Origin of the sequence: Pontibacter oryzae, from assembly GCF_003576375.1 — a bacterium.
GTDB classification, from domain to species: domain Bacteria; phylum Bacteroidota; class Bacteroidia; order Cytophagales; family Hymenobacteraceae; genus Pontibacter; species Pontibacter oryzae.
The window spans coordinates 173015-286696 of sequence record NZ_QWGE01000003.1 but is presented as its reverse complement, the minus strand read 5'-3'; the positions used below and the strand labels follow the sequence as shown (position 1 = coordinate 286696).

Below are 113682 nucleotides of genomic sequence, written 5' to 3'. Positions count from 1 at the left end.
CGCAAAGGCATTACCAAAGCCTATGAGCAAGGCCATACCAACTACCCGCCTGCAAACGGCGTGGCGGTACTACGCAAAGCGGTGGTGGCCTTTACAAAAGAGCGCCTCGGCCTAGATTACCCGGAGAACGATATATTAGTGGCAGGCGGCTCGCGCCCGCTTATCTATGCCACTTATATGGCCCTTGTAGACCCCGGCGATAAAGTAGTATACCCTACGCCATCCTGGAACAACAACCACTACTGCCACCTGTCGGGGGCTGCGCCTGTGGAAGTAAAAACCCGCCCCGAAAACAACTTTATGCCAACCGCCGACGACGTGAAGCCGCACCTGAAGGGCGCAACCATGCTGGCGCTTTGCTCTCCGCTGAACCCAACGGGCACTATGTTCTCCAAAAAAGACCTGGAGGAGATCTGCAACCTAGTGTTGGAGGAAAACCGCAGCCGCGGCGAAGGCGAGAAGCCGCTGTACATGCTCTACGACCAGATCTACTGGATGCTGACTTTTGGCAACGCCGAGCACTACGACCCGGTAAGCCTACGCCCTGAGATGCGCGATTACACGGTATACATCGACGGTACGTCTAAATGCTTTGCCGCCACGGGCGTGCGCGTAGGTTATGCCTTTGGCCCAACGGTGGTGATGGATAAAATGAAATCCATACTTGGACACGTGGGCGCCTGGGCACCAAAAGCCGAGCAGGTAGCCATGGCCGAGTTTCTGGAGCAGCCAGCGGAGGTTGACGGCTTTATGAACGAGTTTAAGCCAAAAGTGCAGGAAAGCCTGAATGTGCTGTACAACGGGTTTCAGGAGCTGAAGTCGGAAGGGTTCTCGGTGGATGCCATTGAGCCGATGGGCGCTATTTACCTGTCTGCCAAGCTGGATTTGGCTGGCAAAACCACCCCGGATGGCAAAACGCTCGAAACCAGCCAGGACATTACATTCTATGTGCTGCACAAGGCAAAGCTGGCGGTAGTGCCATTCTCGGCCTTCGGCACGGGCAAAGACCTTAACTGGTTCAGACTGTCGGTAGGAGGCGCCTCGCTGGATGCGATTAAAGAAGCGCTGGGCAGGCTGCGCGAAGCACTTCAAAAACTGAAGTAAACAGGTTTGGGGTTGGTGCGCACTTTCCTGTTTTAGTGAAGGAAAAGTATTAGCATTATCCCAGCTACACCAATACATCATCTACAAAAAAGAGGCGCAGGAAACTGCGCCTCTTTTTTATTCTATCTTGATCTGTCGGTTTATACTTTCTTCCAGCGAGATCAGCGTTTCGGTGCGCTGCACGCCTTCTATGGGCTGGAGCTTTTCGTTAAGTACCTGGCGCAGGTGCGTGGTATCGCGGCAAATTATCTTGGCAAACATGCTGTAAGAGCCCGTGGTGTAGTGCAGCTCCACGATCTCCGGAATCTCCCGCATTTTCTCTACGGTGTCTTTATACTCAGATCCTTTTTCCAGAAACACACCGATAAAGGCACAGATATCGAAGCCGACCGCCGAGGGGTTTACCAGCAGCTGCGCGCCCTTTACCACGCCCATCTCGGTCAGTTTCTTCATCCGGACGTGTATGGTTCCGCCTGAAACGCCCAGTTCTTTCGCTATATCGGTGTAGGCACGTGTTACGTCCTGCATCAGCAGGCTTAGAATCTGTTTATCCAGATTGTCAATTTCATAATTCATATGCTTCTATACTTGCTGCTATTAACAAAGTTGCAAATATACTGCTTTGTATTTAAAAATTTATCAAACATAAAAAATAATTATTGATAAATTTTTAAAAATAGGCAACGATGCTTAATTTGTTTATGTATAAGCCAATTATTCATTAACAAATTTATAAAAAAGATGGAATTAGAAATCCTTGCCGAACCCACTGTTCTGGAGTCTACGGTTAGCCACCTCAGCCGCGCCAAGCTCCCTAAAATCCTGAAAGTGCAGCAGGCCATTGTGCGCGCCTCCCACGATTTCATGTTCAAGAAAGGGCTGACGCAACTCATGCCGCTCATGCTATCGCCGATAACAGACCCGCTGAACCACGGCGTGGTTGATGCAAGCATTACCTATGCCGAGCAGCGCTGGAGCCTTACCAAGTCCATGATCTTCCATAAGCAGCTTGCCCTCATGCACCCGGACCTCGACAGCCTGTACATTGTATCGCCGAACGTGCGCCTCGAGTTTGCCGACCGTGCCGACACGGGCCGCCACCTTTTCGAATTTACGCAAATAGACTTCGAATTTAAGGGGAAAGATCGATTTTTTGTGATGGAGTTTATGGAGGAGCTGGTAAATTTCGTGTTTAAGCGCCTGAACGAGGAGATTCCGGGGCTAATACAGGAGCTGCGCGGCGAGCTTTTGCCACAGTATGAGAAGTGGCCCGTGTACCGCACCGAGAAACTAGAGGCACAGCTAGGGCCTGATTATGAGAAAATTAAATCGGAGGAAGCCACGGATCCGTTCTGGTTACTAAACCATACCCGCGAGTTTTATGACAAAGAAGATCCAAAGCGGCCTGGCACCTACCTGAACTATGACGTGATCTGGCCGGAAGGCTTTGGCGAGGGCCTGTCTGGGGCGGAGCGCGAGCATGAGTACCGTCAGATCCGTAAGCGCATGGCTGACGTAGGCACCAACGAGCAGGCGTTTACGCATTACCTGGAGGTAGCCAAGGAAGGCCGTATCCCGAAAACAGCCGGCGGAGGCTTTGGCGTGGAGCGCATGACCCGCTTTATCTGCCGCTTGCAGGATATTGATGAGGTAACCGCTTTCTCGCGTAAGCCCTTTACCAAGGCCGTGTTCTAAGAAGTATGATTTATTATGTTTGACTAATGGACAAAAGACTATGGATGACACGAGCGATAATGCGGACAATCCTGAAAATAATAAGTTAACTTGCGTGTGGTTTAAGATGATATGAAAGTCCTGCTGAAAGTATACAGCAGGACTTTCTGTTTTTACGGATTCTTGTGTAGGCAAGCCCGCTCACGGAAACAAATTTGGTGCGCGCCTAAAACGTGTTACCCAGTTATGTAACGGCGCGCATCGCATACTTTCGCAGATCTGGGAAAGTATAAACAGGTAGGCACAAAAAAGCCTGAACCAGAGCGGCCCAGGCTTTTTTTATACTTAGCTTAAGCGCTTACCACTTATAGTAGCCGTTCTCTTCGTTATCGTTTAGGATCTCGGCGGCAGTGTTGGGGCTACGGTGCACATCGGCAAGTTTACGCTCTTTCCAGACAGCCGCAGACTCACGAACTACCTCCAGGTGAGCATCGGACTTAATGCGCTCTTCCTCCCGCTTGGCATCCATTTCGTAATCGCGGCGGGCGGCAAACTTGGTTTCTGCCACCTGCAGGCGTACATCGTACTGCTTCTGGCGCTCGGCCACGCGTTGCATTTCCTGTATGGTGCGCTCGTGCTCCACGCCTTTCAGAATCTCATCGTAAGGTCCTTTACTCGTGATCAGCTTAGTAAAAATAGGAGCCGTTTCGAGACAGATGAACAATAACGTGATGAAGAAAACAGGCAGCCAGGGCAGTTCATCCAGCGCGTTGATGCGCGCCATCAGACCATCGTAGTTCGAGAAACTTTCCTGCCCCTCGTTCACTGTTTTATCATACTGCTGCATAAGTTCGGCAATGCGTTGCTGGCGTTGGTTTATGCGCTCCTGGGCATCGGCTTGCAAGAGTTTGAGCTCCTCGTCTACTTTATCGTACTGGCGCTTCTTTTCCTCATAAATCGGCCCGCGGCCAACTTTTCCTGTACCACCTGTTCCATCAGACTCAGCGGCCATAGCATCGTAAAGCTTGTTGCGCTCCTGTAATTTGGCATCCACTTCCTGGCGTATGGTGGCAATCTCGGCTTTTACAGAGTCTACCTCGCCAAACTGCTGGCTCACCAGTTTTTTGTGCTCAATAGCAAGTTCTGCCTGTTTCTCCTTTAAAACCGCCTGTATCTCCTTGTCAAAGATTTTAAGCTCCAGCGGTTTTGAGATGACAACGGCCAGTACCAAAGCCAGCAGGATACGCGGTGTTACCTGTAACAATTCTTTCCAGAACTTTCCCTCTTTGCGCAGCGTGGAAACTATAAAGCGGTCGAGGTTAAAGATAACGGCGCCCCAAAGCAAGCCAAAGGCAACAGCCATAGGCACCGAGTCGAAGACGGTGTAGAGCGCGTAACCACCCGAAATACTGGCAAGCACACCCGTGAACAGGACAGTAGCACCTACGCCGGCGTATTTTACGTGCTCAGAGCGGGAGCATTTTTCGAGTATGGTATCGTCGGCGCCAGCGCACCACCAAAAGAATTTCTTCATTTAAAGTTCATCAAAGCGTGATAAGAGCAGAAAGCTGCAAAGCTATAAGGGTATAACGTGGCAAGTACCTGTTTTTATACTTTTTCAGCGTTATAATCGACTAACAGCCAGATAACTACTATAAAGACGGGAACAGCAGTGGTAAGGGATTTGGTTCAATCATGGAGTAAAGAGGATTAGGACTACGGCACTGGCAGAATCAGTCGATGTGCAGGACAGTAATTAGGCTTAGTCTACGAGCGCATTTTATTAAACCGGCGCAGTGCCGGGTCACCTATCGTGGTTCTTTAATAAGCTGCTGGCCAGATCAGCGGGATCAAGAAGGCCTGGTTTAAGAAAGGTATAAATATGGAAAAGGCGATGCCACATGTTGCAGCATCGCCTTTTCTATACTTATATAGTATGGTTTTAGAAGTTCATGATCACCTCTTCGATAATGTCGCAGCACTCGTGCAGTTGCTCCTCTGTGATAACGAGTGGCGGCGCAAAGCGGATGATATCACCGTGCGTAGGCTTGGCGAGCAAGCCTTTGTCTTTTAGGGCTACGCATACATCCCAGGCAGTGCGGCCATCGGCAGTGGGCTGTACAATAATAGCATTTAGCAAGCCTTTGCCGCGCACCAGTGTAACCAGCTCTGGGCGCTTATCAATTAAGCGGCGCATGCGCTCTCTGAACACCTCACCCAAGATGCGGGCATTTTCCGTCAGGTTTTCATCTTTAATTACCTCTAAGGCAGCAATGGCAACCACGGCAGCCAGCGGATTCCCCCCGAAGGTTGAGCCGTGCTCGCCGGGCTGGATGCATAGCATGATATCATCGTTGGCAAGCACACAGGAAACCGGAAGCACCCCTCCTGAAAGGGCCTTGCCAAGTATTAGGATGTCAGCATGCACGCCATCGTAGCAGCTTGCCAGAATTTCGCCAGTACGGCCTATGCCCGTCTGTATCTCATCGGCCATCAGCAGCACGTCGTACTCCTTGCATAGCGCATGCGCCTTGGCCAGGTAACCCTCGTCGGGCACCATTACGCCAGCCTCACCCTGGATTGGCTCTACCAGGAAGCCGCAAACATTCGGGTTTTCCTTCAAGGCCTCTTCCAGTGCGGCTACATCGTTATAAGGAATCACTTTATAGCCAGGCATGTATGGCCCAAAGCCCTTGGTAGAGTCTGGGTCGGTGGAGAAAGAGATGATGCCTGTGGTGCGGCCATGGAAGTTATGCTCCACCACAATAATCTCGGCATTGTGCGGTGCGATGCCTTTTTTAAGATAACCCCATTTTCGGGCCAGCTTTATGGCTGTTTCCACGGCCTCAGCGCCGGAGTTCATAAGCAGCGCTTTGTCGTAGTTAAAGTACTCGCACACATACTTCTCTGCAATACCAAGCTTGTCGTTGTAAAATGCACGGGAGGTAAGTGTAAGCTGCTGTGCCTGCTCAGTTAAGGCGCCAATAATCTTAGGGTGGCAATGCCCTTGGTTAACCGCGCTATACGCTGAAAGAAAGTCATAGTAATGCTTGCCCTCTACATCCCAGAGATGTACGCCTTCGCCGCGGCTAAGCACAACGGGCAATGGGTGGTAATTGTGCGCACCATACTTATGCTCTATGTCAATGGCTTCCTGGCTGGTGGTAATAGCTTGAGTACTCATAGTTTTTGATTGTTTTTCTAGTGATGGAAGGCGTATGGCCTATCTTATTTACAATTACAGATAAATCATTTTATAGTTTTCAAAAATAGCGATTTAAGGGCCAGATTCAAACTTTGGGTTTAAGTACGTGGTTAAAGCCCGCGTTTGCAATGGCCCATAACGCATCAAAGCCGGCGAGGGCATACAGGGCGTATGTGCTGGTCATCAGGCCGAGTTGGTTATGCCTCAAACTCGTTGCGCATGCCGTAGAGTTAGAGGTATTAGTAGTGCATGTTTTTGATGGATGAAGGATAAATGGCGTTATTTGCGCAGAAAAATAAATTGCAAAGCGTTGAGCCAGAAATTAACAGAAGGAGAAGACTTTTACTTTAACGAGCAGGGGCGGATGGTACTTACGGCCAAATATCTTTCCGAGCGTGGCTGGTGCTGCGAAAACGGCTGCCGACATTGCCCGTATGGTTTCCATGAAAAGGTGAAGCAGGCTGCGAGTAAGCCGGGCAAAGTATAAAAAATGTTACCTAAACTTGCTTTGTGTGGCAGATGCTACACATTGAGCGTAAATTTTTAGATACACGTTTGATATTCTGTATCTTTTTATAGATATTTGCACCCCTATTGAAATAAACCAGAAAAGAATACAAGATGGCACGAGTTTGCGACTTAACAGGTAAAAGACCACAAGTAGGTAACAACGTTTCTCACGCTAATAACAAGACGAAGCGTAAATTTTATCCAAACCTACAGAAGAAGCGCTTCTACATCCCAGAAGAGGATGCTTGGGTAACGCTGAAAGTATCTACATCTGCACTGAGAACCATCAACAAGAATGGTATTACTGCAGTGTTGAAGAAAGCAGTAGAGCAAGGCTACATTATGTACTAGTATTGGCATCTCTTCCGGTTGTAAGTGTGCGGTAGTTTAGGCTGTGGCGCAAATCAGATACAGACCGGGAAAGCCATCTGGTACTTTAGAATAAAACATCGGCAACGGAGAGAAGCTGTCTGACAGGTCCCCTCCGTTGCCGTTTTTTTCGACCTTTGCTGTTCGCCTCTCGCGGGGGACGGCGCATTGTACAGCGCGTGTAAATGTTGTGAAGCATCTTAAAGAGGTTTCACAAGAAAATTTATACATTGTTTGTAATTAGAGATTTAAGCTTTTATATTTGCAGTCCTAAATAAAAAATTACTGTCGAGATGGCTAAAAAAGCAAAAGGTAATAGAATCCAGGTTATTATGGAGTGCACAGAGCATAAAGCTACTGGCATGCCTGGAACTTCAAGGTACATCACTACCAAAAACAGAAAAAATACTCCAGAGCGTCTTGAGCTGAAGAAGTATAACTCTGTGTTGAAAAAAGTAACTGTACATAAAGAAATTAAATAACCATGGCTAAGAAGGTAGTTGCAACCCTAAAAACCGCTACAGGTAAAGACTGGGCGAAAGTAATAAAGGCTGTGAGATCTCCAAAAACTGGTGCTTACAGCTTTAAAGAGGAAATGGTACCTGTAGACAAAGTACAGGAGTTCCTTGCTAAGAAATAATACAGCCTACTCTACATCGATAGATAGATAACATGAAGAAGTCCCTTTACTGGGACTTTTTTAGTATATTACCGTATCACCTAGATAGCATTCACCCTACATCATAAACCGGCATGGGAATTTTTGACTTTTTCAGCAAAGAGAAGAAAAAAGAATCGCTGGACAAAGGCCTCGAGAAAACCAAGAGCAACTTTTTCGGCCAGCTAAGCAAGGCTGTTATCGGAAAATCCACAGTAGACGTGGAAGTGCTTGATGAGTTGGAAGAGATTCTGGTGCATGCCGATGTAGGAGTAGAAACAACTGTCAAGATCATTGACCGCATTGAGAAACGTGTGGCCCGTGATAAGTATGTGAGCACTGACGAGCTGGATGGTATCCTACGCGAAGAGATTGCCGCTCTCCTTGAAGAGAACCGCGCTGGCGACGGTGCCAACTTCGAGCTGCCGAAAGACATCAAACCATATGTGATTATGGTTGTTGGCGTAAACGGTGTGGGCAAAACAACCACCATCGGAAAGCTGGCGGCCCAGTTCCACAAAGCGGGTAAACAGGTAGTGCTTGGCGCTGCCGATACGTTCCGGGCCGCTGCCGTAGACCAACTCATCATCTGGGGCGAGCGTGTGGGCGTGCCTGTTATTTCGCATGGCATGAACACCGATCCAGCCTCTGTGGCCTACGATGCTGTGAAGAAAGGTGTGGAGATGAACGCCGATGTGGTGATTATCGACACTGCCGGACGACTGCACAACAAAGTGGGACTGATGAACGAGCTTTCCAAGATCAAGCGCGTGATGCAGAAGATAACACCAGACACACCGCATGAGGTGCTGTTGGTGCTGGATGGCAGCACAGGCCAAAACGCGTTGCTACAGGCCCGCGAATTTACAAAGGCTACCGATGTAACGGCGTTAGCTATTACCAAGCTGGACGGTACGGCAAAAGGCGGTGTGGTGATTGGTATTTCTGACGAATTTAAAATTCCGGTAAAGTATATCGGAGTTGGCGAGAAAATTGAAGACCTGCAACTATTCGACAAGCACGAATTTGTAGACTCTTTCTTCTCACGCAAATAAGTATACTACGTATGGTAAGGCTCCTGTTAATGCCACTGGCCCTGCTGCTATCGCAGTGCAACGGTGCCCAAAACGCGCATCAATCCCAGAGCGAGCAAGAGCAAACTATGCCAGCGCAAAACCAGGTGCATATGGCGCAGGACGAGCAACAGCCGGCCCCGGTAGAGCAGGGCATAACCGGCAAGGTACTATGGGTAGCGGGCAACCAAATGCCCTCACCGGATGCACCGCCGAGTAAAGGCAGAGGTGTGCAGCGTACCATGTATGTATATGAGCTTACTAATTCTTCGCAAACCACGTCCACGGATGGTGTTTTCCACGCCAACATCCAGGCAAAACTTGTTGCACAATTCACCACCGATGCCAATGGCAGCTTCTCGGTAAGCTTAGAGCCAGGTAAGTATAGTTTGTTCTCGAAAGAGGAAAAAGGCTTTTACGCAAACCAATATGATGGCGAGAACAACGTTTTCCCAATTGAGGTGCAACAAGGGCAGGTTACAAATGTTGAGTTCCAGATTAACTACCAGGCAAACTATTAAGTAACTTCCCTTCTCTACACTACAATTGGGTGCTAGCAAAATGATGTGGCTGCCTTCCTTTCATTTGGTTCACCTCTTCTCCTAAGTATAATATTTAACAAAGTATGGCTATTGCTCACTGTTATGTGACTTGCACATAACACGAGGTGCTGTATGCAATTCTCAACTTTATAGCTAAGTGCATTTTTTGAGCTAGTTTAAGCCATTCCTCTCATTTTTAACTAAAATTTTATGTTATAGGGTAGAATTAATGGAATATAATTGTGAAATTATGAACAATGGTTTATAAATTAGGATTCAATTTTTAAGGTAGCGCGGGTTATGATTGTAAAAAAGGATGATTCCATGGAGTTAGCATTCGACAATACGCTTAATCTTTTGAGTGCGAAATGGTCTGATGATTTAAGTGTAGAATCGCTTGAGTTCTTTCAGACCGTTGTTTCCTTATTTGATACCGTGCAGAAGAAACAAGTGCCGAACTTGCTCATAGACTCTGGCATACCAGCCGGTGGTGTCCTCTCCGAGGAGCTAATTGACTATTTCATCCATAATATACCAAATACACCGCTTAAAAAGATAGCTCTCCTGGAGTCGCCGGATTACCTCTGGGACAATAACCTATACCAGGTAATTCTGCTACTTGTTACTACTTACCAATTGCCAATTGAGGTTAAGCTGCTAAAAAGCCCTGGCGCTGTAAGGGAATGGCTCCGCAAGCCGCGAATGACGAAATCGTTCAGAGCCCGTAGAGCTAAATTTATATGGTAGGCCTTTGATGGCTGTTAAATACTAAAAAGCTTGATCCAAACATGCCTTTTCAAAACAAACAGCCTGCTATTCAGCGGGCTGTTCTGTTATTAGCCAAACAAATCGTACTTTTGCAGCAACGTTGCCAATCGAACTAATACAGGCCCGCATTGGTTTCCAGTTACTAAGGATTAATGCGCTAATACATACATAAGTGAAAGTAAGAAGTTTAAAAAGAGATAAAGTAAACGTAGTTACCTTGGGTTGCTCTAAAAACCTGGTAGACTCGGAAGTGTTGATGGGGCAGCTGCGTGCCAATGAGTTTGATGTGGCGCACGAGTCTGAGCAGGATGATTCCAACATCATCATCGTTAACACTTGTGGCTTTATAGACAATGCCAAGCAGGAGTCTATCGATACGATTCTGCGCTACGCCGAGGCCAAAGAGTCTGGCCAGATCGACAAGCTATACGTAACAGGTTGCCTTTCGCAGCGCTACAAGGACTCTTTAGAAGCAGAGATTCCGCAGGTAGATGCATACTTTGGCACCCTGGAGCTGCCGCAATTACTCAAGAAACTGGAGGCCGACTACAAGCACGAGCTGATTGGCGAGCGTTTACTGACAACTCCTTCTCACTACGCATACTTTAAGATTGCCGAAGGCTGTAACCGTCCTTGCTCGTTTTGTGCCATCCCTTTAATGCGCGGCAAACACGTTGACCGACCTATTGAGGATCTGGTTAAAGAAGCGTCGAGGTTGGCAAGCATGGGTACCAAAGAACTGGTACTTATTGCCCAGGACCTTACTTACTACGGACTGCAGCATTACGGAGAGCGCAAGCTGGCCGATTTATTGAAAAATCTTTCAGATGTAAATGGCATCGAGTGGATACGCATGCAGTACGCCTACCCATCGCAGTTTCCGATGGAGGTATTCGATGTGATGAACGAACGCGACAATATCTGCAAGTACTTGGATATGCCGCTGCAGCACATCTCCGATAACATGCTCAAGACCATGCGCCGCGGCATCAGCAAGCGCCGCACTATTGAGTTGGTAGACCAAATCCGCCAGCGCGTGCCAGACATCGCTCTAAGAACTACGCTTATTGCCGGCCACCCCGGCGAAACCGACCAGGATTTCCAGGAGCTATACGACTGGGTAGAGGAAACGCGCTTCGACCGCTTAGGTATTTTTACGTACTCGCACGAGGATAATACGCATTCTTATACTTTGGAAGATAATGTGCCGGAAGAGGTGAAGCAGGACCGTGCCGATGCCATTATGGAGTTGCAGCAAGGCATTTCTGTAGAGATGAACGAAGAGAAAGTTGGCAATACATACAAAGTACTGTTCGACCGTAAAGAGAGCGGTTATTTTGTTGGCCGTACGCAATACGACTCTCCAGAGGTGGATAACGAAGTATTGGTGCCAGCCGATAGCAACTACGTGCGCCTCGGCGACTTCGCCAACGTAAAGATCACCGATGCCTCAGATTTCGATTTGTATGGGGAAGTGGTAAATTAACCTCCCCCTGCCCCCTCCTAAAAACAGGAGGGGGTGTAGCATATAACCAAGCGAAAGCCTTACTCAAAAAGAGTAAGGCTTTCGCTTTTTTCTGGAACATAGTTAATGCATATAGATGTTAGCTCGCAAAGCAGAAGCTTATGCGCAAAGACCAGTTGCACAGCATCCCGAATTTAAAAATTGAGCGTGCGCTCTTACGGAATAGTATGACGCCAGCGGAGGAAGAACTTTGGTACCTGCTCCGAAAGCACAAAGTCGGCGGGCGGAAGTTCAGGAGGCAGCATAGTATTGGGAGTTACATCGTAGACTTCTATTGTGCTTCAGAAAGGTTGGTGATTGAATTAGATGGAGCTGTGCACGACACAGCTGAAGCTATCGCAAATGACCAGGTACGGGATGAAACACTTCTGTTTCTAGGTTACAAAGTAATCCGGATTAGGAATGATGAAGTGTTTGAGCAACCGGAAGCAGTGCTGCAGCGAATAGACGCAACTTTCAATATCTCTTAAAGAGTTCCCCCTCCTGTTTTTAGGAGGGGGCAGGGGGAGGTCTCATTTCAAAACATACTTGCTCAGTACACGGTAGGCCTCGTTAATATTGTCGCCTTTCCGGAAGTCCTGCTTGATAGTTGGTTCCGACTCACCGGTTAGCCAGATCTTTAGTTCTGCATCTAGATCACCGATGCCGGCACTTTCTTTTGAGAACATCTTGATGCTGCCATAAGGTATACTTTGATAATCGATTTTAGAGCCGGTAAGGCCTTGCTTGTTTACAAGTATAAGGCGCTTGTTGGTAAATACCAGCATATCCCGGATCAGTTTATAGGCGCGTTCTATGCGTTCGTCGTCGATAAGTATAGGCTGAAACTCCCTGGTAATTTTCTCGATAGACACCTCTGATGCGTGTCCCATCATGCCGCTTAATAATCCCATATGTGTTTATGTTGATAACTATGTTGATACTGTGGATAAGTATGACTTCATGGCAATCAGTCTTCTGAAGCCAATTCCTTTTTAATACGTTTCTTATCTATCTTGCCTACGCTGGTTTTCGGAATCTCGGTAACAAACCGGAACTGCTTAGGTACAGCGTAATGGCTGATCTTACCGCTGTCCGAGAATTGCTCCATGTGCCGGATCAAGTCCTGGTCGGTTATACTTGTATCGGGTTTGGCCACCACCAAAGCCAGCGGGCGCTCCTGCCAGCGTTGGTCCGGCACGGCCACCACGGCTGTTTCCTGCACGTCGGGGTGCTGCGAGATCAGGCTTTCCAGCAGCAACGAGGAAATCCACTCGCCCCCGGATTTGATAACATCCTTTTTACGGTCGGTGATGGTTATCACGCCATCGGGGTCGATGGTGGCAATGTCGCCGGTGTGCAGGTAGCCGTGTTTCCAGAGCTCGAGGCTGCGCTCCTCATCCTTGTAATACCCTTGGGTTAGCCACGGCGCACGCACCACAATCTCGCCCGTAGACTTACCGTCGTTCGGCAAAAACTGGCCCTCCTCGTTCATCAGCCGCAGGTCCACCATCTGTATCGGGCGGCCAGTTTTTATACGTAGATCGGCTTCCTGGTCCTCGGTCAGGTGGGCCATTGTTTTCTTGTTGAGATAGGTCAGCGAGAGCACCGGGCAGGTTTCGGACATGCCGTAGCCAGTAATCACCTCAATGCCCAAACCCATAGCGGCCATAGCAAGGCCGCGAGGCAGTGCGCTGCCGCCTATAACCACTTTCCAATTTGTAAGGTTAAAGGATTTTACCTGCGGGCTGTTTACAAGCATCTGAAGGATGGTAGGCACGCAGTGCGAGATGGTTACTTTCTCCTTCAGCACCAATTGCAGCAGCATGGCGGGCTCGTAGCGGCCGGGGTAAACCTGCTGCATGCCCAGAAAAGTGGCCAGGTACGGAAAACCCCAGGCATGCACGTGGAACATCGGTGTGATAGGCATGTACACATCATTAGAGCCGATCTTAACGGCATTATCCATAGCGCCCAGGGCAGTAGCCAGCCCAAATGTGTGCAGCACCAACTGGCGGTGCGAAAAGTATACGCCCTTGGGCAGCCCTGTAGTGCCGGTAGTATAAAAGGTGGTGGCAATGGCATCCTCCGGAAGGTCCGGGAAAGTATAGCTGTCGGGTTGGTTTAGCAGCAGTTTCTCATACTCGCCTTCTAATGGCAACGGCGATGTCGCCTCAGCGCCGGAATCAGATAGCAGCACGATCTTCTTTACCATTTCCATTCTGCCCTGCAGCGCCTCAAGTATGGGCAGGAAATCCTGGTGGCAAAAAATAACGGCATCCTCGGCGTGGTTTATAGTATAGAGTATCTCCTCCGGAGAGAGCCTGAAGTTGATCATGTGCAGCACAGCGCCCACCATCGGTATGGCAAAATAGCCCTCCAGGTAGCGGTGGCTGTCGTAGTCCAGGAACGCAACGGTTTGCCCCTGCGCTACCTCTAAGTGGTTGGTAAGCAGGTTTGCCAGCCGCGCCACGCGCTTGTTCAGCTCGCGGTAGGTAATGCGGGAGATGTCGCGGTAAACGATTTCCCTGTCTGGCTCATACTTTAGCGATTGCTCTAAAATGCTACCGATAAGCAACTGCGACTGGTGTGCCTCCGGCGTGGGAGGAAGGATTCGGGGAGTAGCCATAGCCTGGTTTTAATGTGGGTTGAACGTTGTGCCTTCGTAGCTTTCTCTATACCTGTTTCCGGTGCACGCAGTTGCAGTAATACCAGTGTTCCGGTGCGGATGTGCACAGCTGTTTCAAGCAAGTATAAACGCTGAGCGTGTAACGAAGTATAGCGTGGTTTTGCGGCTTAGCTGCCTGCGCCTGCTTTCTATCGTGGGGCCTGCAAAACGCAGATAAATCCTGTAACTTTGCCTACGCGCAAAAATTGCTGCAACACATTTCGGCCTAACCTGTTAAAAGGGCTAAACCTACGGCTACATAAGCAGATGGATGTACAGACCATGAAGATCACGAAGATGGATTACGCCGCCACAGGCGCTTTTTCCCAGACCATTACCGACTACCTTTGTTGTGGCGAGCAGCTGCGGCCATTCTACAACCACTTCCCGACCCTGGATGCGTTTGAGGCCCAGATCAAAGAAAAGCGCTTTACAGAAACACAGCGCCAGACCTTATATACGGCGCTTCAGGAGCAGTATATTTCCATCTCCGAAATCAATCCGCAGGTGCAGCAAAACCTTGAGCTGCTGCTACAGCCCAATACGTTTACCATCACTACCGGCCACCAGCTGAATATTTTTACCGGCCCGCTATATTTTGTGTATAAGATCGTTACGGCGATAAACACATGCAGGCAGCTGCATGAGAAGTATCCGGACTATAACTTTGTGCCGGTATACTGGATGGCCACCGAAGACCACGACTTTGCCGAGATCAATCATTTTAACCTGTTCGGCAAAAAGTATACCTGGGAAACCGGGCAAACCGGCGCCGTAGGCCGCTTCTCAACCCAGGACATGGGCACGCTGCTAGCCGAGCTGCCCGAAGCATACCCTGTTTTTGAGGAGGCCTACCGCACCAGCAAGAACCTGGCAGACGCCACGCGCGCCATTACCCACGCACTTTTCGGCAAGTATGGACTAGTGAGTATAGACGGCGACCACGCGGAACTGAAGAAAGCGCTGACACCCATAGTGGAGCAGGAGCTAACCGAGCAGCTATCCAACAAACTGGTAGAGCAGACAAGCCAGAAACTGGAGCAGCTAGGGTATAAACCACAGGTATACTCGCGCGAGATCAACCTGTTTTACCTGACCGATACCCTGCGCGAGCGCATTGTGCAAGAAGGTGGCAAGTATAACGTGCTTAACACAGACCTGAGCTTTACGCTGGAGGAGATACGCAAGGAGGCGCAGGAGCATCCAGAGCGCTTTAGCCCAAACGTTATACTTCGGCCGCTATACGAAGAGCTTATACTTCCGAACCTGGCTTACATTGGCGGTGGTGCGGAAGTGGCCTACTGGTTCCAACTGAAAGAGCTGTTTGCCAAGTATGACGTGGCTTTTCCGATGCTGATGCTGCGCAACTCGGCGCTTTACATTAGCCGCAGCAACGCCAGCCGCATGCACAAACTTAACCTGCAGCCCCAGGACCTTTTCCAGGATTTTCAGGAACTGAAGAAGCAGCTTTCCGGGCAGATACACGAGAAAGAGATCAACCTGGAGGCGCAGCGCCAGGCAGTGGCCGCTGCCTTTGCCGAGGTAGAGAAGCTTGCCGAAAGTATAGACCCAACCCTGACCAAAGCTGTAGGCGCTGAGGCGCAAAAAGCCAATAACTCGCTGCAGATGTTGGAGAAGAAGATATCCAAAGCCCGCGACAGCAAGCACGAGCAAACCTTTAAGCAACTCGAAAACCTGAAGGACAAGCTCTTCCCGGGCGGCACGCTGCAGGAGCGCAAAGACAATTTGCTCACCTACAAAACCAACAACCCCGACTTTATACCTGCGTTGGTAGAGGCTTTCGACCCGTTGGAGTTTAAGTTTACCATTATAGAGGAGGAATAATGCAGAAATCGGAGCTGCGCAGACACATGCTGCAACTGCGGCGCGCGCTTCCGGCAGAGGAGGTGCAGCGCCGCAGCGAGCAAATAGCCGATCAATTTTTTAGCCGCTTTGCGTTAAAGGCAGGCCAAACGGTGCATGTGTTTCTGCCCATCCTTAAAAACAACGAGGTAAATACCTGGCTAATCATTAACAGGCTGCGGCAGCAACATCCCGAGGTGCGCGTGGCCGTGCCGGTAACCGATGTGGCCCAGAACATACTTACGCACCACCACCTCACCGATGAGGCCGTGCTGATAGAAAACAAGTGGGGCATCCCGGAGCCTCAGAACGCGCACATCATCCATGCGCCGGAAGTGGATATGGTGCTGATTCCCTTGCTGGCTTTTGATGAAGCGGGTCACCGCGTGGGCTACGGCAAGGGCTTCTACGATCGCTTTCTGGCCGACTGCCGCCCCGACGTGCTTAAAGTTGGCTTATCGCTGGAGCCGCCCATTAAAAAAATTGCCGACCCTAACCCATTTGATGTGCCCATGGATGCCATTGTTATGCCGCAGGCCGTTTGGGAGCGCCATTAAAGCCATATTTCTACCACATCAAAACCTCTCATTCCTGTAAGCATATAGTATGGCCGCCAGGTGTAAAATTGCATTGCAGCGCTTAAAATGATGTTTAGCAAACACATGGGCAAGTATGGCAAGGCAACTAATCCGCAGCTAACGCAGTTAATTAGAGTACTTAAAGCAGGTTAGCATGAAATGCTGTGTTGCATTGCCAATTGTGCATTAATTCAATCTATTGGTGTGGGTAATGATAATATGTTAGCGCCATAATTAATAAAATGATAACTTTGTAGCACGCAATCTGCGCAAAAGCACACTGATAATTTCTGTCAGATGTTATACTTTTGTATTTTCCTACATACTTATGCGCTTTACCTGTTGTTGTGCCCGTTGGGAAGGTACGGCCGTAGGTTTATATTTTGAGATACCGAGATGCTTAAAACAAAGAAAGAAATAATTTTAGAGACAGCATTAAACCTCTTTGCAGACAAGGGGTACGATGCCACCCCAACCAGCCTGATCGCAAGAGAGGCGGGTGTATCAGAAGGCCTTATTTTTAAGCACTACATTAGCAAAGAGAATTTACTGGAGGCTGTCGTGAAGGCTGGTTACCGCCGCATTACCGATAAGAGCAAAGGGCTGGTAGAGGAAAACGACCCCAACAAGCTAATCAGCAATGTGCTGGATATGCCCCTAAAACTAGTAGAGGACGAGCGTAATTTCTGGCGCATGCAGTTCCGCCTGGTAGATGAGGAAATATCACAGAAGCACCATTTGCGCTACTCACACTCCGTGATGCAAAAGTTGGTGGAGGCGTTCCGTAAGTTGGGCTATGCAGAACCTGAGCTTGAAACAGAGGTGCTTATGCTGTTGGTAGAGGGCCTTTGGAGATCTTACCTCACAAACGAAGACAAGAGCCACTTCATCAAAATGCTCGACCTTATCAAGACGAAGTACATTAAGTAGAAAACAGACAGGAAAGAAAGGCAGCGGTTTATACCGTGTATGCCTTCGCTAAGATGCCTGCCTGTTACAGAGCCACGCGTGCTGGTGCTGTAACAGACAGGTTTTTTTGTTATTACAGGTGGCTTATAACGCAAAATCGCCCTGCCAGTAACTTCCGGCAGGGCGATTCTATACGATATACTTTTAAGCGTACTTAGCCTTTGTATACTATATTAAACTTTTTCAGTTCTTCCACAGGGCCAAAGTGTTGCTGCTCGATGGTTTTGCCGCGGCGCTTCAGGTGTACCTCTACAGGAGCCATAGTTCTGGTCATGTCAGAGTTTATCACTTTAACGTAAAACTTACGGGCTTCTTCAGAAGAACCCTTGCCAAAAGTGTGCTTCTGCTGGTTGCCGTTTACTGGCAAGCCCGGAATAACCTGATAGGTTGTGCAAACCACCTCATACTTCGGAAGAAATGGTTTAATAACTTTTCTAAGTAAGCTTTTCATACAATATTTTTTTGAGGAATGCTCTTCTCCACTGCAATCTACTACTTTATGACTAATTTCAAAGTATAGCAGCGATAAAAAAGTGCAATTTAGCTCTTAACCATTCGCGCCAAGCTTGAGTTCACCTTCGAGGCACACAAATAACGAGGATATTATAAACCATAGAACACTACGCACAACAGGGGTCTGGCAATGCAAATTGCTGAAACCTAAAAGTATAACTATTTGGTTCCTGTGGCTGGCTGCTCTGTTGATTTGGCCTCTTCTATGCCTTCGGTAATGGTTTCTGTAGCTTCTTCCTGCGTGCCTTCGTCGGCTTTGGGGGCCGTTTGCTCATACTTCTCGTCGGGTTCGTAACTCAGCTTAATATAAATGGGGAAGTGGTCGGAGCCGATACCGGACAGGCGCTGCATCTCCACCAGCTTAAAGTGCGTGGAGTGGAAAACATGATCCAGAGGCCAGCGCAACAGCGGATAGTTTGCGTTAAACGTGCTATAGAAACCCCGGCCAATGCGTGGGTCCAGCAAACCGCTCACCTCCTGGAAAAGCTTGGTTGTGGCAGACCAAGCTACATCGTTAAAGTCGCCGGCCACTACTACCGGGTATTTCGAGTCGGATACATCTTCGCCGACAAGTATGATTTCGGCATCACGCTTACGCGAATTGCCGTCCTCGGTAGGCACGGGTGGTTTGGGGTGCACACCTCGCAGCTCTACCCAGTCACCGCTGCGCAACTGAACATAAGTTTTAATGGAAGGAATCTCTTTGCTAAGCAGGTAGTTTACGCGTTTTTGGCGCAGGGGTAGTTTGCTGTATAGGTGCATGCCATAGGTGTTGTGCAGCGGTATCTCTATTCGGTAAGGATAATGCGCCATAAGGGGTTGCAAGGCGTGCTGCCATACTGAGTCCGATTCTAGCAGCAGCAGAATATCAGGCTGGTAATCCTCTACCTTACCCATCAGCTTGCTGTACTTTGTGTTGGTCATTAGCACATTAGACACCATAATGCTGAGCTGGGTCGTGTCGGCAGGGTCGCGCTCAGTTTGCTTGGTTTGCACCTCAGCCAGCATAGTATAAGGGTATATATTAATGGCTTGATAGATAACCACTACGGCAAGCAGCAGCAGGAAAAACTTGCCGCGCTTCCGGTGCTGGTAGTACAGCGTAAGGTAAAGGATAAAGCTGCCAAGCGCCAGGCAAAACAGCTGTAGCCTCGGGAAATCAAATACGCGCACAAACCACTCCTCGAAAGGGAAAAGCGGCACCACCGTGCCAATAATCGCAACAACGGCCAAGGCACGTGTAAGGATCGAAAGAATATTTAGCAGCCTGGTTTTTAGGGTGCGTTTGCCGTAGCTGGTTGTCTGGGGCATAGTAAGCGTTTCTTGGGAGCCTCTGCGTTTTGGAAAGCCTGGTGCAGGTTGGGCTCACAAGAATATACGCGCATAACTATATTCTGTTATCAAGAGCAGATGCAGTACCGCAATAGACTTTGCTCAAGCATTGGCTATCTTGGGTTTGCTGCACAGAAAAAAACATGATTTGTCTGTAATAAAATCTGATTTGCGCCTACTAACTGGTCAAAGACCTTTAGCCGCATGACAGTAGATTTCTATGGCAATTTTATTCTGGAAAACATAGGCATCATTAATAAAATATGCCGGGCGTACACCGATACCGAACAAGATTATGAAGACTATTTTCAGGAAGTATGCGTGCAACTGTGGCGCTCGCACAGCTTTTTTGAGGAGAAGGCGGCCGGGTTTACCGGTTGGCTCTCAACGTTTGCCTAACGCTGTTTAAGAAGGCTAAAAAAGCACCCCAGGAAGTTGAGGTACATAAAACCGAGCCTATAACCGAGCGCCGGGCACTGCGGAGGCAGCCCAGTTGGATGTGCTTTATAATGCCATCAAAAAGCTCAAAGAAATAGACCGGGCAATCATCATCCTATACCTGGAGGATAAAAGCTACAAAGAAATTGCCGATGTGCTGGGCATAAAAGTTAACCTCGTTGTCGTGAAAGGATAGCGTATTGGTGTACCACCGCCGACTTTAGAAGTATGGCCAACAGTATGATAAAGCACTAACTACACGCTGGTGGCTGGCGCGGGTGCCTTGCTGCTTGGCTTGCCAATGTTCGTGTTTATGCTGGAAGTAATGGGGTTGCCGGTGCAGGCGTTTTACAGCGCAAGCATAAAAGTACAGGCTTTGTTGTGGCTTGCCGGTGGCCTTGTGTTTTAAGGCATAAGTATAGGTACCTACCGCCTGAGCGTGCAGGTAATGTATGAACAAAGGCTCCGGAAGATTGACGAAATGATTGCAGACCTAAGCCGGCAGGAAGTATAAAGCCAACCTAGCGCTCCACCACAGGGCGCACGCCACGGGTCATTTCGCGCTTGCCCGGAGGGCCCGGCAATGCCTCCACCATAAAACCGGCCGCTTTCAGGCTGCGCTTAAAAGAACCTTTGGCGCAATAAGTAACAAGTATGCCGCCGGGCCGGATGGCGTTGAAAAGTTTCTTGAACATGGCATCGCTCCAGAGCTCGGGCTGCTTTTCGGGGGCAAAGGCATCAAAGTATACCACATCGTAGTATGAGTTGGGCGCCACAAACTCCTCCAGCGACTCATGCATTTTCTGCAGCGTGAAGTACGGGATAATTTCTGCTGGCTCGTTCCAGGGGGCGGCGTGCAGCTGGTAGAAATAATCGTGCAGCTCGGGGTTCAGGATGATGTTCTCGTAATTAAGCTGGCGCACCGTTTCCTCGGGCAGCGGGTATTTTTCCAGCGTATCGTACTGTATAAAAGCTTTTTTAGTAAGCGCCGCCGGGAAGGAAAGTATGGCATTCAGGCCAGTGCCGAAACCAACCTCTAGCACCTTCAGGTCTTTCTTCTGTTCCAGAACATGCTCCAGCCCATGCCGGATAAAAACATGCTGCGACTCCTGCATGGCACCGTGCACCGAGTGGTAATGCTCGTTTAGTTCGGGCACATACAGGGTGTTAGAGCCGTCTTTGGTCTGTCGTATTTCGAGGTGCATGTTTTATTGTGTTACTTTACAAATGTACGCAAAGCAGTGCAGAGGCTGCAATATATAAACGTCAGAATTTAAGAAAATAAAAGTATAACACCGGCATTGGCTGCCGCTAAGCAAAAACACATGGCAAGAGTAACCGTCCGCATCCCCGACCATAGCCACTTTAAAGCCACCATTCCGGTGCGCGTAACCGACCTGAACTACGGAAACCACCTCGGCAACGATGCCCTGCTCTCGATCATGCACGAGGCGCGCATGCAGCTGCTGAACCACTTTGGCTGGAGCGAGCTAAGTATAGGCGGGGCAGGTATGATTATGGCCGATGTGGCGATAGCGTATAAGGGCGAGGGCTTTTACGGCGATGTGCTGCACATAAACCTCGCCTTTGATGACCTGAACAAGTATGGTTTCGACATTACCTACCACATCACCAACCAAAACGGTAAAGAAGTGGCGCGCGCCAAAACAGGCATGCTGTGCTTTAACTACGAGCAACGCAAACTAATGAGCCTGCCCGCCGAAGTAAAAGCAAAGATTGAAACTAATGCAGGAGTATTTTTGTAATTTTGCCGTATGAGTTTGATTGCAGATATAAATATCCTGAATAAGAAGGACATCCGGAAGCTGTCGCTGGACGATCTGAAGGCGTGGCTGGTGGAGAACGGGGAGAAGCCTTTCCGTGCCAAACAAGTGTATGAGTGGCTCTGGAAGCATTCGGCACAGTCGTTTGCGGAGATGAACAACGTAAGCCTTGCCCTGCGCGAGAAGCTAGACCAGCACTTTACGGTAAATGCCGTGCAGGTGGCCACCCAGCAGCTGAGCAACGACGGCACTATAAAATCTGCCTTCAAACTGCACGATGCCCACATAGTAGAAGGCGTGTTGATTCCGCATGACGAGCGCAAAACCGCCTGCGTGAGCAGCCAGGTAGGGTGCTCACTAACTTGCAAGTTCTGCGCCACCGGCTACATGGACCGCGTGCGCAACCTCGATGCCGCCGAGATCTACGACCAGGTGGTGCGCATAAACGAGCAAAGTATGAAACAGTACGGCCAGCCGCTTACCAACATTGTATATATGGGTATGGGCGAGCCGATGCTGAACTATGCCAACGTGATGAAGAGCATTGAGCGCATTACGGCACATGATGGCCTGGGCATGGCGGCGCGCCGCATTACAGTAAGTACCGCAGGTATCGCCAAAATGATAAAGAAGATGGCCGATGATGGCGTAAAGGCTAACCTGGCCCTTTCACTGCATGCCGCCAATGATGAAAAGCGGAACCAGATCATGCCGATAAACGAGACAAACTCGTTGGAGGCCCTGACCGATGCCCTGAAGCATTACCACGAGGTAACTGGCCGTAAGGTAACGTATGAGTACATCGTGTTCGATAACTTTAACGATACCGCCGCTGATGCCGAAGACCTGCTGCGTTTCTCTAAGATCATCCCGTGCAAGATCAACATCATCGAGTATAACCCGATCGAGAACGCCGACTTCCAGAACACCGACGATGACCGCCTGCAGAAGTTCATTTACTACCTCGCCGACCGTGGCCTGCAGGTGAATGTGCGCCGCAGCCGTGGCAAGGACATCGACGCCGCCTGCGGGCAACTGGCCGTGAAAGAGAAGACAGCCTAGCTTAGCGTAGCACGTAGCACGTATCAAGTAGCACGATGCACATAGGGATTAACTAACCTGAGTAAAAGTATAAAAGAGCGGCACCTGCGAATAATACGCAGGTGCCGCTCTTGCTTTTTATGTGATGTATACCGGGCGGATGTGTTTTGGCCGCAGCACACCTCTTTTCATACCGCCAGTTTGTAACTGGTGGTTAGGAAACTTGCCAGTTTGCAACTGGCGCAAGTATATTTTTGCCAATTACAAACTGGGCCGAACTTAGCCATAGGTTGCGCTCTCGCTAAACCTGAGGCATGCATCGTGCTACCTGATACGTATTACGTGCTACGCAAAAGCCTACCCTTCAAACCTGCCTTCAGAAGGCGGCCTTCCGCTTTTCTTGTCTTGGGGGTCTTTGTGTACCTCGCGCTCTTCCACGAACACGGCATGGGATTTCGGGTGGATGCGCTGGCCATACTTGGTGGCATACTGCTGCGTAAACTCAGCACCGTAAAACACGATCATGGAGGAATAGTAGATCCAGACGAGCAGCACGATAATGGAGCCCGCCGCACCATAGGCAGAACCTGGGTCGGAAGTGCCGATGTATAAGCTTATCAGGAACTTGCCCAGCGCAAAAAGCAAGGCCGTGATCAGCGCTCCGATCAGAGTGTCTTGCCAGCGGATGTGCGCATCCGGTAGGTATTTAAAGATCAGCCCGAACAAGAGCGTTACCAGCCCTACCGATACCACAAAATCTATCAGCTTTATCACCCAAACGCCAATGCCCGGCAGCTGGTCCGACAGGAAATCGCTAAGCACCGAGATGCCTGTGCTTATCACGAATGAAATCAGCATGAGCAGCGCAATGCTCAGGATTATACCAAACGAGAACATGCGTACTTTGGCCATTTGAAGGATGCCGTTGGTTGGTTTTACCTTTAGGTTCCAGACGCTGTTAAGCGACTCTTGCAGGGTGGAGAAAAACGTGGTGGCCGCAAAAATAGTAGTGCCAATACCAACCCACAACGCCCACCCCGACGATTCGGCCATCGACGCATTTTTAATAACGCCTTGTATGGCTTCGGCTGCATTAGGCCCGATAGCTTTGGAGATAGTGCTGGCAAGCTCCCCGGACACAGCCTCCTCGCCCAAAAACAGACTTGCCACTTTTATAAGTATGATCAGGATAGGCGGGATGGAGAAAATGGCGTTAAAAGCTAGGGCAGCCGCCAACCGCAGCGATTTATTGTCCAGGAACTCGATGCCAGAGGTCTTGAGCAGCCCAAAAATCTCTTTCGGAGTATAATTATTTGCCATAGGCGGTTTTGCAGTGTTTGGTATACCTAGATGGATACGGCAGCACTTTGTGTTGGGTTAAAAACAAGCTGAAGTAAGCCTAAGGCCGATAGCTTCTAAAGTATAAATCCGTAACTTAAGGCACTTTAATAAACTATACTCATATGTTATCGAAAAATTTTCTGAAGCCTCTTTTTATACTTTGCCTTGTGGCTTTACCCATCATAAACGCTGCTGCTCAATCAGATGCTAAAGCCAAAGCAATTGCCGCAAAGGTGATGAAGAAAATGGGCGGACAAAAAGGTTGGGACGATACCCGCTACCTTGCCTGGACCTTTAACAACCAATACCAGGTCTGGGATAAGCACCAAAACCGTTTCCGGTGGGAGAAAGACAGCACAATAGCCATCATCGATACCCAAACCAAGCAGGGCAAAGTATACGTGGCAGGCCGGGAGTTGCAAAACCCCGAGGAGAAGCAGAAGATGCTGGACCGCGCTTACGCCCTGTTCATAAACAACTCTTACTGGCTGGTAATGCCCTTTAAGCTACAAGACCCGGGCGTTACGCTAAAGTATGTAGCAGAGCAGCAAACCATGGATGGCGCCAAAGCCGATGTGCTGCAAATGACCTTTGAGGAAGTGGGCCTGACGCCACAGAATAAATACCACGTGTGGGTAGATAGAAACTCGGGTTTGGTAACGCAGTGGGCCTTTTTCAGGAATTTCGAGGACAAGGAGCCATCGTTTACCCGCCGCTGGAGCGATTACAAAGACTACGGAAGTATAAAGCTAGCCAGCGACCGCAGCAACCCGCAAAGCGACTTCAAACTCACGCATATTGCCGCGCCAACCGCTATTTCAGATTCCGTTTTCAACAGCCCAACGCCGATGGATAAGCTCTAGGTTAGAGGTTAGGTTTTAGACATAAGACGTTAGACATTAGATTTTGTGTAACGATTAATGAAAAAGCGATTGAGGCTCCCGTAATGGCAGCCTCAATTGCTTTTTCATTTGTCTAAGGTCTAGCGTCTAAAATCTAACGTCTAAAAAATTAAAACTTATCCACGGTTGCGGTTAGCGTGCCTTTGGCGTTAACTACAGCTTTAATGCCGTCTGCGGTTAGGTAAATGTTATCTGGGGTGATCTCTTTTATACTTCCGCGCAGCAGCACCGACTCATGCACACGGCCCTGCTGGTCCAGGCTGGCTTGCAGCATTTTCCGGGCGTTCTCTAGCTCGGTTCTCACGGGGATGTTTACCTGCTGCTGAATCATATCCTTAAACTTGTTCTTGGCGAGCCAGCTGGCGGTACTTAGCAGTTTATCTTTCGTGTCGAGGTCGTAGTCTACGTCGCGCACCTTAATGGAGGCGGTTTCGGCATCGTAGTATGGCGTGCCGCGCAGGTATACTTTGCCTACGATCTTCTTGGTAAACAAGCCGGCTTTGGTTTTGCCGTTCACGTCTAGCATCATAATCAGTTGGTTGCCGCTTGGGCTGATGGACGCATCGTTTACAGTGAGCTGGCTTTTGCCTCCGTCGAACTTGTAGGTCTGTTTGGCTACCTGCTCCTGCAATAGTTTACTGGCGTGCGCGTACGGGATATTTGCCGTAAGGCCAATCTGTATCTCATCGCTCAGGCGGCTATCCACAATAAGTTTAGGCAGGTTTCTGTTGACCTGCGTTTTTGGTTTGCCATCGGTGGTAACGGCAATGTATGAGGTAATGCCGAGGCGGGTGTTCAGGGTGCCGTTCTTGGCTTGCAGCGGCGCCATGCGTACTTCTTTGGGCACCACGCTTAGCCAGGCGTTCATAGCATCGTCCAGCTTTACAGGCTCCTGCAGCATCACCCAGGCCTCGGTTACATACTTTTTCATGTCGAGGCGGCTTTGCAGCTCTTTGTCCAGTTGCTTGGAGAGCGTGCTCATCTGGTTGCGCAGGGCAGGTTCCACAAAACGGGCAAGCCCGATCTTAAGGGGGCCAAGCTCCAGCACCGGTTTTGTGTTGCCCCACTCAAAATCGCCGCTGGTTATGGTGTTAATGCGGTAATCCTCCGTCAGGCCAATTCTGCTTTCAGTGTTAATCACCATATCGAAGCTTGTGTCTTCAGTTTTATCGATGGCGGGGCACAGTTTGCAAGGGTCCCATTTCCATCGGCCTTTGGCGTAGATATGCAGCGGCACCGAGAAGTATATCTTATCCTTATCGGCCCGGATGCTCATGCGACCCTTCTTGGTCACGGTTACGGCCACGTTGTCGTCGTTCAGGTTGGTATCCTTGTACAGCACCCCCGAAAGCTCCTGGTTTAGCTTGTCCTCCATGGCCGCGATAGAAATTGAAACTGGCACTGAGATGGAGGAGAGCTGCGGTTTATAGGCCGGTGCGCCAAGCGCCGTAGCGTCCGGGGCGGCTGTGTTCAGTTTATCGGTGCTGGAGCAGCCAGGCATGGCAAAGCCGGAGGCTATGAGTAATAGGAGCACTAAGCTCTTGAGAAGGTGGTTTTTATACACGTTTTAGCTGATTTTAAAAAAGCTGCGCAAGTTAGCACAGGTTTCTGAAAACAGCTATAGGCGCTGGGGCGTTCCGAAATAGTCAGGGATATTTATTTCAGGCGAACCAGGATCTCTTTCACTCCTTCCTCCGTCGAGATAATGCCGCAGTCGCGCAGAGTGCCGTTACGGTACGTGGCGAAAAATGGTGTGCCGGTTAGCTTTACCTCCTTGCTCGATACAGGGTTTTCTTTAGCGTGCATGCGCACAAACATGATGTCGGTATAAGCCGGGTCGGCGGCAAGCCGGGCAAAGGCAGGCTCCAGGGTTTTGCAAATAGGGCAGGATTCGTCTACAAACTTTACGATTACCTTATCTCTCTCAAAAATCAGCTTTCTCAGGTCGTTGTCTGTGGCTTCTGTAATAGTCATGGGTATGTGTGGCGCTAATTTGCTAAGAAGTATAGACGAAGGCTGGCCGCTATTGGTTAAAAAAAGATGAGTTTTTGAACATGCCTTCTGTTTGAGCAAAGCTACATGTTGCACTGAACTTATTCTTTCTCCAGCACCCAGCTTTTATACTTTACCTCAGCCTGATGCATGGCTGTGGCCAACTCCGCATCATTCTTAAACTGGAGCTGGTAGAGCTCGCGGTATTCCAGGCTTACCTCCAGGTGGGTTTCTGCGAAAGGCCACGGGTTTATACTTACCGTTTGGCTGGGCAGCTGCTTCACAAAGTATGATTTGCCATCTGGGCCGGTGGTAATCTCTAGCGTGCGCTCATCGGCGGGTAGCTCGTTGCGGCAAAGTATAAGCGAGAGGCGGTCGCACCACTGCAGGATGGCGTAGGCTTGCTGGGGCTGCTTTTTAGTGAGCTTAAGCGTTTTCCTGCAGCTCTCCTGCAGCTCTAGTTGCGCATCCAGGAAGGTATCGGTGGTTTGGTTCTCGCCGCGGCGGCTTTCGTACAGGTAAATCATGTGCATGGAGGTGAGCAGCGTTACCCAGCGGCCCTGGAAGCGTACGGCATCCATCAGGGCATGGGCTTGCTCCAGGGTGTTAGGCTGTAGTGTAAAGTCGGCGGGCGCGCCAGCTGGCGTTAGGCCATCTTGCCCGTGCCAGGTGCGCTGGCGGTTGTCGTGGTTGGCAATGGCTACCAGCGTTTCTACCCAATGGGCGCATTGCAGTTCGGGCTTAAGATAATATGCTAACTGGGCAGCCAGCATACCGTGTGCCTGCTGGTAAATTACTTCCCAGCCTTGGGGTGTTGCGTTTACAATCATGCTCAGGATTTTGAGGGTAATAGGAGTGACCAGGAGATTATACTTGTAACGCGCGTGCAGGTTTGGAAAGCAATTTATACGTTGCGCCAGTTTGCCAACTAGAGGCTGCCTGTAAAGCAAGAGAGGCGATACTTTCGCATCGCCTCTCTTGCTTATACTTTATACTATGCAGCCAGATTTAAGCTGTTTGCTCCTGTTTCATCCTTTTAAGGTTTAGCAGCATGTCCTCGGTCATGGCATCCAGGGTATAGCTTGGGTTCCAGCCCCAATCCTGTTGGGCAGCGCTGTCGTCTATACTTTGTGGCCAGGAGTCGGCAATCTGCTGGCGCGAGTCTGGTTTATAGATGATCTCGAAATCCGGAATGTGCTTTTTAATGGAGGCCGCTATTTCCTGTGGCGAGAAGCTCATGGCGCTCAGGTTATAAGAGTCGCGCACTTTTACCTGCTCTGCCGGGGCATGCATCAGGTCAATAGTTGCTTTCAGGGCATCGGGCATGTACATCATCGGCAGGTACGTATCCTCGCTCAGGAAGCACTCAAACGCCTCGCCATCCAGGGCTTTGTGGTAAATATCCACGGCATAATCAGTGGTGCCGCCGCCAGGCAGTGCTTTGTAGCCGATTAGGCCAGGGTAGCGCAGGCTGCGCACATCCAAGCCATACTTCTGGAAGTAATACTCACACCAGCGCTCACCAGCCTGCTTGCTGATGCCGTACACAGTGTTTGGGTCCATGATGGTTTGCTGCGGTGTGTTCTGGCGTGGCGTGCTTGGGCCAAAGCAGGCAATAGAGCTAGGCCAGTAGACACTGCCTACCTTATGCTCCAGAGCCAGGTCCAAGACGTTAAACAGGCCATCCATGTTCAGTTTCCAGGCAAACTTCGGATTCTTTTCGCCGGTTGCCGAGAGCACTGCTGCCAAGTGATATATTTGCTTAAATTTGTACTTGCCGGCTATGCTGGCCAGCACGTTTGTATCCAGCACATCCACTTTCTCAAATGGGCCCGAATCGCGCAAGTCAGCTTGTTTTGGCGGTGCGATATCTGCTGCCACTACATTTGCCTCCCCATACATGCGGCGCAGTTCCATTGTTAGTTCTGAGCCCAGTTGCCCGCAGGCACCAATCACCAATACCGTGTCACTTGTGTTTGCCATAAGCTAAATCAAAATCTTTGTACAAAGTAACCGAATTCGGTGCAATCCAAAAAATATACTTCCGAAGAAAGCATGCAGGACCTAGTGCGTAAACAGCAGGAACGTTTATAATAAGAGAGCGCCTGCCAGGAGCAAGCGCTCTCATGCAACTAATCTAACTTTAACCTGTATTCACCTTGGCAATAAAGGTAGGCGAGCCATGTGGCGCAGGAAAGCGTTTGAGGCAGATTTGATGATTAGATAATACAGTTAAAACAGGCGTAACATGAACCAAGTGCAGCCCGCGGATTTTCTTATCTTTGTACTAAGAAGTTGATACAAGACATGAGTTTAGTAGCCTGTAGCAGGCTGTAACCGTAAACCGCATCATAGTAAGGCTGTATTGCATGACGTTTGAAGAGTATCTTATAAAGAAGCGGATAAATAAGGCGGCTTTTGCGGCTGCAGAACCCATGCGTTTTGTGGCATGGCAGGAGATGTATGCACAAATGCACCCCAACAGCTTTCAGGTGCAGCTAAAGATGGTGCTGAACGATGTGCGCCTGCGGTACCACTTGGCGGAGGAGGATGTCCCTAAAGCAGCGCCAGCGGCGGCGCCACGGCCGGCAGCCCGTAGGGCAGTTGCAGCCGCTAAGCCAACACCTGCCGAGACAGCACCGACGCAGCAACCACCTGCCGCCACACCTGCGGAAAGCGCTCCAAAGCCAAGGCCAGCGGTGCGCCGCCCTGCAGCCATCCGAAAACCTGCCGAGGGCGAAGCATTGGAGAAGCCAGCCGCTGAGGCAGCTAGTACCACCGAGGCACCAGCCCCGCGCCCTAGACCAGTGGTGAAGCGGCCGGTTATAGCTAAGCCGAAAACCGAAGCGGATGAAACTGCCTCCGTTCCTGAAAATAGCGAGGCGACTAAGCCTGCGGCACGGCCAAGACCGATGATTAAGCGCCCGGCCGCGCTGCAAAAACCAGAAGAGGAAAAAGATGCCGCAGCACCTGCTGAACCAAGTATAAACCCAGCCGCCCAGGAGCCCACTGACGCCAAACCAGCCAGGCCGCGCCCTGTTATAAAGCGCCCGGCTGCGCTGCAAAAGCCAACACCCGATGCGGAAGCCAAGCCTGAGCCAACTGCGCCGGATGCAAGTACTATCGAGGAGCAGCCAAAAGCGCCGCGCCCAAGGCCGGTTATCAAAAGGCCTACCGCCTTGCAGCAACCGGAAAAAGCCCCGGAGCAAAAGCCTGAAAATGAGTCTGCCGCTAAACCTGCTATTCGCCCGCGCCCAGTTATTAAACGGTCAACAGCCCTGCAAAAACCAGCAGCAGAACCGCCTAAGCCTATAGACGACAACCCTGCGGAGGAAGCTCAAAGTATAGCCGCGCCAACGGAGGAAACACCAAAGCTACCGCGCCAAAGGCCGGTCATAAAGCGGCCAGCGGCCCTGCAAAAGCCTGCCCAAGAAAGGGAAGGGGAAGCAAGTATGGATCAAGCGGAAAATAAAGCGGCACGTGAGAAAACCGACACAGCTGCAGAAAACCCAACGCCGAAGCCCGCGCGGCCACGGCCCATCATACGCAGGCCACCGCCAAAGCCCGACGATACCGGCGAGGCGACCGGCCTGTGATCATACTATAAAAGAGAAAACAACGAGCAACGTATAACGAGAAACGAAACTATGTACGAGACTTTAAAACCAGACCTAGAACAACAGCTTGCCGAGATTAAAGAGGCAGGATTGTATAAGCAGGAGCGCATTATCACCACGCCGCAGGGCGCAGACATCGATACCACGCAAATGCACCATGTGCTTAATTTTTGTGCCAACAACTACTTGGGCCTGTCTGCGCACCCGCGTGTAATTGAGGCGGCCAAGGAGGCCATTGATACGCATGGCTACGGCATGAGCTCGGTGCGCTTTATCTGCGGTACCCAGGATATACATAAAGAGCTGGAGCACAAGATCTCCGAGTTTCTGGGCACCGAGGATACCATACTTTACGCGGCCGCTTTTGATGCCAACGGAGGCGTGTTCGAGCCGCTGTTCGATGCTGAGTCAGCGATTATCTCTGATGCCCTGAACCACGCCTCTATTATTGATGGTGTGCGTTTATGCAAGGCGCAGCGCTTCCGCTACAACCACAACGACATGGCCGACCTGGAAGCCAAATTGCAGGAAGCCCAAAGTGCAAAACACCGCATTATCGTAACAGATGGCGCTTTCTCGATGGATGGCACCGTGGCCCAGCTGGATAAGATCGTGGAGTTGGCTGACAAGTATAAAGCCCTGATTATGGTGGATGATTGCCACAGCTCCGGTTTTATGGGCAAAACAGGCCGCGGCACGCACGAGTACCACAACGTAGTGGGTAAAATCGACATCATTACGGGCACGCTGGGCAAGGCGCTTGGCGGTGCGATGGGCGGCTTTACCTCTGGCCGAAAAGAGATCATCGATATGCTGCGCCAGCGTTCGCGGCCATACTTGTTCTCTAACTCGCTGGCCCCGTCTATTGTGGGTGCATCTATTGCAGTGCTGGACCTGCTGAGCTCTACCACTGAGCTGCGCGATAAACTGGAGTGGAACACCAAGTACTTCCGTGAGCAGATCACGGCGGCGGGTTTCGACATTAAGCCCGGCGACCACCCGATTGTGCCGGTTATGCTTTACGATGCCCCGCTGGCGCAGGAGTTTGCCGCCCGCATGTTGGATAAGGGCATTTACGTAATCGGTTTCTACTACCCGGTAGTGCCAAAAGGCCAGGCGCGCATCCGTGTGCAGCTATCCGCCGTGCACGACAAAGAGCACATCGATAAATGTATCGCCGCTTTCGTGGAAGTTGGCAAGGAGCTGGGTGTGATCAAGTAAGTGTAAACCCATACTTCAAGTATAGAAAAGCCACTCCTGTTATGGGAGTGGCTTTGTTTTTTTATAACTTGTACCGGTAAAGAAGCCGCAGAAAGTATGAATAACATTAAAATAAAGCCGGGGCAGGTGTTACTGGGCACGGTGCTGTCGTGGATGGTAATATCGTTTCTGGCCTATACTACGGCAGGTATTCGCGGCGAGGCCGATATTATGTACACACTGCTGCAGATAGCATTCTACTTCTCACTGCTGCTGTCGGTGGAGGCATACCTGAGCATGCTACTGAACCCACAGTGGACACGCGTGCATATCGGCACTATTCTGCTACTAATCGCGCCGGCGCTGCTCTACCTAATGTGGTTTGTAAGTGAAACCCTATTCTAGCCCATGGAGCTATTTGCACGGAACCCCGAGATTTTCCTACTGGTCACGCTAAACTACCTGCTGGTGGCCATTGCCCTTATTCACCTTATTTTCAAATCTGATTACCCTATCGGCTCGCGCCTGATCTGGGTGGCCATACTGTGGGTGGTGCCTGTGTTGGGTATTGCGGCCTACTGGCTGGTGTGGTATAGGCGGCAAGGAAAACTTTAGAGTTTGGAATGTAGGGTGTTCAAGCGTTAGGGAGGTTGAGGTATACTCTTCACTTAATCTCACGCGAACCGTTTCAGGCATTCTTTCTCAAAAAATCTGCAGCGGACCGCTGTAAGGGCATGTTAAGCATTACTGCCGCGAAGTCACATCTCATAGCTGATCATGGCAAGCTTTTAACTTGAGAAATATAACCATAGTATGCTACTGGCTAAAACAAGTCGAAAGCCTGCTGTGCTTTTATACCTGCGTGGCTTTAAAGTAGCCCTTGTTCAAGGCAGCAAACACTGAAGTGCTGCCTTTCGGAAGCATAAAATTATGCTGCGCTGACTGATTTTTCTGAGACAGCGGCGGCTGGCTTTTGGTCGGTATCGAACAGGAACTGGTTTAGCTTTACGCGCAGATCTGCCGACGAGAGGTTGCGGTATACTTCGCCGTTGCGCACCAAGGCAATCTGCCCCGTTTCCTCTGATACAACCAATACAACGCTATCTGTAATCTCGGTCAGGCCGATGGCGGCGCGGTGGCGCAAACCCATAGAGGCCGGGATTTCCTGGTTTTCGGATACCGGAAGTATGCAGCGTGCGGCTTTAATGCGGCTGCCCGAAATTATAACGGCACCATCGTGCAGCGGGCTGTTCTTGTTAAAGATAGACATGAGCAGGCGCTTCGAGATCACGGCATCGATCAGGTCACCGGACTCGGCGTAATATTTCAGCTCGGAGCTTTTGGCAAACACAATCAGGGCTCCGGTATTTTTGCCTGCCAAGGATTTGGAGGCTTCGATAAAGGGCGTTAGGCTAAGTTTATCGCTCTGCTCGCGGCGCCACGGGAAACTCCTGAAAAAGCGGTCGTTGTTAAAGGCGGTGGTTTTACCGATCAGCAACAGGAAACGCCGTATTTCGGGCTGGAAAAGTATGATGGCGGCCAGCACACCAACGCCCATAAACTGGCCAAGTATGATGGTGAGCAGTTCCATGCCGGCGGCGCGCACCACTAGGTAAAGCAGGTAAATAGAGAGCAGGCCCAGGAAAATCTTAAGTGCCACACTGCCCGTCAGGAGCTTGTACAACTGGTACAGCAACACCGTTACGAGCAGGATGTCAATTATCTCAATCCACCCAATCTCCAAAAAACCTATGCTGAATAAAAAAATCAAAGTTTCGCTTTCTCTAAAAGTATAATTGTTTGCTTCGCTTCTTTTACGTCGTGTACGCGCAAAATGTCGGCACCTTTTGTCAACGCCAGCGTGTTTACCACTATTGTACCCGTTAGGGCATCGGCCTGCTCAATGCCCAGAGTTTTGTATACCATGGATTTCCGGGAGAGGCCGACTAGTAATGGCAGGTCTAAGATACGCAAATCATCCAAATGGCGAAGCAATTCAAAATTATGTTCCACGGTTTTGGCAAACCCGAAGCCAGGGTCCAGGATAATGTCCTTTACGCCCAGTTGTTGCAGCTTGGCTACCTGCACGCGCAGCTCGTCCAGCACCTCTACCGTTACATCCTCATACTTTGCCAGGCCGCTCATGGTTTGGGGCGTGCCGCGCATGTGCATCAGTATATAAGGCACCTGCAGGCGCGCCAATGTTTCAAACATGGCCTCATCCAGAAGCCCCCCCGAGATGTCGTTGATGATGGCGGCACCGGCGTTTACTGCGGCTTCGGCCACGTCAGCACGAAACGTATCTACCGATAAAATCGCTTCCGGGTATTTTTGAAGTATGGCTTGTATTGCCGGGAGTATGCGTTCCTGTTCCTCCTGCGCAGAAATGTCTGCAGCGCCGGGCCGGCTGCTGTAACCGCCAATATCAAGTATGTCGGCTCCATCGGATAGCATTTTTCCGGCTTTGGCAACGGCTTCTTCGGCAGAACTCAGGCGGCTGCCCGGGTAAAAAGAGTCGGGGGTAAGGTTAAGGATGCCCATGACCAGCGGCGCCTCCAGGGAGAGCAGCTTTCCACGGCAGTTTAGTGTGTATTTTTTCTTAAAAAGCGTATCTTTCGCTTCCAATGTTGGCATGTAGGTCAATTATTTTTAAAATTAAAGCTAAAAAGTTGATTAGTCAAACACTGCAAGAATATAATCAGGTAGTACAGCGCTGCAAAGATACATTTGTGAAGAAAACCAAGGATTACGGCACTGCCTGGCGCGTGCTGCGGCTGCCTTCCATCACCGATCAGATCTTTATAAAGGCGCAGCGCATCCGCTCCATTCAGGAAAAAGGAAAACAGCTGGTGGAGGATGATATTAACGGCGAGTTTGTTGGCATCATCAACTACTGCGTTATTGCGCTAATGCAGCTGAACCTGCCTGCGAATGCTCCGCAGAGCCTGTCGGCGGAGGAGGTGGAGCGCGAGTATACGCACCACATCGAGGAGAACATTAAGCTGCTGAACGCCAAAAACCACGATTACGGTGAGGCCTGGCGCGACATGCGCGTAAGCTCCATCACCGATATTATCCTGATGAAGCTGTATCGTACCAAGCAGATTGAGGATAACGAGGGCCAGACGCTGATCTCAGAAGGTGTGGAGGCCAATTACCGCGATATGATCAATTACGCCGTGTTTGCATTGATAAAATCCGGCTTCGCGGCGTAACTTTTCCAGGCTTCTCCGAAAAACAGGGGAGGCGGTGTTACCAGGTGAAGGTACGAGCTGCAAGCTCGCACCAGCGGTGGGGAGGATACAGGTAGAACTCCTAATCTTTGGCGCACAAACTTATTAACTTTCTAACTCTCTAACTTTTCTGATGAAGTTCATTACAAAGTTTTTCTGGCTCTTTGTGGGCGTGCTGTTCATCTTTTCGGGCCTTATCAAGATAAACGACCCGGTGGGCACAGCCATTAAACTAGAGGAGTATTTTGAGGTATTCTCCACAGACATCGCTCCTTTTTTCAAGAGCTTTGAGCCATACTCACTGTTCCTATCCATTTTCCTGAGCGCCGCAGAGATTGTGCTGGGTGTAGCTTTGCTGGTGCGTTTCCGGCTGAAGCTTATACTATGGCTGCTGCTGCTGATTATCGTGTTTTTCACCTTCCTGACGTTTTACTCGGCATACTTTAACAAAGTAACGGATTGCGGGTGCTTCGGCGACGCCATTGTACTCACGCCTTGGCAATCGTTTACAAAAGATATCGTGTTGTTGCTGATGATTCTAGTGTTGCTGTTTACGCAGCGCTACCTGCCACCTTTTGTGCGTGCATCATCAGGCACCATTATTACAATTATCACAGCGGCGCTATCAGTGGTTATAGGGTGGTATGCGTATGAGCACTTGCCTTACATCGATTTCAGGTCTTACAAAGTCGGTAACAACATCCCAGAACTGATGAAGCCTTCGGCGCCGTTGCGTTACAAGTATGTGATGACCAAGGATGGCCAGGAAGAAGAGTTTGAAGAGTACCCAACCGACACGACTTATACTTTTAAGGAGATGCTGGCTGTTAACCCCGAGGATGGGCCAAAGATCACGGACTTTAACGTTTGGAACGATGAGGCCGACTTTACACAGGAAGTACTAAGTGGCAACAAACTGCTGATACTAGTGCAAAGCGTGGCAAAGGCCGAGCAGAAGAACTTCGAAAGTATAAACGCACTAGTTAAAGCAGCCGAGAAAGCTGGTATTACCCCAATGGTGATAACCAGCAGCAGCGCTCAGGATTTTGAGGTTTTCCGCCACGAGGTAAACCTGGCTGTGCCGTTTTACTTTGGCGATGGCACCGTGCTTAAAACCATTATTCGTTCCAACCCGGGGCTTGTGCTACTCCAGAACGGCACGGTAAAAGGCAAGTGGCACCACAACGACACCCCAGACATAGAAGAGGTGCAGGAACTGCTGGCGGAGGGTGAGTAACAAGTTGGGTGTCCTGTTGCTGATATTATTTCTTTGGTCATGTACAGATGAATCTATAACAGAAGATTTTAGTCAGATACAGACCTTGCAAATAGATTCAACAAGATATGATGAGATTAAAACCAAGTATGGATACTTTGATGTTAGAAAAGCGCCTGATTATTTAGGTGGCCTTAAACCAACTCATAGTTTTGCTTATACTTTTGCTCTATGCGATAAAAGTGAGTATTGCCATGACTCAAAGTGGGCAAACAAAGGAATGATGTGTGGTTGCAAAAACATAGTAATTGAAGATTCAGTAGAATTTAAATTTATCTCCAGTAGGTCACAGTTTAAGGAGATTTTTGCACCGGTTGAGACAAGAGAGGAAGCGTTAAGCTATGCTATTGTAATGTCTGGCTATTATCCAGTCTTTAATAAAAGCTATTTTAAAGATGGATACAGGTACTTTAATAGTAAGCCAAGAACAACAGTAGTGCAAGAAGTAGATGGTTACTATTTGGTGCAATTATTTGACTATAAAGCTTTCGGCTGTGGGGAGCACCCGTATTATACAGTTGTAGTGCGAGTTGATAAATCAGGAGAAGTTTCGGAGCACAGAAGGCAAAAGTCTTTTGCAGACCCAGAAGAAGATGGATTATGCCGAGATTAAGCGAACGAATTTTAATATTAAATAATCAATAGCTACAACTCCTAATGCGAATCTTCTTAATAGGTATGATGGGCAGCGGGAAAACCACCCTGGGCCGGCAGTTGGCGCAGCGCCTTGGCTATACCTTCGTGGACCTAGATGAGTACATTGTGCGGCAGCAGGGGCAAAGTATAGCAGAGTTATTTGCAGTGCAGGGTCAGGAACATTTCCGGAGCCTGGAGCGGCAGGCCCTGCAGCAAATTGCGGCGCAGCACCAGCAGGCTGTTGTGGCAACCGGCGGAGGCGCGCCCTGCTTCTTCGATAACATAGATTTTATGAACCGCCAGGGGCAAACATTTTTCCTGGATGTGCCCGCCAACCAACTGGCCAGTAGGCTGCTAAGGCGCGGACAGCAAGAGCGCCCGCTGCTGGCAGGCAAAACCGCCGACGAATTAATTTCATACCTTACCGAAACATTCGCTCACCGCAAGCAGTTCTATACCCGCGCAAAGCATACGCTAAAGGGCCCCGCCATAAAAGTTAGTGACTTTTTGCGGGTGCTTAACCTATAACCTCTGCTGCCGTTATAGTAGAACAAGCCACGTCTTTTACGTCTTGATTTGAAAATTTAAGTAGCTTTGCAGCGTTAAATAATACATCAAAATCAATTATGAAACCTAATCATAAAGGAAGCGCACAGCTCTTTAAAAACCCTGTTCTGGAGAAAATGACCAGAACGCACATAGCTGTACCTATTTCAATTTTCCTGACGATAGCTGTCGGGTTGGTGTACTATGGAATTACGCATAGCTTTATCAGTATATTCGAGGCCATCGGGTTCTTTTTCATGGGGTGGTTTATTTTTACCCTGATAGAGTACCTGGCGCACCGCTATGTGTTCCATATGGATACCAACACACCACTAAAGGCGCGTTTGCAGTACCTTTTCCACGGCAACCATCACGATTTCCCTAAAGATAAGAAGCGCCTGGCCATGCCACCGGTTGTAAGTATACTTTACGCCTCGGCTTTCTTCTTTATATTTAAAGTGATCTTCGGCACGTTTGTGTTTGGTGTAGTGGCCGGTGTGCTGTTTGGTTATGCCATGTACCTGCTGGTGCATTATATTGTACATGCCTACCCACCGCCCAAGAATTTTTTAAAGCAACTCTGGATCAACCACAGTATCCATCACTACAAGGATCACGATAAAGCATTTGGCGTATCTTCTCCCCTCTGGGACTATATTTTAGGTACAATGCCTAAGCGTAACAGATAAATTTTACAAAAACTAATTTTTTTAAGGGCTCTAGTAGCCCTTTTTTTTATGCGTTTTGTACAAAAACATACAACCCTTAAACCGGGGTTTTGGCTATATAGCTGTAAAACAAGCGTAAATAGTGATATTTTGTAGAGTAAGCGTTTAATTTTTCTGTGATATTTATAATTTCTATATATTGATTTATATATTTTTATGGTTTACATTTGAAGTGTATATAAAACATTAGATATATTTTGTAACATATATCTCTATAGTTAAGTATATGCTTGTGAATATATTAAATGGAATATTTAAGGTATTAAATCATAAGATTATAGGATATACTTCTACAAAGAAATGACACGTTATACAACTATCTCGAAATTCTCGTCATACTTCCTGCTCTTGCCACTCCTTGTGCTTGGCGCTGCTTCAGCATTTGGGCAGGTTGGTATAGAATACAACAGCACCACAAAGGCATTTAACGCCTATAGCCAAGCATTCAACTCTGGGCTCGCCACGGTGAACGGAAGATACACTGTTTGGGCGAATGGAGGGGCGGGCTCTCAACCGGGCTGGTACCTGGGTATCGAAAACCAGGATATAAAGCAAGTATATGTAGTTGGTAGCGATGGTGTTTATTCAACACCATATACTACCGGTTTCAGCTATGGAGAAAATGGTAATGCAGATCGGGCGATTGGTTACAAGGGTAAAGCTGGAGAGCAGAACGTGCTCTACGCTGCCCTGCGTATGAAGAACAACTCAGGTAAGGTTATTAAGAACTTCGACATTAACTTTGCTATAGAACAATGGTATTATGGTGGTGAGGTAACGGGTATAGACTTGGAGTATGCTATTGGCCCTAACGTAATATCAGCTACAACTACTCAGGTTACCTGGTATCCGCTAACACAGGTTGAGTCACCTGTGAAGGGTGGTGCAGTTGGATCACGAAAAGGAAACGAATCTGGCAACAGAGTAGCTAAAGCCCATACCCTTGAAAACATTAACCTGCCAGCAAATCAAGAAATTGTTTTCCGTTGGGTGCTAAAGCTTACGAAAGATAACACAGGCTTCAACGGCTTGGCGCTTGATGATGTAACCATCACCCCTAAAGGTGTTGGAAGCGACAGTGATGTGCCTGTACAGAAAGCGGTAGTATACTACAACAAGGCTGATAAGAAGCTGGATGATACAAAATCTTGGGGTACTGAGCCTGATGGTAGTGGTACCAACCCTCGAAACTTCACGGATCCTTACCAAACTTTCGTGATTAAGAACTTCGAGGAAAAAGATGAAGGCAAGAAAAAGAAATACAGAGAGGATGATTTTACGCTTTCTTTAAAGTCGAAAGAAGGTTGGACAGTATCTGGCGAGAGATCCAAAGTGGTTTTAGGAGACGGAACAAAGCCAGTAAAAGTAGTTCTGCACAAAGATAAGTTTTACTACGGGCCACTAGACCTTGCTGCAGGATCTACCCTGGTTATCAATACTGATAAAAACACAGCATCTAAACTGCCTGTTTTCGGAAAACTGGACCCAACTAGCACAGTGGTTTATTCAGACAGCACAAACCTGGATATACCGAATGTAGCTTATGGAAACCTGGTAGTATTAGGCAATGAGTACAGCAAGAAGAACATTGTGGCGCAGAGCCTGGCTGAGTCACTTACTATTACCGGTAAGTTGGAGCTAAATGGCAAGAAGCTGAAGCTTTCTAAAAACTCACTCACTATTTCGAGAGGCGGCGTTCTGGATAATGCAGGGGAAGATAGCTATGTAATTGCCGAAGACGGAGGTACGCTCAACAGAACAGTTGCTGCAGATGCCGGGGAGGTATTGTTTCCGGTAGGCACAAGCGAATCATATGCTCCTGTAAAAATTAAAAGCGACGGCCGGGCTCTAAACTACAAAGTTTCTGTGAAGCAAGGCGTGATAAACACTGGTATCCTAAACGGTTTAACGGAGGAAGCAATATCTGGTAAAACGTGGGTTATTGAGAAGCAGGTCTTGGCGAGCGGTACTCCTGCTTCCACAGTAGTGCTGGAGTGGGCGCCTGAGAGTATTGATGGAGAGCCTTTTGATCTTAATAAGGTGTTTGTTGGACGCCTGAACAGCAGAACAGGTAAGTGGGAGTTGAGAAAGCCGGTAAGTATTGTGAAGAACGAAACCTCTGGCCTGTATGAGCTTAGCTTTACAGATGACTTCGGAGCTGCCAATACAACTGACGGTAACAGCCTCAGGACTGCAACCCGTAGCACCAATAGCGTATTTAGCACTAGCTATACTACCAATGCAACAGCGGCAGAGAGTGACAGTTACGAAAGAAATGAAGTGGCTGTATTTGCGTCACCGGCTCCGCTTCCTGTAGAACTTGTTAGCTTTTCGGCAGCGCGTAACGCAAACAAAGTGGAGCTAAAATGGAAAACCGCCACTGAAACTGAGAATGAGTATTTTGAAGTGCAGTACAGTGCTGACGGCTTTAATTTTAAGGTAGCCGGTCGTGTGGAAGGTGCTGGCAACAGCAGCGTAACCCGAAACTACACGTTCCTGCATGTAGCCCCTACTAATGACGAGCTATACTACCGCCTTGCCCAAACTGACACCGACGGAACAATCAATTACTCTAAAATAGTTAAAGTGGCAGGACGGAATTATACATTTGCGCAGCTTAATGTATACCCTAACCCAACCACAAGCTCGCTAAGCTTTACTGAAAGAGTAGAAGAGGCTGTTGTGAGAAACCTGCAAGGGCAGGAGCTAAAGCGCTTCGAGAATGTGCATGAGCTAAGCCTGACCGAATTCTCTGCTGGCGTGTACCTGGTACAGGCCAAGACACAGGAAGGTGTGCAGCAATTCAGGGTAGTGAAAAAGTAATGAATTAACACTAAGCATAAAACAAGAAAGGCGCTCTGTGAGGAGCGCCTTTCTTGTTTTATGCTTAGTGTTTCTATCTTCTCAGCTTTCTAAAAAGCCATACTAGCAGAAACACGATTAGTATGATAATGATCAGCATGGTCCACATGCCGGCTTCAAAAATATCACCTACTAGTTCGCAGCTGCTCAAGGTAAAGGTGAGCAGCACCAATAGTGTCATCAAGTATACTCTTATATTTTTCATAGTTTTATAGCATTAGTTTTTGCCGCAGGCTACCAGCAAGTATGGCAACAGTATAGCCAGGGCTAAATATGATAATATTGCCATGTTAGTGTTACTGTGTAGGCTGGCAAAAGGTTAGCAAAAGCGGCAGAATACTGCCTTTGATGCGCTTTATACTCTATGCCCTACCGCCGAGTGCTATATTTCTTCTCTGCCGCCATCGCTAAAAACCCTGTAATAAGTATTGTGCTCGATTAGCAAGCCCTCTGATTTTTGGTTTGGCCAGTTCTTGTGGTAGTCCTTCGGGTGCTTCACGTCTATGCCTATTACCTTACCGTTGAAGTGCCTTTTTACTTTTGACTGAAGCGTATGGCCCACTACAATGGCTTTAGCCTTAAACATAGCCAGTGGCTTGTCTACATCGTCTTGAGATAGGTCATCTTTAAAGTAGCCGCGGTACCAGCAGATGCCTGTTTTTGAGGAAAGCAGTAGTTCTGTTTTCTGGTTGCCTGGCTTTGGGTATGGAGCAGTATAGTAAGTGGCCCGTAAGAAGCTGTTAATTTCCTCTAAAGACATGCCGAGACTGGCAACATCTGGGTGCAGGCCGCCATGCGCAAACAAGTTGCCGTTGATGGATTCTATTACATTTTTAGTGGAAAGCCATCTGCCCAGCACCGAACCGAAGTCGTAGAGGTTTGCCTGCGTTTTTCCCAACATCGATGCTACATAAGTATACTTGAGCGATGCGGCCTGATAATCGCCGTACATGTTCTTTAGCTCATGGTTGCCCACGATAAAGTGAACCGAGCCACCTTGCGGTTTCGCTGCCTGCTCAAGCTTATAAATAAACCACAGCACTTGGGTGGTAGAAAAGCCTCTGTCTACAAAATCGCCGAGCAGCACCAGATGGCCTTTGCCAAACGTCCAGTTCAGGTTATGGTCAACCACCTTGCTGTTAATCAGGAAATCCCGAAACGTCTTATAGCCACTCTCAACATCCGAAATAGCCAGTATCTTGTTGCCGTCATTATAGATAGCGGGAGGGGAAGTGAATCCGGGTTTAATGGTGAAATCAAACCTGGTGGAGTCTAACGGGAAGAAGCAAGCGGCTGCAATAGAGTCTGTGCGGGGTAATCTTTCTGATCAATGTAAAAGCCATCATCCTTGTTGCCTCTAACATACTTCACCGTCAGGGTGCTGTCGTTTTTATAGAAAGCATATGGGCCTTCCCTGTCCAGGTTCAGGCGCTCAGGATTGTCTCCGTAGCTCAAGCTGGCGCCGTGGTACAAGCCAAAAGGTATAGCGATGGCTGCAAGTACAAGTATGGTAAGCGACAGATGTTTCAAGTAGTGCAGTATCCTCTTTTTCATGTGTGTGGGTTTTTAAATGGACATTCTTTGTATCTGAAGGCAAATGTCCGTTAAAGCTGATGCACAAATAAGTTTATGTGATAAGGCTTCCGCCGCGCGTGATACAAACCCTGAAATCTCCCTCGAAACGATTTCACCAGCCACGGGCAGGTGTTTGTATCCTGCATGGGCCGGTTTGTCACTTTTTGTTCGCGTTTCCCTTTAATCTGGCTATTTTTCAGGATGATTACACATTTAAAGAGAACCAACTGGCTGTGGGTTAAAGTCATCGTCCTTACCACGGTCGCCATTCCGCTGGGCATCACCGCTTACGAGCTGATCATACTTGGCAAAGAGTCTGTGATGTTTCTAGGAGGCTACCCAGCCGCGTGGGGCATAACCGTAATGTTATACTATGCGCTATTGCTGGTGGCAGGCGTTATCTGGCTTATCGTGCAGCTAAAGGCGCTCGTAAGCCTAAAAAACGAGAAAATGAAGAATGAACTGCTGCACCTGCAAAGCCAGGTAAACCCGCACTTCTTCTTTAACATGCTCAATAACCTGTATGGCTTGGTCGGGAAAGACACGGATAGGGCGCAGGCGCTAATCCTGAAGCTCTCTGATTTAATGCGCTACAGCATTTACGAAGGCGAGAAGCCCTTTGTCACCATAAAAGAGGAGGTTGGCTATTTGCAAAACTATATTGCATTGCATAAAATGCGGTATCATAAAACCATTGACATCCGGTTTAACACTGATATTGCCGATGAGAAAGCACAGATACGGCCACTGCTTTTTATTATCCTGCTGGAGAACGCCTTTAAGCATGGCGTGGAGAAACTTCGAAACGACGCCTTTTTGCACATCAATATAAAAGCCAATGCAGAGGCTGTGACATTTGAGATTGAAAATAACTTCGATGCAAGCGAACTCTCCGAAAAACCAGGCATAGGCCTGAAGAACCTGAAGCGCAGGCTGGAGCTGGCTTACCCTAAAAAGTATAAACTGGTGCTAACCAACGATAATTCTGTTTTCAGGGCGCATTTACAGTTAAAAAATGGTTAGATACCTTATCATAGACGACGAAAGCATCGCTCACGAGATCATCGAGAGCTATTGCGACAAGCTTGCCGGCATGCAACTTATGAAGCATTGCTACGATGCCTTCGAGGCCCTGGAATACCTGCGGCAAAACCCCGTAGACCTGATTTTCCTGGACTTGAACATGCCTAAACTAAAGGGCTTCGATTTTCTGCGAACCCTGCCCCAGCCGCCCAAGGTTATCGTAACCACAGCCTACCAGGAGTATGCGCTGGAAGGGTATGAGCTGGAGGTTTCGGATTACCTGCTTAAGCCATTCAGTTTTGAGCGCTTCCTGAAGGCTGTTAACAAAGCAACCCAGGTTAAAGAAAATGCCTCAGCAAGTATGCCGCCTGCAAGCCAAACAAAGAAGGAGTTCGCATTTTTTTACAGCGACAAGCGGCATGTGCAGGTAAGGCTGGATGCCATACTTTATGTAGAGGCGGCAGGGAATTATGCTAAGGTAATTATGAGCGACGGACACCTCCTGGTAAGGGAGAAAATCTCTGATATGTTGCGCGAGCTGCCTTCAGAGCACTTTTTGCAGGTGCACAAATCATTCCTCGTCGCCAAAGACCACATCAGCAGCATAGAAGGCAACAGGATTTTTATCGGTGAAAGCGCCATCCCGATAGGAAGCCTTTACAAAGCACATGTAATGGAGCAGTTGCAACTTAAAAGGTAGGCGGCTTAGTATTTGGAAGCTCTGCTAAAACAATATGTATGATTATAGCAGAATCGAAAGTATATAAGGGCTGGCTGCTTCGCGAGGTTTTATACTTTCGAGTTGGCAGGGTATAAAAACAAAAAAGCCACTCATTACTGAGTGGCTTTTGCTCCCCCTCCTGGGCTCGAACCAGGGACCCCCTGATTAACAGTCAGGTGCTCTAACCGACTGAGCTAAGGAGGAATTTTCGACGTTATCAGTGGCGTTATTACCGCCGTTTGATGATGCAATATTACGGCAGTTTAGTTTCTCACGCAAGTACTATGATAAAAAAACTTTCAAGAAAATTGTAATTTGCTGTAAATCAAAAAGAAAAATTTAGTTTGAAATGTAAAGCGTTGAGGCTACCAAAGAAGTTCTGTACTGCCTTAAGCCTATAACCGCTGGTCCGCCCGTTACCTGGCCCTTCAGGTTAAACTGAGAACCGCAGCAAGGGTCCACGATGAAAAGCCGGGACTGGTCTACTTCTAGTTTGCAGGTATTGGTAGGGTCGTAAGAGCAGCTACGCTCAAAAGCCAGGTAGCTCCCGGCGTTCTGCCGCACCACAATAATGCCTTTATACCCTTCGGGCAGATACGCAAAGCCTCCATCCTGGCGCAGGTCGGGGTACAGCTGGCTGTTTACGTTAAGCTGTGTGTTTACGGGCACGTTGGGTATGCCGGGGCTGCTGCCGTTATCCTGGCAGGAGCTGGCAAGTATGGCCAGCAAAGGCAAAAGTATGGGCCAGCGCCTATTTGCCATAAGTATAAAAGCCTTTGCCTGTTTTGCGGCCGTGGTGCCCGGCATCAACTTTCTGTTGCTGTATGCGGCTCGGCCTGAATTTAGCGTCATAATGGAAAGCCTCGAACATGGAGGTGGTTACAGAATAATTGGTATCAACACCGATCAGATCCATGAGTTCAAAAGGGCCCATTTTAAAGCCGCTGGCCTGCATCAGCTTGTCTATTGTTTCTACATCGGCAACGCCTTCTTCCAGCAGCTTCAGGCCCTCCACGTAAAAATGGCGCGCCACACGGTTCACGATAAAGCCCGGCGAGTCTTTGGCCATAACAGCGGTTTTGCCAAGCTTTTCGGCTAACTGTTTTATAGTTTCAGCGGTTTCAAGAGACGTAGCAGCACCAGAGATTACTTCGACCAACTTCATGATGTGGGCCGGGTTAAAAAAGTGCATACCCACCACGCGCTCAGGGTTAGGCACGGCAGCGGCAATCTGGGTAATCGGGATAGAGGACGTGTTAGAGGCAAGTATAGTATCAGGTGTGTTGATATTGGCCAATTCCTGAAAGATGCTTTGCTTCACTTCCAGCCGCTCCACCACTGCCTCAATAATTACATCGCAGCTTAGTTGGAGGGTATCGCCGGTATAGTTTAGGTTAGCCAGCGCTGCTTTTTTATCAGCTTCGGTCAGCTTGCCGCGCTCTATGCCTTTGTCCAGGTTCTTCACCGTAGTCTGCTCGGCTTTCTCTAGCACCTGCGCGTTAATATCGAACAGGATGGTTTTATAACCTGCCTGCGCACAGATCTGGGCAATGCCCTGGCCCATGGTCCCGGCCCCAACTATACCTATGGTTTTGATATCCTCCAGCTTCATATTATAAACTGTTAAATGTTGGATGGTTAAATTGTTGTTTTGTCTTTTTTAGTAGATGAAAGCCTTTGCTCTTTGTTGAGCTTAACCTCCCTTCAGCCAAGATCATTCACAGGATGACAGAAAGGATAGGGTATTTAAGTATACTATTGGCGAAGCTAACAATAAAACAATTTAACCATCAACAATTAAATTACCCCTTCAAACTGGCGCAGGAAGCGCACGTCGTTTTCGGTGAAGAGGCGCAGGTCTTTTATCTGGTACTTGAGCATGGTGATGCGCTCGATGCCCATACCAAAGGCAAAGCCAGAGTATACTTCCGGGTCGATGCCGGAGCTTTGCAGCACGGCAGGGTCTACCATGCCGGAGCCACCAATCTCTACCCAGCCAGAGCCTTTGCAAATGTTGCAGCCCTCGCCTTTGCAGATAAAGCAGGTAATATCGATCTCGGCGCTAGGCTCTGTGAAAGGGAAGAACGACGGGCGAAAACGGATTTGCGTGTCCTGCCCAAACATCTCTTTGGCGAAGTAATACAGAGTTTCTTTCAGGTCTTTAAAGCTAACGCCTTTGTTTACGTAAAGCCCTTCTACCTGGTGGAATACCATGTGCGCGCGCGCCGAGATAGCCTCGTTGCGATACACGCGGCCCGGCATAATGCTGCGCAGCGGCGGTTGGTTGTTCTCCATCAGGCGTACCTGCACCGTGGACGTATGGGTGCGCAGCAGTTGCTCCTTGTCTTCGCTCAGGAAGAAGGTATCCTGCATCTCGCGGGCCGGGTGGTTCTCGGGGAAGTTCAGGGCAGAGAAGTTATGCCAGTCGTCTTCCATCTCCGGGCCTTCGGACACGTTAAAACCGATGCGTTCAAAAATGCGCACAATCTCCTGGCGCACCAGCGAGAGCGGGTGGCGCGTGCCCAACGTGTTCGGGATGGTTGGCAACGTAAAGTCGAAGCCTGTATCGCCGGCATTGTCTGCTGCGCTGGCAAGCTGCTCCTGTGCCTGGTCAAAGCGCTCCTGAGCACGGTTCTTCAGCGTGTTCAGTTGCTGGCCCACCTCGCGGCGCTGCTCCGGTGCTACTTCTTTCAGGTTGTTGAAAAGGTCTGCAATGCGGCCCTTGCGGCCTATATACGCAATTCGGAATTGCTCCAGTTCGGCAGCGTTGCTTAGCGCAGCCGACTCTATCTCTTGTGCTACTTGTTGTATGTTCTCCACCATAATATGCAAAGATAAATAATTTGCGCGTTCCGGCTCTATTTAGGTAATACTGAGTTGATACGCAAGTTAGCAGGAGGAAGTATACTTTGTAATTGCCTGGGTCATGGTTTACAGGATAGTTAGATACGCAGGGTTTTTCTGTACAGCACTGGATCCAATGTGTCTTCAAAAGTATAGACTGTTACGTTTAGTAGATAGTATACTTTTGGGGTGAGATTGCTTACTTGTACCTGGCTAAATCTTGGGCCTTTGTCCCAGTTGAGTTGAAAACTCAATGTCAATTAAAGCCACAGGTTGAAAACTTGCGGTAGGGTAAGAATTATCAAGTATGAATCAATCCTCACCCACACAGTTTCATAATGGCGGGCAACGCAGGACAGGTCGCGCCCTGTCCCTACAAGGCGGTTCCAGTCACATTAACGGTAGCTACTGAAATGATCCCAGTCCTTGGATTGAGCGCCTTGTAGATTTCCGGTGACGAACGTAGTGAGGCAGCCCGAGGCACGAGGGCAGGAAATGTACACCGCGCGATGTCTAAGGACGAGGCCTCCCGGCCTAGAGGGCACCAAAGCCAAAGATGATGAAACAATAAGCAAGCAAGGCTGAGGAAGAACAGGACCCAGAAAGTATAACTTGGTTCAAATCAAGGGAAGCTGCAATTAAAGTATAAGTTACAGATACCAAGTTCCTACAAACCATCGGTAAATTGCACAACCACTATATACTTCGTAGTTTACCGACGCAAACCCGCAGCTTACCGACTTCTCTGCCGCATCGGCCTATTGCCTATAGACGCGCAGGCCCGGTTACAGTACCTTTATAATATAATCTTAAAGGAAAAGAACTATGGAAGACAGAAATCAAACCCCGGACAACAATTACCGCGACAACTGGCCTGCTCCCCGCGGTGGCTCAAGCGGAAAAGTAATGGCTGGCCTGCTGCTGATAGCAGTTGGCTTAGTTGTGCTTGCTACTAAACTAAACCTCTTCTTCCTGCCACACTGGGTATTCTCGTGGCAGATGTTTTTGATCGTGCTGGGCCTGTTTATTGGTTTTAAGCACAACTTCCGGAAGTCTAGCTGGCTGGTGCTGGTGCTGATAGGCGGCGTTTTCCTCGTTAACGATATGTTTACCGGGTTTAACATGCGCTTCTACTTCTGGCCTGTGCTGCTCATCGCTATCGGTTTATGGGTGATGCTGAAACCGCGCCACCGTTTCGACTCCTTCGGCAGAAGGCACGGCGGGAGCTCAGGGCCACAACCCACAGGCTACCACAACGGGCCCGACGATGCCGATAGCGCATCCGATACAACCTACTCAACCGAAGAAGTGGTAGAGGCTACAGCCATTCTTGGCGGCGTGAAGAAAAACATCATCTCTAAAAATTTCAGGGGAGGCGAGATTGTAAGCGTGTTTGGCGGAAGCGAGCTTAACCTGAGCCAGGCCGACCTGCAAAAGCCCGCCGTGCTGGAAACCACCCAGATCTTTGGGGGAACCACCCTGATCGTGCCGCCGCATTGGCATGTAATCTCGGAGGTGGCAGCCATACTTGGCGGCGTGGACGATAAGCGCCCCATCATGCCCGGCAGCAGCTACGACCCTAACAAAGTGCTCATCCTGAAAGGAACCGCACTGTTCGGTGGCCTGAGTATTAAGAGCTATTAAATTGCTGTGGGTTAAATTGTTTGTGAAAACGGGTTATACTTTCCGTGAACAACCAGCAAAGCCTAATCATTTAGCAATCTAACGATCAACAATTCCAAACCATGTCTCCGAGCCGGGTTATTCTGATGTATTTTGTTTGGGCGGTGCTTTGGGCGGCGGTGCAGGCAACATTGCTATGGTCGGCGGGGTTTGGCTGGAGCATCGCTATCTCCGATGGCCTGCTGACCAACCTGCTGCTAACCGCCGGTGGCTACGCCATGGGCACCGGCCTGCGCTATTACCAGCCAAGTATAAAAGAGGCCGCATACTTGCTGGGCTGGAGCCTGGGCTTGGGCGTGCTGAGCACCATGGTGTTTTACTGGATAACCACGCGCGCCTTTCAGGGCGATGAAGTATACCTGGGCTTCGTGGATGCCACGCTGGCGGTGCGCTTCGTGTTTACCTGGCTGATGGTGCTGCTGCTGTTGCTCCTGAGCTGGTTCTGGTTTTATACTTTGGAGCAGCAACAGGAGGAGCAGCGCCGCGCCACCTCAGAAAAACTGGCCCGCGAAGCTGAGCTCCATACCTTACGCCAGCAGCTGCAGCCGCATTTCCTGTTCAACAGCCTCAACTCCATTTCGGCGCTGGTGGTGGCCAGGCCGGAGCAGGCGCGCAACATGATCCAGCAGCTTTCCGATTTCCTGCGCGGCACCCTCCGCAAAGACAACCAACAACAGGTGAGCCTGGCCGACGAGCTGCAGCAACTGGAGCTATACCTCGATATTGAAAAAGTACGGTTCGGGCACCGCCTGCAAACTGCCATTGATGTACAAAACGAAACTATGAACATGCGCCTGCCTGCGCTTTTGCTGCAACCTGTGGTGGAAAACGCTATCAAGTTTGGCCTTTACGATACCATCGGCGACACGGTGATAAGTATAACAGCTACCGCCCAGGACCACCATTTGCTGCTGCAGGTGCAAAACCCTTATGACCCCGCCACCGCTCAGCCCCAACGGGGCACAGGCTTCGGGCTTAGCTCCGTGCAGCGCCGCCTCTACCTGCTCTATGCCCGCCAGGACCTGCTGCAGACCCGCCAGCATGAAAACCAGTTTATCACCAGCATTAAAATTCCGCAGAAAAATGATGAAGTGTTTGATAATAGACGATGAGCCCCTGGCGCGCAGCATTGTGGCCGAGTACCTGCAGCGCTACCCCGAAATAGAAGTGGCAGACGAGTGCGGCAACGGCTTTGAGGGCGTAAAGGCCATTGCGCAGCACCAGCCCGACCTTATCTTCCTGGATGTGCAGATGCCTAAAATAAACGGCTTCGAGATGCTGGAACTGGTAGACCAGGCGCCCGACGTGATATTTACCACTGCCTTTGATGAGTATGCCCTAAAGGCCTTCGAGGCAAATGCCGTGGATTACCTGCTCAAGCCCTTTAGCCAGGCCCGCTTCGATGCCGCCATGAAGAAGTGGCTGGAAAAGCGCAGTGTGCAAACTACCGAAAGCAAAACAGCCGAGCTAAGCGAGGTGCCTGCCAAGCAGCCCGAGGAGCAGCAGCGCATCGTGGTAAAGGTGGCCAACGACATCCGGATCATACCTGTAAAGGATGTTTTATACCTCGAAGCCTACGACGACTATGTGAAAGTGCATACCCCGGACGGCCTCTTCCTGAAGAAGAAAACAATGAGCTATTACGAGCGCGTGCTGGACCCGGCGCAGTTTGTGCGCGTGCACCGTTCCTATATCATTCCGCTTGCCCAGCTCACCCGCATCGAAACCCTGGAGAAAGACTCACACCTGGCCCTGCTGAAAAATGGCGTGCGCGTGCCCCTGAGCCGCAGCGGCTACAGCAGGCTGCGCAGTGTGCTCTCCATTTAAGCAAAAACAGATTGCTACAGATAGCTTTTGGTTATGGCATAATGCCCTTTCAGGCTGTTAAGCTGGCAAAATATATAGTTTATACTATGGATTATATATTCCGAAAAGGTTGTTGCAACAGCTTGTATATAAGCGAGAAGTAAACCTTCTGTCGGTTAAGAGGTTACTTAAAAAACAGCTGTGGAAACTTTTGAAACAGAAAATGTTTCCATAGTTTTGCCGCCTGATAACCAATATGGAGACAGCAGAAAGACCGGACATTAAAGGAAAGATATCGCAGGCTGCTTTTGGCATGTTTTGCCTGCGCGGAATCAAGAGCGTATCCATGGATGATATTGCCCAACACCTGGCCATGTCTAAGAAAACGCTTTACAAGTGGTTTAAGAATAAAGATCAGGTGGTTTATGAGTCCACGGCGAACTACCTGTGCTGCGTGCAGCACGACTGCGAAGGCTTTATTGCCAAGGCCGAGAATGCCATTGATGAGCTTTTCCAGATCATGGCTCTAACCAAGCAGGTTTTCTCAAAGATTCACCCTTCCATCTTTCACGACCTGCAAAAGTACCACCGCGAGAGCTGGGAGCTTTGGATGCAGCACAAGAACAGCTTTATGCTGAGCAAGGTGAAGGAAAATATTGTGCGCGGCATAGAAGAAGGCCTGTTCCGGAAAGACCTGGATGTGGAAATAATGGCCCGCATGCGCCTGGCCATACTTGAGCTCCCTTTTGATGCCCAAGCGTTTCCGCCGGACAAGTATGAAATTAGGCGCGTACAGCTGGCTGTGCTGGAGCATTACATGCTAGGCATGGCTACCCTGAAAGGGCACAAACTAATAAACCAATACAAGCAGATAACTGAAGAAGAGTAATCACCACTTACTACCAACCTATACTTGATTATGAAAAAACAGATTAGCCTGATCGTAGCCATACTTGCGCTGCTTGGCACGAGCTACGCTCAGGGGCAACAGGAGCCTATGCGCCTGAGCCTGCAGGAAAGTATAAAATATGCCCTGCAAAACCGCGCGAGCCTGCAGGCTACCCGCAACGAAGAGAAAATCGCCAAAGCCAAGGTAGGAGAAATTCGGGCTACCGGCTTGCCGCAGGTAAATGCAGCTGTGGAGGTAGGCAATAACTTTATTCAACAGAAAACGCTTTTTGACCCAAGTAGTTTTGGGGCTGCCCAGGAGTTGGATGATTTTGTTATCACGCCGGAGCAGATTGACTCGGGAGAGCCAATCGTGTTAAAGCCTTCTTACTCTGAACCGCAGCCCACTAACGAGGAACGCCAGCTACAGGCTATTTCCTTTGTGCAGCCTTATACGGGCAACGCCACCGTTTCGGCAAGCCAGCTGCTTTTTGATGGTTCTTACCTGATTGGCTTGAAGGCTGCTAAAACGTATACCGAACTATCGCGCAAAAACACGATTCAGAGCGAGATTGAGGTGGCGGAACAGGTGAGCAAAGCATACTATGGCGTGCTGGTGAACGGAGCCCGTATGGAATTGCTAACCCAGAACCTGGTGCGCCTGGATACACTGCTGAACCAGACAAAAGTGATGTTTGATAATGGCGTGGCCGAAAAACTGGATGTAGACCGCCTGCGTGTGCAGCTAAACAATTTGAAAGTAGAGCGCCAGAAAGCGGAGCGCCTGATGCTGCTGAGCGAAAGCCTGCTAAAATTCCAGATGGGTTTGTCGCAGAGCCAGCCTGTACTGCTAACCGATGAACTTGCCGCTGTGGATATAGATCTTGGCCAGCTTAACCCACAAAACTTTGACTATAGCAACCGCATTGAGTACTCCCTGCTGGAAACCCAGCAGAGCCTGGCCGAGTTGGATTTCCGCAACAAAAAGTCGGGGTATCTGCCAAAGCTAAGCCTGAATGCACGCTATGGTTATATTGGTGTGGGAGAGTCGCTTTCGGATGTGCTGAACGTGCGTGCCGGGTCAAATAATACCACAGACCGCAACTGGTTCGACTTTGGATATTTTGGTGCCCAGCTGCAGGTGCCAATATTCGATGGCTTTCGCAAGCGCTACCAGTTGCAACAGGCCAAAATAACGCTAGATAACACCAAGCTGGGCTTCGAGACACTGCGCCAAAGTATAGACCTGGATCTGAAGCAGGCATCTACGGAACTTACAAATGCCCTGGACGTGCTGGAGTCGCAGCAGGAGAACCTGGAACTTGCCAACGAGATTGCCCGCGTGGCCAAAATCAAGTTTCAGGAGGGCGTAGGCACTAACCTAGAGGTAGTAACCGCTGAAACAGACCTCCGCGAGGCGCAGACAAACTACTACGCCGCCATGTACGATGCCTTGATAGCCAAGGTAAACCTTGAGAAAGCTACCGGCACATTACTCACTAAATAAAACTATCGAAAAACCAATCCATCTACCGAATCTGAACATGAAACGAATTATAGAAATCTCATCGATGGCCGTACTGCTTGGCCTGGCAGCCTGCAACGGCGGTAACGATAAAGAGGCGCAACTGGCCAGCCTGAAAGAGCAGGAAGCTGCCTTGCAGGAGCAAATCGCCGAGCTTGAGGCCGAGCTGAAAGCCGAAGGAAAAACCGTGGCCGTGCAAAAGAAAACGGTGCCTGTGTCGGTGGCATCGTTGGAGCAGGACACGTTCCGCCATTACCTGGAGGTGCAGGGCAAAGTAGAGTTTAAAGAAGATGTGCTGGTAAGCGCCAGAGTACCTGGTGTGCTTACAAGCGTACGCGTAGAGCGCGGCGACCGTGTTTCGAAAGGACAAACTATGGCAACCATCGATGCGCAGGTGTTGGAGCAGAACATCGCCGAGCTTAAAACCCGCCTAGAGCTGGCCCGCATTGCCTACGAAAAGCAGAAAAACCTATGGGACCAGAAAATCGGGACCGAAATGCAGTTCCTCACAGCCAAAAACAACAAAGAGGCTCTGGAGCGTAACATGGCGGCCCTGCAACAGCAGCGCGACCAATACAACATTAAGGCGCCTATCAGCGGGGTAGTGGATGAAGTGATCCCGAACGCCGGAGAGGCTGTTTCGCCGGGCATAGGCGTTATCCGGGTGGTGAACCTGCAGGGCGGCAAGATTGTGGCGGAGGTATCGGAGGCATACCAGGCTAAGATTTCTAAAGGCGACGAAGCAGTAGTATACTTCCCAGACGTGGACAAAGAGGTGCAGACAACCGTGGATGTGGTGAGCAGCTTCATTGACCCAAACAGCCGCACATTTACTGTGGAGTTGCGCCTGAAAAACGGCAACGAGGTAGCCCTGCGCCCGAACATGGTAGCCGTGGTGCGCATACAAGACTATAAAAACGAAGGCACACTGGTGTTGCCGGTAAACCTGGTGCAGAAAGACGAGAAGTCGGAGTATGTATACGTTGCCAAAAAAGAAGGCGACAAGTATGTGGCCTCCCGCAAGGAGATAAAGACCGGCGTGAACTATGGCGGCAAGGTAGAGGTGCTTAGCGGCCTGACGGCGGCAGACAAAGTGATTACAGCGGGTTACCAGAGTGTAAACGAGGGGCAGCCGATTGTATTTACGGAAAACGGCCTGACACAGAAGTAAGACTCTAAAGCTTTAAACGATGAAACAGTTCAAGCCAACCAGTTGGTCTATCGATAATAGAACCAGTATCTATATCGTGACCATCATTATTACACTGGCGGGTATCTTCTCTTATATCAATCTACAGAAAGAGAATTTCCCTGATATAGTTATCCCGACAGTATTTGTAGGCACAGTATACCCGGGTACATCTCCTTCCGATATGGAGAACCTGGTAACGCGCCCCATCGAAAAGGAGATAAAGGCCATTAATGGGGTTAAAAAAGTAACCTCTAACTCGGTGCAGGACTTCTCGATGATAACCGTGGAGTTTAACACCGATGTGGAGGTGGCCGAAGCCAAACAGCAGGTAAAAGACGCTGTGGATAAAGCCCGCGCTGACCTGCCTACCGATTTGGATCAGGAACCATCGGTACAGGAAGTAAACTTCTCTGAGATTCCGATCATGTACGTGAACGTGGCTGGTAACTACAGCCTGGACCAGCTAAAGCAGTACTCCGAAGAGCTTCAGGATCGTTTCGAGGCTTTCCCGGAGATTACCCGCGTAGACATGGTAGGTGCCTTGGATAAAGAGGTGCAGGTAAACGTGGACCTGTATAAAATGCAGGCAGCCCAGGTAACTTTTAATGATATTGCTAATGCTATTGCCGCCGAAAACGTTACTGTTTCGGGTGGTAACATAACTGTAGGCGAATCCAAGCGGTCAGTGCGTGTGGTGGGCCAGTACGCAGACCCAAACAAGATCGGCGATATCGTGCTCAAGTCGCTGCAAGGCGCAAACATAAAGCTGCGCGATATAGCTGAGGTAAAAGAAGGCTTTGAGGAGCAGGAAAGTTACGCCCGCCTTGGCGATCAGCCGGTAATCACACTTAACATCATCAAGCGCAGCGGCGAAAACCTGATCGAGGCATCGGACAAGATACGTGAGACGATTGATGAGATGCAGGGCGCTACCTTACCCGGCGATCTGAACATCACCATCACCGGCGACCAATCCAAGCAAACGCGTCATACCCTGAATGACCTGATAAATACCATCATCATCGGTTTTGTGCTGGTAACGCTGATCCTGATGTTCTTTATGGGTACCACCAACGCAATCTTCGTTGGTTTGTCGGTGCCTATTTCAATGTTCCTGGCCTTTATCCTGATGCCAACATTAGGGTTCTCGCTGAACATGATCGTGCTTTTCTCGTTCCTGCTTGCCTTAGGAATTGTGGTGGATGATGCCATTGTGGTGATCGAGAACACGCACCGAATTTACCATACCACAAGTATGAATGTGGTGAAATCGGCGAAGGCTGCTGCCGGGGAGGTGTTTGTGCCTGTGTTGGCCGGTACGCTTACCACAGTGGCGCCGTTCCTGCCGCTGGCTTTCTGGCCCGGCGTGGTGGGTAAGTTCATGTTCTACCTGCCAATTACGCTCATCGTAACACTGGTATCTTCGTTGCTGGTGGCGTTTATCATTAACCCTGTATTTGCAGTGTCCTTTATGAAGCGCCACGGCGAGGGGGAATCATCTCCGCGTTCGCGCAAAATTTTCTGGATACTAATTGCTATTGGCTTTGCGGTTGGCATTATCGGGTATATAGCCGGCTCTTATGGGGTGGCAAACCTGTCCATACTGCTTGTGTTGCTTATCTTACTTAACAAGTATGTCCTTACTGGCCTGATCGACAAGTTCCAGAACCGTGTGCTGCCAAGGTTCATGTCGGGTTACGAAAGCCTGCTGCGCTGGATGCTGCTAGGCAAGCGCCCGATTGGTGTATTTATAGGAGTAATTGTGCTTCTTTTTTTCTCACTGTTTCTGACAGCGGTACGGCCTCCCAAAGTTGATTTCTTCCCGCAAGGGGCTCCGAACTTTGTCTATACTTATATCAACATGCCTATCGGTACCGATCAGGCTGTTACAGACTCGGTTACAAAAATTGTAGAGCGCCGCATTTACAGCGTTATCGGTAAGGATAACCCCGATGTTGAATCTGTGATATCGAACGTGGCCATTGGCGCCGGCGACCAAAACGAACGCTCCACTACGGCACAATCGCATAAAGGAAAGGTTACCGTTGCCTTTGTCGAGTATAAAGACCGTGAAGGCGATAAATCTACCAGCGATTACCTGTCTGGCATACGCGATGCCGTGAAAGGTATACCTGGCGCAGATATCACTGTTGATAAGGAGCAAAATGGCCCGCCAGTAGGAAAGCCCGTGTCGATTGAGATTGCCGGCGAGGATTTTGAAGGCCTGATAAGCCTTTCCAAGCAAGTGGAGCAGTACATTGACCAACAGGGTATTGCCGGTATCGAGGAGCTGCGCTCAGACCTGGAAGACAGCAAGCCGGAGATCGTGATCAACATTGACCGCGACCGCGCCAACCGCGAGGGCATCAGCACCGGCCAGATTGGCCGTGAGGTGCGTACCGCTATCTTTGGCCGCGAAGCCTCCAAGTTTAAGCTGGACGAGGAAGAGTACCCGATCCAGATCCGCTTTGCTGAGCCATACCGCGATAACATTGATGCCCTGTTGGATATGCGCATCACCTACCGCGACATGAACTCGGGCCAGGTGCGCCAGATTCCGCTTTCATCGGTGGCAAGTATAGATTACTCTACCACATACGGTGGTATTAAGCGCAAAAACCTGAAACGCGTGGTAACGCTGGAGTCGAACGTGCTGGATGGCTACAACGCCAACGAAGTGGTGCAGCAGATACAGGAGTCGCTCAACAACTTTGATACGCCGGAAGGCTATGAGATTGGCATGGGCGGGCAGCAAGAGGAGCAGCAGGAAACGGCAAGCTTCCTGCTGATAGCGTTGGCCGCAGCCTTCTGCATCATCTTCCTGATCCTGGTTACGCAGTTTAACTCCGTTTCCAAGCCGTTTATCATACTTTCGGAAGTGGTGTTCTCTATCATCGGTGTACTTCTGGGCTTCTCCATCTTCGGCATGGACGTGTCTATCGTGATGACCGGTGTGGGGATTGTGGCACTGGCCGGTATCGTGGTGAAGAACGGTATACTTATTGTGGAGTTCACGGACATACTTATCGGCGAGGGCAAGGAACTGAAAGAAGCCATTATTGAGGCCGGTAAAACGCGCCTTAACCCGGTGTTGCTTACGGCTACGGCTACCATACTTGGCCTGATCCCGCTGGCGATAGGCTTAAACCTTAACTTCTATACTTTGTTTACAGAGTTTGAATCAGGTTTCTTCCTGGGTGGCGACAGCGTGACTTTCTGGGGACCGCTTGCCTGGACGATCATTTTCGGCCTTGGCTTTGCCACTCTGGTAACACTGTTGGTAGTACCGGTAATGTATTTGCTTAACGAGAAACTGAAAGATAGAATCATAGGAAAGAAAAAGCGCGATCTGAAGTTCCAGCAAGAGCAGGAGCAGCGCGTGAACGGAAAAGTTAGAGAATACACATTATAATTTTATGCTTACTACAACAGATAATGCTATTGAGCAGGAGGTTATCCGCATCATTAGCAAGACCAAGGAGATTAAGCCTGACCGCTTGCAAATCAGCAAGCGGCTGTTCCAGGACTTTGGTTTCGATACCGTGGATCTGGTGGATATCATCCTGGAACTGGAGAAAAGTTTCCAGATCACTATTCCGGACGAAGTGCCGATTGATACTGTAGGCGATTTCGTTGATTTCGTGGCCACCCACACCATCAGAAAAGCCAGCTAATAACAACAGCTCATACTTTATAAAAACAGAAAGCCCTGAAGTTATGCTTCAGGGCTTTCTGTTTTTATACATACGTCAAAGTATTATACTTTGTACTATCTTTTAAGCTCTGCCAACAAAAGGCGAACTGTTTTCATACTTGGGCAGCAGGCACGCCGCAGCAAGCGTTTGTTGAGTTCAGGAAGTATAAACAGGCAGTAAAGTTCAGCGATAACGTATTCTTTAAAAGATGGAAATTCTAAAGTCCTTCAGTTTCTTGTCAAGGTCACGGGCGTTTCCGCATACACTGTCGAGCAGCGACCAGAAGCCCGGGCCATGGTTCTTTTCTACCGTGTGCGCCAACTCATGCAGAATCACGTAATCGCAGAGCGCATCGGGTAAGCGCATGAGGTGCAGGTTCAGGTTGATGTTGTTGGTGTGGGAACAGCTGCCCCACCGGCTTTTCGCGTTTTTGATAAACACCGTTTGGTACTCGAAGCCAAACTTTTCAGCGAAGTATCTTACGCGCTGCGGCAGGTATTGCTTGGCCTCCTTGCGGTAAGCCTCCTCAATGGATTTGCGGATAAACTTTTGCACATCAGGGTCTTTCACCTCTTTAAAGGCAGGGTAAAACACATCAAGGTAGCCATTCTGGATAACGCAGCGCATATCGTAGCGGGCATGTGTAAGCAGGCGAAGCTTGTGGTGCCTGGTTTTAAATTCGCTGTCGTGGTCATAGAGCGTTATCTGTTGCTCATGCTGCTGCATGCGCGTCTGGTGCTCTTTTATCCAGCTGGCTTTGGTGTAAATAAGTTGCTCGGCTTTCTCGAAACTGATGTGCGGCGGCACTGCTACGCGCACGCCTTTTAAAGGGCGCACGCTAATGCTTAGGCGCTTGGCTTTGTCGCTTCGCTCAAACAGCACTTTGCCGATTCCGTCGATGTGCAGGTTAACGGATGTAAGACGTAAGAATGATGAAGACACTTGGCTAAAAGTTAAAGTACAAAATCCTCTTGCCAAAGATAGGTATTAATTTCATTAAAAAAAGCCTGAGCACTAAGCTTTTGTGAGATTTAATATAAAACGTTGTATTAATATTGTTCTATATTTTAATAAATAAAGTAATATATGATATGCGCCAGTAAACTAATCTGAGAAGTATGAATGTGCTCTAAAATGCAAAAGGCAGCCACACAAATAGCTTTTGTGCGGCTGCCTTTCTTTGTTCTTAATCACTCTTTTATCTGATGTTTCCGCCTGTTGGCATGTCATCGTGCGGGTTTTTGTGTGTGCGGCTGCTATCTGTGGTAGCGCTGCGAGCACTTCACTCGTGGCCGCCTTCTTTTTTAGTTTTTCCCTCTTGCTGCTTGGCCTCACCTTTTACAGAATTCGGGTCGTTGCTGTTTTTGTCGCTTACGTTGCGGTACTGCGCATCGGTATGCTTGTCCGGAATACGGCCTGTTTTAAGGTCTCCTTTTGCATCCTGTGCTGTTTTATCCCAATCTTTTTTATTTGCTTCCATGTTAATTATAGTTTTGGTTATAAATCGCTTTTAGTTTCTATCTGTACATCGCCAGCGGCGCGGTCGCTATACTTTGGCGTTCCGAAAGAGGTATCGGTAGTAGGAGTTTCAGTTTCCTGCTGGGCTTTCTCCTTGGGGCTAACCTTTATTGGGCGCGTGGCATCCCATTCCTTAAACCTGTCCAACTCCGATTTGATACTAGTCATGAACCAGGCCAGCAAACTTGCATCATCCAGCAAACCGATTACCGGAATCACATCCGGGATTACATCAATCGGCATCAGGAAATAGATCAATACGGCCACGCCGCCAACCAGCGTTGGGGTTGGTATGCCTTTATACTCACCGGCAGTGGCTGCTTTTATCATACGCGTAAGTAATTGCAGGTTTTCCCAGACCTCGCCGGCCAGTGCCCCCACGCCTTTTTTTGCGGTGGCCTTCTTAAGCGTATCGGTAACCAGTTTGGCCACTTGCGACGGGTGCTTCAGGTAGGCCTCTGCCTTGTTAAGGATGTTTTTAAAGATGGCACTCTGCGCTACGTTTTTGCCTTCTGCTCTTTTGTTATCCATGATTGTGTACGTGCTTATACTTAATGTGTTTGTGTGGGCTTGGCATACTTTGGTGCCAAACGGGTGCAATTTGCCGAAACAAACGTTAACCTTCCTATACTTGCTACCTCAAAATTTGTTATGCCGTAGTAAAACAAAAAGCCCCGCAGCGCGATGCTACAGGGCCTCAGGTTGTTTGTGTATATATATTAGTTTACACGGCCGGCGGCATAAAAGTAATTACGGTAGTATGGCTCTGATAAAGAGCTTACGCGCACGCCGCCACTAGTCGCCGAATGTATGAATTTATTATTCTTAAGGTAGATGCCCACATGGAAGATCGGGCCTTTAGCGCTGCGCCGGAAAAATACTAAGTCGCCGGTGCGGATGCTGTCTTTACGGATATGCGCAACGTTTTGGAAGATGGAGCGCGAGCTGCGGTTTAGTTTGATGCCGTACACATCGCGGTAGATGCTGGATACAAAGCCAGAGCAGTCGGTGCCGCGGCGCGAGTTGCTGCCGTAGCGGTAAGGGGTGCCAATCCATTTAGAGGCTGTTTCCACCAGGTCGCGGTAAGCGGGGTTCTTAAACGTAAGGCCCAGCTTCCGGATGTGGTACTCTTCGTAAGGCTGGTCGGCTTCCTCATCCTCCAAAGGTTCGTTCAGTTCCAGAGCGCGCACCATGTCCTCTGGCGAGTTTATGGCGTAAGGAGTGATAGCGTAAGCCGGAAGGGCAGTAGTTTCCGGAGTGGCCGATTGTGCTGGCGTAACCTCGTAGAAGTACGATAGGGCCAGCGACAGCAGCGCAAACGCACAAAGGATAATAGATTTTTTCATAAGGTTTAGCTTGATCTGACACCGCCAAAGCGGGCATACAATTTCACCGTTGGCAAGTGCTGGCATGAAGGGTAAAACATGACAGAACAAAGCCAATAATGCTGGGCCAGGCAACCGCACACGGCAACAGCAGTGCAAAAATAAGTGTAATACTTAACACCGGCAATAAAAATCTGCAGTTACTTGCCTGATAGACTGATGCTTTCGCCAGGTAGGCGCACAGATTCACCCAAAGGCCACATAGGCCAGGGCAACCACCGGTGCAATTTTTCAGGTTTATGGATTACAAAATAGTTGAACGCTCTTTCTTTGCCCGAATTGCACGCATGGTGCTAAAAAGCAGCAACGTGGCCATGGTGCTGGGCAAAAGCATACATTTAAGCGGAGTGAGCCGCACAGAGTTTTTGCGAAACGAAGGCTGGCTGGCGCACGAGCTGTGCCATATCCGGCAGTTTCAGGAGCACGGCTTTTTCAGGTTTCTGTGGCTATACCTGCGCGAGTCGTGGCGGGTAGGGTACTACAATAACAAGTATGAAGTGGAGGCACGCAAGGCTGGCATGAAGCACTGCCAGCACGAAAGCCCGGCCAAAAGAGCGTCGGGGGCGGTGCAGCCTACCGGTTTCCCGCTGCCCGCCGATACCAAGAAAGAGGTGTGATCACGTATGGCTCTCCGGCTTTTGCAGCTCAAAATACATCAGCTCTTCGTCTTCGTCGGGCAGGGTTATATACTTCATAAAGCGCAGGCCAAGTTTCTGGAGGAGTTTCTGGGAACTGTGGTTTGATTTTGTGGTAATAGCGCCAATAGCCGGTAGCAACAACGTATGAAAGGCTGCTTCCTTTAACGTAGCGGCTGCCTCGTAAGCATAGCCCTGGCCCTCGTGCTGGGGCAGAAAAGCATAGCCAATGTCAATGCCGCTCAGGCCTGCGCGGCTGTAAAGGCCGCAAGTGCCCAGCGGCACACCGTCAGCCTTGCGGGTAACCGTGTAGTTGGCATAGCCCAACCGCTCAAACTGCGGCAAAATCCGCGACCTGATATACTGCTTGGCATCTTCCTCGGTATGCACCTGCCTGTCGCCGATAAACTGCAGCCACTTCGGGCTGTTAAGCAACTCCAGCATAAATGGCGCATCGGCCTCGGTAGTGGCCCGCAAAAGCAAGCGTTCGGTTTCGAAAGTATGGTAAGGCTGTGGCATGGGTGGCTCCGGGAAATTAAGCTATACAGTTAAAGTATGTACTATTGCTTGCGTTTAGTGATGTATAGTACAGCCTTGATTACTGAGAACAAGATAAATAAAACTAACGTGACACCAATTGCGAATAGCGTGGTAATACCGCAGAGGCCACCATCGCATCCCCCTCCAAAACCGAAAACAGCCTCAGCAGCCAAGTAGCCAATGATGCCGGAGAATGTAAGCGCCAGAATAAACTGGTTAATCTTTTTCATGATACCGTAATATAATAGTAGGCTTAAGGATGGGTGAACTTAAGTTTTTATAGTTAGAGAAAGGCTTTTATGCCCACACCCCATTTCTACCACAAGATAAGAAATCTCAGCAGCAGTTTACACTTAGCTGAGGGTAACAAAAAACGCCCCTGCCAGCAGAACCGGCAGAGGCGTTTTTATATTTTGCAGCTAACGCTTAAGCCTCCTTCCACTTAATGGTGCAGCCGATGGCTTTGGTGTTGGGCTGGCTTACCTTCTGGCCAGAAACAAGCTCGTCCAGGGCGGCTTCGGCATACTTTTTCTGCACCTGGCTGGCGTCTTTGTAGTTATCGTCTATGGTGCCAATGTAGGCTACCTTAAAGGAGCCGTCTTTCTGCTTTTGCACCACGTAGAGGTGTGGCGTGCGGGTGGCTCCGTAGGCTTTGGTTATCTCCTGGGTCTGGTCGTAGACGTAGGCAAAAGGAAAAGCCTTCTCCTTGGCGCGCACCTGCATCTGCTCAAACGAGTCTTTCGGCGATACCTTGGCGTCGTTAGGGTTGATGGCGATAACCGGGTAGCCTTTTGGCGCATACTTGTTGTGCAGGTCAATCAGGCGGTCTTCGTAGGCAACGGAGTATGGGCAGGAGTTGCAGGTAAAGGTCACAATAAAGCCCTTAGCATCTTTGTAATCGGCCATGGATACCATTTTGCCGTTCACGTTCTTCAGCTTGAAATCGCGGGCAGTGTCGCCTACGCTGTAACCGTTATCGGAGGCCGGCACGGCCGCGAGCAGCAAGCTTACCAGCAGCAGGCAGGCCATGTACATAAGTGGCAGGTTGCGTTTTTTCATAAGTATGGCTTTTAAGGTTAGGTAAATCAGCTTATTTATACTTCTCGATCAGGCTGGTAAGTTCCTGCTCCGTCATCTCGGCCTCCCTGAACTCGTAGACGCCGCGCTTGTTGTTAAACACCATCGTGGCCGGTATCGCCCCAGACCATTTAGGCTCGATCTTGTCTATCCAGCTGTTGCCATCTACCTCATCAAGTAGCAGCACAGTGGCCTGCATGTTTCGTTTTTTGATGAAAGGCTTTACGCGGGTATCCAGGTCTTCCACGGCATCCATACTCACTAATAATACTTTTACAGGCTGGTTTTTGTAACGTTGGCTGGCCGCCTCAAAGTATGGCAGCTCCTTTACGCACGGGCGGCACCAGGTGGCCCAGAAGTTCACCACGTACAGGGTATCGTGGGGTTGGTTGCGGAGCTTTTGCAAGCCATCATACTTTATCACGGGCACTTGCTGCGCCTGTGCACTGTAAGCCATTATAAGGATGCCCAAAAGCGATAGTAACAGGATTCTTTTTTTCATACTCTAAAATAACGTATGCCGCTGGTTTATACGCATAAAAGGCTATGAAATTTTATTGCTTGCCTAATAAATTAGGCTGCAAAACTTATAGATCAGACGAAAAAGCCCGGGCAAGTATACTTGCCCGGGCTAAAAAAGAAGTTATGAGCGGTATGCTTAGCCTGCCAGCTGCGTGGCGGTGCTGCGGCGAGATTTTTTGTTCGATTTTTTACGCAGCTTGTTTAGCCAGATCAGGGTGCCGGTAATTGGCAAACTGGTGGCAACAAGGCAGGCAATAAAGTATAAAATCTTGGAGAAGGTGCCGAACACGTTGCCCACGTGCAGCGGCTTTATCAGCGAGGCCACCTGCTCGTTAAAGGCCTTGTCGGAAAAGCGGTCTACTTGCAAGGCCTCGGCGGTGTATGGGTTTAGTTGCACCTTATCGGAAGCGGCCAGCGCAAAGAAGCCTGTTTTGCTCTTTTGCAGCACCACGGCAGTCGTATCGTCGGCGGGCAGCGACACGCGCAGGTCGCCGGCGTACGGCAGCAGTTCGTTTGCTTTGGCGATGAACTGCGCAACCGACAGCGCCGGCGACGGAGCAGCGGCCACGCTCATTGGCTTCTCGCGGCGGCCTTTAAATACCTCAGCGCCCAGCACTTTGCCCAAGCCATCGCGGTACCAGCCAAACGACCAGCAAAGGCCGGTTATGGCCATCACGAGCAGCAGCAGCGAGGAGTAAAAGCCCAAGGTATTGTGCAGGTCGTGGTTTACGCGCTTCCAGTTGGCGTTTGTCTTGATCTTGAGGCCCTGCTTCCAGTTTTTGGCTTTGGCAGGTATCCAGATAAACAGGCCCGTTAGCACCAGAAAGAAAAAGATGATGGTAGAAATGCCCACGATGATTTTGCCAACCTCGCCCTCTACCAGCAGCCAGCGGTGCAGCTTCATAACAGTTGTGAAGAACTCGGAGGTGGCGCTCTCCGGCGTGCCCACTACCTGGCCTGTGTAAGGGTTTACGTAGTAGGTGGCCGGCCTTCCGCCGCCTTCGCCACCGCGGCCTTCTTTCTGCTCGCCGCGGCCTTGCTTCGGACGGCCTTCCGGCTTGCGCTCGGTTTGGGCAGGGGCTACGCTTATGGTGTAGGTGCTTGCCTCATCCGCCGGAATGCTGATGCTTGTAACCTGGCCCTTCAGCTCGCGCTCCAGCTGGCTTATCAACGCACTCGGGGCCATGGCCGGGGTGTTAGCGGGCACTTCCACGGTATACTTCTCGGGGTCCATGAGCTGCTCCACTTCCTCCCTGAAAGTATAAATCGTGCCCGAGAGGCATACTACAAAAAGCACAAGCCCGCTGGCAATGCCCAGCCAGAGATGCACATCATTAAACAGCTTTCGCCAGGTAAACTTTTTCATGGTACAAACATTAGGTAATCAGAGATTTGGGAACGCAAAAGCTGCCGAGGTAAATATCGGCAGCTTTTGCGGGAAAGGTATGTTATGTGGCCTTAGAATTTATAGGTAACTACACCTGAGAAGTTCCGTGGCTGTATTCTGTCTATAAAGTTTGAGCGGTAGGCATCGTAGCCAACCTCGTCGAACACGTTGTTGAAGAGCGCGCGCACGCCCCAGTGCTGCTGAAACTCGTAGCCAACCTGCGCATTCACGATAGTATAAGCTTTGTTGTTCCAGGGCGCTGTGTCAGGCTGAATATCGTGGTACTGCACGCCGTCCTGTGTCCAGTCGTTGTAAGGGCGCTCGCCGAGGTAGTAGGCGCCGGCACCCAGGTTGAGGCCGCGCAGCACGCCGTTCTGCAAAGTGTAGTTGGCGTAAGCGTTGAAAGTATGCTTCGGGGTATTGTTTGGTGCTGAGCCTGGTACAAAAGTAGTATGGTCCTTGTACTGCGCATCGATGTAAGCATAGCCGGCCACAACCTCCAGGTTCTCCAGTACGCGGCCCGTTAGCTCAACTTCCACGCCTTTTCGCTCATCGTTCCCGCCTTTAATGTAGTAGCCCGCATCCAGCACGTTGCCGCTATTATCCACGGTGAAGGCCTTCAAGTTCATGTCTTTGTTGTTGATTTTGTAGAAGGTCAGGTTAAAGCGCAGGCGGTTGTTGAGCCATTCTGATTTGATTCCTGCCTCAATCTGGTCGATGCGTTCAGCGCCAAGGGGCTCGCCATTCACATCTACTACTGCGGCAGAGCGCGGGTTGGTGCTGTTGGTGTAAGAACCAAAGATGTTAATGCCGTCTTTCACCGTGAACATGACCCCGGCCAGTGGGTTCCAGAACTCTGATGTGGTACTGGATACACCTTCAGATCTGGACTTGTTGGTGCTGTAGCGCACGCCGCCGTATACTCTGGCCCAGTCTGTAAGCTGAATAACATCCTGCAGGGTAATGCCAAAGCTATGGTCGAAGGAGTGCGTGCCACCCGTGCGTGTAAAGTCTGCCACGTTGGCTGGCAGTGTGTTGGTTACCGTTTCCGGGTTTAGCACATTAATGGTATCAATTGCAATGGCGTTGTAAGAAGGCTGGAACAGGTCGATGTAGCGGTAGTCTGTGCCAACCTGGAACGTGTGGTTTATGCCGCCTGTCTTCACTTTCTTGCCTACCAGGTCCAGCTGCATCACGGTGCTGTTGTCGTCGCGCGCCTGGTTATGGGCAATAGAGCGGGTGTATACGTTTACCTGGTCTACGTTAATGTTTTCGGCAGTATTCTTCTTCAGGCCCGAGAGGCTTGTTCTGATACCATCGGAGTCATAGTCGGAGTTGAACACGGCAGCGCGCAAGTATAAGTTGTTGCTGATATCATACTTGTAGCGGGCAGTGTAGGTCATGTGCCTGGTGTCTGTTTTGTCCGTCTCAAAGCCAAGAAAACGATCTGAAGGCAGGTCATAGATCTCGTTTTTCTTGTTGTCTACCGATAGGTTCACCGTGCCCGCGTCAATTGCCTGCTCCTCTTTAAAGTAATCCATCTCCAGGGTTAGGGTGCTTTTTGCGTTCGGGTGCCAGGCAAGGGACGGATTAATGTAGAACGACTCGTTATCCATGTGGTCGCGGAACTTGCCGCCGTTCTCGTAAGACCCGTTCAGGCGCACGGCCAGCTTCTGGTCTTTATCCACCACGCGCTGGACATCAAAGGTAGGTCGAATCAAGCCCCAACTGCCTGCACGGAAAGAAACCGCGCCAGAATTCTCGAACTTAGGAGTTTTAGTAACGATGTTCACGATACCGCCCGGGCCACCTAGGTCTGTGGCGGCACCCATGGTAATGGCGCTGGCACCTTTCAGCACCTGCACACTTTCCACGCCCTGCATATCCGTAGAGAAACCAATGCCCCGGAAGTCGGTCATTACGCGCACGCCGTTTTTAAGGGTAGGTATGCCCCGGAAACCTCTGGAAGAGATGCTCTCGCGCACGCCGCCATAAGTGGAGTAGGTATACACGCCTGGTACGTTGCGCACACCCTCAATTACGGTAAGCGCACCCTGCTGCTCTATCAGTTTTTCTGAGATCACAGAAATGCTCTGGATCTGCTCGCTTGGCTTCAGGGGCAGCCTGGTAATGGCATCAAGTTTTTCGGGCTGCTTGTCGCGCTCGCCAAATACCTCTACCTGCGTTACCTGGTTAACTTTGGCAGCCAGCGTAAAAGTGATGGCCTTGCTCTCGTTTTGGTTAAGTGTAACCTGCTTCACGTTGCTCTCAAAGCCCAGCAGCATGGCGCGGACCTGGTACGTACCGGCCGGCAGGCGTTTAATCTCGAAAGCGCCCTGCTCATCGGTAACTGTGCCGTAGCGGGTGTTTTCCACCACCACGCTGGCCGATGGCACGGGCTGCCCGTTTTCCCGCAGTACTTTGCCGGTAATTGTTCCTGTTTGCGCCCAGACCAATTGTGCGAGCAGCAACATGCAAACTAATAGTGTAAACTTTTTTAACATAGCGCTTTTTTATAGTGGTGGCTGAAAAGCCTTACAATGTTATTTAGACTGATTCTAAACCGATGCAAACGTAAAAGGGCTATAGCCTGCATGCAAGTAGATCAGGGGCTTATTGAAGCGAGTATGTGCAGAATCACTACTGCTAGCTAGAGCGCTAGCCTTCAGTAGCTAGTATGGCACGCAAGGCTGTAGCTGATATTGGCGAGAGTAGGTTGTTTGAAAGGCTTATTAACAAAAAGTGCCTTAAACCGTTATTCTAGTAACAAACCGATGTTAAACCATTCAAACAAACTTAGTAATGGCTAATAAATTAGAAGGAAAGAAAATAGCGATATTAGTAGAAGAGGGATTTGAGCAAGTTGAGTTGACCAAGCCTCTTCAGGCGTTGAAGGACGAAGGTGCTGAAGCCCACATCATCTCTCCTAACAAAAACAACGAAATTAAAGCCTGGAACCACACCGACTGGGGCGATACATTTAAAGTAGATAAAAAGCTAAATGAGGTGAAAGCCGAAGACTACAACGGCCTGCTACTGCCTGGCGGCGTGATGAACCCCGATACCCTGCGCGCCAACAAGGAGGCCGTTAGCTTTGTGGGTAAGTTTATGGAAAGCGGCAAGCCGGTGGCCTCGATCTGCCATGGCCCCTGGACGCTGATCGAAACCGGAAAGGTAAAAGGCAAGAAAATGACCAGCTACCATACCTTGCAAACCGACCTCAAAAACGCTGGCGCCGAATGGGTGGATGAAGAGGTAGTAGTGGATAATGGTTTGGTAACCAGCCGCAACCCCGACGACCTGCCGGCCTTTAACCGCAAAATGGTGGAGGAGTTTGCCGAGGGCAAACATGACCGCTAGAAGTTCCTGCTCTTAAACTAAATTATGAGACAGGCCGCTTCCTTATCCTTAGGAAGCGGCCTGTTTTTTTTATACTATACCTGCACTTTGCTATAGCTGCGGCACCAACCGAAATAAGTGTCCGGCAATGCTCTCCAGTAGCACTACCAGTACCACATCCAGCAATAACAGGAAAAGCCCCTGCAGTATAACAGCCTGCCCCCAGCCCATAAGCCGCTCCGCTTTATAAGAGTTGCGTGAGCGCTCTTTGAGGTAGGCGCCCAATAGCATATACCCCAGGTCCAGGCCCACATTCAGGTAGAGCACCTTCTTGTACCAGCTGTGTAGGTACAGGCTGTCAGCCAGGTTTTGGGCGCTTTGGTCTTTAGAAAGAATGCTATATAAAGCAACACTGGCTATTATCAGGTTTACCAGGTTCCAGTACAGGTTCATCTGGTAAAAGTATTTGCGGTTGCGTGTGGCGCGGGTAAGCTTAAAGCTGCTGATAAGTATGTTTACAATAGCCCAGCCACCAAGTACAAGCATGCCAATCTCAAGCGTGTCGGATTGTATGTCGTTGAGTTGAGGCAGCGTCTTAGGCTGTGCGCTGGCAGGTATGCTTAGCAGTAAAACTGGGATTAAAAGGCAAAGGTAATTTCTCATTCGTAACAGGCTGTTTTATGACTAGCAACGCATAAAGCAGCGGTTTAGCGTACAGGTGTGGCACTTGGCGCTGTTGGCACCCGACGGATAAAGTATAAACTGAAGGGTGTGTTATGGCTTTTCGGGTTTGGCTACAACATCCAGCCCAATGTTTACCTCAGCATAAATGGTTTTGTCGCCCAGGGAGTTATCAGACCTATAAACAAGGCCCCACTTAGTGCGGTCGAGGTTAAAGTTTGCCTTGGCGCGCAGCAGGCTATCCTGGATGGTAACTCTTGCCGGGAAGGATATACTTTTTGTCTGCCCCTTTATGGTTAGGTTGCCAGTGATGCGGTGCGTAGGGTTCTTAACACGCAGCTCACTGTAAGAGGCTGTAGGGGGCTGGGGTTTCTGAGCAGTGCTGTCGAAGGGTGCTATGCCGGTAAGCTCAAAGCGGGCTGTAGGGAAGCGCTCAATGTCAAAGAAATCCTCTGAACGGAGGTGAGTGGTTAGCTTCTTATTGCTACCCTCATCAATAGATTTATCCGCAGACCGAATCGAGGTGATGTCGAACACAATGCTGCCGTCGGTCAGTAAATCGTTGCGCATGTTCAGCTTGCCACTAGCAATATTCAGCAAACCATTATGGCGGCCAGTCATTTTAGCACCAATCCAGGTTACCTCGCTGTTGGTCGTGTCAATGGTAAAAGTTTCGGTGGGAGTAACGCGGTTTTGCTTCACAATGGCATCACCAATTACAGCCTCGTCTGTTTTTACGGTAGTATCGCAGGCACTGGCGGCAAAGAGTAGCAGTGCCAGCTGCAGGAGCAGGTATATGTGTTGCTTACCCATAAGGTTTTGGTTAGTGTAACTTTGCAGGCGGGCAGTGCCGGCATCTACAGATACGCATCAGTAACCAAAAACGATGCCTTGCCACTGTACCACTTGCCTAAAACCCGACGCCTAAGTAAACTTGTATTACGCCATTCTTTACATCCTCATTGATGCTGTTGCCGCTGTCGTTCTCTTTACGTAAGTCGCCGAAACTGTGCACGTAGCGCGTGCCTAACCTGAAACGGCTGATACGGCCCTCAATGCCTGCTGCTGCCCCATAATCGAAGGTATGGTAGGGCTCCAGGTCGATTTCCTCGTCCTCCACTTTGGCAGACATCATAACGCCTACCTGCGGGCCAAGGTGCACACTCAGGTTATCAGTGATGTTAAACACAGCCAGCACGGGTACCTCGAGGTAATCCAGCCTGTAAACCGAGTCCTGGCGCTCAAAACCCTTTCGGGAGTAAAGCAGCTCGGGCTGTATTGAGAAAAGTTCGCTTATGGCAAATTGCGCATAAACGCCCGCATGAAACGAAGTATGGCTGTTTACGCTGCCATATTTGTCTTTATCGCTGCCGTGCACGCTGGCAAAGTTTACACCGCCTTTTATACCTATGCCCGAGTTAGGTGCCGTACTGAACAAGTTATGGTTTTGCATGATAGTATGCGGCCCAACATCTTCCTGGGCAAAGCCTGCAACCGAGCATAGCGTAAGGAGGGCAAGTATGATTATCTTTTTCATCTGGATGCTTTTAACGTGTGGTTGGTTCAGATCGATTATCTGAAGATTTTTTCATGTGACTTATACTTCAGTTTTCCAGAGGAGGTTATTTGCAGGCAATGCCATGCTTAGCTGGTGTAAGTATAAAACTGAGTGACAAAGCATAGATCAAGAGCTTGATTTTTAGTGCAGCGCATACTTAATAACTTTAAAGAGGTAAATTGTATTAAGCTAATAAATTTGGAATTTTCAGGGCTGATTTAGTAGGTTTTGCAATGCCTTTAGCAAATTGCCAACTACGTTAGATTTACGAATTGTTAGGAAATTCCGGGCTTGTTAACAGGCAGTTAACAACAAATAGTGGATAAAGCTTGGTAATCAACAAAGTTATCCACATTATGCGTTTGCAAAATCGCTGAAAACAGTTAATAACAGGCCCAATCTAATTTAGTTGCCTAACTTATCCACCAAGCTTGTGTATTATTGTTAAATTGTACTGAAGTGTGAAGTCTGCTTTTGGCGAAAGACGTGCGCAGTGGCTTTAGCCAGAAACCTATGGGCTAAATAATTGTTAGCTTTGCGATATGCTAAAAATTGCCTGGTCCGAGATTTTTGCCCACAGCCTGCCCGAAGGCCACCGCTTCCCGATGGCGAAGTATGATTTGCTGCCCGAACAGTTGCTCTACGAAGGCACGATAACAGAAGAAAACCTGTTTGCTCCCACGCCCCTGACCGAGCGGTTTATACTTGATACTCATGATGCCAACTACTGGCAGCGCCTGAAGCAACTGGAACTGAGCCCATCGGAGGTTCGTAAAACGGGCTTTCCGCTCTCGGAGCAACTGGTGCAGCGCGAGGTGGTAATTATGAACGGCACGGTGCAGGCCGCTCTGTTTGCGCTGGAGTATGGCATAGGCATGAACATAGCTGGAGGCACGCACCATGCCTTCACCGACCGGGGGGAAGGCTTTTGCCTGCTCAACGATATTGGCATTGCGGCCAATCACCTTCTTAAGTATAAAAGCATTAAAAAAGTGCTCGTGGTGGACTTGGATGTGCACCAGGGCAACGGCACGGCGCAGATCTTCGAGCACGAGCCGCGCGTGTTCACTTTTAGCGTGCACTGCGGGCATAACTACCCGTTCCACAAGGAGCAATCGGACCTGGATGTGGCGCTGGCCGAAGGCACTGACGATAAAACATACTTGGGTTTGCTGCGCGAGCACCTGCCGCGCCTGCTCGATGAGGTGGAACCGGAGTTTGTGTTCTTCCAGTCGGGCGTGGATGTACTGGCAACCGACAAGCTAGGCAAACTAGGTATGACCATAGATGGCTGCAAAGCCCGCGATCGCATGGTGCTGGAGCTGTGTAAACAAAACAACCTACCTGTGGCTGTAAGTATGGGTGGCGGCTACTCTAAACAGATCGCACATATTGTGGAGGCGCATGCCAACACCTTCCGGCTGGCACAGCAAATCTGGTTTTGAGAAAGTTAGAAAGTTAGAAAGTTAGAAAGTTAGAAAGTTAGAAAGTTAGAAAGTTAGAAAGTTAGAAAGTTAGAAAGTTAGAAAGTTAGAAAGTTAGAAAGTTAGAAAGTTAGAAAGTTAGAAAGTTAGAAAGTTAGAAAGTTAGAAAGTTAGAAAGTTAGAAAGTTAGAAAGTTAGAAAGTTAGAAAGTTAGAAAGTTAGAAAGTTAGAAAGTTAGAAAGTTAGAAAGTTAGAAAGTTAGAAAGTTAGAAAGTTAGAAAGTTAGAAAGTTAGAAAGTTAGAAAGTTAGAAAGTTAGAAAGTTAGAAAGTTAGAAAGTTAGAAAGTTAGAAAGTTAGAAAGTTAGAAAGTTAGAAAGTTAGAAAGTTAGAAAGTTAGAAAGTTAGAAAGTTAGAAAGTTAGAAAGTTAGAAAGTTAGAAAGTTAGAAAGTTAGAAAGTTAGAAAGTTAGAAAGTTAGAAAGTTAGAAAGTTAGAAAGTTAGAAAGTTAGAAAGTTAGAAAGTTAGAAAGTTAGAAAGTTAGAAAGTTAGAAAGTTAGAAAGTTAGAAAGTTAGAAAGTTAGAAAGTTAGAAAGTTAGAAAGTTAGAAAGTTAGAAAGTTAGAAAGTTAGAAAGTTAGAAAGTGGGTGTTATAACACATTGCGTAGCAAACAACCATCTAACAATTCAACAACTAGCAATCAACAACCAGCAATCATCACCTACCGTCTTCGCTTTTGTTGGTGGGGAAGATCAGGCGCAGAACGATGTATATGATAGGCGTAAGGGCAAGTATCAGAATCATCATCAGAATAAATTTCAAGGCCTTCACGAAAACGCCGATCAGCATAGCCGAAATAGCGATTGACACAAGTAACAGTATCCAGAAGTTGATCGTTTTTTTCATCATATGTATGCTTTAGAAGTTACTACGAGGATAAGCGCTCGCCGGTGGTAATCCGGACTACACACATAAAGAGCGGAAACAAAAGAATCATCAGCTCTGGTAGCGTAGGCATCGTTTCCTTTTTAATGAGAAGGAGAAGCACGAGCAAAGTATAGGCAAGCATCAGCCGTAAATGTAGGCGCAGCGGCAAAAGCTTGTTCATCAGGTTCATATATAAATATACAAAATGCGCTAAATATTTTAGAAATTCTATACTTTGTGCAACAGCAACTGCCACCGGAAAGCCCACATCCAGCGCAGTTTATACCTTGTAACGCCTGCCTGTTGCACCAAGCGCTTTAACTCTGATCGCCGGAAGGCGCGCCATACCGAGAGCGGCGCATCATTCTTTACCAAGTATGATTTTGAGAAAACTGCCGTGATGTACTTAATGGAATAGTATGCGAGCCAATGCCGGTGCAAGTCGTTAATAATTACGCCAAGCTGCGCCTGCCTGTATAGCTGCCGGAACATGCATACCAGTTGCCTGTCGGTGAAATGGTGACAGAAAAGGCTGCAAACCACTACATCATACTTCTGCTGTGCAAAACTCTCCGAAAATACATCGTGCTGCTCTATGGTAATTTCGGAGTAGGCAGCGCAGCAGTTTCGGGCGTATTGCACCATAAAATCGTTGGCATCCACGCCTACCAGCTCAACGGGTATACTTCGCTTGCGCGCCCAACGGGCAATGCTTTTAAGGGTACCGCCGCCACCACAGCCAATGTCGGCAATGCGCAGGCGTGTTGGTTTATACTTAGCAGATAGCTGTTCCAGCGCGTTTAGTACTACTTTGTGACCGCCAAGCCAGTTGTTAATTACCTCCAGCTCCTGCAGGTTCTGCCGTAGTTCCTCGCCGCTCAGGCTGAGGTCATCCATCAGCTCCAGTTCCTCAGACCGCTGCTTTAGCATCCGCATAGTGCACTTTTAGTAACATCGATTCCAGAGTAAGGCCGGGGCCGAAGGCAAAGCTAAGCACGGGCTCGTTCTGCTCCTGCGGCGTCAGGGATTGCATCAACTCCTTCAGCACAAACAGCACCGTGGCCGACGACATGTTGCCGAAGTTCTGGAGCACGCGGTAAGCAAAGCGGTTATCGTCGCGGGTCATGCCTAGTTCCTGCTCAATTACCTCTAGTATGCGCCGCCCACCTGGATGTATGGCAAATAGCTTTATCTCCGAGACTGTGGTTTTTAGCCCCTGCAGTAACCTGTCGGTGAGTTGTTTTATACCTTTTTTGATAAGATCGGGAACGTATGAAGACAGTGTCATCTCGAAGCCGGTGTCGCCAATGTGCCAGGCCATTTCGCGCTTGCCGGCGGGTGCTAGGTCGCAGTGGAACGATTGCAGCTCCAGGCTCACCTCCTGGCAGGGCTGGCCTTGCATCAGCACGGCCGCAGCGCCATCGCCGAACAGTGCGTTCGACACTAGGTGGTCTTGCTCGCTGTGCTTCTGAAAATGGATAGTGCAGATCTCGGTGCAAACCAGCATTACCTTAGCCTTGGGCGTGGCCTTGCAGATGGCATCCGCCAGTTTTATGGCATTGAAGGCCGCATAGCAGCCCATAAAGTTCACGGCGGTGCGCTGCACGGTGCCCGGCAGTTGCAGGCGCTCTACCAACTCAATATCCAGCCCGGGGGCATACATGCCGGTGCAACTCACCGTAATCAGGTGCGTGAGTTCGGATAATTGGGTACTGCTGACCTGTGCCAGGCAGTTACGGATAGCTTGCTCTGATAATTCCAGGGCGTGCTTTCGGTATACATCCATACGCTGCTGCACCGTGGGGAAGGGCTCCAGCGTAGGTGTGTTTGGGTAGAAGGCGAAATCGCCGTTTTGGCGGGTGTAATCTTCCAGTACACTGTAGCGTTGCCCAATGCCTGATACCCGGTAGAGCGCCTTTAGCTTGCGTGTTTCCCGCTCATCGAACTGCAAGGCGTTTGCCATAAAATCGGCGACCTGCATCTGAGGTATTTTGTGGGGTGGGTTGGCAGTGCCAATGGCACATAAGTAACTCTTCATGGGCTTTGTGTTTCGGGAATCGTATGGTGTGTTTCGGGTGGAGCCCCAGCATTTACACAGCAAATGCACAGAGAAAACCCGCACGGGGCAATAAATGCTTAAGCGTGGCTAGAAAAACACATATGCAAAGTACGGATGCGGTGACAGATTAGATGTATTGATGCATTCAGAATGGCTTGCCGTGGGTTTGGCGCATAATAACCCTTACAGCGGCAGGCAAACGCTTCAAAGCTCCTACGGCGACCTCCGAAACTATCGGGCTGCCGAATAAACCTTGCACGGTACGGCCCACCCGAAGGCGGCTTTCGAACTGCTTTTTCCAAGCGTTTGTATAGCCATGCTCCAGCTCCTGGCGGTTGTGCCCGTTTGCAAAATAATGTATAGTATGTTCTGTCAGGATCTTAGCTGCGTGTATAGCCATGGCCATACCATTGCCGCAAAGCGGCGTAATCATGCCAGCCGCATCGCCGCACATCAGCAGATGTTCTTCCACGCAGGTTTTTGTGGCGAAGGAAATTTCGTTAATAACCTCAGGTTGCTTGTACAGGAACTCGGCCTCGGTAAAGATCTGGCGCAGGTGCGGGTTGTGGTAAAGTATGGCTTGTTCCATGGCCGCGATGGAGCCATGCTTTTTAAGGTTTTGGCGTGTGGTAAGGTAGCAGAGGCAGTAGCGGCCGTCCTCGATGGCAGAGGTTCCGGCATAACCGTTTTCGAAGTTGTGCAGCGCAATCAGGTCTCTCGGAAAATCATACCTGACGTGATATTTTACGCCAATGTAAGGGGAGCTGGCCCGGAAAAAACGCCGCTGCAGCTGGCGGTCCAGGTTTGTGCGTTTGCCGTAAGCCCCAACCACCACGTGTGCCTGTAAACCCTGCCCCCCGGAAAGCGTGGCTGTAAACACATCTTTTGCGAAAATTACCTGCTGCACTGCCTGCTGAAGTATGAATTTTACGCCCTGCTGTTTGGCAAGCTCAAAAAGATAGTTATCCAGGGTAAAGCGGCTAAGGCCAAAGCCGCCTAAATCCAATTTAGCAGTTAGGGTTTCGCCGTTGGGCGAGCTTAGCAGGAAACGGTTGATGCGGGCCGGGTGCAGGCTGCTGATGTGTGCCCCTAACTGCCGGAGGTAGGGCAGCACCTCGTTAGATACATACTCGCCGCAAACCCTATGGAAGGGATAAGCCTTTTTCTCGACGAGCGTTACACTAAGCCCCGCTCTGGCTAACCCGATGGCACTAACCAGCCCAGCCAGACCTCCCCCGATTACCAGAACATCCGTTGTCAAATTATCTTTCTTTTAAAAATTAGATTTGTTCAATTTGCCTGCTTCATATTTGGTGAATGACCATTTTTCGGAGGGTACAATGCAAGAACAAAAAAATGTGCCCGACGTTCTTATTAATGGAACGACATTTGAGTGTTGTTTTTTTATTCAAGACTTTGATACACTGACTTATATGAAACAATTTATACTTTCTGCTTTTACGTGTTTAGCCGTGCTGGTTGTGCAGGCCCAGGCCAAGCCGCCGGTGCAGGTGCAGGTAACGCAGCAAGCTGAGCAAAATAACCCGCTTGGCTTGCAACAGGAGGAAGACATCGCCATCTATCCCAACCCTAGCAATGGTGTTTTCACCATCTCGGTTTCAAACCTGGAAACCCGCAAAGTAGAGCTGCGCATCCTAAATGTAATCGGTAACGAGATTTACCGCGAAACGTTAACACGCACCGAGCCAAGCCTTACCAAAACCATTAACCTGGACCGTTATGCAAAAGGCCTATACTACATTAAACTGGAAGCGGATAACTACAGTGCCGTACGGCGGGTAGTGATTAAGTAAATCAAACGAAGCCTACAAAGGGGCAGTCGCTGAAAGGTGACTGCCCCTTTTTTCTTTTACCAAAATTTTGAGAGATACTTAAACCCTACTCTATACTTGCTGTCAAACAGGCAAATCTTAATAATCAGAAATCATGAAAAAGAACATCCTTAGAAACCTGTTTGTACTTAGTATTGGTGTATTACTTTCTACTGGGGCTATGGCGCAAGCTAGTGGCCGCCAAGGCGGAGGCATGCAAGAGCGTGCCCAGCAGCAGTTGGAAACCTACAAAACCGAACTTACCCTGACGGATGAGCAGGTTGCTAAACTAAAAGAAATAAATAAGCAAAACATGGAAGAGATGCGTGCTTTGCGTAGCAGCAGTTCAACAGACCGAACAAAGATGGAAGAAATTAGGAAAAAACATCAGGAAGCCATTAGAGCCATACTTACTGAGGAGCAGCAGGCTAAGTTTGATGCCATGCAGCAAGATCAGAAACAAGAGCGCCGTGGTGGCCGCCGTAGCGGAAACTAAGTGTTGTTTGTCAGAAATTTTTTATAACTTATACCGATAGTTTAGTTTGTGACCCGTAAGCCCTGCCGGAATTATTCGGCAGGGCTTATTTTTTTACTTCCCGCTGGCGCTCGGGAAGTATGGTTTTGGTAATATACCCGGTATAAGAAGTAGTGTCCCTGCTAACTCGCGCCTTCACAAACATCACATCAGCGGTGTCTAGCACATAAACCTGCTGCGAGGTGTCAAAATAAGTTATAGTCTGTGCCTTAAAATCTGGGTGGCTATAGAGCTTGCCGCTTATAAGAGGGTGAGCCGCATAAATTACGTCTTTAGGGAGCGGCGCAGCCTGACCGGTTTCTGCAGCAACCGTAGCCTCTTCGGAACCGTGGCTGGAGGGCCCATCAGAGCAGGCAGCAAGTATAAACAGGGGAAGGGCGAGCAGTGCGGTTTTTCTCATGTTGGTGTGGCAGGGTGCATACTCTGTTATATGCTCAGATGAGCTTTAAAGTTTCATGTGGCACACAAGGAGAGGGGAAGTAGGGCGAGGATATGATTTTAAAAGTATAAAAAAGGCTCCCGACAGATATCTGTCGGGAGCCTTTTTTATACCTGGTGGCCCTGCCAGGAATCGAACCTGGATCTAGAGTTTAGGAAACTCCTATTCTATCCATTGAACTACAGGGCCTGCATCCAAAGCTTTGCTTGGCGAATTTACATGAATCTCTGCCACAAAACAACAACCGGAACCGTAGTGTGCTGCAGAAATCAGGAGGAGGCTACGGCCACGGCAAACCCGAGTACAGTAAGTACCAAGCCAACCATAAATATAGTATAGGAAATGCGCAGAATCTTATACTTGCGGCTAAGCACCTCGCCGAGGTAGTAAATATCAGTTATCATGTTGTTGTAAAGCGACTTCTTGTCGCGCATGATATCGTGCATGCCGTTTTGGAACTCCTCTAGGGGAAGGTTAGTGAAGTTACCGAAAAATAGCAGGTTTATTTTACGGGTGTTCAGCTGCTGGTTTTTCTTTTTCTTAAAAGTGAAGCTAGTTACCTCCGGCTGCGCCGAGATGATGGCAAACACAACAGAGCCCAGCGTGGTCAGTAGCAGAATGCCGATCGGGATGAGCAAGGTGCGGTGCGTAGCGTAATCGGTGCCTATAACTGAAGTTTTAGCACTAAGGTAGGTGATGATTACGGAAATAATGATAGCGTTCAGGCTAATCATCATGTTAGCCTTGTTATCGGCAATGGCACTTAAGTTAAGGTGCGTGCGGTAAGTGTTCCGGAACATGGTTTCGATACCGCGCTTCGGCTGGGCCAGTGTCTTCCGGTGCTTCTTTTCCTCTTTCTTTTTCTTCTCGGTTTCTTTGCTCAGGCGGCTGCGCTGCTCCTGTATGTTCAGGCCCAATTGGGAGGCGAATTTGCGCTGTGCCTGATTGGTGTGAAACGTAGTGGAAAGCAGGAAATCCATCTGAAACTGCTCCCATTCCTGGTCCGAGAAAAACTTATCCTGGAAAATCTCCCACTCCACGCGCAGCAGCTCGGCAGTCGCGAAAAACGTATCCTTGCCAATATTAGACATGTCGGCATCCACCATCAGTTCCTCTTCCAGGTTTTGGGGCTCGCGGTTGTGGCATGTTGCCAGAATTATGGAGCAGATGCGGGCAATGCGCTCCTGAGGGTAGTTTTTTGCTTCCAGCCATTCTGTGGCAAGGCGCACACTTTCTTCCTCGTGCCCTTTATAAGTGCTAATGTAGCCTGTGTCATGAAACCAAGCCGCAAGCACCAGGTCCTGCAGTTTATCTTCTGGCAATTTGCTGTTTAGCCCGAGCTCCTGTGCCTCGGCAACGGTTTCAAAAGTATGCTTGTAGTTATGGTATACAAGCTTCTTCGAGAGCTTTTCCTTAAAAAGCCTGAACACGTGTTCGCCGGCTTGTTTTATTAGTGTCTGGTCTTCCATAATTAGTTGTGTTGCAGTACCGGGTGCGCAGGTGCGGCTTTCTGCCCGGTAGCGGGGTGTGCAAGGTGTGGCACACAGTAATCTGCGGTTACGGCGAAATCAGCATTTTGTTAGTGAAAAGAGCAACAGCGGTGGTATTTGGTAGTATATAGAGAGGTAACAACTAAAACTAAAGGCCTTTCGTTTATGAATCTCAGTTTGGCCGCCCCAGTGGCATTTCTTAGAGATATCCGGGACAAGAATCTTCTGGCACGATAAAAAAACTGCTATGCCGCAGGGTGATAAGTATAGTTGCCTTAAGCAGAATCTGGCGGGCATATTTAGCAAATAAACTATGATTGAAATTCTACAGCAGGCACGGCTGATAATGATGCGCTACGGATGGAGTTTGATACTATGCCTGGCTCTTGCCGCATGTGCAGGTGTCAGGAAACCCTATTATAGCGAAGAAGTTTTTGGCTGGGAGGAGCAAAAGCCAGACCCGGCCAATAAGGTGCTTTATTCGGTGTTCCTGATCGGTGATGTTGGGGCGCCCATCCTGGACGGAGAGCCATCAATGATACTGATGCGGAAAATGATGATGGAAACCGGCATGAACAGCGCTACCATCTTTTTAGGCGATAATGTATACATGAACGGTTTGCCAGCCCCTGACAAGTATGACCGCGAGGTGTCCGAGAACCGCCTGAAAGCACAACTCGACATACTAAAAGGATACCCCGGTGAAAAGTACATGATACCCGGCAACCACGACTGGAACCACAGTGGCCGCGGTGGCCTGGAGGCCGTTATGCGCGAGCAGCGCTACGTAAACGAGTACCTCACCGAAGAAGACATTGTAGTGGGCGGCGATTTTTACGTGCCCGGCAACGGTTGCCCCGGCCCATACGAGGTGCGCCTGAGCGATGACCTGGTACTAATAGCCCTTGACTCTGAATGGTGGCTGCACCCATTTAACAGACCTTACGGCGATAACAGCAATTGCGGCGCAGCCACCGAAGCCGAAATGCTGGTGCAGTTGGAAGATATCATCGAGAAAAACAGCGGCAGCGATATTTTGGTTGTGGGGCACCACCCGTTAATGACACGTGGCGAACACGGCGGTTTCTTTACCCTGAAAGATCACCTCTTTCCGCTTACCATGCTCCGCGAGTGGATGTACCTGCCCCTGCCTGTCATCGGCTCCATTTACCCCTTCGCCCGAAAGTATGGCGGTATTTTGCAGGATGTGGCACACCCGCGCTACCAAGCATACATTAACGGCTTGCTCGATATCTTTAATAAGTATGATAATATAGTATATGCAGCAGGCCACGAGCACGCGCTGGAGTACTTTAAGTATGGCAAGCTTCCGCACATTGTAAGCGGATCAGGCTGTAAAACGGATAACGTGAAGCCAGGAGGCGGGGCGGCATACTTGCAGCAGGCAAAGGGCTTCGTGAAAACGAACTATCATGAAAACGGTGAAGTATGGGCTGAGTTCTGGATTCCGGATAAGAGCGGGGAAACCGGGCAAATCATGTACCGTACACTGCTATACTCCAAAAAACCGCGCGAAGAGCATGCTGCCATAGTAGATAACACCAACTACGCCGATAGCACTATTACCTTGGCGGCAAACCCAGGTTACCAGGCCGGCGGCCTGCGCGAAACCCTGCTTGGCTCTCACTACCGCCAAGAATGGGCAACACCGATAAACGTGCCCCTGCTAGACCTGAAAAACACGCTGGGCGGTCTCACGCCCTACCAGAAAGGTGGTGGCAAGCAAACCCTGGCGCTCAAGATCCGGAACCCTGATGCCAAGGAGTATACACTGCGCAGCATCGACAAGGACCCTACCATGGCGCTGTCTCCATACCTGCGCGAAACAGCCGTGAGGGCCTTGCTCCAGGACCAGATATCAGCCCAGCACCCCTATGGCGCCCTGATCATACCAACGCTGGCCGATGCCGCAGGCGTGTACCATACCAACCCCGAACTGGTGTACATCCCTAACACGCCATACTTGCGCCAGTACCAGGATGAGTATGCCAACGTGCTCGCTTACCTGGAGGAGGACGCCGATGAGAACCACGAGGAAACAGCCAGCCTGGGCTATGCCAAAAACCTTGTAGGCACCGATAAAGTGCTGGAGGAACTCGAAGATGATAATGATAATGAGGTAGACCAGTTGGAATATGTGCGGGCGCGCCTCTTCGATATGCTCATCGGCGACTGGGACCGCCACGAGGGCCAGTGGCGCTGGGTAGAAGAAGAGAAGCAGGGCAAAGGCAAGCGCTACACCCCAGTGCCCGAAGACCGCGATATGGCATTTTTTAAGGCCGACGGTGCGTTGCCCTGGCTGGTAACACGCAAATGGGCTATCCGTAACGTCCAGAATTTCGATTACGATTACAGGGATGTTATCGGGCTTAACCTGAGCAGCCTTACCCTGGACCGCACCCTTAGCTCCAAAGTTACAGGCCAGCAATGGCAGCAAATCGCACAGGACATCAAGCAAAACGTAACCGATGAGGTGATAGCGCGCGCCGTGCAGGAGTGGCCCGAGCCGATCCGGGAAATATCCGCTGACGAAATTATTGCCAAGCTGAAAGCAAGGCGCGACAAACTGCCTCAGGCAGCCGAGACATACTACAACTTTCTGGCGCAGTTCGTGGATATATCGGGGAGCGACAAGCATGAGCGCTACCTTATTAACAGGCTAAACGACAAAGAACTACAGGTAACCGGGTACAAAACTTCCAAAGAGGGAGAAATTCTTGCCGAGCTCTACAACCGTACATTTTATACTGATGAAACCAAAGAAGTGCGCTTTTACGGTATGGATGGGCAGGATGCGTTTATCGTGTCCGGCGACGTGAATAAAAGTATACTCGTGCGCATCATCGGGGGCAATGACCAAGACAGTATTGTAGACAACTCGCATGTGAGCGGACTTAAAAAGTACACCGTGGTATACGATACCGAGGATGGCAACACTTTTAGCTTCGGGAGCGAGACCAAGGATAAAACCGACCCTTACGATGAAGTAAACCTATATGACCGCGATAATTACAAGCTGCCATACTTTGGGCCGCGCCTTTCGGCGGAATATAACGTAGAAGATGGCGTGTTTCTGGGTGCAGGCGTGCTGTGGCGCACACAGAGTTTCCGTAAGAACCCGTATGCTTCAGAGCACTTGCTGGAGGCAAACTATGCCTTGCGCACCAGCTCTTTTAACCTAAGGTATACCGGTGATATCCGGAATGTAGTAGGCAACTGGAACCTGGCGCTGAACGCACACGTGCAAGGGCCACAGTTTCAGCGCAACTTCTACGGGTTGGGCAACAACACAGTACAATCCGATGCTTTCGACGATAGCTATTACCGGGTGCGCTTCGAACGCATCAGCCTTAACTCCATGCTTTACCGGGAGCCTTTCGCGTTTGTGAGAATCGGTATTGGGCCAACGTATGATAAGTTTAGGATTAGTATGCCAGAGGGCGAAAGCTTTCTGCTGGAGCAGGGCCGGGCAGGCCTCCTGCGCGAGGGCACTTACGATGCCGAAACAGGTAGGTTTGCCGTGCAGCACTATATAGGGGCAAAGGCCTTTTCTATAGTACAAGTAATTGGTGCAGGCAGCACAGTGGCCAACCCGCGCATCGGCCTGCACTGGCACAACAATATTAGCTATAACCGCCAGCTGGGCGACGAAAAGCTGAGCTACACTAACATCAGCTCAGAATTCCGGTTTTACCTGAGCCCTAACTTTCCGTTTCAGCTAACCTGGGCGGGCAGGGTAGGGGCAGCCCACAACTATGGCGATTATCGCTTTTTTCAGGCTAACACGCTGGGAGGCACCGAAAACTTGCGCGGATACCGCCGCACGCGCTATGCTGGCCGCAGCAGCCTGTATGCCAACGGCGAGGCCCGTGTGCAGCTCTTCGACTATAACCTATACTTAACGCCAGGCAAGTTTGGGGTGCTAGGCCTAATGGATGCGGGGCGCGTTTATGAAAACGGGGAGCCAAAAGAAGCCTTTTTCCGGAGCCTGCACTGGGGCTATGGTGGCGGCGTATGGGTAGACATGCTAAACCGCACCGTGCTATCGCTCAGCTATAGCGTAGGCAGCGACGAAGGCCTGTGGATGCTTAATTTCGGATTCTTTTTTTAACACAATACTGATTTAAAAGTATAACTGAAAGTGCCATGCACCTGTATGGCACTTTGCCTTTTCAGGCCTAACTGCAATAATAAAACTATGGAAATACGGAAACTCCTACTAGGCGCTTTATGCCTGGTTTTCTTTACAGTACATGCACAGGCGCAGGCGCCCGAAACAGAAACTTTGGAAGAGTATGCTACCCCTGGCGTAATAGGCATGGGCAAAAGCCGTGGCGTCATTATAGGGTATGAGCGCCTGCCGGATTTTGGCATCGATTCGGAGTCTGAAGACCCGCGGCTGGGCGATGGCAGCGGACAGGTGCGGCGGCATAACAAGTTCTTTGTGAAGGCTTACGCGCCTCTGGTTAACAAGCCGCAGTCTAAGCTTATCCTAGGCTTCGATTATCAGCTGGAGGAGTTTAACTTCGAGAACCTTAATGAGAATTCATATGATCTGTATCGGTACCTGGAGGACAAAAACCTGAAAAGTATAGGCTTGCAGCTGGCCTACCTGCACTCCCTGAACGAGCGCAACTTCTACCTGATTCGGATAAAAGGAGAACTCAACGGGGATTATACGCGAGATAACATCAACATACCGGATTACCTAAAGGCAACTATAGACGTGGCTTATGGCTGGAAAAAAACGCCGACCTATGCCTTGGGCGTGGGTCTGCAACTGGGTTATACGTATGGCCGGCAGAGCATTTACCCAGGTGTCTTGTTTAATAAAACCTTCAACGATAAGTACGGGGTAGAATCGATATTTCCGGCGAATGCCCGTTTGCGCTACAATGCCAACGAGAAAACGCTTTTCTATGCCGGTTACCGCTTGGAGGGTGCTAGCTACGATATTTTTGCCGATGAAACCTCGCTCTCGCAGTTTGGGGAGGTTGAGTTTAGGCGCACCGATATCAAAGGGCTGCTGCGCATGGAGCGCGAGATCTACGACTTTGTATGGTTTGCCGTTGAAGGTGGTTTCCGGCAGTACTACCGCAACCGCCTGTTCGATGAGGTCGGCTCCCGCGACGAGCTGATCACCAACGACCTGAAAGGCGCCGCGTATGTTGGCGTAGAGCTATACCTGGTGCCGCCACGAAAGTGGGCGCAGCGCCAAGCTCAGTAACCTGGCAAGCATAAGTATAAACCAGAAAGGGGGCCGGCTATACAAACGTATGGTCGGCCCCCTTTCTGGTTTTAAGAGTATGTAATTTGCCTGCTATTCCGTAGGCTTGCAACTGGCATCTAAAGTGGTAGGCACCATGTCGCGGAGGTAATCGTAAATGGCATATTGCGCGCGCATGGCGGTTGGTGTCTCGGCCTTTATGTAGCTGTTGTCCACGCTGCGGGTTTTGGTGTCGTCGGCTAATTGCAACTCAATAATGTGGCGGATCTGCGCGGCCAGTTCGGGCTGGTAAATCGGGAAGGCCACCTCTACGCGGCGGTTCAGGTTTCGGGTCATCCAGTCGGCAGAGGCAATGTATAGCTGCTCGTCGCCGTTGTTATGGAAGATATACACCCGGGCGTGCTCCAGGTAGCGGTCCACGATGCTGCGCACCTCAATGTTCTCGCTGATGCCTTTTACGCCTGGCATAAGGCAACAGATACCTCGCACCAGCAACTGAATTTTAACGCCTGCCTGGCTAGCACTGTACAGCTTCCTGATCATGCGCTCATCCTGCAGCGCATTCATCTTCAGAATCATACTTGCGGGCAAGCCTTTTTTTGCGTTCTTAATCTCGCGATCAATCAGCTTCACAAAGTTCTGGCGCATATTTAGCGGGGCCATCAGTAGGTGCTGGAAGGTTTTGTTGGGTTGCCGATCAATGAAGAAATTAAACACCTGCTCTACATCTTTGGTAAGGCGCTTATCGGAGGTAAAGAGAGCGTGGTCTGCATAAATCTTTGAAGTATCCTCGTTGTAGTTACCGGTGCTCAGGTAGGCATAGTTTACCAGTTTGCCTTTCTCGTTGCGGGTGATCAGGCCCAGCTTGGAGTGAACCTTTAGATCAGGCACCCCGAAAATAACGTTGGCCCCAGCTTTCTGCAGCTTTCCTGCCCAGAAGATGTTAGACTCCTCATCGAAGCGGGCCTTAAGCTCTACCACTACCGTTACAAGCTTGCCATTTTTAGCGGCTTTGGCCAGCGCCTTGGCTATCTTCGATTTGTCGGCTACGCGATACAGCGTGGCGCTCATGGCGGTAACTTTCGGGTCTTCGGCGGCTTCCTCAAACAGGCGCAGCACATAGTCAAACGACTGGTAAGGATAGTGCACCAGGTAATCCTTCTCCTTCATGGCGGCCAGCAGACTGTCGGCTTTCTCCAGTTCGGGGTGCACCAAAGTGGGCTGCAGGTCATACTTCAGCTCTGGAAGGTTAAAATCCGGGAACTGAAAGAAATCGCGGAAGTTGTGGTACTTGCTGCCCTCTACCAACTCTGCCTCGGTTATGCCGGTGTGCGCCATCATCATGTCCAGTAAGTCCTGCGGCGTCTGCGGGTCGTAGAGGAGGCGAGCCGGGTAGCCGGTTTCACGTTTCTTCAGACTGTTGTGGATCTTGGCCATCAGGTTGCCCGATACTTCTTCCTCAATATCCAGCTCGGCATCACGGGATACTTTTACGGCATGGGCATCAAAGACTTTATATTGCGGGAACAGGCGTGGCATACAGAAACGGATCACATCGTCTATAAACATCACATAGCGCTGCTCGTTTACTGTAGGCAGTTTTACAAAACGGCTGCCGTGCTTCTTGGTAGGGATCTCCAGCATGGCAAAACGCTCCGGCTTGCAATCGCTTTCGGCAGGCTCCCACATCTTCACGCCCAAGTACACGGTCTGGTCTTTCAGGAAAAGGTGCGTCTCGGTTTCGTCGAGGATAATGGGTAGCAAGAGCGGCTCCAGCGTTTCCTCAAAGTAATCCTTCACCCAGGCTTCCTGCTCGGCGTTCAGGTCGTTCTCGGTAAGCATGTGGATGTTTTGTTCACGCAGGTCCGCCAGGATTCCCTCCCGGAATACCTGCCCGAACTCCTGCTGCTGCCTGTGCACCTCCGCCATAATTTGGTCCAGGGTTTCAGTGGGGTCCTCCTCCAGTTTTTTACGGGTTTTCTCTTTTAGTTTAATGAGGCGCTTCAGGGTAGCGACACGTACCTTAAAATACTCGTCGAGGTTAGAGGAGAAAATTGCCATAAACTTAACGCGCTCCAGCAAGGGTACGGTTTTGTCTTTGGCTTCTTGCAGTACTCTGTAATTGAAGGCGAGCCAGCTAAGCTCTCGGTTTATAAACGGATAGCCTGCCGTAGCCAGCTGCTCCTTGTGGGTTTGTTTATCCATGGTAAATTAATGATTTGTGCCAAAGCCCGTGGCTCCGGCGAAAGGGTTACTTGTGGTTCTTCGGGAAGTCGTAGAACAGTAAGGTAGCATTGTCTTTGGAGATCTCTTTCCAATCGTCGCAGTTAAAGCTGAGGCCCGTAACACCGGCAGTGGGCATGCTGTGCACCGGCTCTGGCGAGAGCAGGTTAGCAAAGTCGGAGATGGCCTCGTTGTGGCCTACCAGCAACAGTGTATTTACCTCGGCAGGGGCTTCCTGAACTACCTCCAGCAGGTCCTCTTCATCGGCGCCGTAAACGCGGGTGTCTACGGTAATGTCGTCTGCATCGTAGTCTAGCTCTTTGCCTACCAGCGTGGCCGTGCTAATTGCCCTGACCGCCGGGCTGGAAATAATAAGGTCTGGAGTAACGCCGCGGGTTGCCAGCTCATGGCCCATAAGGGGCGCATCATGGCGCCCACGCTTGTTCAGCGGGCGGTCATGGTCACTGAGTTCGTCGAATTCCCAGCTCGATTTAGCGTGCCTAAGAATGTATAGGGTTTTCATACGTTTGGTTTGTTGCATGTGCCGCTTGCAGTTACTTAAATCCGCAAGTATGGCTTTGCTTCTTACTGAAAGTATGGGTAAATAGTTGTGTGGCGGCAGTTAAGTACGTGTTAAGATGAGGCAGCAGCTAGTGTTAGCTAAAAAAGAGAAGCCCGTGACTGCAACAGCAACCACGGGCTTAAACTATACTTAGCGAAGTAAGCACCTAAACGTTGTTCGGATACCGCTGGAAGTGTATCTCGGCCACACGGCGCTGTAGCTCTTCGCGCAGGGCATCAATATTCAGCTTATCAGTAGCGGAAATAAACATTGCCGGGGCATGTTCTTTGGCCATGTATGTCGCTTTTAAATCGTCAATGGATGGGCGGGCTGCCATGTCTTCCTCTGCAAGCTCCTCCTGGCGCATAGCCAGGTATTGATCTATTTTATTGAAAACCAGAAGCACAGGTTTCTCGGCAGAGTTAATGTCCTTCAGCGTTTCATTTACCACGGCAATATGGTCCTCAAACGACGGGTGCGATACATCCACCACGTGCAGCAGCAGGTCGGCCTCACGTATCTCATCCAGAGTAGATTTAAACGACTCGATGAGCTTGGTTGGCAGCTTCCGGATAAATCCTACTGTGTCGGAGAGCAGGAAAGGCACATTGTCGAGCACAACCTTACGCACGGTGGCATCCACGGTGGCAAACAGCTTGTTCTCGGCAAACACCTCTGATTTAGAGAGCAGGTTCATCAGCGTAGATTTGCCCACGTTGGTATACCCTACCAGCGCCACGCGCACAATGCCTGCACGGGCTTTACGCTGCTCGAAGTTCTGCTTCTCAAACTTCTTCAGGCGCTCACGCAACAAAGATATCTTGTCGCGCACAATACGGCGGTCAGTCTCGATCTCAGTCTCACCCGGTCCCTTCATACCAATACCACCCTTTTGCTTGGATAAGTGCGTCCAGAGGTTAGTAAGGCGCGGCAGTAGGTATTGGTACTGGGCAATCTCGACCTGAGCGTGAGCCTGGGCGGTTTTGGCGCGCAGGGCAAAAATGTCAAGTATAAGTAAGCTGCGGTCCACGATTTTCACCTGCAGCTCGCGCTCAATGTTGCGCACCTGCGAGGGGCTCAGATCATCGTCGAAGATAACCATGTCGATCTGGTGCTCCTTTACGTAGGCATTTATCTCGTCCAGTTTGCCGCTGCCCACATAAGTTGCGCGGTCCGGCTTATCCAGCTTCTGTATAAAGCGCTTTACGGTCTGAGCACCGGCAGTCTCAGTTAAAAAGGCAAGTTCGTCCAGGTATTCCTGGGTTTGCTCATCGGTTTGGCGATAGTTAGGTACGGCCACCAGCACGGCAGTTTCCTGCGGCTTGGAGGTTTCGAAGAATTTCTTTTTAGCCATTCATTATTTTTTTAACGTCATGGTATAAGCGGCCAGCGCCTCAGCTTCCTCATCAGAAAGCTGGCTGCCAAAGGCAGGCATCAGGCCGCGACCATTCTCGATTACGTTGAGGCGATCTTTTAGGCTGAGATTGCTGATGTGTAAGTCGGCTGCTCCGCCCAGGCCTTTGGCGCCATCGGCACCGTGGCAGGTTTCGCAGAGCTGTGTGTAAACGGCTTTCGCGTTTGCCAGTTGCGCCTCGCTCATAGCTGCCACAATCTCCTCGTGCGCCACCGCAGACTCGCTAAGCCCGGCATCACTGGCCTCTACGGCATCCGTTTCTGGTGTTTTGTCGGCCTTCGGGCTGATGGTAGCGTTCTCTACCGGGCCCGGTTTTTTCATGGTCAGGCTTTTGGTTTCGGCCACGCCATACACATACAGGAAAATCAGCAGCGAAAGTATGGCCATCACTTTGTTTTCACGCTTGATGCCCACAATGCCGATCGGGATGGCGATTAGCACCAATACTACTTTCGTGATAAGCCAGCCCGGTACGCCGTTGTAGTTAAACAGCAGGTAGCCACCCGTAATCAGGATCAGCGTGCCAAAGATTATATCCAGCACTTTGGTTTTATTGCGTGCTTTTGCCAGTGTTTCGCGTTTGTTGAGGAGCAGCAAAACAGTTTTGAACGTGAATAGGAGCAGGAATAATACGACTACCAGTACGTGCGTGTGCAGAAATGCGACAGTTGCTTGCATGTTGTTATACGTTGTTTTATCAAAGTTGGAAGAATGGATGCAATTTACTCTAAATTTTCCGATGCTACTGCAAAATGGCTAACTTACGGCTTTTTAGGCAGGCAGTTATTTAGGCTGTGTTGCGCATCATCCGTAATCCATACTTTAAATCATGGACCACAAACTTTTCCCGATTGAGGGGTTGGTAGAGTTTCAGCCACGCGTTTTTCGCGATGAACGAGGCTATTTTTTGGAGACGTTCAGCCTGAAATGGTTTGAGCCGCTGGGCATTAAGCCTGTTTTCGTGCAGGATAACCAGTCGGTATCGGCAAAGGGCGTGCTGCGCGGGCTGCACTTCCAGAAACCGCCACATGCGCAGGGTAAACTAGTGCGCGTTTCCAGCGGCAGAGCCTTAGATATAGCTGTTGACCTGCGCAGAAACTCACCTACGTTTGGGCAGCATGGTTCTTGTGTGCTGGATGCTGATAAACACAACCTCTTCTACATTCCGGAGGGTTTTGCGCATGGCTTTATGGCGTTGGAGGATAACACCACCTTCCTGTACAAGTGCACCGATTTTTATGCCCCGGAAACGGAAGGCGGCATACTTTGGAACGACTCGGCCCTGGGTATAGATTGGGGCATCGCCGAGCCGCTGGTGTCGCCGAAAGATGAAGTGCTACCGCTGCTGCAGGATTTCAGCTCACCATTTTAGGGAGACACTAGACGCTAGATTTTAGGCGTTAGATATTAGATATTAGAGAAAAGGCCAGAAGCGGTTTAACCGCTTCTGGCCTTTTCTCTGTTCATAGAAGTTATACTTGCTTATTGCTCTACGTCTAGCTTTTCGACCAGTGTCTCCAGGCCCATACCCCGAGAGCCTTTAATCAGGATGTAGCTTTCTGCGATCGGGTTCTTGCGTAGCCAGGTTTCCAACTCCGGCTTTGTCTCGAAGTATAAAAAGTTCTCGTTTACCTCTGCGCCATACTTTATATCCTTACCGCAAAGTATAACCGTATCAAAAGGCTGCTCTGCTACTACCTCGCCCAGTGCGCGATGCTCGGCCTCACTCTCGGTTCCCATCTCAAACATATCGCCAAGTATAACCACCTTCTTTGCGGCATTCATACTTCCGAAGTTGCGCACGGCGGCGGCCATAGAGGTTGGGTTGGCGTTGTAGGCATCCAGAATGATGGTGTTGCTGCCCTTTTGCAGTACCTGCGAGCGGTTGTTTACCGGGCTGTAGTCGGCAATGGCCTCGTTTGCTTTTGCCAGAGACACCCCGAAAAACTTGCCGATGCAAGCCGCCGCGGCCATGTTCTCGTAGTTGTAGCTGCCCACCAGTTGCGTATGCACCACGCTTCCTTCCTCATCCTTGTACACCACGTATGGCGAGGCTTCCAGCAGTTCGCTGTGGTAATAATCGCCGGGGGTAGGGTAGGTAACCTTGTTCGTGATGCGGCGGCTCATGCGCATGAGGTGCTCGTTGGCAGTGTTCACGAAAACGGTGCCGTCATACGTGTCCAGGTGCACGTAAAGCTCGCTTTTGCCACGGGCCACGCCCTCCAGACTGCCGAAGCCCTCCAGGTGCGCCTTGCCGATGTTGGTGATCAGGCCATGCGTGGGCAACGCGATGCTGCAAAGCGCGGCAATCTCACCGATGTGGTTGGCGCCCATCTCGATAATGGCCATTTCATGCTCCGGGGTAATGCGCAGCAGCGTGAGCGGCACCCCGATGTGGTTATTGAGGTTGCCCTGTGTGTAAAGCGTGTTATACTTCTGGCTGAGCACAGCGTGCACCAATTCTTTGGAGGTGGTCTTGCCATTAGAGCCCGTAATGCCGATGACCGGGATGCTGAGCTGGCGGCGGTGATGGCGTGCCAACTCCTGCAGGGCCTGCAGCGTATCCTCCACTACAAACACATTGTCGGAGGCCATGCTGGCATCATCCACCACGGCAAAGCGTGCGCCTTTTTCCAGTGCCATCGTAGCGAACTTGGCGCCTTTAAAGTTCGGGCCGTTCAGGGCGAAAAACATACTTTGCTCCTGGTCGGCGCGGGAGTCGGTGCTTACGTGGCGACACTCCAGGTACTTTTGGTATAGAAACTCGATGCTGTTCTGCATGAAATGCGTAATTTTAACTTAGTCAGGATGCTTAAGGGAGGCGCTGCAGCGTTTATACTTTACGGCGGCACTCCTGGCGGCAATATACATTCTATTAAACAAAAACGACAGTACCCCGGCCTGCGTTCATCAAATAGAACCCTTACGTGCATGAAGAAAATTTTTACCCTGCTGTTTATACTTGCCACCACCCTTACCGCCACGGCGCAGCAAGATCCGCTACGCTTCCAGATGAGCCAGGCTATACCTGTTTCGGTGGAGAGCAAAGCGCTGAAAGACCCTTGGAGTGGCGGCCTTAACACACCCCAATTCTCTACGATAGACCTGAACCAAGACGGGCAGGAAGACCTGTTTGTGTTCGACCGCCAGTTGCAAAAGGCCTTTACCTGGCTGGCCGTGCAGGAAAACGGGCAGTGGCGCTATACGTACGCCCCGGAGTATGAGGCTTTTTTCCCAAAGGATCTTACTTACTGGGTGCTGCTCCGCGATTATAACTGCGATGGCCTGAAGGATATTTTTACCAGCTCGCCGCTCGGTATACAGGTGTTCCGGCAGGAGCAGGCCGCCAAGGGCAAGCTTAGCTTTTCGTTAGCAACGGATGCACTGCGCTATAACTCAGGCAGGGTTAACATGCAGATGAACAGCGCCGATGTGCCCGCTATTACTGACATTGACGGCGACGGCGACCTAGACGTGCTGCTGGTGGAGTTCTCGCAGGGCTTTTTCCTGGAGCTTTACCGCAACGTGCAATCCGAAACAAACCAGCCCTGCGGCACGCTAAGCTTTGTGCAGCAAACCGATTGGTGGGGCGGAATTACCGAGTGCGAGGGCTGTAACAACTTTAAGTTTGGGGAATACTGCGCCGGCTACGAAGGCGAAAGCGTTGCCTCGCCCATGCACTCCGGCCACGATGGCTCTTCTCTATTGTTGCTGGATACCGATGCCGACGGCGACAAAGAACTTGTGATGGGCGGCGTGCAATGCGAGGACTTGGCTATTTTTGACAACAAGGGAAACAGCGGCAACGCCGTGATGACGGGTTTTAACCCGCTCTACCCAGTCGTAAAACCTGCCAACTTCAACATCTACCCTGCTGCCTATTACGAGGACGTTACTTTCGATGGAGTGCCCGACCTACTGGTGGCACCGCAGGCGTATCAAGATATCTGGAATATGGATTTTGAGCGATCCAACTGGCTGTACCAAAACCAGGGCGCCACAGACCAGCCGCAATTTAATTTTGTGCAGGACGATTTTCTGCAGAACCAGATGATTGACCTGGGCGAGGGCGCTTTCCCGGCTTTTGCCGACATGGATGCAGACGGCGACCTGGACATGCTGATAGGCAACGCAGCGGATTACCGAAACAAGCGCTATGGTGCCTCGCTCAGCTTTTACCGCAACACCGGCACTGCCACCGAGGCAACGTATGAACTTGTTACCAATGATTTTCTGGGCCTGCACGCGCAGCAGGTTTATAACCTGAAACCCGCGTTTGCCGACATAAACGGCGATGGCACCACCGACCTTATACTTACCTTTAAAGGCTTGCAGGCGGGCTCTACACGGATTGCTTATCTGCAAAACCTGGCTAAAAAAGGACAACCCGCCGTTTACGACCTGGCTTACCTGCAAACCTTACTGAAGGTGGAGGATGGCTCCTCGCCGGCTTTCGCGGACCTCGACAACGATGGCGACCTGGACCTTATACTTGGGAAAGCCGCCAGCAACCTGGAGTTTTACCGCAATACAGGTTCTATTACCGCTCCGGCCTTTACCCTGGAGGATAGCAGCTTCGGTGGCATCAATTTTAATTTTACGCGCCGCTTTTTGTACCCTGCCGTGCACGACCTGGATGGCGACGGAAACTTTGACCTGCTAACCGTGGATGAGTCGGGGGAGCTGCGCATCTACCGCAACATCACACAGGATCTAAACGCCACGTTTACCGCCGAAACTGAGGTGTTGGAGAACAAGCTAACGGAGCAGGTACAGGCCACGTGCTTAGGCTTTGGGCTAAGTATAACCGTAGCCCCACTGGGCGGCGAGAACAAGCTTTACCTGGCACTGGGCAGCAAAGGCGGCGGTTTATACTTGCTGGAGCAAACGGCAGGCAATGTCGCCAACCCTGAAACCAATGGCTTAACGCTGCAAGTATACCCCAACCCATACCTGAAAGCAGGCGAGCAGCCCGTGCGTGTGCAGGCATCAGAGCCGGTACAAGTAGAAATGTATGATATGGTGGGCAAGCGCGTATTAGAGAGCACTGGCAAGTATAGCCGCAGCCATACCTTAGCGTTGCCAGCCTTGCAGTCGGGGGTTTACATTGTGCGGGCCGTATCCGAAACCGGAAAGCATACTTCTGCCAAACTGATGGTGTACTAATGCAGGCTTTTTTATACTTTGATTTGACGGATTCCGGTGCCTACCAGAAACCCGTGGTAGCGCAGGTGCGGCAGGCGTTCCCCAACATAGCAGTGCTGGACCTGGATACCACCTCTGATGAGCTTTTGCAGCACTATGCGCGCCGCATGCTGCGCGAGGCAACGCAAAGCATTGTCTGTATAAAAGCGGATGAAAGCACCAAAAACCTGGGCAGCCTGATGCCTTTGCTGGAAGAGATTTTCCGGAAAGGGCCGCAGCGTCTGGTGATTTTAGAAGGCGAGCACGCCCGGCTGCGAAGAATGTTTGATGCCAGGCCGCATGTGCGCTACTTGAAAGTTGAGCCAGGGCAGGTGTTGGAAGAAGTTAAGCGGTTTCTTAGCTCAGTAGCGTAAAGCCGTCTGCATCCAAATGCGCTGGGAAAGCCTCCCGAAACGCATCCAGCTCCGTTTTGCTTAGCTGCAACGTATGAATGCCTTCGGCTTCGGAAGTATCCAGCAGGTGGTGGCCTTTGGGGTGAATGATGGCAGAGTCGCCGGAATAGGGGTGGTTGTTGCCGTCGGTGCCCATGCGGTTCACGCCCACTACGTAAGCCAGGTTCTCGATGGCGCGGGCCTGTAGCAGCGTGCGCCAAGGCAAACTGCGCACTTTAGGCCAGTTGGCTACGTACAGTAGCAGGTCATAGGCGTTGTGGCTGTTGCGGCTCCATACCGGGAAGCGCAGGTCATAGCAAACCAGCGGGCATACTTTCCAGCCTTTTAGCTCTACAATTAACCTCTCCTGGCCAGGGCTGTATGTATGGTGCTCTTTGGCCATCCGGAATAAGTGCTTTTTATCATACTTGGTATAACTGCCATCGGGCCTAACCCAGTACAAACGGTTGAAGTGTTGCTCTCCCTCGCGCACCATCACGCTGCCTGTTAGCACAGCGTCATACTTCCGGGCTTCTTGCTGCATCCAGGCAAGTGTGGTGGTATCAGCCTTTTCGGCGAGCCTTTCCGCATCCATACTAAAGCCAGTGGTAAACATTTCGGGTAGCACAATCAGGTCGGTTTTGGGCTGCGCTGCTTCCAGCTTTTGGCTGAACATGTGGCGATTCGCCAATGCATCCTGCCAGTGCAGGCTGGTTTGTATGATTGTTACACGTAAGTTCATCGGAAGTATGATTCTTAAATTTAAAAGTTAAGCGCGTCGCTTGCCCCGTTGCATCTCCAAAAACTAATGGTCTCCTAGGTTTATACTTTGGCAAGCCGCTCGCCGGCAGCTTTCAGGGTTTCCTCGCTTTTGGCAAAGCAGAAGCGCAGGTACTTATTGTCGGTCTTGTCGTGATAGAAAGCTGAAACAGGTATAGCTGCCACGCCGGTTTCTGTAGTGAGGCGGCGAGCAAACTCCAGATCATGTTCTGCAGTAATGTTGCTATACCTGGCCAACTGAAAATAGGTGCCCGCCGAAGGTATAAATTCGAAACGAGATGCTTGCAGCTGTGCTATAAAATAATCGCGCTTGGCCTGGTAGAAAGCCGGCAACTCCAGGTAATGCGCCTCCTCATCCATAAAATCGGCGATGGCCAATTGCAGAGGCGTAGCTGTACTAAATGTTATGAACTGGTGCATCTTGCGCAGCTCGGCGGTAAGCGGAGCAGGAGCCACGGCATACCCAATTTTCCAACCCGTTGTGTGATACGTTTTGCCAAAGGATGATACTACAAAGCTGCGCTCCCGCAAGCCCGGATGCTGCAACACGCTGTAGTGCTCCTGCTCGTCAAAAACCATGTGCTCGTATACTTCATCGCTCAGCACGAGTATGTCGGTGCTATTAATCAGGTTTGCCAATATGTCCATGTCTTGCCTGGTAAGTATGGCGCCAGTAGGGTTATGCGGCGTATTAATGATAATGAGCCGGGTACGGGAAGAAAGTCGTTTTTTCACCTGGTCCCAATCCACCGAGAAATCTGGCAAGGCCAGCGATACAAAAACAGGCACGCCGCCGCACAAACGTATAACAGGCACATAGCTATCATAGCAGGGCTCCAGCACCACAACTTCATCGCCGGGCTTTACAACGGCAGTAATGGCTGCATGCAGCGCCTCGGTGGCCCCAGAGGTTACCGTTATCTCTGTTTCCGGGTCTGGTTGGTAGCCGTAGAGTTTCCCGGTTTTCAAGCTGATTTGATGGCGCAGTTGCGGCATGCCGGCCATGGGAGCGTATTGGTTAAAGCCTTCGTGCATATACTTTGCCGCTAGCTGTACCAGTTGCTCCGGGCAGTCAAAATCGGGGAAGCCCTGCGAAAGGTTAATGGCCTGGCTGGCATTGGCCAACCCAGTCATCACCGAAAAAATACTGGAGCCAATATCAGGGAGTTTGCTTGTAGGGTATGATATCATATGGTACGTATAAGATAGCGCGAGGCCAAGTATAACCTAAACCTAAGTTAGCGCTTTTTCGGAAGAATAAACGGGAGAGCTTTGCAAAGTGTACTGCGCTCGCCCTTAATAGTTTACTGAAAGTTTATACTTGTTTATAATGCAACAAGTATAAACCTAGTATATGCAGAAGGTGAGAAGTGTAGTTTTATGGCTTTTTATACTTTGCAGCCAGTTTCCGGCGCTGGCTCAGGAGAGTACTATGCTTAAAAATGCGGTAACGCTCAAATTTTTTGGGCTTTCCGGGCACATCAGGCAAGTAAGAAACCCATCCCTGTTCCCTAACCGGCTGGATGATAACGGAATTTTTGTGCTGAACCTGGGCGGGATTGTAGGCTATGAGCGCTTTGTATGGCGCGATAGGCTGAGCATCCGGGTGGAGCAGGGACTGTATGCTGACTGTGCCGCCGAGTTTGCAGGGTTTACACACCTGGGCTGGCGCGGAGTAATCTGGCAGAGTGGTCGGCATTCTGTAAACGGTGGGTTTGGCCCTACACTAGTATACCGCCAAGACTGGAACAAAATGCAGGATTACGAGGACGACGGCTATTTTAGTAGAAGTGGCGGCTGGCAATATAAGTTTTACTGGTATGGCGGAGAGTTTGAGTATAATTATATGCTTAAGCAAAACACAGAGTTATCGGTAAACATGGTGCCGGGGCTGCCAGAGTTAATATCGGTAGGCGTGGGCATCAGGAAGCATTTTTAAACGTGTAAGCAGCCACAAAAAACGAAAGCCGGATAAGTCCGGCTTTTATCATCTGTGCTTTGTGTTTATACTTCCTAGTCCTCATACTCCTGCCAGAAACCATCGTAGTGGCGTGGCTGGCGGCGTTGCGGGTAAGGCATAGTAGGGTCCTCGTGCCATCTATCTTCAACACGCTGGTTGCTTGGGGCAAAGTGCACGTCGCGCTGGCGCCAAATGGGCTCATGTGGCTGTTGCTGATTCATGGGGTGATAATGCTGCTGCGGGTGGTGCTGATATCGCTGCGGGTGCTGATGCCGGCGCTGGCCTTCAGGTAGCCAATCTTCCTCTCTATGGTATCTGCCTTCTTCCTCGAAGCGGTCAGTATTACGTGGCTGCCAATCGGAGTGGTCTCTGGTAAGTCGTGGGGCGGGCTCGCCCCATCTGCTCCCAAAGTCATTAAAGTTCTCCGGGTGTTGATGGTGCTTGTGGTGCTGCTCTTCACGGCGATGGCGCTGGTGCTCCCAATGGTGCGGGTGCCTAGGGTCGTGCTCTTCGTTATGCATAGTTAATTTCTTAGATAAATAATTCTTTCCGGATTGATCTAATCTCTAAATAATGTACGGCTTGATAATCAGGAGGTTCCTTTTAAGATACGCATAAAAATGTGAAATAGCAAAGCCGGCTATCAGGCCGGCTTTACTATTTCACTAACTAAAACTTAATCTACTACCAATTCTACTTAATCTAAAGTTTATACGTTTTAGCGTCGGTCCTTGTTAATATTATCATAGTAATTATCCTTGCCGGAGTCGCCTTCGTCAGCCCAGCGTGGCCCACCCTCATAGCCTCTGTCAAAGTTACGGTTGCGATACTGTTCCGATCCGTAGCGCTCTCGGGAGTCTGAACGGCTTGCCTGCGACTGATGGTGGGGCGGGTTATAGCCTGGATCATCGGAGTGCCAGATATCGTTCCAGGTATCCTTTACGCGTTCCATAAAACCGCGATGGTCTCGTGGATGCGGGGCTGTGGCGTCGCTGTCGGGTGTGTAGCGGCCTTCTGTGTACCAGTTGTGGGAGCCACTGCCATACCTAAAGTCATCTTCCTTGTAGCGGCTACGGCTGCCTGGGCCTTCGCGCCATTGGTCGTTCTGATAGCCGTGCACATCGGAGCGGTTGCCTTGCAACGAGCCGCCTGGTGTGTGCGGGCGCCGCATGCTATGTTCCTGGCTGTGCTGGTAGTTACTGCCGCGGTCGCCGTGGTCGATGCGGCTGCGCTCGTTGCGGTAAGAGCTCATTGCCTCGGAGCCGTAATGGTCGTTTAGGTGAGCGTTTCGGTCTTGGGCATAGGTGCTGCGGCGGTCGTGCTGGTAATTCTCGCCGTAGCGTTGCTCTGGCTTGTCTTGGGCACCGCGTGGGCTTGGCCCTGTGTGGAAGTAGTTGCCTTCGCCCCACTGTCTGTCGTCCTGGCCACGGTATCCGTAGCGTTGCTGGCCCTGCGGGCTGTTAGGTTGGTGCTCTTTGTTATATAAATCGCGGCCAATTTGCTGGTTGTTTCGATTTTCTCTGCTTCTATTTTCTGGGTTATTTTCCATAACGCTGTTTCTGTCTTATTTGGTGTTCTACATTTCGGTACCTGCGCAATGGCGGGCATTAAATTGTACGGTATTAGTAAAGCTATAGTTGAAATACAGCACCTTGCAGAAATAAAAAGGCACCTCTAGAGAGGTGCCTTGCGTTTGGGTTGTGTAGGCGTTTAAAAGAACTCGTGCAAAATTTCGCGTACATCGGCTTCAGCCAGCGGCTTGGAGTAATGCCTGCGCACGTCCGGGAAGTGCTTCAGCTTTTCCAGGTCATAGAAGCTGGCAGAGGATGTGAGCATGAGCAGCACTATCTCACGCTTCTGCGCATCGGCATACTGCTGGTACTCTTCCAGAAACTCAAAGCCATCCATTACCGACATTTTGATATCCACAAAGATAAGGTCAGGGCGTGGGTAGCCATCCACGCTGGCAAACGACTTGTTCAAATAGTCAATGGCTTCTTCGCCATTCATCACGACACGTATGTCCGGAGCGACCTCCAGGCGGTTAAGTAAACGATGATTCAGGTAGTTTGTGGTGTCATCATCATCGATAAGCAGTATGGTATTGAGCCTTCTCATGTTCTATATCAGTGTTATTTCTTCAGTTTAAAGTATAGGTAAAAGGTAGTACCCTCGTTTACGGAGCTTTCGATGTTGATATAGCCGCCGTGGTTGCTTAAGAGCCTGTTTACAATGTATAATCCTAGTCCTGAGCCTTTTACGTGGCTATGGAATCGCTTAAACATCTGGAATAGCTTGCTCTCGTGTTTATTCATGTCGATGCCCAGTCCATTGTCCTGTACTTTCAGTTCTATGTAATCAGCCTTAAGGGCAGATGTAACACTAATTTCCGGCATACGGTCCGGGGAGCGATACTTTAAGGCATTGCTCACCAAATTATAAAGTATACTCTTTAGGCTGGAGCGTGTAAACGGCACTTTATCTACAGCAGAGAAGTCAACTGAGACTTTGGCCCCCATACTATCGATCTGATCTTGTACGCTTGTCAGCACATCCTTTATTGTTTCGTTAAGGTCTATGTCATCCAGTTTATGGTCTTTCGTGCGCTGTATACGCACTACCTCACTTAGGTCGTAAATGGTGTTGTGCAGCTGCTTTAGAGACTTGTTGAACATTTCGATTAGCTTCGGGGCGTCCGGGTCGTTGAACGTTGCATCATTCATCAACTCGTCAAAGATGCCGGACATGTTAATGATCGGCAGTTTCAGGTCATGAGAGGCTGTGTATACAAAGCTGTCCAGGTCCTGGTTGATGCGTTCTAGTTCAATGTTCTTTTCCACCAGCTCCTCCTCCGCGCGCTTGTGATCCTCAATGTCAGTGCAGGTGCCGAACCATTTGATTATATTCCCCTGCTCATCGCGCATCGGCATGCCCTGGCCCAGAAACCAGCGGTAAGTGTCATTATACCCATTCTTGATGCGGTATTCTATTTCATAGTACTCACCGGTGCGGAGAGAATACTGGAAGCGTTCAATGGCTCGCTTTTGGTCATCCGGGTGCAGCACAGTGTTCCAAGCATCACCTAAGCTATTTTCAAGCTTCATGCCCGTGTACTCGTACCAGCGTTTGTTAAAATAGTCCGTATATCCGTCCGGGCGCGTGGTCCAAACCAGCTGCGGGATAGACTCGGCCAGGAACCGGAACTGCTTCTCGGATTCCTCTACTTTCTCGCGAAGTAACTTTTGCTCATGTATGTAGGTGGCTGTTCCGAACCATTTAACTATCTCCCCTTCGGCATTGCGGTGAGGGAGGGCACGTGCCAGAAACCAGCGGTAGTCCTCGGTGTTGATGTCGCGCAGGCGCAGCTCTCGCTCGTACTTCTCGCCGGTGCGCATGGAGTGTAGCCAGTCGTTTACGGTGGGTTGTTGGTCGTCGGGGTGCAGCGATGGTCCCCAGCCAAAACCCAGCGTCTCTTCCTGCGTCATTTTGGTGTAGTCGTACCACTGTTGGTTAAAGTAGTCCACATGTCCGTCAGGGTTTCCGCTCCACACAATATGAGGGATAGACTCCGCTAACATCATAAACTTACTGTTGCTGTCCTCCAGCTTCAGCATCATCTGCTTCTGCTCTTCAATGTCGGTATGTGAGCCGACCCACATGGTAATGTTGCCAGCACTATCGTAGATCGGCAGCGCGCGAGCCAAAAACCAGCGGTATTCGCCGCTTTTGCTAAGCCAGCGGTTTTCAAGGTGAAAGGGAGAGGCCTCTTTCAGGGATTTCAACCATACTTTTTTCGTTATCTCCCAATCATCCGGGTGGATAAAGTGCTCCCATCCCCAGTTTTTGAGCTCATCAAAGCTAGCAGCTGTATAGTCGTACCAGCGAGAGCTGTAATAATCTACGTTGCCTTCAGGAGTTGCTGTCCAAGTCATCAAAGGCAATGATTCCAGAACATCTTGGGTGCGGGCCATGGATGCCTGAAGCTTTAGGGCGGTTTCGCGTTGCTCCGTTATGTCCACCATGGCACCAACCATGCGCACCGATTCGCCTTTCTCGTTCCGGATAACGTAGCCCTTGTCAAGCACTAGTTTATAGGCGCCGTTTTGGCAGCGAAAGCGGTATTCTGCCTGCCACACGCTGCCGTGATCTATCGTATGATGTATAGTGTCGCTGACGGTACCTATGTCATCAGGGTGAATGCGGTTCGTCCATGATTCAGGTCCTGGCTCCTGCAGCAGAACCGCATCATCGTATCCAAACAAAGTCTTGAAACCTTCGTTCCACCACACGGTTTGGTTTACCAGGTCCCAATCCCATATTACGTCGTTTGTGGCCATGGCTACACGCTCGAAGCGTTCATTGCTCTCCTTTACCTCATGTGCGTGTTTTTTCTGGTTGGTTATATCCACTATTGACCCCAGCATGCGCAGGGGCTTTTGTTGTGGGTCATAGAAAATATAGCCATGGTCGAACACATCTGCGTAAGTTCCATCAGCTCGGCGGTAGCGGTACTCGCCAGTCCATGATTTCTGCCCGTTCAAGAGCGCGTTGTTCAGGCTGTTGCGCAGCTGCGGGAAGTCATCAGGGTGCACTTGCTCGTCCCAAACATCCAGGGTTGTAATCAGGTCACTGTCGGTATAACCGAAAATCTCTTTATAGCTATCACTCCAGACCAGCTTGTTGGCGGGCACATCGCATTCCCATACTACAACGCCAGCCACTTTCGACATGATCAGCAGGTTGTCTTGGGTGGAGGCGAACTCACGCTCTGCAAACACTTTCTTGGTAATGTCGCGCACTTCTTGCAGAATGTAGGTTAGTTTGCCTTCAGCGTCAAACATCGGCGTATTGGTTGCCTCCCAGTATGCTTCCTGCCCTGCCAATACATCCAGGCGAAGTTGCTCCAATGTGGTGGTGTCTTTCTCGGTTACGCTTTTCACCAGGGCTATCTCTATCTCGCCTAAAGCAGAAGAGTTAGCCGGGAACGAGGTGCTGGAAAAGGCATCCATAAAATACTTGCCTATAATCTCATGCTCATCGGCGTTAATGGCTCTCAGGTAACTTTTGGTAGCCGCCTGTATTCGTAAATCGGGTGATAAAAGCAGGTACAAACCTGGCAGTGACTCAAATAGCGCCACAAAGTCTGCTGCAGAAGTATAAGAAGGTGCTTTTTCCATGATAAAAATACGGATATGCCTAGTGGCTTGCTTTTTTCGCCAGAAGCTTGCCTTTACGTAAAGGTAGTATATCAGGCTTAAAAATAGACCTGTTTATTAACTCACTCAGTAAAATATGCGTGATACTACAATACCTAAGTGCGATAAAATTGTTTACTTATAAGTGCAGATTTATCCGGTAGAGCTTAGAGCGTGTTAGTTACTCTTGTCCTTTCGGCATACTACCAATTCTGTTATCTCGATGGCTGAGATAAGGATGCCTTCAGTTTCCTGGTTCTGGTCAAGTATAGGCTGGTACTGCAGGTTAAAGTATGCCTCTTCTGGTTTGCCGGTGTGATGCCTATCGAACGGTATCTTAAGCTGCTCTATAGTAACCGAGTCTTGTTGATGGTATACTTGCTCCAGGATCTCCAGAAAGCTATGCTCATGCAGTTCTGGCCATATCTCGCGGGCGGGCCGGCCAACATAATGGCGGTTACCATACATGCGGTACACGCCAGGCGTAATGTAGCGGCAGATATGCTCGGGGCCGGTAAGCAGGCAAAGGTGGGCCGGTGACAGGTTAAGTATACTTTCCAGTTGACGGTCTTTCACCTGCACTTGCACCAGCGCGTTTTTTTGATCCTCAATGTCTGTGAAAGCTCCAATCCAGGACTTTACTTTTCCCTGATCATCAAGCATTGGTACGCCCCGTTCCATAAACCAGCGGTACTCCCCGGTTAGGTAGTTTTTAATGCGGTACTCCATCTCGTACAGGTCGCCGGTTCGGACGCAGTCATGCCATGCGGTGAGAACGCTGGCAGAATCTTCGGGGTGGATCACGTTGACCCAGCCATTAAGCTGCCCTCTAGGCATGCCCGTAAAATTAAACCAGTTCTCGTTGAAATAAACAATGCGTCCCTGGGCATCCGCTAACCAGGCCATTTGGGGCAGCACCTCCAGTAGATGCCAGAAGCGCTCGTCGCTTTCCCGCAGGCTTTCTTCGGACTGCTTGCTATGAGTAAGGTCTATGATGGAGCCAATCGTGCGGATTGGGGTACCTTTGGCATCATAAACAATGTAGCCCTGGTCCAGCACAGGAATATATGTGCCATCGGCCTTTCTGAACCGGTACTCGCCCGTCCATATTTTACTGCCGGAAGAGGTTGCCATAGTAATGCTTTGCTGGACGGCGTTAAAATCCTTGGGGTGTACGCGTTTATCCCAGCCTTCGCCTTTGTTTCCAATCTCTTCAGGGGTGTAGCCTAGTATCTGCTGCAGGTTTTTGCCCCAGCTCATGTGGTCATTCAGAATGTCATACTCCCACGAAACGGCACTTAGAGCACCGGTAAGCATTTGCAGGCGTTCTTGGTTATGGGCCTTTTCACGCTGCGACAGGATTTGCGCGGTGATATCACGGGCTTCGTGAAGGATATAGAGCAAGTTGCCTGCCCTATCTAGAATAGGCTTGTTGCGCGGGCTCCAGTAGCGCTCCTCAAAACCACCTTGTTGGGTTGGGCTCGGGATATCATACCGCAGCACGTCCATTATATGCTCCTGCTTATGTTCCAGTACATAGCGCAAAGAGTATTCAAAGTTTTGGGCGGAGTCCAGGTCAGGGGTGGCAGGATTATTTGGGAAAACCTCGAAAAAGTAGCGCCCAATAATATCCTCGCGGGTGGCAAGCGTGGTATGCAGGTAAGTATCCGTTGCGTCTAGTATAACCAGGTCTGGTGCCATGACAAGGTATAAGCCGGGCAGCGCATGAAAGATGGAGCCTGTAAAATTGTCGTTTGTTTCTAGCATGCTAATCTGTTGTGGAGTAGCCTATGGGTTTATACGTAGTAAGGTAGGGAAAACTACGTGGCTCTGCAAGGGTGCCTCCAGAAGTATACCTATACTTTGTAAGAGGTGCAAGCATAATGTCTAGCTAACGAATGAAGGATGCGAGAATACGTGGCAATTTCATGCCTGGGATATTAGTTGTTGCTTCTGCCATTAAAGACGCTTCGGTGGTGCATGTCCGTCATGGTGCCGAGCCAGTAAATAACCTCTCCGGCATTATTGCGGATTGGTACAGTTTGGGCAAAGAACCACTGGTAAGAACCGTCTAGCTGGCACTTAACACGGCACTCTATCTGGTAAAACCCTGAGTGCTGGGCCTCTTTCCAGGCTGTTATCACCAACGGGCAATCATCGGGGTGTACCATATTTAGCCACCCCTCGGTTTGGCCATGGAGCATGCCAGTGTATGTATACCAGTTCTTATTGAAATGTAGGATTTTGCCTTTGGGATCTGCGGTCCAAGCCATCTGTGGCAAAGCCTCTATCAGCTTCAGGAAACGGTCGTTACTGTCGCTAAGGGCTTGTTCGGCTTTCTTGCTTGCCGAAATATCAATCATGGAACTCAACATCTTGCTTCCGTTGCCATGCCTGTCATGCATAATGTACCCTTGGTCTAGGAAATGCGCATAGTGGCCGGATGCCTTCTTAAAGCGATATTGCGCGGTCCATACCTTGCCTTTCATGGCTTCTGTTAGGCCGGTTACAACGCGTGGCAAATCACCAGGGTGGATGCGCGCCGTCCAGGATTCCAACTGCGTGCCAATTTCCTCAGGAGTATAGCCAAGAATGTTTCTGAGGCCTTTGCCCCATCTGATGGTCTTGGTTTCTAGGTTATACTCACGGTTTACAGCGTTTACAGCCTGTGCTAGCGCAGTTAGGTGCTCTGTAATGTGTTGTTCCCGCTGCTGGAGCTGCATTAGCTCAGTAATGTCACTGGTTTCGTGCAGAATGTAGCAAATATCGTTTTTGTCATCAAGAATCGGGGTGTTGGAAGAGCGCCAGTAACGTTGCAGAAACCGGTTCTTATGTGATATGTGGTCTACAATATCATATTGGATGACAGACATGGTTTGCACTTGCTTGCTTTCCAGAACAAGTTCTAGAGAGCGTTTCAGCTCACTTTCTGAATCTACACCGGGGTTCTCTGGATTGTTTGGGAAAACATCAAAGATATACTGGCCAATGATCTGGTTACGGGTCAGAAGAGCGGCCCGCAAATACGCGTCTGTCGTATCTACCACGTAAAAATCCGGAGTCATGAGTAAGTATAAACCTGGTAGTGCATGAAAAAGAACGTCAAATGCAGGTGGCGCTATTTGGTTAGACTTATTCATTTTAAGAAGAATGTAACTGGATTTGGTATGGCTATGATGGCAATGATAGTATAAGGTACGAATAAAGAAGAGTATTTTCCAGGTCTTTATAAGTATATTTATAAGAATAAAGTGCCGGATACACAACTAACTGTATATCCGGCACTTTTGCCTGGCTTGCCAGGTAGGCGGCAAGTATAACTAAATTGCACTAAGTCTATACCGATGCAGCTTCTTTCAAACCAAAGTCCTCGAAAACCTCTTTCGCATCGGCCAGGTTTCGGATGTCCTCCACAATCACGATCAGTTTCTTCTTAGCCTCCTTTAGGCGCGAGCGGCGTGGGTGCTGCTGCACGTACTTAAGTATATTGCCAAACGTATCGGACTGGAAATACTTGTCGTTGTCCTCGCTTGGCAGGTAGCCTTTCATCACCTCTTTTTTGATGGTGAGCTTCTCGAAGCCGAGTTGCTGGGCCTGCCAGCGCAGCTTCACGATCTCGACCAACTGCTGCACCTGCTCGGGCAACGGACCGAAGCGGTCTACTATACTTGCGCGCAGCTTCTCTAACTCCTGCATGTCTTTAGTGCTGTCGAGTTTGCTGTACAGGTTCAGGCGCTCCGAAATGTTGCCAACGTAGCTATCCGGAATCAGTACTTCCATGTCAGTTTCGATAGAGCACTCGCGGACCGGTTCAATAAACTGCTCCAGGTTATCAGCCATAAACAGCTCGCGGAACTCGGTCTCTTTCAGCTCTTTTATGGCATCGTCCAGCACCTGATGGTACATCTCGAAGCCCAGGTCGGTGATGAAGCCGCTTTGCTCGCCGCCCAGCAGGTTGCCGGCGCCGCGTATATCCAGGTCGCGCATGGCAATCTTAAAGCCCTCGCCCAGGTCAGAGAACTCCTCCAGGGTGCTCAGGCGCTTGCGGGCATCCGATGGTAGGCCCGATACAGGTGGCGTGAGCAGGTAGCAATAGGCTTTCTTGTTGGATCGGCCCACGCGGCCACGCATCTGGTGCAGGTCCGAGAGGCCAAACATGTGCGCCCTGTTGATGATGATGGTGTTGGCGTTCTCAATATCCAAACCCGACTCAATGATGTTGGTACTCACCAGTACGTCATATTCGCCGTTCACAAATTTCATCATGCGCTTCTCCAATTTCTCGGCATCCATCTGGCCATGAGCATAGGCAACTTTACAGTCAGGCACGTGGCGCAGGATCATGGCGGCGATTTCCTCGATGTCTTTTATGCGGTTGTGCACAAAGAAAACCTGACCGCCGCGCTTCATCTCATGCACAATCGCATCCCGGATCAGCGTCTCGTCGAACACATGCAGCTCTGTTTTCACGGGCTGGCGGTTTGGGGGCGGTGTGGCAATTACGCTCAGGTCGCGGGCACCCATCAGCGAGAAGTGCAGCGTGCGCGGAATTGGCGTGGCCGTAAGCGTGAGCGTATCCACGTTTACTTTCATCTCCTTGAGCTTGTCCTTGGTTTTCACGCCAAATTTCTGCTCCTCGTCTATAATCATCAGGCCCAGGTCCTTAAACTTCACATCCTTGCTCACGATGCGGTGCGTGCCTATCAGGATATCCACTTTCCCCTCGGCCACACGTTTTAGCGTGTCCTTGGTGTCCTTAGTGGTTTTAAAGCGGTTCACGTAATCAACGGTTACCGGAAACTGCTCCAGCCTATCGCGGAAGGTACGGAAATGCTGCATGGCAAGTATGGTGGTGGGCACAAGTATGGCAACCTGTTTTCCGTCGCAGGCGGCTTTAAAGGCAGCACGTATAGCAATCTCGGTTTTGCCGAAGCCCACGTCGCCGCATACCAGCCTGTCCATCGGGTGGGGCTGCTCCATGTCGGCTTTCACGTCCTCGGTGGCCTTGCCCTGGTCTGGAGTGTCTTCATAGATAAACGACGACTCCAGCTCAGCCTGCAGAAAGCCATCTTTGGTGTAAGCATACCCGGGCGCGGCCTTGCGTTTGGCGTATAGACTGATCAGTTCATGGGCAATGTCCTTTACCTTGCTCTTTACTTTCTTCTTCTTGTTCTCCCACTCCGGCGAGCCCAGTTTGCTCATACTTGGTGGGCCGCCCTCTTTGCCGCTATACTTCGATATTTTGTGCAGCGCATGTATACTTACATACAGCAGGTCGTCGTCGCGGTACACCAGGCGTATGGCCTCCTGCAATCGGCCACCCACTTCTACCTTTTCCAGGCCGGCAAAACGCCCGATGCCATAATCCACGTGCGTTACGTAATCGCCGGGTTGCAGCGAGCGTAGCTCTTTCAGCGTCATGGCCTTGGACTTGGAGTGGCCCTCTTTGGCTTTGTGCTGATAAAAACGGTCGAACAGCTGGTGGTCGGTGTAGCAGGTTATTTTTAGTGTCTGGTCGATGAAGCCCTCGCGCAGCGAAACCGGCAAATGCTGGAAGCGCACGTCGTGGTCCAGCTCATCAAAGATCATGGTGAGGCGGTTGATCTGGCGCGGCGAGTCGGTGGCGATCACGTTCACGAAACCGGCGCCCTGCTGCTCGTGCAGGTCTTTTACCAGGCGCTTAAAGTCTTTGTTGAACGATGGCTGCGGCTTGGCCTGCAGCGGCAATACCTCGGTGTTTTTGAAATGGAAACGCTTGCCGATCTCCACCACCGTGTAGTTTTCCAGTAGCTTCTTAAACTGTTTCTGCGTCTGGAACAGCTGTTCGGGGTCCGACACGATCTGGGTGCCGCCGCTGGTTTCCATCAGCTTCTCGAAGTTGTGCGATGCCTTGTCGAAGTACTCATCAATCACATCCAAAGTAAGGCGCACATCCTTAAACCAAAGCGTGGTGTTTTTAGGCAGAAAGTCGAGGAAGGCCTCGCGTGTTTCCTGGAGCAGCTTTGTTTGCACGTTCGGGATAATCGAGATCGCCTTCTTGGTTTCTACCGACAGTTGCGTGTCGGGGTCGAAGGTGCGTATACTTTCTATCTCATCCCCGAAGAGCTCGATGCGGTAGGGCAGGTCGTTGGCGTACGAGTATACATCCACAATGCCACCGCGCACGGCATACTGGCCGGCCTCGTACACAAACTCGGTGCGCTCAAAACCATACTCCGCCAGCATCTCGCTCAGGAAAGCCGTGTCCAGTTTTTCGCCTATTTTGGCGCCCAGCGTATTCTCTACCAGGGATTTCTTGTTGATCACCTTTTCGGTCAGCGCCTCCGGGTAGGTCACGATCAGCTCGCCTTTGCCTGTTTTCTGGTTGAGGCGGTTAAGCACCTCGGCCCGCATGAGTATGTTTGCGTTCTCGGTATCGTCGAAGCTGTAGGGGCGCTTGTAGGAGGTCGGGAAAAGCAATATCTCCTTTTCCTCGCCAAGCAGGTTTTTGAGATCGGTATAGAAATAGGCGGCCTCCTCTTTGTCGTGCATCACGAAGAGCTGGTGCCCATAGTTTAAGGTATACACCGCCGAGGCCAGCACCGCGTCGAGGCTGCCTGCCAGGCCTTTAATCTGAAGGCGATAGGGTTCATCTGCTTTCAGGCGCTCGGCAATGGTCTGCACCACGCTGTCGAGGCGGTATAGCTCTAAGAAGTCTTTTACTTTCAAAGGTAAATTGGTTTAAAACGCAAGATCGTGTAAACACCAATAGCAGGAAATAAGGCCACGCGCTGCAAGAGCCCGGGCTTATACCTGCTTTCTATCTACACAAAGATAATGTTTTAAAAGAACTACAAGGAGGGGCAGAAGGTTGCGGGATTTTCATCTGCAGGCTTTGGAAGCACGAGCTACAAGCTCGCGCTAGCGGCGGATTTTGTAGGATTCAGGCTTTTGTGCCGCTGCATTTGTCATCGTCTTCGGAGGGACAGGTTTCGACCTGTCCGCGCATCAGCCCATACTATGAAACTATAAACCCGGCTTCTGCAGATACCCCATAAATTGTTCAGTAACGATTACCTCTGCACGATTGGACAGGTCGCGACCTGTCCCTACGAGGGTGGTGCGGTTTTAAACCTGCTGGTAAAACATATCCTCGCTCCATTTGGATGGGTTATCTTCTATGTATGCCTTAATGTGCAAGTATGATTTCTCGTGACGGATAATGTGGTCATAAAATGAGCGCTGCCAGGCAAAATCAGTTAAACCTGCCGCTCTTATAAGTTTGGAAGATGTGGTTTTGTAAGCGCCCATCAACTCAGATAAAGGTTTAATCTTCACGCCTTCTGCTATACTTTCCTGGTTTATTTCAAGGATGCCGTGTATGTGGTTGGGCATCACCACAAAGGCATGTAAAACAATGTATGGATATTGATGGGCTAGCCACTCCCATTGCTGTTGTGCTATACTGCCATAGCTATTTAGCTGCATGGTATGGTTGGCAATTTTCCCGAAAACACACTGCTTCTCCTGCACGCAGCAGGTCACAAAATATAGCGCATCCAAGCTGTAGGCATATCCCGCCAGTCTGTTTTGCTTGCGTGTTGGCCTTGTTGTCATAGAGCAGCATACGTTTTATGACCTTGTAGGGACAGGTCGCGACCTGTCCAATCGTGCACAGGTATTCGTTGCCGGGAATTATGCATACCGCAAGTTTAGCGCAGCGCAACTTGTGGCTTTCTATAAGGCCAGTTTGCAACTGGCGAAAGTATAAGTTTGGATCTCGCCAGTTACAAACTGGCTACATACCCGACCACCAGTTACCGCTGTGCTCAAACTGGCGGTATATTTAGGTATGTTCACTTACTACACCTCCTTCAGCATATTCCGGATTTCCTGCGGGTCTTGTAGCAGGCGGAGTTCGTAGCGGAGGCGTTGCAGCTCGTAGCCCAGGCCGTCTTTTGCCTGCTTAAACTTCTGGTTCATTTGCTTGGGCGTGCCGCAGTAGTGTTCGTAAAAGGCGCCATCAGGGCCGAAAAGGAAATCATCAAGCTCGTCTTCTAACGTTTGTACCTGGTCTGAGAGCAGCTTGATGTAGTACTTTAGCTGATCGTCGGGGAGTTGGCCGAGGGCGTCTTGGTGCAGGTGCAGGAACTCCATCTGTAGCCGCAGCAGCTCGAAAAAATCATCGTTGTGGTAAGCCTGTGTTACCTGTTTCATGGCCTCTTCCTTCCAGGCGCGCTCAGTCTCGTTTTGTTCTTTGTCGGGATGGAGCTGTTTGGCTAGTTCGGTGTACACGCGGCGGCAGGCTTTGCCAATGTTGCTGAGCTCGGCCTTTGCCTTGTCTTCCTTGGCCTGCTGGGCTTTGGTCTTTCTGGATTTCTGGCGGTTCTGCTTTTCTTGCTCTCGTCGCTCTGCTTCCCTGTCCAGCTGGTCCTGTATGTTTTCAAAGTCATACGGCTCGTCTGGTTCCTCATCAAACCCAAACACGGTGCTAAAGATATCTTCGGCTACCTGCCGGGCATCCTCCTCAACCTGGGCTATACTTTCCTCAAACGAGCGCGGGGCATACTTGTCGTGCAGCGGCACCAAGTCCTGGCGGCCATACTTGTCAATCAGGTCGAATGCCATGCCCGCGATCAGGTCTGCCAGCTTTTCCTTCTCGCGTTTCCTGAAAAACGGCAGGGCATACGCCTCATCAAGAAGCTGCACAAGTATAACCTGCTGCTCAACAATCTGCGCGATCAGGGGCTTCAGTTCGTCATCCACACGCTTTTGCGCCAGGTTTATACTTTCTCGCTTTGCCGCCAGCTCCAATTTCAGCTTCTCTATTTGCTGCGTCTTTTTGTTGAACTGCTCCTGCAGCTTGCCAAGTTTTCCGCCTGCCTGTGCAGGTATCTGTGGCATAAATGACCGGGCGGGAGTGTTAGGGTTTTGCATACAATGTCGGGTTGTTAAGCACTATAAAGTATGGCGCAGGAAAGTATGAATTTAAGGATCATGACAACTACTGCTTGGTAAAATTACGCACGCACCTGCGAAATAAACGAATCCCATTGGGCAACCTCAGTTCTAGGTCTGGCATCTGGTAAATATAGCGCTTCTGGCCGAACAGTTTGTGCCCGTCTGTAGTGCTTTCACTTTCAAACTAAGCTTATAATAACGAAGAAGATCTGGTTGCTTTTTGCACTCTTAGTAATGTTCGGCGCAGCCCATGCGCAGCAAACCCAAATGATACAGGTCGGGGACCATGCCCTGGAAACCGTGCAGGGCGGCGAGGGAGAGTATACCGTGGTTTTCGAAGCGGGCTTCGGGTCTGATTATAAGGTGTGGGGAAAAGTGGCCTCCGAAATTGCAGTCGCAAACAAGGTGTTGCTCTACTCCAGGGCTGGTTGCGGCAACTCGGGCAAAAGCGCAAATCCGCAAACACTGGAGCAGGCCGTGCAGGATTTATCGATGCTCCTGGAAAAAGCTAACATAAACACGCCGCTCATCCTGGTGGGGCACTCCTACGGCGCATTCATTATCCGGCAGTATGCCGCCCTAAATAAAGACAAGGTAAAAGGAATGGTGTTTGTTGACCCGGCGCATGAAAGGCTGATGCAGGAGCTTAAAAAAGTTGACTACGCCAAAGCAATGAACGATGTAGCGCTACAGCGCAGCTTTATGCCGGAGCGTTTTAAGGAAGAGAACGAGCTGATAAACCAACTCTTTGAGAAGGCAGCACTGCCCGATGCAGGCCTGCTGCCAGAGGTGCCAGTGGCCGTGCTGACATCAGTGCAGCAGCACGCCAAGCCGGAGCTGTTTCTGCATGAGCCGCAGGGCGTGGAAGTATGGCGCAGGCTGCACAACGAGTTTTTTGCCCAATTTGCCAACGGAGCCCACATTTTAACCAGCAGAAGCGGGCACAACATACACAAAGAAGAGCCAGAGCTGGTAGTGAACGCCATACAGCAGGTGATCCAATCGGCCACAAAAGAGCGCCAGCGCCAGGCGTACCAGGCTAAGGTAACCGAGCTACAAAGCAAACTGCATACGGCGGCTGCTTACGTAAAGAAAGGGCAGCAGCAAAAGGCGGAAGAACTTGTTTTTGAGGCGCTCGCAGCAACAGGCTTCGATGAGAAAACAATTAACGCCATTGGCTACCAGCAGCTGGGCAACGCCACCGATATGCCCGTGGCTGTGCTCATCTTTAAGTATAACGCCATACAGTATGCCTCCTCCGCCAACGCTTATGATAGCTACGGCGAAGCCCTGATGAGTCACGGCAAGCTAAAATCGGCGAAAGCCCAATTCGAGAAAGCCATTGCCCTGGCCACGCTCAACAAGGATACAGCCACGCTTAAAAGCAGCGAGAACAACCTGGCTAAGCTAAAGCAGCAGCACAGCGCTAAAAAGTAGCAGTCATACTTAGGAGGAGGTGTTAGGGGAGGCTCCTCCTAAGTATGACTCTGTGGGCACGCCCTGCGGGTTGATGAACTGCACCTGCTGCCTTGGGTATACAGGTATGATCTTGTTAAGGTAATCTGCTTTGGCGAGCTCCTTTGTGATCCGGAAGGTAAGGGCGCTTTTCCATTTGCGGCGTTCGCGGGCACCTACCAGGTAGCGGATGGTAATATTGGTCCAGGAGTCTTCCATCGATAGAAAAACCTGTGGCTTATCAGGCACATCGTCATAAAGGCCTGCTTTTTTAAGTTGCTGTGCATACTTGCGGGCAGGGTCCACCATATAACTGCCCAGCAGGTCCTGCGCCAAGTTCTCCAGCACTTTCATCGAGAGCTCAACGTCAGACTCGTTGGCCACGGCAACAGCCAGTTCATCCCAGACATAAGGGAAATCGCCGGTAAGGTTGATGACCGTGCCCGTCAGGATCTCGTTGTTCGGGAAAGTAACCAGGCGGCCCGTGGGCTGCTCGGCCTGCACAAAACCCGGCTGGTAAGGCGCCCCGATTTCCCAAACTGTAGTGGTCAGGAAATCGATGCGGTATACATCCCCGAACACCTCGCCTACACGTACCCTATCGCCGACGCGGTAATAGCCCTGAAACGAGTTGAGGACCCAGCCGGTAAAGCTCTCGATCGGGGTTTGCAACGACCATGACAGCGCCAAACCAATCAAACCCAGTGAGCCAACCAAGGCCCGAATATCGCCGGCCACCACGCTAAGTGCCACGCCAATAGCCAAAAGCCACACCGCAATAGATACCAGTGAGATAATAGCACTGGAGCTGCTCCAGCGGCCAAGCGCGCGCCGCAAAAGTATTTTCAGGAGCCGCGCTATCAGCCAGGCAAGTATAAGCGTGCCAAGCGCAATCAGGATCTTGGGTAGGTTGTACAGGAAGCTGTCCCAGAGGTTCTGCAGTGCGCCAATGGCTTCATCCGCAGACTCCCGGGTGGAAAGAGGGGCCGTCACGGTGTCTGGTTCAGCGGTTGCCACTGCAGCCTCTTGCATTAAGGTGTCAGTGGTTAGGGTGTCGGTTTGTACACTTGCCTCGCTGGGAGCAAACATCAGCATCATAAAGCC

Annotated in this window: 110 protein-coding genes and 2 tRNA genes (2 of these 112 only partly in view); 52 read left to right on the top strand and 60 right to left on the bottom strand. The window is 50.0% G+C overall.

Annotated elements, in window-relative coordinates; genetic code table 11:
* Positions 1–1104: the 3' portion of a pyridoxal phosphate-dependent aminotransferase gene (locus tag D1627_RS10045; protein ID WP_233555584.1), read on the top strand. Its footprint begins 153 nt before the window's first position; the window shows 1104 of its 1257 coding nt (coding positions 154–1257); its start codon lies beyond the left edge, outside the window; it ends in the stop codon at positions 1102–1104.
* A gap of 117 nt (positions 1105–1221) precedes the next feature.
* Here the strand turns inward: D1627_RS10045 and D1627_RS10040 are convergent, their stop codons facing one another.
* Positions 1222–1680, bottom strand: a complete 459-nt coding sequence (locus D1627_RS10040) for an Lrp/AsnC ligand binding domain-containing protein (RefSeq protein ID WP_119432114.1) — start codon at positions 1678–1680, stop codon at positions 1222–1224.
* Positions 1681–1845: 165 nt separating this feature from the next.
* On the opposite strand from D1627_RS10040, the gene D1627_RS10035 reads away from it, so the two are divergent.
* The gene (locus D1627_RS10035) at positions 1846–2799 is read left to right on the top strand and encodes an asparagine synthetase A (RefSeq protein WP_119432113.1); all 954 of its coding nucleotides are present in this window, start codon (positions 1846–1848) and stop codon (positions 2797–2799) included.
* 337 nt (positions 2800–3136) lie between these two features.
* On the opposite strand, the gene D1627_RS10030 is transcribed toward D1627_RS10035, so the two are convergent.
* Both D1627_RS10030 and rocD read right to left on the bottom strand, forming a co-directional pair.
* Positions 3137–4312 (bottom strand): DUF4407 domain-containing protein, encoded by a 1176-nt coding sequence (locus tag D1627_RS10030; RefSeq protein WP_119432112.1) that lies wholly within the window; start codon positions 4310–4312, stop codon positions 3137–3139.
* A gap of 408 nt (positions 4313–4720) precedes the next feature.
* Positions 4721–5962 (bottom strand): ornithine--oxo-acid transaminase, encoded by a 1242-nt coding sequence (rocD, locus tag D1627_RS10025; protein WP_119432111.1) that lies wholly within the window; start codon positions 5960–5962, stop codon positions 4721–4723.
* 331 nt (positions 5963–6293) lie between these two features.
* On the opposite strand from rocD, the gene D1627_RS10020 reads away from it, so the two are divergent.
* The 9 genes from D1627_RS10020 (at position 6294) to D1627_RS09980 (ending at position 11898) form a co-directional block, all read left to right on the top strand.
* Positions 6294–6470 (top strand): DUF5522 domain-containing protein, encoded by a 177-nt coding sequence (locus D1627_RS10020; protein ID WP_233555583.1) that lies wholly within the window; start codon positions 6294–6296, stop codon positions 6468–6470.
* A gap of 134 nt (positions 6471–6604) precedes the next feature.
* On the top strand, positions 6605–6844 hold the full coding sequence (rpmB, locus tag D1627_RS10015) for a 50S ribosomal protein L28 (RefSeq protein ID WP_119432109.1): 240 nt from the start codon (positions 6605–6607) through the stop codon (positions 6842–6844).
* Positions 6845–7155: 311 nt separating this feature from the next.
* Positions 7156–7344, top strand: coding sequence for a 50S ribosomal protein L33 (gene rpmG / locus D1627_RS10010; RefSeq protein WP_119432108.1), 189 nt, complete (start codon positions 7156–7158; stop codon positions 7342–7344).
* 2 nt (positions 7345–7346) lie between these two features.
* A complete protein-coding gene (locus D1627_RS10005) occupies positions 7347–7502 on the top strand; it encodes a DUF4295 domain-containing protein (protein WP_119432107.1) in 156 nt (51 codons plus the stop codon).
* 113 nt (positions 7503–7615) lie between these two features.
* Positions 7616–8575, top strand: a complete 960-nt coding sequence (gene ftsY / locus D1627_RS10000; protein ID WP_119432106.1) for a signal recognition particle-docking protein FtsY — start codon at positions 7616–7618, stop codon at positions 8573–8575.
* 11 nt (positions 8576–8586) lie between these two features.
* Entirely contained in the window at positions 8587–9114 is a 528-nt protein-coding gene (locus D1627_RS09995) for a carboxypeptidase-like regulatory domain-containing protein (RefSeq protein WP_119432105.1), read from the top strand.
* Between the two features lie 321 nt (positions 9115–9435).
* Positions 9436–9882, top strand: a complete 447-nt coding sequence (locus D1627_RS09990; protein WP_119432104.1) for a hypothetical protein — start codon at positions 9436–9438, stop codon at positions 9880–9882.
* A 193-nt stretch (positions 9883–10075) separates the two neighbouring features.
* The gene (gene rimO, locus D1627_RS09985; RefSeq protein WP_119432103.1) at positions 10076–11389 is read left to right on the top strand and encodes a 30S ribosomal protein S12 methylthiotransferase RimO; all 1314 of its coding nucleotides are present in this window, start codon (positions 10076–10078) and stop codon (positions 11387–11389) included.
* A gap of 140 nt (positions 11390–11529) precedes the next feature.
* Positions 11530–11898, top strand: coding sequence for an endonuclease domain-containing protein (locus tag D1627_RS09980; protein ID WP_119432102.1), 369 nt, complete (start codon positions 11530–11532; stop codon positions 11896–11898).
* 42 nt (positions 11899–11940) lie between these two features.
* On the opposite strand, the gene D1627_RS09975 is transcribed toward D1627_RS09980, so the two are convergent.
* Both D1627_RS09975 and D1627_RS09970 read right to left on the bottom strand, forming a co-directional pair.
* The gene (locus D1627_RS09975) at positions 11941–12321 is read right to left on the bottom strand and encodes a PH domain-containing protein (RefSeq protein ID WP_233555582.1); all 381 of its coding nucleotides are present in this window, start codon (positions 12319–12321) and stop codon (positions 11941–11943) included.
* Positions 12322–12377: 56 nt separating this feature from the next.
* On the bottom strand, positions 12378–14036 hold the full coding sequence (locus D1627_RS09970) for a fatty acid--CoA ligase (RefSeq protein ID WP_119432101.1): 1659 nt from the start codon (positions 14034–14036) through the stop codon (positions 12378–12380).
* 306 nt (positions 14037–14342) lie between these two features.
* Between D1627_RS09970 and bshC the strand changes: the two genes are divergently transcribed.
* The 3 genes from bshC to D1627_RS09955 all read left to right on the top strand — a co-directional run bounded on the left by bshC (position 14343) and on the right by D1627_RS09955 (position 17446).
* Complete coding sequence (gene bshC / locus D1627_RS09965) at positions 14343–15920, top strand: bacillithiol biosynthesis cysteine-adding enzyme BshC (RefSeq protein WP_119432100.1); 1578 nt, start codon at positions 14343–14345, stop codon at positions 15918–15920.
* Positions 15920–16495 carry a 5-formyltetrahydrofolate cyclo-ligase gene (locus tag D1627_RS09960; RefSeq protein WP_119432099.1) on the top strand — a complete coding sequence of 192 codons (576 nt, stop codon included), beginning with the start codon at positions 15920–15922 and terminating at the stop codon, positions 16493–16495. Before bshC ends, D1627_RS09960 begins: the two co-directional genes overlap by 1 nt.
* A 417-nt stretch (positions 16496–16912) precedes the next feature.
* Positions 16913–17446 (top strand): TetR/AcrR family transcriptional regulator, encoded by a 534-nt coding sequence (locus tag D1627_RS09955; protein ID WP_119432098.1) that lies wholly within the window; start codon positions 16913–16915, stop codon positions 17444–17446.
* 193 nt (positions 17447–17639) lie between these two features.
* On the opposite strand, the gene D1627_RS09950 is transcribed toward D1627_RS09955, so the two are convergent.
* Both D1627_RS09950 and D1627_RS09945 read right to left on the bottom strand, forming a co-directional pair.
* Positions 17640–17936, bottom strand: coding sequence for a hypothetical protein (locus D1627_RS09950; RefSeq protein ID WP_119432097.1), 297 nt, complete (start codon positions 17934–17936; stop codon positions 17640–17642).
* Positions 17937–18157: 221 nt separating this feature from the next.
* On the bottom strand, positions 18158–19309 hold the full coding sequence (locus tag D1627_RS09945; RefSeq protein ID WP_119432096.1) for an endonuclease/exonuclease/phosphatase family protein: 1152 nt from the start codon (positions 19307–19309) through the stop codon (positions 18158–18160).
* 225 nt (positions 19310–19534) lie between these two features.
* On the opposite strand from D1627_RS09945, the gene D1627_RS09940 reads away from it, so the two are divergent.
* From D1627_RS09940 to D1627_RS18340, 3 genes are all read left to right on the top strand, one after another.
* Complete coding sequence (locus D1627_RS09940) at positions 19535–19729, top strand: sigma factor (protein WP_119432095.1); 195 nt, start codon at positions 19535–19537, stop codon at positions 19727–19729.
* 100 nt (positions 19730–19829) lie between these two features.
* Positions 19830–19964 (top strand): RNA polymerase sigma factor, encoded by a 135-nt coding sequence (locus D1627_RS09935; protein WP_158607169.1) that lies wholly within the window; start codon positions 19830–19832, stop codon positions 19962–19964.
* 69 nt (positions 19965–20033) lie between these two features.
* A complete protein-coding gene (locus D1627_RS18340) occupies positions 20034–20177 on the top strand; it encodes a hypothetical protein (protein WP_158607168.1) in 144 nt (47 codons plus the stop codon).
* 112 nt (positions 20178–20289) lie between these two features.
* Here D1627_RS18340 and mnmD read toward each other — a convergent pair whose 3' ends face one another.
* Positions 20290–20973, bottom strand: a complete 684-nt coding sequence (gene mnmD, locus D1627_RS09930; RefSeq protein WP_119432093.1) for a tRNA (5-methylaminomethyl-2-thiouridine)(34)-methyltransferase MnmD — start codon at positions 20971–20973, stop codon at positions 20290–20292.
* A 120-nt stretch (positions 20974–21093) separates the two neighbouring features.
* On the opposite strand from mnmD, the gene D1627_RS09925 reads away from it, so the two are divergent.
* Together D1627_RS09925 and rlmN are read left to right on the top strand one after the other, a co-directional pair.
* A complete protein-coding gene (locus D1627_RS09925) occupies positions 21094–21534 on the top strand; it encodes a thioesterase family protein (protein WP_119432524.1) in 441 nt (146 codons plus the stop codon).
* Between the two features lie 9 nt (positions 21535–21543).
* A complete protein-coding gene (rlmN, locus tag D1627_RS09920; protein WP_119432092.1) occupies positions 21544–22614 on the top strand; it encodes a 23S rRNA (adenine(2503)-C(2))-methyltransferase RlmN in 1071 nt (356 codons plus the stop codon).
* A 336-nt stretch (positions 22615–22950) separates the two neighbouring features.
* Here rlmN and D1627_RS09915 read toward each other — a convergent pair whose 3' ends face one another.
* Complete coding sequence (locus D1627_RS09915) at positions 22951–23913, bottom strand: YihY/virulence factor BrkB family protein (protein ID WP_119432091.1); 963 nt, start codon at positions 23911–23913, stop codon at positions 22951–22953.
* Positions 23914–24056: 143 nt separating this feature from the next.
* Between D1627_RS09915 and D1627_RS09910 the strand changes: the two genes are divergently transcribed.
* Complete coding sequence (locus tag D1627_RS09910; protein ID WP_119432090.1) at positions 24057–24797, top strand: DUF6503 family protein; 741 nt, start codon at positions 24057–24059, stop codon at positions 24795–24797.
* 148 nt (positions 24798–24945) lie between these two features.
* On the opposite strand, the gene D1627_RS09905 is transcribed toward D1627_RS09910, so the two are convergent.
* The 4 genes from D1627_RS09905 to D1627_RS09890 all read right to left on the bottom strand — a co-directional run bounded on the left by D1627_RS09905 (position 24946) and on the right by D1627_RS09890 (position 28811).
* The gene (locus D1627_RS09905; RefSeq protein WP_233555581.1) at positions 24946–26400 is read right to left on the bottom strand and encodes a DUF4403 family protein; all 1455 of its coding nucleotides are present in this window, start codon (positions 26398–26400) and stop codon (positions 24946–24948) included.
* A 92-nt stretch (positions 26401–26492) separates the two neighbouring features.
* Positions 26493–26810 (bottom strand): thioredoxin family protein, encoded by a 318-nt coding sequence (locus D1627_RS09900; RefSeq protein WP_119432089.1) that lies wholly within the window; start codon positions 26808–26810, stop codon positions 26493–26495.
* Positions 26811–26929: 119 nt separating this feature from the next.
* The gene (locus D1627_RS09895; protein WP_119432088.1) at positions 26930–27778 is read right to left on the bottom strand and encodes a DUF3891 family protein; all 849 of its coding nucleotides are present in this window, start codon (positions 27776–27778) and stop codon (positions 26930–26932) included.
* Positions 27779–27836: 58 nt separating this feature from the next.
* The gene (locus D1627_RS09890; protein ID WP_119432087.1) at positions 27837–28811 is read right to left on the bottom strand and encodes an NAD-dependent epimerase/dehydratase family protein; all 975 of its coding nucleotides are present in this window, start codon (positions 28809–28811) and stop codon (positions 27837–27839) included.
* A 386-nt stretch (positions 28812–29197) separates the two neighbouring features.
* Here D1627_RS09890 and D1627_RS09885 point away from each other — a divergent pair, with 386 nt between their 5' ends.
* The 4 genes from D1627_RS09885 to D1627_RS09870 all read left to right on the top strand — a co-directional run bounded on the left by D1627_RS09885 (position 29198) and on the right by D1627_RS09870 (position 32260).
* Positions 29198–30424: a hypothetical protein gene (locus D1627_RS09885; RefSeq protein ID WP_119432086.1), complete on the top strand. Its 1227-nt coding sequence runs from the start codon at positions 29198–29200 to the stop codon at positions 30422–30424.
* A gap of 51 nt (positions 30425–30475) precedes the next feature.
* The gene (gene kbl / locus D1627_RS09880) at positions 30476–31666 is read left to right on the top strand and encodes a glycine C-acetyltransferase (RefSeq protein ID WP_119432085.1); all 1191 of its coding nucleotides are present in this window, start codon (positions 30476–30478) and stop codon (positions 31664–31666) included.
* Positions 31667–31762: 96 nt separating this feature from the next.
* Positions 31763–32050 carry a hypothetical protein gene (locus D1627_RS09875; protein WP_119432084.1) on the top strand — a complete coding sequence of 96 codons (288 nt, stop codon included), beginning with the start codon at positions 31763–31765 and terminating at the stop codon, positions 32048–32050.
* 3 nt (positions 32051–32053) lie between these two features.
* Entirely contained in the window at positions 32054–32260 is a 207-nt protein-coding gene (locus D1627_RS09870) for a PLDc N-terminal domain-containing protein (protein WP_119432083.1), read from the top strand.
* Between the two features lie 313 nt (positions 32261–32573).
* Here the strand turns inward: D1627_RS09870 and cdaA are convergent, their stop codons facing one another.
* On the bottom strand, positions 32574–33416 hold the full coding sequence (gene cdaA, locus D1627_RS09865) for a diadenylate cyclase CdaA (protein WP_119432082.1): 843 nt from the start codon (positions 33414–33416) through the stop codon (positions 32574–32576).
* Positions 33413–34279, bottom strand: coding sequence for a dihydropteroate synthase (gene folP, locus D1627_RS09860; RefSeq protein WP_199688415.1), 867 nt, complete (start codon positions 34277–34279; stop codon positions 33413–33415). Before folP ends, cdaA begins: the two co-directional genes overlap by 4 nt.
* A 35-nt stretch (positions 34280–34314) precedes the next feature.
* Here folP and D1627_RS09855 point away from each other — a divergent pair, with 35 nt between their 5' ends.
* The 6 genes from D1627_RS09855 to D1627_RS09830 all read left to right on the top strand — a co-directional run bounded on the left by D1627_RS09855 (position 34315) and on the right by D1627_RS09830 (position 40887).
* Positions 34315–34860 carry a DUF1599 domain-containing protein gene (locus tag D1627_RS09855; protein ID WP_119432522.1) on the top strand — a complete coding sequence of 182 codons (546 nt, stop codon included), beginning with the start codon at positions 34315–34317 and terminating at the stop codon, positions 34858–34860.
* A gap of 151 nt (positions 34861–35011) precedes the next feature.
* A complete protein-coding gene (locus tag D1627_RS09850) occupies positions 35012–36115 on the top strand; it encodes a BT_3928 family protein (RefSeq protein ID WP_119432080.1) in 1104 nt (367 codons plus the stop codon).
* 85 nt (positions 36116–36200) lie between these two features.
* Positions 36201–36767, top strand: a complete 567-nt coding sequence (locus D1627_RS09845) for a hypothetical protein (RefSeq protein WP_119432079.1) — start codon at positions 36201–36203, stop codon at positions 36765–36767.
* Positions 36768–36811: 44 nt separating this feature from the next.
* Complete coding sequence (locus tag D1627_RS09840; protein ID WP_233555580.1) at positions 36812–37318, top strand: shikimate kinase; 507 nt, start codon at positions 36812–36814, stop codon at positions 37316–37318.
* Between the two features lie 98 nt (positions 37319–37416).
* Positions 37417–38025, top strand: a complete 609-nt coding sequence (locus tag D1627_RS09835) for a sterol desaturase family protein (protein WP_119432078.1) — start codon at positions 37417–37419, stop codon at positions 38023–38025.
* 339 nt (positions 38026–38364) lie between these two features.
* Positions 38365–40887 (top strand): T9SS type A sorting domain-containing protein, encoded by a 2523-nt coding sequence (locus tag D1627_RS09830; protein ID WP_119432077.1) that lies wholly within the window; start codon positions 38365–38367, stop codon positions 40885–40887.
* 73 nt (positions 40888–40960) lie between these two features.
* On the opposite strand, the gene D1627_RS18455 is transcribed toward D1627_RS09830, so the two are convergent.
* From D1627_RS18455 to D1627_RS18450, 3 genes are all read right to left on the bottom strand, one after another.
* On the bottom strand, positions 40961–41131 hold the full coding sequence (locus D1627_RS18455) for a hypothetical protein (protein WP_199688414.1): 171 nt from the start codon (positions 41129–41131) through the stop codon (positions 40961–40963).
* A gap of 177 nt (positions 41132–41308) precedes the next feature.
* Positions 41309–42115: a metallophosphoesterase gene (locus D1627_RS09825; protein WP_262697032.1), complete on the bottom strand. Its 807-nt coding sequence runs from the start codon at positions 42113–42115 to the stop codon at positions 41309–41311.
* An 83-nt stretch (positions 42116–42198) separates the two neighbouring features.
* Entirely contained in the window at positions 42199–42480 is a 282-nt protein-coding gene (locus D1627_RS18450) for a hypothetical protein (RefSeq protein ID WP_199688413.1), read from the bottom strand.
* A 222-nt stretch (positions 42481–42702) separates the two neighbouring features.
* On the opposite strand from D1627_RS18450, the gene D1627_RS09820 reads away from it, so the two are divergent.
* Together D1627_RS09820 and D1627_RS09815 are read left to right on the top strand one after the other, a co-directional pair.
* Positions 42703–43524 (top strand): sensor histidine kinase, encoded by an 822-nt coding sequence (locus D1627_RS09820; protein ID WP_119432076.1) that lies wholly within the window; start codon positions 42703–42705, stop codon positions 43522–43524.
* On the top strand, positions 43517–44224 hold the full coding sequence (locus D1627_RS09815; RefSeq protein ID WP_119432075.1) for a LytR/AlgR family response regulator transcription factor: 708 nt from the start codon (positions 43517–43519) through the stop codon (positions 44222–44224). Before D1627_RS09820 ends, D1627_RS09815 begins: the two co-directional genes overlap by 8 nt.
* Before the next feature lie 151 nt (positions 44225–44375).
* On the opposite strand, the gene D1627_RS09810 is transcribed toward D1627_RS09815, so the two are convergent.
* The 4 genes from D1627_RS09810 to pheS form a co-directional block, all read right to left on the bottom strand.
* A tRNA-Asn gene (locus D1627_RS09810) sits at positions 44376–44449 on the bottom strand.
* A gap of 135 nt (positions 44450–44584) precedes the next feature.
* Entirely contained in the window at positions 44585–45007 is a 423-nt protein-coding gene (locus tag D1627_RS09805) for a Rieske (2Fe-2S) protein (RefSeq protein WP_119432074.1), read from the bottom strand.
* Positions 44997–45857 carry a 3-hydroxyacyl-CoA dehydrogenase family protein gene (locus D1627_RS09800; RefSeq protein ID WP_119432073.1) on the bottom strand — a complete coding sequence of 287 codons (861 nt, stop codon included), beginning with the start codon at positions 45855–45857 and terminating at the stop codon, positions 44997–44999. Before D1627_RS09800 ends, D1627_RS09805 begins: the two co-directional genes overlap by 11 nt.
* Positions 45858–46042: 185 nt before the next feature.
* Positions 46043–47068: a phenylalanine--tRNA ligase subunit alpha gene (pheS, locus tag D1627_RS09795; protein ID WP_119432072.1), complete on the bottom strand. Its 1026-nt coding sequence runs from the start codon at positions 47066–47068 to the stop codon at positions 46043–46045.
* Between the two features lie 846 nt (positions 47069–47914).
* Here pheS and D1627_RS09790 point away from each other — a divergent pair.
* From D1627_RS09790 to D1627_RS09755, 8 genes are all read left to right on the top strand, one after another.
* Positions 47915–48733, top strand: coding sequence for a LiaF transmembrane domain-containing protein (locus tag D1627_RS09790; protein ID WP_119432071.1), 819 nt, complete (start codon positions 47915–47917; stop codon positions 48731–48733).
* A 101-nt stretch (positions 48734–48834) separates the two neighbouring features.
* A complete protein-coding gene (locus tag D1627_RS09785; RefSeq protein WP_119432070.1) occupies positions 48835–49884 on the top strand; it encodes a sensor histidine kinase in 1050 nt (349 codons plus the stop codon).
* Positions 49856–50599, top strand: coding sequence for a LytR/AlgR family response regulator transcription factor (locus tag D1627_RS09780; protein WP_119432069.1), 744 nt, complete (start codon positions 49856–49858; stop codon positions 50597–50599). The genes D1627_RS09785 and D1627_RS09780 overlap by 29 nt, the downstream gene beginning before the upstream one ends.
* 235 nt (positions 50600–50834) lie before the next feature.
* Positions 50835–51467 carry a TetR/AcrR family transcriptional regulator gene (locus D1627_RS09775; protein WP_119432068.1) on the top strand — a complete coding sequence of 211 codons (633 nt, stop codon included), beginning with the start codon at positions 50835–50837 and terminating at the stop codon, positions 51465–51467.
* A 30-nt stretch (positions 51468–51497) separates the two neighbouring features.
* Positions 51498–52973 carry a TolC family protein gene (locus D1627_RS09770; RefSeq protein WP_119432067.1) on the top strand — a complete coding sequence of 492 codons (1476 nt, stop codon included), beginning with the start codon at positions 51498–51500 and terminating at the stop codon, positions 52971–52973.
* A gap of 37 nt (positions 52974–53010) precedes the next feature.
* The gene (locus D1627_RS09765) at positions 53011–54162 is read left to right on the top strand and encodes an efflux RND transporter periplasmic adaptor subunit (RefSeq protein ID WP_119432066.1); all 1152 of its coding nucleotides are present in this window, start codon (positions 53011–53013) and stop codon (positions 54160–54162) included.
* A gap of 19 nt (positions 54163–54181) precedes the next feature.
* Entirely contained in the window at positions 54182–57595 is a 3414-nt protein-coding gene (locus D1627_RS09760) for an efflux RND transporter permease subunit (RefSeq protein ID WP_119432065.1), read from the top strand.
* 4 nt (positions 57596–57599) lie between these two features.
* A complete protein-coding gene (locus D1627_RS09755) occupies positions 57600–57857 on the top strand; it encodes an acyl carrier protein (RefSeq protein ID WP_119432064.1) in 258 nt (85 codons plus the stop codon).
* Between the two features lie 222 nt (positions 57858–58079).
* On the opposite strand, the gene D1627_RS09750 is transcribed toward D1627_RS09755, so the two are convergent.
* The 4 genes from D1627_RS09750 to D1627_RS09735 form a co-directional block, all read right to left on the bottom strand.
* Positions 58080–58820: a M48 family metallopeptidase gene (locus D1627_RS09750; protein ID WP_119432063.1), complete on the bottom strand. Its 741-nt coding sequence runs from the start codon at positions 58818–58820 to the stop codon at positions 58080–58082.
* 340 nt (positions 58821–59160) lie between these two features.
* Entirely contained in the window at positions 59161–59358 is a 198-nt protein-coding gene (locus D1627_RS09745; protein ID WP_119432062.1) for a hypothetical protein, read from the bottom strand.
* A 17-nt stretch (positions 59359–59375) separates the two neighbouring features.
* A complete protein-coding gene (locus D1627_RS09740) occupies positions 59376–59927 on the bottom strand; it encodes a YkvA family protein (protein ID WP_119432061.1) in 552 nt (183 codons plus the stop codon).
* A gap of 188 nt (positions 59928–60115) precedes the next feature.
* Positions 60116–60742: a C40 family peptidase gene (locus tag D1627_RS09735; protein ID WP_119432520.1), complete on the bottom strand. Its 627-nt coding sequence runs from the start codon at positions 60740–60742 to the stop codon at positions 60116–60118.
* Between the two features lie 278 nt (positions 60743–61020).
* Here D1627_RS09735 and D1627_RS09730 point away from each other — a divergent pair, with 278 nt between their 5' ends.
* The gene (locus tag D1627_RS09730; RefSeq protein WP_119432060.1) at positions 61021–61398 is read left to right on the top strand and encodes a hypothetical protein; all 378 of its coding nucleotides are present in this window, start codon (positions 61021–61023) and stop codon (positions 61396–61398) included.
* On the opposite strand, the gene D1627_RS09725 is transcribed toward D1627_RS09730, so the two are convergent.
* The 6 genes from D1627_RS09725 to D1627_RS09700 all read right to left on the bottom strand — a co-directional run bounded on the left by D1627_RS09725 (position 61399) and on the right by D1627_RS09700 (position 67416).
* A complete protein-coding gene (locus D1627_RS09725; protein WP_119432059.1) occupies positions 61399–61935 on the bottom strand; it encodes a GNAT family N-acetyltransferase in 537 nt (178 codons plus the stop codon).
* Between the two features lie 41 nt (positions 61936–61976).
* Entirely contained in the window at positions 61977–62186 is a 210-nt protein-coding gene (locus D1627_RS09720; RefSeq protein WP_119432058.1) for a hypothetical protein, read from the bottom strand.
* Positions 62187–62382: 196 nt separating this feature from the next.
* Positions 62383–63015 carry a thioredoxin family protein gene (locus D1627_RS09715; RefSeq protein WP_119432057.1) on the bottom strand — a complete coding sequence of 211 codons (633 nt, stop codon included), beginning with the start codon at positions 63013–63015 and terminating at the stop codon, positions 62383–62385.
* 31 nt (positions 63016–63046) lie between these two features.
* A complete protein-coding gene (locus D1627_RS09710) occupies positions 63047–63535 on the bottom strand; it encodes a TlpA disulfide reductase family protein (protein ID WP_119432056.1) in 489 nt (162 codons plus the stop codon).
* A gap of 156 nt (positions 63536–63691) precedes the next feature.
* Positions 63692–64921: a PepSY-associated TM helix domain-containing protein gene (locus tag D1627_RS09705; protein WP_119432055.1), complete on the bottom strand. Its 1230-nt coding sequence runs from the start codon at positions 64919–64921 to the stop codon at positions 63692–63694.
* Positions 64922–65013: 92 nt separating this feature from the next.
* Positions 65014–67416 carry a TonB-dependent receptor gene (locus tag D1627_RS09700; protein WP_199688412.1) on the bottom strand — a complete coding sequence of 801 codons (2403 nt, stop codon included), beginning with the start codon at positions 67414–67416 and terminating at the stop codon, positions 65014–65016.
* Positions 67417–67744: 328 nt separating this feature from the next.
* Between D1627_RS09700 and D1627_RS09695 the strand changes: the two genes are divergently transcribed.
* The gene (locus D1627_RS09695) at positions 67745–68302 is read left to right on the top strand and encodes a type 1 glutamine amidotransferase domain-containing protein (protein WP_119432053.1); all 558 of its coding nucleotides are present in this window, start codon (positions 67745–67747) and stop codon (positions 68300–68302) included.
* A gap of 90 nt (positions 68303–68392) precedes the next feature.
* Here D1627_RS09695 and D1627_RS09690 read toward each other — a convergent pair whose 3' ends face one another.
* The 3 genes from D1627_RS09690 to D1627_RS09680 form a co-directional block, all read right to left on the bottom strand.
* Positions 68393–68944, bottom strand: coding sequence for a DUF6992 family protein (locus tag D1627_RS09690; protein WP_119432052.1), 552 nt, complete (start codon positions 68942–68944; stop codon positions 68393–68395).
* Between the two features lie 111 nt (positions 68945–69055).
* A complete protein-coding gene (locus tag D1627_RS09685) occupies positions 69056–69775 on the bottom strand; it encodes a YceI family protein (protein ID WP_119432051.1) in 720 nt (239 codons plus the stop codon).
* Between the two features lie 97 nt (positions 69776–69872).
* The gene (locus D1627_RS09680; RefSeq protein WP_119432050.1) at positions 69873–70499 is read right to left on the bottom strand and encodes a porin family protein; all 627 of its coding nucleotides are present in this window, start codon (positions 70497–70499) and stop codon (positions 69873–69875) included.
* Between the two features lie 563 nt (positions 70500–71062).
* On the opposite strand from D1627_RS09680, the gene D1627_RS09675 reads away from it, so the two are divergent.
* A complete protein-coding gene (locus D1627_RS09675; protein ID WP_119432049.1) occupies positions 71063–71965 on the top strand; it encodes a histone deacetylase family protein in 903 nt (300 codons plus the stop codon).
* A 695-nt stretch (positions 71966–72660) separates the two neighbouring features.
* Here the strand turns inward: D1627_RS09675 and D1627_RS09670 are convergent.
* The 5 genes from D1627_RS09670 to D1627_RS09650 all read right to left on the bottom strand — a co-directional run bounded on the left by D1627_RS09670 (position 72661) and on the right by D1627_RS09650 (position 76190).
* Entirely contained in the window at positions 72661–72852 is a 192-nt protein-coding gene (locus D1627_RS09670; protein ID WP_119432048.1) for a hypothetical protein, read from the bottom strand.
* A 19-nt stretch (positions 72853–72871) separates the two neighbouring features.
* Positions 72872–73051: a hypothetical protein gene (locus D1627_RS09665; RefSeq protein ID WP_147383265.1), complete on the bottom strand. Its 180-nt coding sequence runs from the start codon at positions 73049–73051 to the stop codon at positions 72872–72874.
* 47 nt (positions 73052–73098) lie between these two features.
* On the bottom strand, positions 73099–73806 hold the full coding sequence (locus D1627_RS09660) for a methyltransferase domain-containing protein (RefSeq protein WP_317125209.1): 708 nt from the start codon (positions 73804–73806) through the stop codon (positions 73099–73101).
* Positions 73781–74908 (bottom strand): type III polyketide synthase, encoded by a 1128-nt coding sequence (locus D1627_RS09655; RefSeq protein WP_119432045.1) that lies wholly within the window; start codon positions 74906–74908, stop codon positions 73781–73783. The genes D1627_RS09660 and D1627_RS09655 overlap by 26 nt, the downstream gene beginning before the upstream one ends.
* A 166-nt stretch (positions 74909–75074) precedes the next feature.
* Positions 75075–76190, bottom strand: coding sequence for an NAD(P)/FAD-dependent oxidoreductase (locus tag D1627_RS09650; RefSeq protein ID WP_119432044.1), 1116 nt, complete (start codon positions 76188–76190; stop codon positions 75075–75077).
* Positions 76191–76362: 172 nt separating this feature from the next.
* Between D1627_RS09650 and D1627_RS09645 the strand changes: the two genes are divergently transcribed.
* The gene (locus D1627_RS09645) at positions 76363–76743 is read left to right on the top strand and encodes a T9SS type A sorting domain-containing protein (protein WP_119432519.1); all 381 of its coding nucleotides are present in this window, start codon (positions 76363–76365) and stop codon (positions 76741–76743) included.
* Between the two features lie 133 nt (positions 76744–76876).
* Positions 76877–77257 carry a Spy/CpxP family protein refolding chaperone gene (locus D1627_RS09640; RefSeq protein WP_119432043.1) on the top strand — a complete coding sequence of 127 codons (381 nt, stop codon included), beginning with the start codon at positions 76877–76879 and terminating at the stop codon, positions 77255–77257.
* A gap of 85 nt (positions 77258–77342) precedes the next feature.
* Here D1627_RS09640 and D1627_RS09635 read toward each other — a convergent pair whose 3' ends face one another.
* From D1627_RS09635 to D1627_RS09625, 3 genes are all read right to left on the bottom strand, one after another.
* Positions 77343–77696: a hypothetical protein gene (locus D1627_RS09635; protein ID WP_233555579.1), complete on the bottom strand. Its 354-nt coding sequence runs from the start codon at positions 77694–77696 to the stop codon at positions 77343–77345.
* 153 nt (positions 77697–77849) lie between these two features.
* Positions 77850–77924: transfer RNA gene (locus D1627_RS09630), tRNA-Arg, on the bottom strand.
* Between the two features lie 80 nt (positions 77925–78004).
* A complete protein-coding gene (locus tag D1627_RS09625) occupies positions 78005–79204 on the bottom strand; it encodes a Pycsar system effector family protein (RefSeq protein ID WP_119432042.1) in 1200 nt (399 codons plus the stop codon).
* A 334-nt stretch (positions 79205–79538) separates the two neighbouring features.
* On the opposite strand from D1627_RS09625, the gene D1627_RS09620 reads away from it, so the two are divergent.
* Together D1627_RS09620 and D1627_RS09615 are read left to right on the top strand one after the other, a co-directional pair.
* Positions 79539–83357 (top strand): hypothetical protein, encoded by a 3819-nt coding sequence (locus D1627_RS09620; RefSeq protein ID WP_233555578.1) that lies wholly within the window; start codon positions 79539–79541, stop codon positions 83355–83357.
* 87 nt (positions 83358–83444) lie between these two features.
* Positions 83445–84473: a DUF6268 family outer membrane beta-barrel protein gene (locus D1627_RS09615; RefSeq protein ID WP_119432041.1), complete on the top strand. Its 1029-nt coding sequence runs from the start codon at positions 83445–83447 to the stop codon at positions 84471–84473.
* A 93-nt stretch (positions 84474–84566) separates the two neighbouring features.
* Here D1627_RS09615 and ppk1 read toward each other — a convergent pair whose 3' ends face one another.
* The 4 genes from ppk1 to D1627_RS09595 form a co-directional block, all read right to left on the bottom strand.
* Positions 84567–86678 carry a polyphosphate kinase 1 gene (ppk1, locus tag D1627_RS09610; RefSeq protein ID WP_119432040.1) on the bottom strand — a complete coding sequence of 704 codons (2112 nt, stop codon included), beginning with the start codon at positions 86676–86678 and terminating at the stop codon, positions 84567–84569.
* A gap of 46 nt (positions 86679–86724) precedes the next feature.
* The gene (locus D1627_RS09605; RefSeq protein WP_119432516.1) at positions 86725–87219 is read right to left on the bottom strand and encodes a SixA phosphatase family protein; all 495 of its coding nucleotides are present in this window, start codon (positions 87217–87219) and stop codon (positions 86725–86727) included.
* A 205-nt stretch (positions 87220–87424) separates the two neighbouring features.
* Entirely contained in the window at positions 87425–88612 is a 1188-nt protein-coding gene (gene hflX / locus D1627_RS09600; RefSeq protein ID WP_119432039.1) for a GTPase HflX, read from the bottom strand.
* A gap of 3 nt (positions 88613–88615) precedes the next feature.
* A complete protein-coding gene (locus D1627_RS09595) occupies positions 88616–89350 on the bottom strand; it encodes a SirB2 family protein (protein WP_119432038.1) in 735 nt (244 codons plus the stop codon).
* Positions 89351–89501: 151 nt separating this feature from the next.
* Between D1627_RS09595 and rfbC the strand changes: the two genes are divergently transcribed.
* A complete protein-coding gene (rfbC, locus tag D1627_RS09590) occupies positions 89502–90044 on the top strand; it encodes a dTDP-4-dehydrorhamnose 3,5-epimerase (RefSeq protein WP_119432037.1) in 543 nt (180 codons plus the stop codon).
* Between the two features lie 110 nt (positions 90045–90154).
* Here the strand turns inward: rfbC and D1627_RS09585 are convergent, their stop codons facing one another.
* Positions 90155–91453 carry a UDP-N-acetylmuramoyl-tripeptide--D-alanyl-D-alanine ligase gene (locus D1627_RS09585; RefSeq protein ID WP_119432036.1) on the bottom strand — a complete coding sequence of 433 codons (1299 nt, stop codon included), beginning with the start codon at positions 91451–91453 and terminating at the stop codon, positions 90155–90157.
* Between the two features lie 150 nt (positions 91454–91603).
* Here D1627_RS09585 and D1627_RS09580 point away from each other — a divergent pair, with 150 nt between their 5' ends.
* Positions 91604–93838 carry a T9SS type A sorting domain-containing protein gene (locus D1627_RS09580; protein WP_158607167.1) on the top strand — a complete coding sequence of 745 codons (2235 nt, stop codon included), beginning with the start codon at positions 91604–91606 and terminating at the stop codon, positions 93836–93838.
* Positions 93838–94230, top strand: coding sequence for a hypothetical protein (locus D1627_RS09575; protein WP_199688411.1), 393 nt, complete (start codon positions 93838–93840; stop codon positions 94228–94230). The genes D1627_RS09580 and D1627_RS09575 overlap by 1 nt, the downstream gene beginning before the upstream one ends.
* Here the strand turns inward: D1627_RS09575 and D1627_RS09570 are convergent.
* Together D1627_RS09570 and D1627_RS09565 are read right to left on the bottom strand one after the other, a co-directional pair.
* Positions 94214–94990 (bottom strand): amidohydrolase, encoded by a 777-nt coding sequence (locus D1627_RS09570; RefSeq protein ID WP_119432034.1) that lies wholly within the window; start codon positions 94988–94990, stop codon positions 94214–94216. The genes D1627_RS09575 and D1627_RS09570 overlap by 17 nt on opposite strands.
* A gap of 80 nt (positions 94991–95070) precedes the next feature.
* Complete coding sequence (locus tag D1627_RS09565) at positions 95071–96219, bottom strand: methionine aminotransferase (protein WP_119432033.1); 1149 nt, start codon at positions 96217–96219, stop codon at positions 95071–95073.
* Between the two features lie 163 nt (positions 96220–96382).
* On the opposite strand from D1627_RS09565, the gene D1627_RS09560 reads away from it, so the two are divergent.
* Positions 96383–96967 (top strand): hypothetical protein, encoded by a 585-nt coding sequence (locus tag D1627_RS09560; protein WP_119432032.1) that lies wholly within the window; start codon positions 96383–96385, stop codon positions 96965–96967.
* Between the two features lie 74 nt (positions 96968–97041).
* Here D1627_RS09560 and D1627_RS09555 read toward each other — a convergent pair whose 3' ends face one another.
* The 9 genes from D1627_RS09555 to D1627_RS09515 all read right to left on the bottom strand — a co-directional run bounded on the left by D1627_RS09555 (position 97042) and on the right by D1627_RS09515 (position 111099).
* The gene (locus D1627_RS09555) at positions 97042–97509 is read right to left on the bottom strand and encodes a hypothetical protein (RefSeq protein ID WP_119432031.1); all 468 of its coding nucleotides are present in this window, start codon (positions 97507–97509) and stop codon (positions 97042–97044) included.
* A 197-nt stretch (positions 97510–97706) separates the two neighbouring features.
* Entirely contained in the window at positions 97707–98537 is an 831-nt protein-coding gene (locus D1627_RS09550) for a hypothetical protein (RefSeq protein WP_119432030.1), read from the bottom strand.
* Positions 98538–98698: 161 nt separating this feature from the next.
* On the bottom strand, positions 98699–99106 hold the full coding sequence (locus D1627_RS09545) for a response regulator (RefSeq protein WP_119432029.1): 408 nt from the start codon (positions 99104–99106) through the stop codon (positions 98699–98701).
* 14 nt (positions 99107–99120) lie between these two features.
* Entirely contained in the window at positions 99121–102165 is a 3045-nt protein-coding gene (locus D1627_RS09540) for a PAS domain-containing protein (RefSeq protein ID WP_119432028.1), read from the bottom strand.
* Positions 102166–102360: 195 nt separating this feature from the next.
* Positions 102361–103950 (bottom strand): PAS domain-containing protein, encoded by a 1590-nt coding sequence (locus D1627_RS09535; RefSeq protein ID WP_119432027.1) that lies wholly within the window; start codon positions 103948–103950, stop codon positions 102361–102363.
* Positions 103951–104123: 173 nt separating this feature from the next.
* Complete coding sequence (locus D1627_RS09530; protein WP_119432026.1) at positions 104124–105323, bottom strand: PAS domain-containing protein; 1200 nt, start codon at positions 105321–105323, stop codon at positions 104124–104126.
* Positions 105324–105519: 196 nt separating this feature from the next.
* Positions 105520–108891 (bottom strand): transcription-repair coupling factor, encoded by a 3372-nt coding sequence (mfd, locus tag D1627_RS09525; protein ID WP_119432025.1) that lies wholly within the window; start codon positions 108889–108891, stop codon positions 105520–105522.
* 399 nt (positions 108892–109290) lie between these two features.
* Positions 109291–109779 carry a transposase gene (locus D1627_RS09520; protein WP_119432024.1) on the bottom strand — a complete coding sequence of 163 codons (489 nt, stop codon included), beginning with the start codon at positions 109777–109779 and terminating at the stop codon, positions 109291–109293.
* 246 nt (positions 109780–110025) lie between these two features.
* Entirely contained in the window at positions 110026–111099 is a 1074-nt protein-coding gene (locus D1627_RS09515) for a J domain-containing protein (protein WP_119432023.1), read from the bottom strand.
* Between the two features lie 258 nt (positions 111100–111357).
* Between D1627_RS09515 and D1627_RS09510 the strand changes: the two genes are divergently transcribed.
* Complete coding sequence (locus tag D1627_RS09510; protein ID WP_119432022.1) at positions 111358–112560, top strand: alpha/beta fold hydrolase; 1203 nt, start codon at positions 111358–111360, stop codon at positions 112558–112560.
* 9 nt (positions 112561–112569) lie between these two features.
* On the opposite strand, the gene D1627_RS09505 is transcribed toward D1627_RS09510, so the two are convergent.
* Positions 112570–113682: the 3' portion of a mechanosensitive ion channel family protein gene (locus tag D1627_RS09505; RefSeq protein WP_119432021.1), read on the bottom strand. It continues 210 nt past the right edge of the window; 1113 of the gene's 1323 nt are visible here — the last part of the coding sequence; its start codon lies off the right edge, out of view; it ends in the stop codon at positions 112570–112572.

Excerpts from the sequence above, each read along its gene's own strand:
- D1627_RS10040 (WP_119432114.1), bottom strand. The coding sequence starts at position 1,680 with ATGAATTATGAAATTGACAATCTGGATAAACAGATTCTAAGCCTGCTG.
- D1627_RS09640 (WP_119432043.1), top strand. The coding sequence starts at position 76,877 with ATGAAAAAGAACATCCTTAGAAACCTGTTTGTACTTAGTATTGGTGTA.
- D1627_RS09815 (WP_119432075.1), top strand. The coding sequence starts at position 43,517 with ATGGTTAGATACCTTATCATAGACGACGAAAGCATCGCTCACGAGATC.
- D1627_RS09660 (WP_317125209.1), bottom strand. The coding sequence starts at position 73,806 with ATGCGGATGCTAAAGCAGCGGTCTGAGGAACTGGAGCTGATGGATGAC.
- hflX (WP_119432039.1), bottom strand. The coding sequence starts at position 88,612 with ATGGCTAAAAAGAAATTCTTCGAAACCTCCAAGCCGCAGGAAACTGCC.
- D1627_RS09605 (WP_119432516.1), bottom strand. The coding sequence starts at position 87,219 with ATGAAAACCCTATACATTCTTAGGCACGCTAAATCGAGCTGGGAATTC.
- D1627_RS09950 (WP_119432097.1), bottom strand. The coding sequence starts at position 17,936 with ATGAAAAGCTTACTTAGAAAAGTTATTAAACCATTTCTTCCGAAGTAT.
- D1627_RS09555 (WP_119432031.1), bottom strand. The coding sequence starts at position 97,509 with ATGCATAACGAAGAGCACGACCCTAGGCACCCGCACCATTGGGAGCAC.
- D1627_RS09535 (WP_119432027.1), bottom strand. The coding sequence starts at position 103,950 with ATGCTAGAAACAAACGACAATTTTACAGGCTCCATCTTTCATGCGCTG.
- D1627_RS09760 (WP_119432065.1), top strand. The coding sequence starts at position 54,182 with ATGAAACAGTTCAAGCCAACCAGTTGGTCTATCGATAATAGAACCAGT.
- D1627_RS09575 (WP_199688411.1), top strand. The coding sequence starts at position 93,838 with ATGCAGGCTTTTTTATACTTTGATTTGACGGATTCCGGTGCCTACCAG.
- rfbC (WP_119432037.1), top strand. The coding sequence starts at position 89,502 with ATGGACCACAAACTTTTCCCGATTGAGGGGTTGGTAGAGTTTCAGCCA.
- rlmN (WP_119432092.1), top strand. The coding sequence starts at position 21,544 with ATGAGTTTGATTGCAGATATAAATATCCTGAATAAGAAGGACATCCGG.
- D1627_RS09830 (WP_119432077.1), top strand. The coding sequence starts at position 38,365 with ATGACACGTTATACAACTATCTCGAAATTCTCGTCATACTTCCTGCTC.
- D1627_RS09785 (WP_119432070.1), top strand. The coding sequence starts at position 48,835 with ATGTCTCCGAGCCGGGTTATTCTGATGTATTTTGTTTGGGCGGTGCTT.
- D1627_RS09530 (WP_119432026.1), bottom strand. The coding sequence starts at position 105,323 with ATGAATAAGTCTAACCAAATAGCGCCACCTGCATTTGACGTTCTTTTT.
- D1627_RS09655 (WP_119432045.1), bottom strand. The coding sequence starts at position 74,908 with ATGAAGAGTTACTTATGTGCCATTGGCACTGCCAACCCACCCCACAAA.
- D1627_RS09970 (WP_119432101.1), bottom strand. The coding sequence starts at position 14,036 with ATGGCTACTCCCCGAATCCTTCCTCCCACGCCGGAGGCACACCAGTCG.
- D1627_RS09585 (WP_119432036.1), bottom strand. The coding sequence starts at position 91,453 with ATGCAGAACAGCATCGAGTTTCTATACCAAAAGTACCTGGAGTGTCGC.
- D1627_RS09645 (WP_119432519.1), top strand. The coding sequence starts at position 76,363 with ATGAAACAATTTATACTTTCTGCTTTTACGTGTTTAGCCGTGCTGGTT.
- D1627_RS18455 (WP_199688414.1), bottom strand. The coding sequence starts at position 41,131 with ATGAAAAATATAAGAGTATACTTGATGACACTATTGGTGCTGCTCACC.
- D1627_RS09770 (WP_119432067.1), top strand. The coding sequence starts at position 51,498 with ATGAAAAAACAGATTAGCCTGATCGTAGCCATACTTGCGCTGCTTGGC.
- D1627_RS09515 (WP_119432023.1), bottom strand. The coding sequence starts at position 111,099 with ATGCAAAACCCTAACACTCCCGCCCGGTCATTTATGCCACAGATACCT.
- D1627_RS10005 (WP_119432107.1), top strand. The coding sequence starts at position 7,347 with ATGGCTAAGAAGGTAGTTGCAACCCTAAAAACCGCTACAGGTAAAGAC.
- D1627_RS09700 (WP_199688412.1), bottom strand. The coding sequence starts at position 67,416 with ATGTTGCTGCTCGCACAATTGGTCTGGGCGCAAACAGGAACAATTACC.
- D1627_RS09850 (WP_119432080.1), top strand. The coding sequence starts at position 35,012 with ATGAAGTTCATTACAAAGTTTTTCTGGCTCTTTGTGGGCGTGCTGTTC.
- D1627_RS09675 (WP_119432049.1), top strand. The coding sequence starts at position 71,063 with ATGCTAAAAATTGCCTGGTCCGAGATTTTTGCCCACAGCCTGCCCGAA.
- D1627_RS09925 (WP_119432524.1), top strand. The coding sequence starts at position 21,094 with ATGGCAAGAGTAACCGTCCGCATCCCCGACCATAGCCACTTTAAAGCC.
- D1627_RS09670 (WP_119432048.1), bottom strand. The coding sequence starts at position 72,852 with ATGATGAAAAAAACGATCAACTTCTGGATACTGTTACTTGTGTCAATC.
- rocD (WP_119432111.1), bottom strand. The coding sequence starts at position 5,962 with ATGAGTACTCAAGCTATTACCACCAGCCAGGAAGCCATTGACATAGAG.
- D1627_RS09835 (WP_119432078.1), top strand. The coding sequence starts at position 37,417 with ATGAAACCTAATCATAAAGGAAGCGCACAGCTCTTTAAAAACCCTGTT.
- D1627_RS10030 (WP_119432112.1), bottom strand. The coding sequence starts at position 4,312 with ATGAAGAAATTCTTTTGGTGGTGCGCTGGCGCCGACGATACCATACTC.
- D1627_RS09960 (WP_119432099.1), top strand. The coding sequence starts at position 15,920 with ATGCAGAAATCGGAGCTGCGCAGACACATGCTGCAACTGCGGCGCGCG.
- D1627_RS09955 (WP_119432098.1), top strand. The coding sequence starts at position 16,913 with ATGCTTAAAACAAAGAAAGAAATAATTTTAGAGACAGCATTAAACCTC.
- D1627_RS09730 (WP_119432060.1), top strand. The coding sequence starts at position 61,021 with ATGGATTACAAAATAGTTGAACGCTCTTTCTTTGCCCGAATTGCACGC.
- D1627_RS09735 (WP_119432520.1), bottom strand. The coding sequence starts at position 60,742 with ATGAAAAAATCTATTATCCTTTGTGCGTTTGCGCTGCTGTCGCTGGCC.
- D1627_RS09910 (WP_119432090.1), top strand. The coding sequence starts at position 24,057 with ATGTTATCGAAAAATTTTCTGAAGCCTCTTTTTATACTTTGCCTTGTG.
- D1627_RS09885 (WP_119432086.1), top strand. The coding sequence starts at position 29,198 with ATGACGTTTGAAGAGTATCTTATAAAGAAGCGGATAAATAAGGCGGCT.
- mnmD (WP_119432093.1), bottom strand. The coding sequence starts at position 20,973 with ATGCACCTCGAAATACGACAGACCAAAGACGGCTCTAACACCCTGTAT.
- D1627_RS09520 (WP_119432024.1), bottom strand. The coding sequence starts at position 109,779 with ATGACAACAAGGCCAACACGCAAGCAAAACAGACTGGCGGGATATGCC.
- ftsY (WP_119432106.1), top strand. The coding sequence starts at position 7,616 with ATGGGAATTTTTGACTTTTTCAGCAAAGAGAAGAAAAAAGAATCGCTG.
- D1627_RS09840 (WP_233555580.1), top strand. The coding sequence starts at position 36,812 with ATGCGAATCTTCTTAATAGGTATGATGGGCAGCGGGAAAACCACCCTG.
- D1627_RS09570 (WP_119432034.1), bottom strand. The coding sequence starts at position 94,990 with ATGAACTTACGTGTAACAATCATACAAACCAGCCTGCACTGGCAGGAT.
- D1627_RS09780 (WP_119432069.1), top strand. The coding sequence starts at position 49,856 with ATGATGAAGTGTTTGATAATAGACGATGAGCCCCTGGCGCGCAGCATT.
- D1627_RS09740 (WP_119432061.1), bottom strand. The coding sequence starts at position 59,927 with ATGGATAACAAAAGAGCAGAAGGCAAAAACGTAGCGCAGAGTGCCATC.
- D1627_RS09595 (WP_119432038.1), bottom strand. The coding sequence starts at position 89,350 with ATGCAAGCAACTGTCGCATTTCTGCACACGCACGTACTGGTAGTCGTA.
- D1627_RS09550 (WP_119432030.1), bottom strand. The coding sequence starts at position 98,537 with ATGGAAAATAACCCAGAAAATAGAAGCAGAGAAAATCGAAACAACCAG.
- D1627_RS09875 (WP_119432084.1), top strand. The coding sequence starts at position 31,763 with ATGAATAACATTAAAATAAAGCCGGGGCAGGTGTTACTGGGCACGGTG.
- D1627_RS09715 (WP_119432057.1), bottom strand. The coding sequence starts at position 63,015 with ATGAAAAAACGCAACCTGCCACTTATGTACATGGCCTGCCTGCTGCTG.
- D1627_RS10035 (WP_119432113.1), top strand. The coding sequence starts at position 1,846 with ATGGAATTAGAAATCCTTGCCGAACCCACTGTTCTGGAGTCTACGGTT.
- D1627_RS09615 (WP_119432041.1), top strand. The coding sequence starts at position 83,445 with ATGGAAATACGGAAACTCCTACTAGGCGCTTTATGCCTGGTTTTCTTT.
- D1627_RS09665 (WP_147383265.1), bottom strand. The coding sequence starts at position 73,051 with ATGAACAAGCTTTTGCCGCTGCGCCTACATTTACGGCTGATGCTTGCC.
- ppk1 (WP_119432040.1), bottom strand. The coding sequence starts at position 86,678 with ATGGATAAACAAACCCACAAGGAGCAGCTGGCTACGGCAGGCTATCCG.
- D1627_RS09870 (WP_119432083.1), top strand. The coding sequence starts at position 32,054 with ATGGAGCTATTTGCACGGAACCCCGAGATTTTCCTACTGGTCACGCTA.
- D1627_RS09745 (WP_119432062.1), bottom strand. The coding sequence starts at position 59,358 with ATGGAAGCAAATAAAAAAGATTGGGATAAAACAGCACAGGATGCAAAA.
- D1627_RS09725 (WP_119432059.1), bottom strand. The coding sequence starts at position 61,935 with ATGCCACAGCCTTACCATACTTTCGAAACCGAACGCTTGCTTTTGCGG.
- D1627_RS09890 (WP_119432087.1), bottom strand. The coding sequence starts at position 28,811 with ATGGCAAACACAAGTGACACGGTATTGGTGATTGGTGCCTGCGGGCAA.
- D1627_RS09790 (WP_119432071.1), top strand. The coding sequence starts at position 47,915 with ATGGAAGACAGAAATCAAACCCCGGACAACAATTACCGCGACAACTGG.
- D1627_RS09680 (WP_119432050.1), bottom strand. The coding sequence starts at position 70,499 with ATGAAAAAGATAATCATACTTGCCCTCCTTACGCTATGCTCGGTTGCA.
- D1627_RS09765 (WP_119432066.1), top strand. The coding sequence starts at position 53,011 with ATGAAACGAATTATAGAAATCTCATCGATGGCCGTACTGCTTGGCCTG.
- D1627_RS18450 (WP_199688413.1), bottom strand. The coding sequence starts at position 42,480 with ATGAAAAAGAGGATACTGCACTACTTGAAACATCTGTCGCTTACCATA.
- D1627_RS09800 (WP_119432073.1), bottom strand. The coding sequence starts at position 45,857 with ATGAAGCTGGAGGATATCAAAACCATAGGTATAGTTGGGGCCGGGACC.
- D1627_RS09805 (WP_119432074.1), bottom strand. The coding sequence starts at position 45,007 with ATGGCAAATAGGCGCTGGCCCATACTTTTGCCTTTGCTGGCCATACTT.
- kbl (WP_119432085.1), top strand. The coding sequence starts at position 30,476 with ATGTACGAGACTTTAAAACCAGACCTAGAACAACAGCTTGCCGAGATT.
- D1627_RS09690 (WP_119432052.1), bottom strand. The coding sequence starts at position 68,944 with ATGAGAAATTACCTTTGCCTTTTAATCCCAGTTTTACTGCTAAGCATA.
- D1627_RS09990 (WP_119432104.1), top strand. The coding sequence starts at position 9,436 with ATGATTGTAAAAAAGGATGATTCCATGGAGTTAGCATTCGACAATACG.
- D1627_RS09580 (WP_158607167.1), top strand. The coding sequence starts at position 91,604 with ATGAAGAAAATTTTTACCCTGCTGTTTATACTTGCCACCACCCTTACC.
- D1627_RS09755 (WP_119432064.1), top strand. The coding sequence starts at position 57,600 with ATGCTTACTACAACAGATAATGCTATTGAGCAGGAGGTTATCCGCATC.
- D1627_RS09720 (WP_119432058.1), bottom strand. The coding sequence starts at position 62,186 with ATGAAAAAGATTAACCAGTTTATTCTGGCGCTTACATTCTCCGGCATC.
- D1627_RS09545 (WP_119432029.1), bottom strand. The coding sequence starts at position 99,106 with ATGAGAAGGCTCAATACCATACTGCTTATCGATGATGATGACACCACA.
- D1627_RS09915 (WP_119432091.1), bottom strand. The coding sequence starts at position 23,913 with ATGGCAAATAATTATACTCCGAAAGAGATTTTTGGGCTGCTCAAGACC.
- D1627_RS09775 (WP_119432068.1), top strand. The coding sequence starts at position 50,835 with ATGGAGACAGCAGAAAGACCGGACATTAAAGGAAAGATATCGCAGGCT.
- D1627_RS09710 (WP_119432056.1), bottom strand. The coding sequence starts at position 63,535 with ATGAAAAAAAGAATCCTGTTACTATCGCTTTTGGGCATCCTTATAATG.
- D1627_RS09820 (WP_119432076.1), top strand. The coding sequence starts at position 42,703 with ATGATTACACATTTAAAGAGAACCAACTGGCTGTGGGTTAAAGTCATC.
- D1627_RS09625 (WP_119432042.1), bottom strand. The coding sequence starts at position 79,204 with ATGGAAGACCAGACACTAATAAAACAAGCCGGCGAACACGTGTTCAGG.
- D1627_RS09975 (WP_233555582.1), bottom strand. The coding sequence starts at position 12,321 with ATGGGATTATTAAGCGGCATGATGGGACACGCATCAGAGGTGTCTATC.
- D1627_RS09995 (WP_119432105.1), top strand. The coding sequence starts at position 8,587 with ATGGTAAGGCTCCTGTTAATGCCACTGGCCCTGCTGCTATCGCAGTGC.
- pheS (WP_119432072.1), bottom strand. The coding sequence starts at position 47,068 with ATGGTGGAGAACATACAACAAGTAGCACAAGAGATAGAGTCGGCTGCG.
- D1627_RS09980 (WP_119432102.1), top strand. The coding sequence starts at position 11,530 with ATGCGCAAAGACCAGTTGCACAGCATCCCGAATTTAAAAATTGAGCGT.
- rpmG (WP_119432108.1), top strand. The coding sequence starts at position 7,156 with ATGGCTAAAAAAGCAAAAGGTAATAGAATCCAGGTTATTATGGAGTGC.
- D1627_RS09705 (WP_119432055.1), bottom strand. The coding sequence starts at position 64,921 with ATGAAAAAGTTTACCTGGCGAAAGCTGTTTAATGATGTGCATCTCTGG.
- D1627_RS09560 (WP_119432032.1), top strand. The coding sequence starts at position 96,383 with ATGCAGAAGGTGAGAAGTGTAGTTTTATGGCTTTTTATACTTTGCAGC.
- folP (WP_199688415.1), bottom strand. The coding sequence starts at position 34,279 with ATGCCAACATTGGAAGCGAAAGATACGCTTTTTAAGAAAAAATACACA.
- D1627_RS09695 (WP_119432053.1), top strand. The coding sequence starts at position 67,745 with ATGGCTAATAAATTAGAAGGAAAGAAAATAGCGATATTAGTAGAAGAG.
- D1627_RS09510 (WP_119432022.1), top strand. The coding sequence starts at position 111,358 with ATGTTCGGCGCAGCCCATGCGCAGCAAACCCAAATGATACAGGTCGGG.
- D1627_RS09620 (WP_233555578.1), top strand. The coding sequence starts at position 79,539 with ATGATTGAAATTCTACAGCAGGCACGGCTGATAATGATGCGCTACGGA.
- D1627_RS09635 (WP_233555579.1), bottom strand. The coding sequence starts at position 77,696 with ATGAGAAAAACCGCACTGCTCGCCCTTCCCCTGTTTATACTTGCTGCC.
- rpmB (WP_119432109.1), top strand. The coding sequence starts at position 6,605 with ATGGCACGAGTTTGCGACTTAACAGGTAAAAGACCACAAGTAGGTAAC.
- D1627_RS09940 (WP_119432095.1), top strand. The coding sequence starts at position 19,535 with ATGACAGTAGATTTCTATGGCAATTTTATTCTGGAAAACATAGGCATC.
- D1627_RS09945 (WP_119432096.1), bottom strand. The coding sequence starts at position 19,309 with ATGCCCCAGACAACCAGCTACGGCAAACGCACCCTAAAAACCAGGCTG.
- bshC (WP_119432100.1), top strand. The coding sequence starts at position 14,343 with ATGGATGTACAGACCATGAAGATCACGAAGATGGATTACGCCGCCACA.
- D1627_RS09565 (WP_119432033.1), bottom strand. The coding sequence starts at position 96,219 with ATGATATCATACCCTACAAGCAAACTCCCTGATATTGGCTCCAGTATT.
- D1627_RS09685 (WP_119432051.1), bottom strand. The coding sequence starts at position 69,775 with ATGGGTAAGCAACACATATACCTGCTCCTGCAGCTGGCACTGCTACTC.
- D1627_RS09540 (WP_119432028.1), bottom strand. The coding sequence starts at position 102,165 with ATGGAAAAAGCACCTTCTTATACTTCTGCAGCAGACTTTGTGGCGCTA.
- D1627_RS09900 (WP_119432089.1), bottom strand. The coding sequence starts at position 26,810 with ATGACTATTACAGAAGCCACAGACAACGACCTGAGAAAGCTGATTTTT.